Genomic DNA, 115343 nt, shown 5'->3' with positions numbered 1-115343 from the left:
TATGGTTTCGAATGAGAACAATCCTTTCTCGTCGCTTGTCGCACCATCATAAGTACCTTCGATATAAATATTGGCGCTAACTACGGGCTTACCTTTTGAATCGATAACTTTTCCTGAAAGGGTGTTTTGAGCAATACTTACATATTGCACTAAAAACAACAGCAAGGTAAAGCTTATTTTTTGAAGAATAGAGAGGTGTATTGGTCGCATTTGAATAGTTTTTATTGCACAAATATCCAATTGGGAAAGCACAATACTAAAAAGAAGTGACTGAATTGTTAATATTAGTGGGTGAATTGTAAATGAGGTGTTTTTTGAACTTTTACGGAAACGATTTCGAAAAAAAAGCGCTGAAAAAAAATATTAATTTATTGAATTTCAGTCATTTATAACCCAAAAAAAACACCACATAAATAGCACTTCCTATTCTTTATGCTTATTTTTATATATCTTAAAAATAGACTTAAAAATGAAATATAAAATCTTTTTAGCCGCGCTTGTATTACAATTGACTACAAGTTGTAATGATGCTTTACTCCCCAAACCAAGTTATTCACATTTGAACCGTTTGGCCATTGGTAATCAACGTTTTTTGAACAATCAAACCCAACATCCAAGACAAGATAAAAAAACGATTCTAGCAACTGAAAACGCACAACACCCCTACGCAGTGGTGATTACTTGTGCCGATAGTAGGGTGAGCCCCGAGATTATTTTTGATCAAGGCTTAGGTGATTTGTTTGTGATCAGAAACGCAGGAAATTTAATGTCAGATTTTGCTATGGGTAGTGTAGAATATGCTGTGGAGCATTTGAACACCCAACTTATTGTTGTTTTGGGGCATACAGAATGTGGAGCCATCAAAGCATACATAGAAAATTTAGAATCTAACCGATTAACTAGTAATCACGATCATATAGAAACAATAATTACCACGATTAAAAATGAAGAAGAGGAAAAACAAATTAGCCATCCTACTAAAGAAAACCTTACGGAATGTATTGTGGCCAATATAAAACATTCTACCCATCAAATAATGAATAATCCTTTTTTGAATCACAAAAAAATTGAAGTCGTACCGATGCTTTATGATGTACATACAGGAAAAGTGAGCAGCATCAATTAACTCAAAGAACCAAGAAAACAATGGTTTTCCATATCCTAGTTTAAGATTACCTTAGAACTGTAAGTAACGATACGAGTAATTGGCGCAGGGATTGTATTACTTTGTAAAATATTTAAAAATTAAAAAAAATGTTGCTTTTTATGTACAAATAGCAAGCATTTTATTTTATATGTTTTTCCCTTTTTAATACATTTGTAAGATAATCAAAACGCTACTTTATAATGAAAACAAAACATTTTTTACCCCTTTTGTTCTTTTTTATTTTAACTAATCTTACTTCAGCTCAAAGCACTTTTGAGAAATGGCCAGCAATAAAAGCCTTTCATGGGGTAATGTCACAAACTTTTCACCCTGCAGAAGAAGGTAATTTACAACCCATTAAAACCCGTTCGGTAGAAATGCTTACTAAAGCCAATGCCTTATCTAAAGAAGCGATACCTACAGAATTCAAAACTCCTGCAATTTTAGCATCTATCAAAAAACTACAGGCAGGATCTAAAAAACTGGACGCTCTTATTAAAGCAAAAGGAACTGACAAACAAATTACAGCTTCGTTGACAGCACTACACGATGTGTTTCATGAAATTGTAGGATTGTGTTCTGAGGAGAAACACTAATTCCACAAAATCTATCTAAAAAAAGCTGTCTACTATTGACAGCTTTTTTTTTTTACTGTAGCAAAAGCAATAAAATCTTTTCAACAAAATCAGATTGCAAAACAGTTTTCCAAAATTTAATTTTACCTTTGACGATTCAAAAAAAACAAAAATTATGGTTTATAAATTTAGGGTTATTCTAGATGCCGAAGAAGACATTTTTAGAGACATAGCAATACGTTCTGACGATACTTTAGAAGATTTACACAACGCTATTTTTAATGCATTTGGCTTTGATGGTATGGAAGTGGCTTCCTTTTATACCTGTGACGAAACTTGGAATCAAGAAGACGAAATTCCTTTGTTTGATACCGGAGATGTTCCTGGCGAGCAACGCACGATGAGCGATTATACTTTGTCTGACATCCTAGATGAAAGCCACACCAAAATTATCTATGTTTATGATTTCATCAATATGTGGACGTTCTTAGTAGAATTGGCAGCTATTGAAGAAGCAGTGGCTGGCGCTACGTATCCAGAAACCTTGTTTTCTCATGGAATTATGCCTGCCGAAGCTAGTGAAAAAAACTTTGAATCCGACAATCCAGAAGATTACTTCAATGAATTTGAAGATGATTTAGACGAAGAAGACTTTGACATGTTTAGTGGTGATGATAGTTTTGAGGATTACGGATTTGAAGAGAATTGGAACTAGTAGCCCCCTAGCCCCCAAAAGGGGAACTACAAAAAGATTTCAAAAAAGTATTTAATCAAATAAACTGTCCAGTGCTTGACTCCTCGCTTTTGGGGAGGACGGGAGGGGCTTACCATAATGATCAATCTATACAACACTCATATTGAAACGCTTTCCATTCATCGTGTGGGAAACAAAAGCCGCAATGAGGCCATCTTTTTATCGGAACAACCGTATAATCTTACGGATGAAATTGTTCCTTTGATTAAGGAATTTTTCTTGAAACCTTTCAGAGAAAAAGAAGAAAATTATTACCAGTTTGCCCATGAGGTGGATTTGGATTATAATGACATGTTCAAATTTGCGACTCAAATTTTTGAAAAACCAGAACAATTACACGAAGTATCCAAACAAATCACGCAACACCTTTACGAACAATCCAATCACCCACATATTAAGAATGGTGAGGTGTATGTTGCCTACTTATCCCATGTTGCCATAGACAATCAGGTGGTCGATGCTATTGGGGTTTTTAAAAGTGAAATTCAATCGGACTTCTTACAATTTGAAGAGAAAGAAACTCATTTAGAAATGATTTTACAACACGGTGTAAGTTTGAACAAACTCGACAAAGGATGTTTGATCTTTAACCATAAAAAAGAAGAAGGCTACAAAATATTGACCGTAGACAGCAACCGCTATGATGCGCGTTATTGGCTAGAGCATTTCCTTTCGGTTGATGCGTTTGAGGACGAAAACTTCATTACCAAAAAGTATTTGAAATTTTGTCAAAACTTTGCCAAAGATGTAGTTTTCCCTGCCGAAGATAAAAAAGAAGAGGTGATGTTTATGAATCGTTCGGTAAATTATTTTGCCAAAAACGATCAATTTGAAGAATCTAATTTCTTGAACGAAGTCATAGATAATCCGGATTTAATTCCTGAGTTCAAAAATTATAAAATGGACAAAGGAGAAAAATATTCTATAGAGGATGTTACCTCCTTCCCAATTGCCAATGCCGCTGTTTCGGACGCTAGAAAATCAATCAAGAACGTGATCAATCTAGATACACACATTCAAATCAAAATGGATTTTATCAATCCCGAAAGCGCCGAAAAATTTGTAGAAAAAGGCTGGGACGAAGAAAAACAAATGTATTACTACCTAGTGTATTTCAATAAAGAAGAGAAAAACTAAGCACTTCTTTCAAACTATTACTTACCAAAGCAAACCTTGAATTACATTTCGAGGTTTGCTTTTTTTTGATTGAAACGTAGCTGTATTTTTTGTTTGTCTCCAAACCTATTTTCAAATCTTTAGAAAAGAATTTACCAATACTCCCATTCACTTACAAGAAAGAAATAGAAACTTTATCCTGTTTCTCACATCAGAAAAGAGTACAAAGGGAAAATTTTTAAAAAAAATGGGGTTGATCAAGAAATTCATGTAGAAATTGAGCCGCAATACTTGTTAGCGTATTGTTAAATATTTTAATTAACAACAAATTCAGTGCTTCCATGCTACAACAGAAAGCAGTTGCTTTTCAAATTACCCTGCAATTTTTCAACTCTTATTCTTTTCTTTTGATTTTTTTTATTACTCAACCCCACTAAAAAACATTTTAGGAATTCAAAATAACCATTTCGACTGCATCTTTCTCATTTGCACTGATTAACGTCATTTTAACCTTCGTGAATTTGTTATATTTTAACAACAAAACTATCTTTGTGTTACAAAAACAACAATATTTGGATTAAAAATTATCAATATTACGATTTTAATAGATAAGCTTAAAATTTCATTTTTATTAAACAAAGGATTTTCAAAGGATAAAACTTTAATAAAATTCTGTCAACCCTTTTAGATTAATCAACTTAAATAAAAAAATTATGAAAACTTTAATTACCTTTTTATTTTTTTCACTTTCTATGAGTCTTTGGTCTCAAACCCACCTCATTGTAAAACATAATGGTGAAAAACTCCATGTGAATTACATCAAAACCGATAACAATTTAATCTATTTCAATTCAGGAAAAGATCAAATGGAGCAAACAATAAGCACTTTTGCGGTAGCGGAATTGATCAACACTACAACCAATGTAGCAACCAAAATTTCGGACAAAATTATTGTAAATGGCGTACAAGACTACAACAAGGTAAAAGTTATACCAGCAAACCAGCAACACGGTTTGATACCAAGTCCTCAAAAATTCACTTATCAAAACCGTGTAAAAGGACAAACACCATTGGCCGTTCAACAACAAAACCTAACCCTATTGAAAAGAAAAGCTGCCAAAGAAGGAATTCCTTTTATATCCTTAGTTTCTGAAAACAGAAATGAATCCAGCGCTACACTTTTGACGTATTAATTTTTCACTTACAATTTAAAGCTCCCTCCATGGGAGCTTTTTTTTTGATAGCAATCTTTAGTAAAACAAAATGAAGAAGTGTAGAGTGCTAAAAAACAAATTCAGCAACATATAGCAGTTGAAATGATGGTTTTTGCATTATATTTTCACAAATTCTATTCGATTTTAATTTTTTTTTTAGATATTTGATATACTATCCCACCACTCTTAGACTATGAATATCAAGCCTATAGCAATTGCCTTTGTGTATCTAATGGCACTGATACATTTTCCTAACCTTGCGATTGGTCAAGTGCAAGAAGAGGACAACTCCATTGGAAATTTCACTCCATTACAAAAACATTTAGCTTTCATTGGACTTACCGGAGGAGTCAGTACAAGAAGTAGTGAAAACGAAGATATTTTAATCACCAAAATCATAGACAAGCAAAAAGATGGATTTTATGTTCAAACCAATGGAGGGTATTTCTTAAGTAAATCTTTTGCTGTTGGGGCAAACATGAAATACGATTGGGGCAAGTTAAATCAGATTTTAGAAGACTCCGAGGGTGTACTCACCACAATACAAGAAGCGAAAAGCAGTTTAGGTGGTGGTTTTTTTATTAAAAACTATATCCCGATTACCCCTAATGGTCGTTTCAATTTATTCAACGTAGTCGGTTTAGGCTTAACCCTTGAAAACAAACTTTCGGAGCAAACCACCAATGCGGTATTAAGCCGCTATTTTACCAAAACCAACACTTACAATTTAACCATAAACCCAGGAATTCAAGTTTTGATCATTAAAGGATTTGCTACCGAAGTAGGCGTGAATTTGGCGGGGCTTACGCACACTGCAAAAAAAACAACTTTAAATCAAGTGGAGAGCTCAAAAATCATCAATAGTGAATTGGATTTAAAATTGAATATCTTATCGCTAAACATCAGCTTTTTCTACTTTTTTAAGACCTAAAACCATGAAAAAAATTGTAGCTTTTCTAATAATTGGTTTGAGCCTTTCGGGATGTGTCTCAGAAGATTATTTTGGTGCATCCAATGAAAAACGTATCCTAGCTTTTGAGTTGGAAAGTCAAGTTGGCAATGCCGTTATTGATGAACAACAAAACACCATCAGTATTACAGTTGGCGCATCAGCAAATATTTTGCAATTGAAACCTACCATGGTAACCCTTTCGACCTTTGCACAGTTATCTCCTTCTAGCACTACCGCTTTAGATTTCTCCATTCCACAAACTTACACCGTTACTGCCGAGGATAAAAGCACAAGAATTTATACCGTTACCGTAAAACAAGAAGGAAGCGAACCTCAACTAGAAAACAGCGCTTTTGATGATTGGTACATGACACCCAAAAATTACTACGAACCCGGGAAAGACGCCAATTCGATTTGGGCTAGTGGCAATGCAGGTGTTACCACTTTGGGGTCAGCCAATGTAACCCCTTTCACTTTAAATGGTAGCGATTTAGCGGCAAAATTGGTAACACAAGATATGGGCAATTTGGCGGGATTGGTTAACCAACGTATGGCCGCAGGATCTTTGTTTACTGGTAAATTTACATTAGATTTATCCAATCCAAGTAATTCTGTACAATTTGGAATCCCCTTTGCGGCTAGACCCAAGAAATTTTCTATAGATTATGCCTACAGTCCCGGCACACCCTACTTAGATAAAAAAGGACAACTTCTAGATACTAAAGACGCCTGTGATCTATATGTCCTTTTAGAAAACAGAAACGGTACCAGCATAAAAAGAGTTGCAACCGCTTGGTTTCGATCAGAAGAAAAGGCTATTGATCGTTTTAAAACCATAACCATTGATTTTACCTATGGTGCCTTAGGTGCCAATTTTCCGGATTTTCAAAAACCTTCTAATGGGCTTTATGCAGCAAGTAACGAACCCGTAACACATATTACTGTTGTATTTTCTTCGAGTTTCCGTGGAGATTTGCTAGAAGGTGGCACCAACAGCACCCTATTGGTGAATAACTTCAAATTGATCTATTAATATTGATTAAAATCTACCATTTTACGTTGCCCCTTGCTCTAGAACACAAGCCAACAACCAAACAGCTTATTATATACTTTTTTAAAACTTCTAAATTTCTATTCGAAAAATAGTCGAGTATTACGTATTTTACTGTCCAAAGTAATAGTCACCTTACTTTAACCGATAGTATTTTGGGAGTGTATCACCTTTTACGCGCTATTTTTAATCATTCTTAAAAATTATATTAAAGTTGGGATTAACACCTGTTTAAAACCAAGGGTTTCTTTTAAATTAACATGTGCAATAGTATTTAAAAACGTTAAACTTGAAGGAGTTAACCATCCGCTTGTAAATTGTATTCAAATTGCTTGTAACTTTGAATCACAGTATTACTAGTTAAAGTACCCGCTCCTTTATTTTTAAAATGGCCCAATTTTAAAAATCAGTACCTATTTCTTCTTTCTTTTTAATCAACAGGTAACCTCCAAATCTTAGACACAAACGTTCTTTGAATCCATTGGTTAACGTCCATAAAAAGCCAAAACCTTTTCAATGGCCTTTTATTAAAGTATCGTAAAAAGATCATGTGCAGTAGTCTTCCAGTTTGACATTTTTTCCTATTTAAGGCCTCTAGAATTGACTATCATCAATCTGAGACGATTCCATTGATTATTGAAAATTTTTCACCGAAAGACTAAAGCCTAGTTTAGTTATTGATACACAAACAGTTTTCAACAATCTATAAAAAAAACAAAATGAAAAAGATACAAAATATAGCATTGGCTTTTCTTGGAATTGTCAGTGCCAGTTATGGGCAAACCGCTACAAAAGGCCCTTTAGATTCGGATATACCAAGTGCCACAGAACTGCCCGGGCTTGTAATTAAAAGTGCAGGAAAAGATTTCTCTTTGTATTTACCAGACAAAAATCCCGATCAGGGAGTGGTAGCCTTAGAGTCCAAATTCATTGGATACAATTTAGGTAAAGATTATGAAGGATACGATAAATATCTCGTCGTTTTAGAATCCGATAGAGGCGTTTTAACCGCTTCGTACAATCAAAATGGCAAATTGATAAATGTAGTTGAAAAATACTCTGATGTAAGACTTCCCTCTGAAATTATTTTTGCCATCTACAAGGCCTATCCAGGTTGGCAGATCCAAAAAGACAAATACGAATACAGTCAATCAGAAGGAAATGTTACAAAAAAAGAATATTCTCTTAAGTTAAAAAAAGACAAAGAAACTAAACATGTTGTAATTTCTCCAAAAGGAACTATAATTAAAGCAAACTAAATTTTAAACGAAGCGGCTGTCAAAAAAAGGATTGACAGCCGCTTTGTTTTTATATTACAATGGAATATTACCATGTTTGCGCTCGGGGCGGCATACTTTTTTGCCCTCCAACATACTGAAGGCTTTCAAAAGTTTGCGCCGCGTGTCCTCAGGCAAAATAACTTCATCTATAAAACCACGTTGTGCTGCTGTGTATGGATTGGCAAACAATTCTGCATATTCGGCTTCTTTTTCTAGCAATTTGGCTTCGTGATCCTCGGCTTCGCTGATTTCTTTTTTGAAGATGATTTCAGAAGCTCCTTTGGCCCCCATTACAGCAATTTCAGCTGTAGGCCATGCAAAATTCATATCGGCACCAATATGTTTAGAATTCATCACATCATAGGCCCCACCGTAGGCTTTGCGGGTTATCACCGTAACTCTAGGCACTGTTGCTTCGCTAAAGGCATACAATAACTTGGCTCCATGCACAATAATTCCGTTCCATTCTTGATCGGTACCGGGTAAGAAGCCTGGTACATCTTCTAGTACCAATAAAGGAATGTTAAAACTGTCGCAAAAACGAACGAATCTTGCAGCTTTGATGGAACTTTTCACATCCAAGCATCCGGCTAAAAACATTGGATTGTTGGCTACTATTCCGATACTTCTCCCTCCTAAACGTGCAAATCCAACAATGATATTTTCGGCAAAGTCTTTATGGATTTCATAGAACGAATTGGCATCAATTACCCCTTTGATAACCTCGTGCATATCATAAGGTTTATTGGTACTATCGGGTATAATTGACGTTAATTGTGGCCTTTTTTCATCACCCAAAGTATAGGGTAATTTTGGTGTTAGTTCTTGATTATTTTGTGGTAAATAACTCAATAAAGCTTTGATACTTTCTAACAATGCCACACCATGGGGAGCGGTAACGTGAGCAACCCCCGATTTGGTGGCATGGGTCAGAGCACCACCTAAAGCTTCCGAAGTTACCTCTTCATTGGTTACGGTTTTCACCACGTTGGGTCCCGTTACAAACATATAGCTATTGCCTTCCACCATCATGGTAAAATCAGTCATAGCAGGCGAGTAAACTGCCCCTCCAGCACAAGGTCCCAAGATGGCAGAAATTTGAGGAATTACTCCTGAGGATTGTACGTTGCGATAAAAAATATCAGCATACCCTCCTAAAGAGCGCACCCCCTCTTGAATTCGAGCTCCACCAGAATCGTTGAGTCCAATCATAGGCGCCCCTACTTTAAGGGCCATATCCATGACTTTACAAATTTTTTCGGCATGAGTCTCAGAAAGTGACCCTCCGAAAACGGTAAAATCTTGAGCAAAAACATACACCAATCGCCCATTGATAGTACCATAGCCAGTAACTACCCCATCCCCATAAATAATTTCTTTGTCCATCCCAAAATCTGTGGTGCGATGGGTGACTAGCATTCCAATTTCTTCAAAAGAGCCATCATCAAGCAAATACAAGATTCGTTCTCTAGCTGTTAATTTTTTACTAGCATGGTGTTTTTTAATACGTGCTACGCCACCACCCAATTGGGCTTGAGCTATTTTCTCGTTTAATATTTCAATTTTAGATTCCATACTCCTAGTTTAGACATTATTTTTTATCCAAATTCAATTCTGTACTCTACCCTTACTCATTGGGCACCCTCAAAACTTTTTGATCCTCGAGATAACATTTCAAAGCTAATTTTGCCGCAATTTCTGCCTCTTTTAAAGCTTTTGCTTTAATTTGTTCTGGGTTGTAATATTTTTTAACAAAATTGGTGTCAAAATCTCCCGAGCGAAAGGCTTCATGTTCCATCACAAAAGCACCAAAAGGCAGCGTAGTTTCAAGCCCAACTACTTTATATTGCGCAATAGCGTCTTGCATACGTTGAATCGCTTCTTCTCGAGATTGCCCATAGGTAATCAACTTAGCCAACATTGGATCATAGTAAATTGGCACTTCCAAACCTTCTTCATAACCATTATCAACTCTAATCCCTTCTCCTTTAGGATACTGATAAACTTCCAATTTGCCCACACTGGGTAAAAACCCATTCAAACAATCTTCGGCATAGACACGCAATTCGATAGCATGGCCATGAATGCTCAAATCCTTTTGTTCTAAAGGCAAGACTTCTCCTCTAGCCACTCGAATTTGCAATTCGACCAAATCGACACCGGTAATAATTTCCGACACAGGGTGTTCCACTTGCAGACGGGTATTCATTTCTAAGAAATAAAAATTCAATTGTTCGTCAACTAAAAATTCTACCGTTCCCGCCCCCAAATAGTCGCAAGATTTAGCTACTAAAACAGCCGCTTCCCCCATTTTTATTCTCATTTCAGGAGAGACCACTGCCGAAGGAGCCTCCTCTACCACTTTTTGATGGCGTCTTTGGATACTACATTCTCTTTCAAAAAAATACAAAACATTTCCATGACTGTCGGCCATCACTTGAATTTCTATATGACGAGAAGAGGCTACATATTTTTCGATAAAAACCGAACCGTCTCCAAATGCCGCTAAAGCTTCGCTTATGGCTCTATTCATTTGAGACTCAAAATCAGCTTCTTTTTCAACTATTCGCATTCCTTTTCCTCCTCCACCAGCCGAAGCTTTAATTAAAATAGGAAATCCAATAGATTGCGCTGTCCTTTTGGCTTCATCAATATCTGTGATGGCGTGGTCTACACCCGGCACCATGGGAATATTGTACTTTAAAACGGCATCTTTTGCTGCCAATTTACTACCCATTATTCGGATAGCTTCGGATTTGGGGCCAATAAAAATGAGGTTGTTTTTTTCGACTTCCTCTGCAAATTCTGCATTTTCGCTCAAGAAACCATAGCCCGGATGAATGGCATCCACCTGCAAAGCCTTAGCTACTTCGATTATCTTATTCCCTAACAAATACGATTGATTGGAGGGCGCCTCACCGATACAAACCGCTTCATCGGCAAAAGCAACGTGAGGAGCGTTACGATCTACTTTTGAATACACCGCAACCGTTTTGATACCCATTTTTCGAGCGGTTTTCATTACTCTAATGGCAATTTCTCCTCGATTAGCTACTAATATTTTTTTCATATGATTACTTTTTTAGAAGAAAGAAAATAGAATAGAGAACAAAGACAAAAAGGAAGAAGCCTTGAGAATATTATTAAAGAAAAACATTCAAATCAAAAATATATTTTCTTTGCTCTTTAATCTTGATTCTATTTTCTATGCTCTATATTCTTTATTCTTTATTCAAGTTCGACCAATAATTGTCCTTTATCTACCGCATCGCCTACAGCTACAGCGATGGCTTTAACCACCCCATCTCTAGGCGATTGAAAACTATTTTCCATTTTCATAGCCCCTAGAATGAGTAAATTATCGTTTTCTTTTACGGTTTGTCCTACTTCCACATTGATTTCTAAAATCAATCCGGGCATAGGTGCTTTCACCTCGTTCACTTTGTGATTCGACAGCATATCGAAACCTAATTCTTTTATAAGTTGATCCAAATCATTTGCTATAGTAACAGCATACAATCTATTGTTCACTATCACTTCATAGGTTTTTTTTTGAAAATTCGACGCTTGAATTTTTGCGTCATAGCAAAGGTGCTCGCTAATAATTTGAAATTGATGGGGAGCAACCGAGACGACATCTAAAGAATTTGCAGCAACGGTATCATACTCAAAATGAAAAGTATCATTTACTTTTAGTTTATAACCTATACTCATGTCTTAAAGATTTAATTAGTAGTAAATATACCAATGAAATCGATTGCGAAACATGATAAAAGTTAGTTTTTTTAAAAAAAAGTTAATTTTTCATAAAACACAACCTTTTGATTACCAATAAGCCAAACTAATCATTACTATCTTAAAGTAGACAGTACCTTTACGAAAAAATTTCATGCCTATTAGATTGAAAAATCACTATTATTTCAAAAGATATTAATATTTAATCATTATAAAACCAATAAGCCAAACTCTCTCAAAGTATTCACAGGTTTTGAATACCAAAAAAGTTCAAAATCGGATAAATGGTCTTCAAAATCAGCTTTAATTTCTTGAAAAGAATACACTTTGGATTGTGAAACTGAAATTTTATCTAAAATAGCAAGCAACCATTCGCCCTCCGCTTTATTGGTTTGAACAGCAAAACTTTCTTTTTTATCGTGAAAGGTCAATTTAGCGAGTTCCCAAGAATTACCTTTTTTGGCTTTTGTGAAATATTCTACAGTCGGTTTTCCTCCCAACCAAACTACTTTCGCAGTTGGTTTGGTGGTAAAATTTTCTTCTTCTTGAAGCGCATTAAAAATAAAATCAGGGTGAATTTTGGTTTTTGGAATCTTAAAGTCAAACCATTCTTGCAGCTCAAAGTCGAAACAAATACCATGCATAAAATTGAACAAGGATTTCTTCAATCCGAAACTAAATTTTTCGTGGTCAATACCTGTCTTGTCTGTATAATTAATATCATTGATGGCAAAAATCCCCTTCTCTGAACCTTGTAGTGGAAGGAGTTCTGGTGTAACACCAAATTTTTCAGGATACAATCCCACTGGGCTGTGAGCGGTCATGGCAAACTGATGCCAAAATCCAGATTGCAATACTCCCGCTTCAAACAATTGACGCACCATTTCGAGACTGTCTATCGTTTCTTGAACCGTTTGAGTGGGGTAACCGTACATCAAATACGCATGTACCATAATTCCAGACTCGGTAAAATTGCGAGTCACTTTGGCCACTTGTTCCACAGTTACTCCTTTATCAATTAATTGTAATAACCGATCAGAAGCTACTTCCAATCCACCTGAAACCGCTATACAACCAGAAGCCTTGAGCAATCGACACAAATCGGCCGAAAAACTTTTCTCAAAACGTATGTTGGTCCACCAAGTAACCGATAGTTTTCGGCGTAAAATTTCGAGCGCTAAAGCTCGCATTAAAGCGGGCGGTGCCGCTTCGTCAACAAAATGAAAGCCATTCTGACCCGTTTGTCTCATCATCTCTTCCATTCGGTCGCACAACAAATTGGCAGCTATGGGTTCGTAGATTTTGATGTAATCCAAAGAAATGTCACAAAAAGTACATTTGCCCCAATAACAACCATGCGCCATCGTCAACTTGTTCCAACGCCCATCGCTCCACATCCGATGCATCGGATTCACCACTTCAATTACTGAAATGTATTGATCCAACAACAAATCCGAATAATCTGGAGTCCCCACTTGCGATTGTTTGTAATCTGGTCTAGTGGAATTGTTTTTATAAACGACTTTTCCCTCTTCTAAGATAAAGGTACGCTTAAAAACTCCCCCTTCGGGGGTTGGGGGGCTTATTAGTAGTTCTATTGGTAATTCTCCGTCGTCTAAAGTAATAAAATCGAAAAACTCAAACACTCGAGCGTCCGAAAGCGAACGCAATTCGGTATTGGGAAAGCCACCTCCCATAGCAATTTTGATATTCGGATAGTGCTTTTTCACCCATTGCGCCGAACGAAAAGCGCTGTACAAATTCCCAGGAAAAGGCACAGAAATTAGCAATAATTCAGGTTGAATTCTGGCTGTTTTTTCTTCCAGAATAGACAACAAAATTCCATCTATATAGGTAGGTTCTTTTTGCAAAGCTTCGTACAACTCGTCGAATGAATTAGCACTTCTACCCAAACGCTCGGCATAGCGACTAAACCCAAAATTTTCATCGACACATTCCACTATAAAATCCGAAATGTCTTCAAGGTACAAAGTTGCCAAATGTTTGGCTTTATCCTGAGTTCCCATCGTACCAAAAGCCCAATCCAATTCCTCCAATTTCGCAAAACGAGACGCTTCGGGCAAATAGTCTTCTTGACAAATTTGCAAAGCCAAGGTGGGATTTTTGCCTTGCAAAAAAGCAATTACAGGATCTATGGTTTTGAGGTATTCGTCTTGTAGAGCAATTATACGTTGACTGTTTATGGTTTGTGGTTTGCGGTTTGTGGTTGCTTGACCAAAAACTCCTTGTAATCCTTCTTTCGAAAACAATTTTAAAATCACCTCAATGCCCAAGTCCGCTTGTTCTGAAGGCACTTCAAGGGTATTCAAAAAACCTTTGATATACGCTGTCGCTGGATATGGGGTATTCAGTTGCGTAAACGGTGGAGTGATGAGAAAGAGTTTTGGTTTCAAGACGGTATTGTTTTGATGCAAAAGTAACGCATTTTTAAAAAGAATAAGAATCCTTCATTATACAACTTCTTGCTATAAAGAATAAATTAGTATTTTTAAATTTCAGAATTAACGATTTTATGTAATGCAAACCAATACAAAAATTACTAGTTCAAATTTTTTCTATCGAAAAACCTATTTAATCAAAAGAATATTTTAAAATCATTCACAAAAAAAAATGCAATATCTAATTGAAATAAAGCAAATTATAGCACAAGCTCGTCAAAAAGCGTATGCAGCTATTAATACGGCTATGATAGAAGCCTATTGGAATATTGGTAGACAAATCGTTACCGAAGAACAAAATGGAAAAGACCGAGCTACTTATGGTAAAGAGATCATAAAAAATATTTCAAAAGAATTAACAGCAGAATTTGGTAAAGGTTTTTCAGAAAGAAACATTAGAAATTTCAGACAGTTCTATATTACATTCCCAAATATTGAGATTTGGCAGACACTGTCTGCCAAATTGAGTTGGTCCCATTTTCAATTAGTTCTAAAAATATCTAACCCAAAAGCACAAGAGTATTATCTTACTGAAGCAGCCGAAAACATGTGGTCGGTAAGAACTTTGGATAGAAATATCGCTACCATGTATTATCAACGTTTAGTCTCTTCTCAAATTAAAGAAGATGTAATCAATGAAATGCATTTAAAAACAAAAGACCTTCAACACCATCCTTTCGAATTTATTAAGAATCCAACAGTGTTAGAGTTTTTAAATTTACCGACGCAACTCAGCTATACAGAACAAACTTTTGAAAAAAACTTAATTGATAACCTTCAAAAGTTTATCCTTGAGTTGGGAAAAGGATTCGCATTTGTAGAAAGACAACAACTCATTCGTACAGAAACTACCGATTTTTATATTGATTTAGTGTTTTATAACTATATTTTGAAGTGTTTTGTAATTATTGATCTTAAAACTGATAAAATCACACACCAAGATGTAGGACAACTCGATATGTATGTGCGAATGTATGACGACCTCAAAAAACAAGAAACAGATAATCCAACTATTTGGAATATTACTATGTACGGAAACAGATAAAACGATAGCCAAATATTCTGTCTTAAGCGAAAACGAACAACTTTTTGCTTCAAAATATTTACCTTATTTGCCAACAGAAGCGGAACTTATTGCCGAAATTGAGCGCGAAAAACACTTCATTATGGAGCAATTGTCCAAAGAATAAATCCTAAAACTGATGACTTTTTCTAGAAATCATAAAAAGTGAACCTAAACTCAACAAAGCAGCCCCCGTCAAATAATACCCCACATACGAAATGTCATAATCCCTAGCCAACCAAATGGCAATCATAGGAGCAAAAGCAGCACCAAATATTCCTGCTAAATTAAAGGTCAAGGAAGCTCCTGAATAGCGGACTTGTGTAGGAAACAACTCAGACAAAAAGGTACCTAAAGGACCATAGGTAAATCCCATCAAGGCCATTCCAATACAAACAAAAACAGTGACTAGTACAGCACTTCCTGAACTAAGAAAAAATGGGAAGAAAAAACCAAAAACAGCTATGGCAATAGTAGCCCAAACCAGCATTTTTCTGCGCCCAATGGCATCGGCAACCACTGCCGAAACAGGAATAAACAGCGCAAAAAAGAGCACGGAGAACAACTGAATCAACAGAGCCTCTCTTTTGGTAAAACCTAAATCAGAGGTCGCCCAACTTAAAGTAAATACCGTCATTAAATAAAAAACCAAAAAAGTAGTCACTGCTGCCAAGGTTCCAAAAATCAATTGATTCTTGTAAGAGGAAAGCAAGGTAAGAAACGGGATTTTTACTTCTTCTTCTACTTTTTTAGCCTGCTCAAATGAAGGTGTTTCAGAAATTTTAGTTCGAATATAGAAACCAACCACGACCAAAAGTGAACTGGCTATAAAGGGAATTCGCCAACCATAATTCATGAAATCTTCGTTGGACATACTATCCGTTAAAAGCAAAAAAGTCCCTCCCGAAAGCAACAAACCTATCGGAGCACCTAACTGTGGGAACATACCATACCAAGCTCTTTTATGGGGTGGCGCATTTTCGATGGCTAGTAAAACAGCTCCGCCCCATTCTCCTCCAAGACCAACGCCTTGTCCAAAACGACACAACATCAATAACAAAGGTGCGGCAATACCTATACTCGCATAACCTGGCAGAAATCCAATGGCAACAGTGGAAATCCCCATAGTAAGTAATGCGGCTACCAAGGTGAATTTACGACCTATCTTATCTCCAAAATGTCCAAAAAAAGCCGACCCCAAGGGACGGGATAAAAAAGCAATAGAAAACGTAGCTAGTGATTGCAACGTAGCCATAGTAGCATCGGTACTCGGGAAAAAAAGTTGTGGAAAAACCAATACTGCGGCATTGGCATAAATATAAAAATCAAAAAACTCGATGGTCGTTCCTATCAAACTACCAAAAAGTACGTGTTGTATAGAATTTTTTCCTTTCGAAGGAGTATTTAGGTTCATTTGTTGTGGTTTTAGTTATTGGTTTAGAATTACAATAATAAGTTAAAATGCTTTGCTATTCAAAAAGAGACCCCATTTAATTCCGCTTTTTTTGGTAATTTAGCCCTAAATCTATTTTAATTATGCCATCCGACTGTATCAGCTTTCAAAATTCTGGGTATTTTTCCTCACTAATCAATGATTATTTAGACCAAAAACCAAACGTACAACCTTTGTATCATCGATTCCCAACTTTTGAAAATTTTGGTCCTCAAATAAAGGAAAAGAAAGCCAACTTCGAAGACAAGAAAAGAACTGTTTTATTGGCTACTCTTGAAGCCCAATATACCAAAATCAAGGCTTCAACGGCAACGTTAAACAACATCAAACTTTTAAATCATTCCAATACCTATACCATTACAACAGGTCATCAACTTAATTTATTCAGCGGACCATTGTATTTTCTATATAAAATCATTTCGACCATCAATCTGACCAAGGAATTACAACAAAAATATCCTGAACAAAATTTTGTTCCCGTCTATTGGATGGCTACCGAAGACCATGATTTTGAAGAAATCAATTACTTTACTTTCAAAGGGAAAAAATTCTGTTGGAACAGAGAAAGTACTGGACCAGTAGGGCGTTTAACTACAGAAGGTCTCGAAGATTTTTTAGCGATTTTTGCTCAAGAATTAGGACATAGTACCAATGCTGAAAAGCTAAAAAAGTTATTTCATGAAGCCTATTTGAAACATACTAATCTAGCAGATGCGACTAGATATTTGGCCAATGCTTTATTTGGTCACTACGGATTAGTCATTTTGGATGCTGATGACGCGAATTTAAAAAGAGAATTTATTCCTTTTATTGAGGAAGAGTTGAAACATCAAACGGCTTTTTCAAAGGTGAATGAAACCATCCAACAATTTGGAAATTATACCGTTCAAGTCACCCCCCGTGAAATCAATTTGTTTTATATAGAAGACAACTTAAGAGAGCGTATTGTTTTTGAAAACGGATTGTACAAAATAAACAATACTAAACGCCATTTTTCAGAACAAGAACTACTCGCCGAATTGGAACTTCATCCCGAAAAATTCAGTCCCAATGTAGTGATGCGTCCTTTATATCAAGAAGTTATTCTGCCTAATCTAGCCTATATTGGCGGTGGCGGAGAAATAGCTTATTGGCTAGAATTGAAATCCTTTTTTGAAACGGTAAAGGTGACTTTTCCTATACTTATTGTGCGTAACTCCGTAGTTTTAACTACTGAAAAACAGCTAAAAAAAGCCGATGCCTTAGCCTTGACTTGGAGCGATTTATTCCAAAAACAAAACAGTTTAATCAACAACAAAACCAAACAGTTATCGGAATTTGCCATTGATTTAAGCGATTTGAAACAACAATTACAACAACAGTTCCAAACCCTACACGAACTGACTTCCAAAACCGACCGCTCTTTTGCAGGTGCCGTAAAAGCGCAGGAAGTAAAACAAACCAAAGGACTAGATAACTTAGAAAAACGACTGCTAAAAGCACAAAAACGAAAATTAGCCGATAGTTTAAGTAGAATCACTGCACTTCAAAATGAATTGTTCCCCAACCAAAGTTTGCAAGAGCGTCAAGCCAATTTTTCGGAATTTTATCTAGAAAATGGCGAGCAACTGATCAAAGTGTTGCTTGACAAAATTAAACCATTAGCTACCGATTTTACCCTAATCACACTTTAAGCGTACAGCAAGATATACTTCAACATTCAATCGTAATAGTTAATTTGATAATTAAATAAAATGTTTGGGTTCACGCAACTATAAATTGACAAAAAAGTATATTTTTGCACCAAATTTAAAAAAACCAAGTAATGACTACGAATAGAACTTTTACAATGATTAAACCTGATGCGGTTGAAAACGGACACATCGGTAACATTTTAGCAATGATAACCAATGCAGGTTTTAAAATTGTTTCTTTGAAATTAACTCAATTAACAGTAGCTGATGCTCAAGCATTTTACGCTGTACACGCTGAAAGACCATTCTTTGGAGAATTAGTAGAATTCATGACTCGCGGTCCTATTGTTGCTGCTATTTTAGAAAAAGAAAACGCTGTGGAAGACTTTAGAACTTTAATTGGAGCTACTAATCCAGCTGAAGCAGCTGAAGGAACTATCCGTAAAGCGTATGCAACTTCTATCGGAGAAAATGCCGTTCACGGATCTGACAGCAACGAAAATGCAGCTATCGAAAGTGCTTTCCACTTTGCAGGAAGAGAGCAATTCTAATTAATAATCAGTTAGCAGTTTTTAGTAGGCAGTACAATGTACTAAAAATAGTTATCTCATAAAAAAATCCCATTTTGTCAAAAAACAAAATGGGATTTTTTATAACCTGAAAATTATAATTCAATAAACGGTATTTAATAACTTCAGAAAACGGAACACTAAAATACTGAACCCTGACCACTTTTACACTATCTCAAGACCACATCTTTAACCACATCACGGCGTAATTCCTCATTAATCATGGCGATTATTTTGGATTTCCCATGACTCAATTCTTCTCGCAAAACTGAAGAACTTAACTCTACATACAAAGTACTTCCTTTCAAAACTACGTTTCTGGTGTAATGATTTACCCCATTACCCATCAAATTATTCCATGCTTCTCTCACATCAATTTGATTTAAACCCGATTGTAATTTATTTTCTTGTATGATGAATTGCAATACTTCACCCACAGAATTCTGGTCATTTAGTCGCTTTTTCATTGGCTAATACATTGATAGCTTGTGCTTTTTTATAATGATACTCTTTGTCCTGGTTATTTTTAAGAATAAGCTCTTGTTCATTTAAAGTAACAATTTCTTCGGTCCATTGATCATAAGCTGTGACAAAATGGATATAATAACGACCTTCTTTTTCATTAATGGTAAATTTCTCGCTAATGTTATTGGTTTGGAAAGTACCGTCCAATTGTGGCTTAACTTTTTTCCGAAAACCTTGTTGACCACTGATTTCAAAATAGTCATAATTCTCGTTAGCAGTGTATTCCTTGTCTGGGCCGGATGCAAAAACAACACGTTCAATTTCCCAATACCCTTTGAGCAAAGGTAACGCTTCTGGTGTCACTTTAGATTGACACCCAAAGAAAAAAACACCTAACAAGGCGGTTAAAAAAAGGTTTTTCATTTATAATAAATTTGAATAAAGATTTTTTTGTAGGTCTTGCCAATTCTTAGAAGTGCCCTCTTTCTTATGAAAACAATCCAATCAACAATAACGCTCTTCAACGAAAAGGCGGCAAGCTCACGTCTACAAAGTAAGAGCAAAACAGCGTAGAAAACAAAAAAACCAAGCGTTAAACTATTTTTTTTTATTTTAGTCGTATGGTAAAAAAACAAATCCTATGCAATACTTCCGTTTTCCTTTAAGTGTAATGATCATACCATTTTTCTTTTGGAGTTGTAGTACTGATACACCCGCCAAATCTACATCACCCATCATAAACACTATGTATTTTCCCCCTTTAAGTGGCAATAGTTGGGAAACCCAATCTTTTAATTCTTTGGGTTGGAATGAAAAAGCCGTGACACCACTTTTGGATTTTTTAAAAATTCAAAACACCAAAGGCTTTATGATATTAGTTAATGGCCGTATCGTTATGGAAAACTATTTTAACGGACATGATGCTGATGCGCTATGGTATTGGGCTAGTGCAGGAAAAACGTTAACCACAGCCATTACCGGAATTGCCCAACAAGAAAAACTTCTAAATATTGATACTAAAGTTTCACAATACCTCGGAAACGGATGGACGAGTGCCCCATTAGTTAAAGAACATTTAATCACTTGCAAACATCTATTAACTATGACTTCAGGACTAGACGACAGTTCTGATGACGTTTCGCCAGCCGCGTTACAATACAAAGCGGATGCAGGTACGCGATGGGCTTATCATAATGTTTTTGTAAAACTACAAGATGTAGTAGCTCAAGCTAGCGGCCAAACCTTTAACAACTACTTTAATAACCGTTTACGAGATAAAATCGGAATGGATGGCAACTGGTTTACCACAGGATTTAATAGAGTTTACAGCAGTACTACCCGCAGTATGGCACGATTTGGTTTATTAATGCTTAACAAAGGGAAGTGGGAGAACTCCACGATTGTCAATGAAAATTTCATCGCCGAAGCCACCACTACATCACAAAACATTAACCTAGCTTATGGCTATCTTTGGTGGTTGAACGGAAAAACGAGTTACCACCTACCACAAACACAATCAGAATTTCAAGGAAGTATGATACCCAATGCCCCGACAGATCTTATCATGGCCTTAGGAAAAAATGATCAAAAAATATACCTAATCCCTAGCAAAAAAATGGTCATTATTCGAATGGGAGACGCTCCCGATACAAATAACCCTGCCATTGCGTTTTCTGGATTTGATCAGGCGCTTTGGCAAAAAATACTTCCTTTATTCTCTTAGAAATGTTAGTTTTTAAACTTTTTATAGACCCCAAAAATCAAGAATACTACTCCTAAAATTAACAAGATTAAATAAACAGTAGTAGTAGTTTCACGTACCATATTGGCAGTTACTAAACTCACAAGACTTAAAAAGTAAAGAGTGATTGAAGATATATTTTTCATAGTGTATATTTATTTATTCAATCTATATTTTAAAACCAATCCAATATCACTTACTGAAGATTGAAATGACATAGCATTCACCAAATCTGTAGAGCTGGTATATCGCAATTCAATTCCAAATTTATTTTTGAACATGTATCCAAGTCCGGCATTAAATGAAGAAACACTTTTCCAATAATTATAACTATTATCATTACCCACTACTAATTCACTTCCTAAATCAAAATTGAAACCCACTCCAAGATTAATAAATAATTTTGAACTCGAATTAATGAATAAATAATGACGAAAATCTAGGGGTAATTGCAATGCTTGATAAGCCACCCTGTATTCTAAAGGCCCATAAATACCTTGATTAGTGTTCTCAGCACTAAACCATTGATAAGTAGGCTGAAAAAACAAAGACCATTTATTATTATTTATAGGTAATAATAATTCAATTTCGGCTCCAAATCGATAATAAATAGTCGAATCAAATTTGTTCTTTAACCATTGGTTACCAACTCCATTTTGCCCTTGTTTTGTTTCAAAAGTCACCGGACTAGCCGCCAATACACCATACAAATTCCATTTGACTGCTTTCTTCTTGGAATAAACATAATTAATCTGATTGTAAGCTCTACAATTATTATAAGAAGTAAAAAAATCAATCAAATCTTTCTTACTATACTTTAATCTATTCGCAACTAATAACTTACCATCAATACACGATAAATTCTGATGTAATTGTTGACGAAATTCGTAATTGTACGTTGGAGAATTCCTATCCCCATTCTTATAATATTCTTTAAAGACAAGTTGTTGCAATGGAAGATTGGCAGAATTTACTTTATAAAAATATCGTTGCATTTTTGTATTCGAATAATAATACAAAGAAGCATCACTCTCTAATAGTACTTTTAATAAAACCTTGGATTTTTGCCAATTAGGATTTCTTTTGTTATCTAAATTAGCTAAATCAGATAGGGACTGATCGATCAATCCTTCAAATTTAACATATTTACAAATTCCTTCTATCGCAAATTCTTGAATGTTATCTATAGTAATTTCCTTGGTTTCGGCTAAACTATCTTTTTTAAAAGTTATTGAACTTGGATTATACATCCAATCCAAATTATAAACAAACCCTTCTTGTTTTATGTTATTTTCATCTATATAATAGCCTTTTTGAAAACTATTTTGCGCTCTACATGAATAGGAAAATAATATAATAACAAAAACAAAAATGGAAAACGAAAACCTATTTGTTTGTGTAACAATAGGATAAAGAAAAAGATTCATATTTGAAAAATTAACAATAATTAATAAGACAAATATGAAAAAAATATGTGTTACTTAAACAATTATTTAAAGAAAGAATCTACAAATTCGTACTTATTGAACACTTGAAGATCTTCGATTCCCTCACCTACTCCAATGTATTTGACAGGAATTTGGAATTGATCAGAAATACCAATTACAACACCACCTTTGGCTGTTCCGTCTAATTTAGTAACAGCAAGAGAAGTTACTTCAGTAGCAGCCGTAAATTGTTTGGCTTGTTCAAAAGCATTTTGCCCCGTAGATCCATCTAACACCAACAATACATCGTTTGGCGCCTCGGCTACTACTTTTTGCATCACTCGTTTCACCTTTGACAATTCATTCATCAAATTGATTTTATTATGCAAACGTCCTGCAGTGTCAATGATAACAACATCGGCATTTTGAGCTACTGCGGATTGTAAGGTATCAAATGCTACCGAAGCTGGATCGCTACCCATCTCCTGACGCACAATAGGCACTCCAACGCGATCTGCCCAAATTTGCAATTGATCTATAGCCGCTGCACGAAAGGTATCGGCAGCTCCTAAAACAACTTTATAACCCGACTTTTTAAACTGATAGGCCAATTTTCCAATGGTAGTAGTTTTTCCAACTCCATTTACCCCAACCACCATCAAAACATAGGGCTTCTTTGCAAGTGGCACCACAAACTCAGTCCCTTCGCCATTATGGGTTTCAGAAAGCAATCCTGCAATTTCCTCTTGCAAAATACGGTTCAACTCGTCTACCCCTAAGTATTTATCTGTTGCCACCCTTTTTTCAATGCGTTCAATAATTTTCAAGGTAGTATTTACCCCTACATCAGAGGCCACCAAAATCTCCTCCAAATTATCCAAAACATCATCATCAACTTTGGATTTACCCGCAACAGCTTTAGTTAATTTTGTAAAGAAATTCACTTTAGATTTTTCAAGACCTTTATCTAAAGTTTCTTTTTTTTCAGAAGAAAATATACGTTTAAAAAAACTCATATTTTAAATTTTAGAATTATTAAATACAGAAAAAAAACCACCTTCTAAGAAGAGGTAAATTTAAAAAATAAAAAAGCTACTTCCGAATGAAAGTAGCTTTTCTATAAACTTGTATGTAAATTATTTCTTTTTCAAGAATTCATCCACTGCTTCAGGAGCCATAATCGATTCAACGAAAATATATGCACCCGTTTTAGGAGATTTTACCATTTTAATGGCTTTAGTTAATCTCTTTGAAGCGGTTTGTAACGATGCTACGGTTTTCTTTGCCATGATTCAAATGTTATTTAGAATTTTAATACCTTCTCTTAAAACTAAGGGATTGTTAAAAATTCGAATGATTATTTAATTTCTTTATGAACAGTTACACGCTTCAAGATTGGATTAAACTTTTTAATCTCTAATCTGTCTGGAGTATTCTTTTTGTTTTTTGTTGTGATGTATCTTGAAGTCCCTGCAACACCTGAAGTTTTGTGCTCAGTACATTCTAAAATTACCTGGATTCTATTACCTTTCTTTGCCATCTTGCTATATATTTATTTTGGAAAAAGATTATTTTATAAATCCTTCAGATTGCGCTTTTCTTAAAACAGCTGCAATTCCATTTTTATTAATTGTTTTTATTGTAGATGCGGCTACTCTTAAAGTAATCCATCTGTCTTCTTCTGGAAGATAAAAACGCTTTTTAACTAAGTTAACAGAAAACTTTCTCTTAGTTTTATTCATAGCGTGAGAAACGTTATTTCCTACCATCGCTCTTTTACCTGTAAGGTCACAAACTCTTGACATTATGCTTATCTTTTATCGTTATTCAAAATCAGGGTGCAAAGAAAAGAAAAATAAACGGATGAAACAAAAAATTATTCTACAAATTTCAAAATTTCTTTTTGTAACATTTCCAAACTCTTAGACACCGCTCTATCTATTACTTTTTCTCGGGGTTGTCCAAAATTATACTTCTCTACTTTCACCTCATTCGGAGTGGCTATTGCGATAAATACCGTTCCAACCTCTGCTAAAGCCTCTCCTTTTGACGGTCCAGCATTGCCTGTTGTAGCAATGGCAAAGTCTGAGTTCGTAATTTTTTGACAATTTACAGCCATCTCTTTAGCAACTTGAGCACTCACAACGCTATGTTTAGTAATCGTTTCTTGAGAAACCTCCAAAAGAGCCACCTTTAATTGTGTAGCATAAGCTACAATTCCACCCTTAAAATACGTCGAGGCTCCGGGCACCGATGTAAGCACCTGAGCAATTTTACCACCTGTACAACTTTCTGCTGTAGCTAAGGTTTTATTTCCTCTGGTCAACAGGCGACCAATTACCACTTCTATGGTTTCGTCTTCCTCTAAACCTACTATTATATCTCCAATTATAAATTGCAAAGCTTTCAACTGCTTGCTCAATTCCATTTCCAACACCTCCTTGTTTGTCCCTTTTGCCGATAAACGCAATCTCACTCTACCTGGAGAGGGCAAATAAGCCAACTTTACAAAATCAGGCAAAGCTGTTTCCCAACTTTCAATTCGCTCTGCCACCACACTTTCGCCTTGTCCATACGTCATTATCGTTTTATGAATAATATATGGACGCTCAAACTCTTTTACAATTTTAGGCAACAATTGATGTGTTACAATATGCTTCATTTCATAAGGCACACCTGGTAACGACACAAAAACCGTTTGTTCTTTTTGCATCCACATACCGGGCGCTGTTCCTACTTCATTTGGTAAAATGGTGCATCGAGAAGGCACAAGCGCTTGATCTTTGTTCATTTGAGACGCCTGACGTTGCAATGCTTTTTCAATTAAAGCCACCACATGAGCTTCCACTGAGGCATCTCGCACCAAAAAATCTTCAAAATACGTACAAAAGGAAGTTTTAGTAATATCATCTTTGGTTGGCCCCAACCCACCTGTTATCACCACTAAAGCAACTTTGTTTTGCAAAGCAGCAAATGTATGGAGAATAGCTTGCTCGTTATCTCTTATGGACAACATCTCAACCACTTCTATCCCTACCCTGTCTAATATCTTGGCTATGTAACCAGAATTAGTATCTACAATTTGACCGATAAGAATCTCATCTCCAATGGTCACAATAGCTGCTTTCATATTTTAGATTGGGAAAAATTAAATTCAGGATTATATCAAATTACAAATCAAAATCTTTTTTGATTTCCTTTACCGCCTCTTTTACGCGTTTTTTGATACTCTTAAATGTTTCTATGATATCCTTCTTTTTACCTTCGGCTTTGGTCCAAGCCTCAACTTGCAAGATTTCCTCAAAAGCAATATTTAACCCAATCAAATCTAGTGTTGGTTTAATTTTATGAGCATAGGAATAAGCTAATTGATGATTTTTTGTTTCAATCCCTTCTTTGATTTTTTTCAAATCTTCAGGTACTTCCTCAACAAACAAAAGCACAATTTGTTTCACAAATTCTGGATCATTATCGGAAAGCGCATAAACTTTCGAGAGGTTATATTTTAAAGCCATTATTTTACCTGTATTCTAAATAGTTGTTGTCCTTCTAAAAAGCCTTCTAAAACGTCATTGGGTTTCACACAAGCCACACCAGCCGGGGTTCCTGTAAACAGAATGTCACCTATTTTTAGAGTAAAAAACTGAGACACATAAGCAATGAGCTCGTCTATTTTCCACAACATATGACTGGAACAGCCTTTTTGTACCGTTTGCCCATTATTCATCAACTCAAATGTAAGATTTTCTAACGAATTAAACTGCGATTTATCCAAAAATTCTCCAATCACTGCCGACCCATCAAAAGCTTTGGCCTTTTCCCAAGGCAACCCTTTTTGCTTTAATTGATCTTGTAAATCTCTCGCTGTAAAATCGAGTCCCACACTGATTTCCTCATAATATTTATGAGCAAATTTAGGCTCAATGTATTTGCCTACTTTATTAATTTTCACAATTAACTCCAACTCATGATGTATTTCCTCGGAGAATTCTGGAATTACAAATGGATGTTGTTTCAACAAAATTGCCGAGTCTGGTTTTAAAAAAACCACTGGCTCTGCCGGACGCTCGTTTTGCAACTCTTCTATATGGTTGGCATAATTTCTGCCAATACAGATTATTTTCATTTTCTTAAGTTTCTAAGGCACTAAGAATCTCAATTTCTAAGACACTTAGCATCTTAGAAACTCAGAACCTAGAGACTTTACTTTGTATTTAATTTTCTCAATTTAATTGCTGTCAATACTTTTTTAGTGTACAGCGGAAAATCGGCATTTTGAATCCAACTAAAATACCCAGGTTCTTTTTCCAACACCTCATCTACCAAACTGCCCTTGTGTTTTCCGAAAGTAAAAATTTCTTGGTCGTCTTCATTCAAAGCTATAAAACCTGCAAAATCTACTGATTTTTTTCGGGTGGTAAACTCAGACAATGCCTTCATATCGTTTTTCAAATCAGGATATCGATCGAGTTGTGCTTTTAAAATTTCATAGGTAGCCAAAGTATCCGCCTCGGCAGAATGGGCATTTTCTAGAGAATTTCCGGTATAAAACTTCAACGCTGCTGACAAGGTCCGCTCTTCCATCTTGTGAAAAATAGTTTGAACATCCACCGAAACTCGGTTTTTCATTTCAAAATCTACACCTGCCCGCAACAACTCCTCTGCCAACAAAGGAATATCAAATCGATCGGAATTGAATCCTGCCAAGTCCGCATCTTTAATCATGGAATGTACTTGTGAAGCTAACTCTTTAAAAGTCGGTTCTTTCGCGACCTTTTCATTAGTTATCCCATGTATTGCAGTAGCTGATGTTGGTATAGGCACAGTAGGATTAACCAACCACGTTTTACTTTCTTTATTTCCATTTGGGAACACTTTAACAATAGCAATTTCAACAATACGATCTTTACTTATGTCAGTACCCGTTGTTTCCAAATCAAAGAAGCAAATAGGGCGATTGAGTTTTAATTCCATTTTATTTTTTTAAGTGCACAAATATAAACCGTTGTTTATAAATAGAAAAACCTTTTTGCGATAAGCTTAACAAATAAAATGATTTTCAACAAATTGCAAAACAAATAAGACTCCCCAAAGCATCCAATATTCAACTATATTTAAAATGAATATTAAAGAATTTTGTTAAAAACAAAAGAATTTTTCAAAAAAAAACCGACAAGAATCTTGCTTGTCGGTTTCATGTTTATTTGTAATAATGAGAATTAAAAATCCCTATTCACATTAAAAGCTTCTAAGTATTCAGCTACGCGTTTTACAAAACTTCCCCCTAAAGCACCATCTACCACTCGGTGGTCATAGGAATGAGAAAGGAACATTTTTTGACGGATTCCAATAAAATCACCTTCAGGAGTTTCAATAACTGCCGGTACTTTTCTAATAGCTCCCAATGCCAATATACCCACTTGAGGCTGGTTGATAATTGGCGTTCCAAAAACCGACCCGAAAGTTCCTACATTGGTTACAGTATAGGTTCCTCCTTGGGTGTCATCTGGTTTTAATTTACCGGCTTTGGCACGATTTCCTAAATCATTAACTGCTTTGGCCATACCTACTAAATTTAACTGATCGGCATTTTTAATTACAGGTACAATCAAATTACCATTAGGCAAAGCCGCTGCCATTCCTAAGTTGATGTTTTTCTTTTTGATAATATACTCACCATCTACCGAAATATTCATACCTGGAAAATCTTTCAACGCTTTGGCTACCGCTTCCATGAAGATTGGAGTAAATGTCAACTTCTCTCCTTCTCTTTTTTCGAAAGCAGTTTTTACACGATCTCTCCATTTTACAATATTGGTCACATCCACTTCAATAAACGACTGTACGTGAGCAGAAGTTTGCACCGATGCTACCATATAGCCTGATATAAGCTTGCGCATGCGATCCATTTCTACAATCTCATCTCCACCATTAACAGAAACAGGTGCAGCTTTAGTTGTTGTAGGAGTAGGCTCGGGAGCTACCGTATCTACCATCAACGATGGCGTTACTGTTGCTTGAGGTTGATTTCCTCTATTTTTTATATAATCTAAGATGTCGGATTTGGTAATTCTTCCTTCTTTTCCTGTTCCAACAATAGTTTGCAATTCTGCTGCAGAAACACCTTCTTCTTTGGCAATATTTTTTACCAAGGGCGATAAAAATTTATCCGATGGCATATCAACTGGAGCCAAAACAGTTTCTTTCACCATACTTATCGACTCCTCTATCGCTGCTACAGCTTCTGGAGTAGATTGGGCGGTTTCATTAATAATTCCACCTTCCCCTTCGGTTTCAATGATAGCAATGGTTTGCCCCACTTGAACCAAATCATTTACTTGAAATAATTGTTCCAAAAGTACTCCCGAAACTTCACTAGGCACTTCACTATCTACCTTATCAGTGGCAATTTCGAGTACAGCTTCATCTGCCTCTATTTTGTCTCCTACTTGTTTCAACCAATTGGTAATTGTTGCTTCTGCAACGCTTTCTCCCATTTTAGGAAGTTTTAATTCAAATCTTGCCATATTAATAACCTAAAAGGTGTTTTTTGATTTTTGATTGCGAATTTAATAATTAAATCCTACCAATATTAACATTTACTTCGATTTTTTTCAATTTATTTTCACTACCTCTCCCCGTTCATTATTGGAATTGCTTCCAATCAAAAACGTCGCTTTTTGGGACACAATCTTCAAGGTACAACCGCCATTTTTAACTTTTTCATAAACGGCGATGATTTCTTTGAAGGAAAGGCTTGAACTATCTAAAATAATTTCGGTCCCTGCTTTGATAGAAAAACGTGACGAATGTACCAATTTTTGATTGGAAATGAGCTCAAAAAAAACATTTTTTCCTAGTTGATTCCCCAATTTTTTTGCTAGCCATTCCTGCTTAGACCACAGTTGATAGTATAGAGGAGGCGTTCTTTTGACTGACACCCCTTGCCAAGTTTTGAATACCGAAAAAAACACTGTACCTAAAGACATCATTAATTCTAACAAATACATCCTTTTGAAATGCTTTCGATAGAAAAAAATCATAGCCTCTTGAAAACGTTTTCTATACGTTTCATCCTTGCTAGTACTTTCTCCTTTAAAATGAATGACGGTAGTTTCAGAAAAATACCAATTATTTTTACCGTTTTGCAACACACGATATGACAAATCTATATCATCGGCATACATAAAACACGCTTCATCAAAACCTCCCATTTGCTGATATAATTGACGAGTCATCAACATAAAAGCACCAACTAGTATTTCCACTTTTCCAGTTTGATTTGGCTGTAGATGTGTAGCATAATAACGATTCAACATCTTCACTCTTGGCAACAAGCGATAGCTCCCTATTATTTTAGTAAAAGCCACCCAAGGTGTAGGAATCCCTCTTTTACTTTCAGGCAAAAAATTTCCTGTACCATCGATCAATTTGACCCCAACAATTCCTAAATTTTCTTGCTGAGCTGCAAAATTCAAGACTTTCACAAAAGTATCTTCGGCCACTACGGTGTCTGGATTTATTATACAAACATATTCCCCACTTGCCGCTTCTACTCCAATATTATTCCCTTTGGGAAAACCAAGATTTTCATGATTTTGAATCCACCGAACATCAGGAAATCGTTCACGGATCATGGCAGCACTACCATCATTCGAAGCATTATCCACCACAATAATTTCAGACTCAATGGATGCCAAAGCAAGTTGAACACTTTCTAAACAAAGCTCCAAAAAATAGCGAACATTATAATTGAGGATAATAACTGATAATTGCATAATGCAAATATATACAGATATGTGAATTACAAAAAACAAAGTATATTACATCCCATCAACACTTCGTTTTTTTTATTATATTTAGTATTAAAAATTCTCATGAAAGTCTTTCTTTTAGCACTACTAAGCTTTTATACTTCGTTTGGGCAAATCATAAATCACTCTTCAAATGCTTCTCCATTAACGGAATCATTTACCTTATCTAAAAAAAAGACAAAACACCATCCTTACAACATTAAAAAAACAGCTTCATATCCCTTATCCGATTCTATTCCGGAAACATCAGGTTTGTTATTTCTGGACAACCTATTGTATACCCACAACGACGATCATGACACCACGCTTTACGGTATTGATACCCTAGGTAAAATCCAAAAAAAAATTCCCCTTCAAGGCATCACTAATATCGATTGGGAAGAAATAACACAAGACAGCACCTATTTTTATATTGGTGACTTTGGTAATAATGCCAGAGGCAATAGAACGGATTTGAAAATCTTGAAAATCACTAAAAAATCCTTATTGGACAATCGCCCTCAAATAGACACCATCCAATTTAGCTATGCCGACCAAACAAATTACAAAATTCAACCCCCAAACACTACCGATTATGATTGTGAGGCATTTATAGCTACAAAAGACCACCTCTACCTATTCACTAAACAATGGAAATCAACCCAATGTAGCCTTTATGCAATACCAAACCAATCCGGAAAACAAACAGCATCACTGCTTGCAACCTACAACAGCAAGGGCCTGATAACCGGCGCCTGTTTTTTACCCTCTAAAAACACCTTAGTCCTTTGTGGGTATTCTAGAACCTTGCGCCCTTTTATTTTACACTTTAGCGAATTTGTCTCCCCAAATTTTTTCGCGGGTGCTGTCCAAAAAATAGACTTGCACTTGCCCTTCCATCAAATAGAAAGTATTACTTCCATGGATGGCACTACTTTTTTTCTTTCCAACGAAGCGCTAGTTAAAAAACCTTTTTTGAATATTCCGCAACAATTACATCGGATAAAAATGGAACCGAAAAAATAAGCTTTGGCATTTTATTCTACCAAAGTCTCCATTTACTTAAATCTTCTCACAAGGCACAACAACTCCTTTTTTCATAAAAAACATCTACTCCCTTCTGGATAATTACCTAAAATTTGGGTTAAAAATATCCCAATTCTCAAGACAGAAATGGTCGTTAAAAATATATCTCATATTTTTACCGAAAAATTAATCATCTGTGAATTATTTATCAGTCGAGAATATCTCTAAATCTTTTGGAGAACGCACCTTATTTAAAAACATATCCTTTGGCATCAACAAAGACCAAAAAATTGCCTTTATTGCTAAAAATGGCTCAGGAAAAACCTGCATTATGAAAATTCTTAATGGGGAGGACGAACCCGATACAGGGCAAGTAGTGGTGAGAAAGGACATCAAAATGGCTTTTCTTTCGCAAGATCATAATTTACAAGAAGAGTTAACTATCGAGGAAAGTATTTTTGCTTCGGATAATGAAATCCTAAAAGTTATTGAACGCTACGAAAAAGCGTTGGAAAATCCTGAAGATGAAGAAGCCTATCAAAAAGCATTTGACCAAATGGATCAATACAATGCTTGGGATTTTGAAACGCAGTTTAAGCAAATTTTGTTCAAACTGAAGCTTGAAGACTTCAAACTGAAGGTTAAAAATTTGTCTGGTGGACAGAAAAAAAGACTTTCTCTGGCTATCATTTTGATCAATCGTCCCGACTTATTGATTCTAGACGAACCTACCAATCACTTGGATTTGGAGATGATTGAATGGCTGGAAAGTTATTTTGCCAAAGAAAATATAACGCTGTTTATGGTGACTCACGACCGTTTCTTTTTGGAACGCGTGTGCAACGAAATCATCGAATTGGACAACGGAAAACTATACCAATACAAAGGCAATTACTCTTATTATTTAGAAAAAAAAGAAGAACGAATTGCTTCGGAAAATGCCAGCATAGATAAAGCCCAAAACCTTTTTGTTAAAGAATTGGAATGGATGCGACGCCAACCCAAAGCACGTACAACCAAATCAAAATCTCGTATTGATGATTTTTACCTCATCAAAGAGAAAGCTCAAAGCCGACGCAAAGAAAACCAAGTCGAATTAGAGATCAACATGGAACGCATGGGCAGCAAAATCATAGAGTTGCACAAAATCTCTAAACGATTTAAAGATCGCATCATCCTAGACAATTTCAGTTACGATTTCCAACGAGGAGAGCGCATCGGTATAATTGGTAAAAATGGGACCGGAAAATCTACCTTTTTAAATGTATTAACAGGTGTCCTTCCTCCTGATCAAGGCAAAGTGGTTGTGGGCGAAACCATCAAAATAGGATATTATACCCAATCCGGAATCAACCCTAAACCCAACCAAAGAGTTATTGACATTATCAAAGAATTTGGAGAATACATCCCTTTAACCAAAGGCAGAATTATCTCGGCATCTCAATTATTGGAACGCTTCCTTTTTGACGCTAAAAAACAATATGACTATGTTGAAAAATTAAGTGGTGGCGAACTCAAACGCTTGTATTTGTGCACCGTTTTAATTCAAAACCCCAACTTTTTGATCCTGGATGAACCTACCAATGACCTTGACATTGTGACCCTCAATGTACTCGAAAACTTCTTGCTGGACTATCCCGGTTGTTTGATTGTAGTTTCGCATGATCGCTATTTTATGGACAAAATCGTAGACCTTCTTCTCGTTTTTAGAGGACAAGGGGTTATTGAAAACTTTCCAGGAAACTATTCTGATTTCAGAGCTTATGAAGACAGCGCTGAAGTAGTAGCAAAAGACACACCAAAAACAGAAAAAAAAGAGTGGAAACAACAAAACCCTAAAGGCAATTTGACTTTTAACGAACAAAAGGAATTTCAAAAAATAGAGAAAGAAATCAAAGAATTAGAAACTCAAAAAACTACCATAGAACAACTTTTCGCTGAAGGACAAGTAACCGACATTGAAAGCAAAGCAAAAGAATTAGAAGGTATAATTCAACAAATTGAAACAAAAGAAATGCGTTGGTTTGAACTGCTTGAAAAATTAGAAGGCTAGCTTGATGGCTTCATTAAATTCCATAAATAATTTCACATCCATAAAAACACTTTAAAAATACCACATTTATATAAACCTTAAAATCGATTCAAAAATGAAAAAAATTGTATCCGCCTTATTATTACTACCACTTTTATTTTCTTGTTCTCTAGACCAAGATCCACCAAAAGATTTTACTGCTAGTAACGAAAAAGAAATAATTGATTATTTAGAAAAAAACCAACTCACCGCAACCCGAACCGAATCAGGCTTGTACTATACAATAGAAAAACAAGGCGAAGGATTACGTCCAGATCCTACCTCAAAAGTTACTGCAGTCTACAAAGGTTATTTCACTAATAAAGTAGTTTTTGACCAAAGCAAAGAAGAAGGTGCTACATTTCCGTTAAGTGGCGTAATTAAGGGATGGACCGAAGGCCTACAATACTTCCAAGAAGGAGGCAGCGGAAAACTATTTATTCCTGCACACTTAGGATATGGAAGTTATAATTACGGTCCAATTCCTGCTGGATCTGTATTGATTTTCGATATCAAACTATTAAAAGTAGAATAATTCCACCTAAATGGCAATGGCTAAAAACGCAACGCCTTTATTCAAAACGAAGCGTAAGCCTGGCACATAAAGAAAGTGAAGTTTTTTTTGAGATATTGTCTAACAATTTCTGATTAAAGAGCTTCACTTTCTTAGTTATTCCCTCTGGGTAACGAAGTAAATTTTCCTAAATTTACAGCGCTAATTTACTTTTATTCTAATGAGAAGAACCTACTTTTTTTTACTTCTACTCCCTTTTTTTCTACACGCACAATCTAGTCCTTCAACAACCTTATCGATATCAACTACGAATACATGGAATATTGGGGTCGAATTGGATGCCTTACCCTATTTGACTGGCGGGTATTTTGGAGCCCTTTGGTTAGGCAAAAACCAATGGCGCGGCAGGGCTTTAATCGCCGATGTAAACTTACCCGATTTTGTGAGCCAAGAGGGATTTAAAAACCATCATATTCAAGCTTATGCCTTACTTGCGGACTACTTTTTTCAAAAACCTTGGAAAGGATGGTGGATAGGCGCAGGTCCAGTGTATTGGAGCAGTACCATCCAAAGCAACAACAGCAACGCAACACAATCTTTTGAAAATATCTTGTTCAATGGTAGTTTGGGCTACCATATTCCAATTCACAAAAACATTTACCTCTCCCCTTGGGCAGGCATGAGTGCTAAGTTGGCCGGAAATGACCGTTTTGTTTTAGACCAAAAAAACTATCACTTACCATTTTTAAATCCAGAAATCTCGCTAAAAATTGGAATCTTTTTATAACAAATCTATTACTAAACAGAAGCCATCGTTCTTAAAATAAAAATACAATACAATCAACTTTCCCCTCATGCTGTTTCAAATTCTAGCTTTTTTGCGCTTTCTTTGGCACTCCAAAAACGAACATGGGGTACACTCCCCGTTTGTGTTTTCATTGGTGACACGATGTTTCTATGATTCTAAATCCAAACCCGAATATACCGCTCTAAAAAACTATCGAAAAACATTACTCGAAAACAAAAACACCATTTTTGTTACGGATTTTGGCGCTGGATCAAAAGTATTTACATCCAACGAAAGACCAATTGCAAAATTGGCAAAAACAGCTGGCATCAGCACGAATCGGGCCAAATTATTATTCCGAATCACAGCGTATTTCCAACCAAAATCGATTTTGGAAATAGGCACCTCCTTAGGATTAGCTACTTCAGCTTTAGCATTAGGAAATCCAAAAGCCAAAATTACAACGCTTGAAGGCTGCCCCGAAACTTCAAAAATAGCGAGAGAACAACTCGAAAAAACCAATATTAAAAATGTAACCCCCATTACCTCCCGATTTGAATCGTTTTTCACATCTGAACAACTCGACACCCATTATGACTTCATCTACTTTGATGGCAACCACACCAAAAAAGCCACTCTAGAGTATTTCGAATTGTTGCTACCCACCGCACACAACGATTCCGTATGGATATTTGACGATATACATTGGTCTACAGATATGGAGGAAGCTTGGAAAACAATCAAAAACCATCCAAAAGTTCGTGTTACCATAGATACATTTCAATGGGGCCTTGTATTTTTTAGAGAAGAACAAGCCAAAGAACATTTTGTAATTAGGGTTTAAATTTCTTTACATTTGTTGTAACAATACGCGTAATTTTAAGTCCAATTCTAAAAAACAATTCAAAATATAACCCCTCAAATAGCTACTGCAATGAGTAATCCACTAATCAAAATCACCAACATCAAACGCAATTTTGCTTTGGGAAATGAAACCGTTTACGTTTTAAAAGGCATTGATTTAGAAATACAAAAAGGGGAATATGTAGCATTAATGGGGCCATCGGGTTCAGGTAAATCCACTTTAATGAATCTTTTGGGCTGTTTAGACACCCCAACATCTGGAACTTACATATTGAATGGTAAGGATGTCAGTCAAATGCAAGACGATGAATTGGCCGAAATTAGAAATAAAGAAATTGGCTTTGTCTTTCAAACCTTTAACTTACTGCCCAGAACAACGGCGCTTGATAATGTGGCGTTACCAATGATCTATGCCGGCTATCCCAAATCCGAACGTGTCAAACGTGCGACAGAAGTACTAGAACAAGTAAACTTAGCCGACAGAATGGACCACCAACCCAATCAACTATCAGGAGGACAACGCCAACGTGTTGCCATTGCCCGAGCTTTGGTCAACAAACCCTCTATCATTTTAGCTGATGAGCCCACTGGAAACTTAGACAGCAAGACCTCGGTTGAAATCATGAAATTGTTTGGCGACATTCACGCGCAAGGCAATACCGTTATTTTGGTCACTCACGAAGAAGACATCGCGGCTTATGCTCATCGTGTCATTCGTTTGAGAGACGGATTGATTGAAACAGATACGACAAAATAGAGTATTTGTAGCATCCAACAAACGACTAAACTATTCAAAATGAAAGTATATACAAAAACAGGGGACACTGGAACTACCGCACTTTTTGGCGGAACTCGAGTACCTAAAGATCACGCACGAATTGAAAGTTATGGAACAGTAGATGAACTCAACTCCTACATTGGCTTAATTCGAGATCAAGAAATGGACAACCATTACAAAAATACATTAATCGAGATACAGGATCGACTCTTTACTGTTGGTGCCCTATTAGCAACACCTCCCGAAAAAGAGGTTCTGAAAAACGGTGAACTACGCTTAAAGAAATTAGGCATCGTAGCCGACGATATTGAGTTTTTAGAAGTCGAAATCGACACCATGGAAGCCCAGCTTCCGCCAATGACTCATTTTGTATTACCCGGAGGCCACACCACTGTGTCATATTGTCATATTGCACGTTGTGTTTGCCGTCGAGCCGAACGCCTTGCGGTACATTTAAGCCACAACGAACCTGTTGCTCCTATCGTTATTCAATACTTGAACCGACTTTCTGACTACCTTTTTGTATTGGCACGAAAGTTGAGTTTAGACCTTCATGCTGAAGAAGTAAAATGGATTCCTAGAAAATAAAACTTTCTTAAAATTCCAATCTTAAAATTCCAAAATTTTCAAAAACAACAGTTGGAATTTCTTTTTTGGGAATTTGGAATCTCTTTTTTGGGAATTTTAAAAAAACGTTCTTGACTTTAGGAAAAATAAATCACTTTTTACTTGTTTTTTTTAGTAAAAAAATTATTTTTGCACAAATTAAATCGACAAAATATGTATTGGACATTAGAATTAGCATCCTATTTAAGTGATGCACCATGGCCTGCTAACAAAGACGAACTTATAGACTACGCTATTAGAGCTGGTGCTCCTTTAGAAGTAGTAGAAAACCTTCAATCTATTGAAGATGAAGGTGAAATATACGAATCAATGGAAGAAATTTGGCCTGATTATCCTACCGACGAAGATTATCTTTGGAACGAGGATGAGTATTAAAATAAAACCAAGAAAAAGTCTCACAAAAGAGGCTTTTTTTTTGTTAGCAATAACACAAAAAAATTAAGAAGAAATACCATTAAATCATGAGTTTCATAAACAGCATTTTAAAAGTATTTGTAGGCGATAAATCTCAAAAAGACGTCAAAGCCCTACAACCCTACTTAAATAAAATAAAATCATTTGAAAATAGTTTACAAGCAATCTCCCATGACGAATTGAGAGCTAAAACCACTTATTTCAAAAACAAAATCAAAGAAGCAAGAGCCGAGAAAGATGCCAAAATCGCTGCTTTAAAAGAAGAAGTAGAAACTATTTCAGATATCGACAAAAGAGAAGATATTTATATCGCTATTGATGCTTTAGAAAAAGAAGCTTATGATGTTTCTGAAAAAACTTTAATGGAAATACTTCCAGAAGCTTTTGCTGTGGTAAAAGAAACTGCCAGAAGATTCAAAGAAAACACTACCATCAGTGTTACAGCTACGCCAAAAGACCGCGAATTATCGGCTACCAAAAGCTATATCACCATCGTTGGTGACACAGCCAATTGGGCCAATTCATGGAATGCAGCAGGAAAAGAAATTACTTGGGACATGATTCACTACGACGTTCAGTTGATTGGTGGAATGGTGTTGCATCAAGGTAAAATTTCCGAAATGCAAACCGGTGAAGGTAAAACCTTAGTAGCTACCTTACCATTGTATTTGAATGCCTTGACTGGAAATGGAGTTCACTTAGTAACTGTAAATGACTATTTGGCCAAACGTGATAGTACTTGGAAAGCCCCTTTATTTGAATTCCATGGCCTTACTGTGGATTGTATTGACAATCACCAACCCAATTCAGCAGAAAGAAAAAAAGCCTACGATGCCGATATTACCTATGGTACCAACAACGAATTCGGTTTTGATTACTTAAGAGACAATATGGCGCATTCGCCAGAAGACTTAGTGCAACGCAAACACAATTATGCCATTGTCGATGAGGTAGATTCTGTGTTGATTGATGACGCCAGAACGCCTTTGATCATTTCTGGTCCTGTTCCTCAAGGTGACCGTCATGAATTTTTAGAATTAAAACCAAAAATCGAAAACTTAGTTAGTTTACAACGTCAATTGGCTAATGGATTTTTGGCCGAAGCTAAAAAATTAATCAAAGAAGGTAACACCAAAGATGGTGGTTTCAACCTTTTGAGAGCCTACAGAAGCTTACCTAAAAACAAAGCCTTAATTAAGTTTTTGAGCGAAGAAGGTATCAAACAATTGCTTCAAAAAACAGAAAATCAATACTTACAAGACAACAAACGCGAAATGCATTTAGTAGACGAAGCGTTGTATTTTGTTATTGAAGAAAAAAACAATCAAGTTGAATTGACAGACAATGGTATCAAATTCTTATCAGGTGATACCGAAGCTGACTTTTTCGTTCTTCCAGACATTGGTACCGAAATAGCCAACATAGAAAAACAACAATTGGACAAAGATGCTGAAGCCGAAGCCAAAGAACGTTTGTTCCAAGATTTTGGTGTAAAAAGCGAACGCATTCATACGTTAACCCAATTGCTCAAAGCCTATACCCTTTTTGAAAAAGATGTGGAATACGTGATCATGGACAATAAAATTCTTATTGTAGATGAACAAACCGGACGTATTATGGATGGCCGTCGTTACTCCGATGGATTACATCAAGCCATTGAAGCCAAAGAAAATGTAAAAATTGAAGCGGCAACTCAAACTTTTGCTACAGTTACTTTGCAAAATTACTTCAGAATGTACAACAAGTTGGCCGGAATGACTGGTACAGCAGTTACAGAAGCTGGTGAGCTATGGCAAATTTACAAATTAGACGTAGTAGAAATTCCAACTAATAAAGGAATAGCCCGTATTGACAAAGATGATTTAATTTACAAAACCACTCGTGAAAAATTCAATGCCGTAATTGAAGATGTAACCGAATTGTCTAAAGCAGGAAGACCAGTCTTGATTGGAACTACTTCTGTTGAGATCTCAGAATTATTGAGTAGAATGCTTAAAATGCGTGGCATTACCCATAACGTTTTGAATGCTAAAATGCACAAGCAAGAAGCTCAAATTGTGGAAGAAGCTGGAAAACCAGGTGTGGTAACCATCGCTACCAACATGGCGGGTCGTGGAACCGATATCAAATTGACTCCAGAGGTAAAAGCAGCAGGTGGATTGGCGATTATCGGTACGGAACGTCACGATTCTCGTCGTGTAGACCGTCAGTTACGCGGTCGTGCGGGTCGTCAAGGCGATCCAGGAAGTTCTCAATTCTATGTGTCGCTTGAAGATAATTTAATGCGTTTATTTGGTTCTGAAAGAGTAGCCAAAGTAATGGATAGAATGGGCTTACAAGAAGGTGAAGTGATTCAACATTCTATGATGACCAAATCTATTGAGCGCGCTCAGAAAAAAGTAGAAGAAAACAACTTTGGTGTTCGTAAACGTTTATTAGAATATGATGACGTAATGAATGCACAACGTGAAGTGGTATACAAACGTCGTCGTCATGCTTTGTTTGGGGAGCGTTTGAAATTAGATATCGCCAATATGTTGTATGACACATGCGAATTGATTGTTACCAACAATAAATTAAGCAACGATTACAAAAACTTCGAATTTGAATTGATCCGTTATTTCTCTATTACGTCACCAGTTAGCGAAACCGATTTTGCCAAACTGAACGAAATGGAATTAACCGGAAAGCTATACAAAACAGCTTTAGCATTTTACACCGAGAAAACAGAGAGAAGCGCACGAGAAGCTTTCCCTATCATCAAGAGTGTTTATGAAGACCCTAACAACCAATTTGAGCGTATCGTAGTACCCTTTTCAGATGGCATCAAATCTTTGAATGTGGTAACCGACTTGAAAAAAGCGTACGATACTGAAGGCGCTCAATTAGTAGCTGATTTTGAGAAGAACATTACTCTAGCTATTGTAGACGAAGCTTGGAAAAAACATTTACGCAAAATGGACGAATTGAAACAATCGGTTCAATTGGCCGTTCACGAACAAAAAGATCCTTTGCTTATTTACAAATTAGAAGCCTTCAACTTGTTCCGCTCTATGCTAGACAATGTAAATAAAGAAGTCATAACATTCTTGTTTAAAGGAGATTTGCCCGCTCAAGAAAACCAAAGAATTCAAGAAGCCAAAGAAGTTGATCGTCCCAAAGACGACTACCAATTGAACAAAGAAGAAATCGAAAGTAGCGAAGAAATCAATCGCGAGGCAGGACAAACACAAGCCCGTCAAGTGACAGAAACCATTGTTCGCGATCAGCCTAAAATCAATCGTAATGATACGGTAACTATTCAAGAAGTAGCTACTGGCAAAACTGAAACGATGAAATACAAAAAAGCCGAAATTCTTTTATCTTCTGGCAAATGGGTATTAGTGAGCTAATCCCTAACTTTATAACACCACAAAGGCTACCCAAAAGGTAGCCTTTGTTATTTTGGTAAAGGTAAAAAGTCAAATTCTAAATTCCAAATTCCAAGGCTTACAGCTAAAAGCCATAAGCCAAATGCTATTTTTTCTCCTCGAAATAACGGGCTTCTATCATCGCAATATTTTTAATGGATTTTCGAGTCCAATCGAGTCGTTTTTCTAAAATTTGCGCCTCGGTTAATTGCCAAGGAATATCGGAATTGCGTAATCGATTGGTTAGATTTTGTAAAATAATTGCTGCGGATACTGAAATATTCAAACTCTCGGTAAAACCAACCATGGGTATTTTGAGAAAGCCATCCGCTCTTTGCATTATTTCCTCGGAAAGCCCAGCTTTTTCAGTACCAAAACACAAGGCACTGGGTTTAGAAATATCAAAATCATCCAACACACAATCATCCGTGTGTGGCGTCGTAGCAATGATTTGATAGCCTTTATTTTTTAGCGTGTCAACACATTTGGTTACAGAATCAAAGGGAGTAATATCGACCCATTTTTGAGCGCCCATGGCGATTTGCTTATCGATACGTTTACCAAATCGCTGTTCAATTACACTCATGTTTTGAATTCCAAAGACTTCGCAACTGCGCATCACCGCGCTAGCATTATGCATTTGGTACACATCTTCGGCTACTACTGTAAAATGATTGGTTCGATTTTTTAAAATCTTTAAAAAACTCTCTTTGCGATTATCCGTTAAAAAACCTTCTAAATACTCCAATAAAGCTACATCTACCATGTGTCGTTTTTTTTTTTTTTGCAAAAATACTAAAAGAATGGTCTTAAGTGAGAAGTGAAAGAGTGAAAAGTGAGAAGTGGTTGGAGAATAGGATTTGGGTATTGGTCTAGAAACTTCGGGATAGGAATTGGGAATTGAATGAAAAAATGATTTTATTTGAGAGAAGAGTTTGACACGAAAGATTAATTAAGATAATTACAGCATGAAAAAGAAATTAGTAGTTTTATCAGGAGCCGGAATAAGTGCCGAAAGCGGTATCAAAACCTTTAGAGATAGCGACGGATTGTGGGAAGGACACGATGTAATGGAGGTGGCCACACCCGAAGGCTGGCGAAAAAATCCTGCTTTGGTATTGGATTTTTACAACCAAAGAAGGAAGCAATTATTGGAGGTCAAACCGAATTTGGCCCATACGACTTTAGTCGACTTAGAGAAAGATTTCGAGGTTCATATTGTTACACAAAACGTAGACGATTTACATGAACGCGCGGGAAGCCGGAACGTGCTACACTTACATGGGGAGTTGCTAAAAGTGCGAAGCACACGAAATGAGTCCTATGTTTTGGATTGGAGGAATGATTTGCAATTGGGCGATTGTGACGCGAACGGCAACCAATTGCGCCCGCACATTGTGTGGTTTGGCGAAGCGGTTCCTGCGCTTGAAGATGCAATTGTACTGGTTGAACAAGCCGATTATATCGCCATTATTGGTACTTCGTTGCAAGTGTATCCTGCGGCGGGATTGACGGATTTTGCGCCAAAAAACGTTCCATTTTTTTATATTGACCCTAAAGCGACTACAATTTCAAATGTGAGAAATCCGCTAACTTGTATGCCTATGAAGGCTACAGAAGGAATTGTTGTTTTGCAACAAAAGTTATTGGAATTTCAGAAAAAAAACTAAGTCTTGAAAACCGAATACTGAACTCTAATGCTTATTTTTGTGCCTTTCGAACAAAAAACACAACAATGACTACTTTAAATGAATTGAATGCCATTTCTCCAATTGATGGGAGATATAGAAATAAAACGATTGGATTGGCTCCTTTTTTCTCAGAAGAAGCTTTAATTAAATACCGTGTATTGGTTGAAATCGAGTATTTCATTGCCTTATGCGAACAACCGTTACCACAATTAACTGGAGTAAACCCAAGTGTATTTGAGAATTTACGCAACATCTACAAAAACTTTAGCACCGAAGATGCGCTTTGGATTAAGGAAACCGAAAAAGTGACCAATCACGACGTAAAAGCGGTAGAATACTTTATAAAAGACGCTTTTGAAAAATTAGGTCTTTCAGCTCACAAAGAGTTTATTCATTTTGGATTGACTTCTCAGGACATCAACAACACGGCAATTCCGCTTTCTACAAAAGAAGCATTTGAAAAAGTATACATGCCCTCGTTGATTGCTTTAATTGCCAAATTGAAAGAGTTAAGTCAAGAATGGGCTCACGTTCCTATGTTGGCGCGTACGCACGGACAACCTGCCTCTCCTACTCGTTTAGGAAAAGAAATCGGGGTATTTGTGGAGCGTTTAGAAGAACAAATGCGTTTGTTGTTCAACATTCCGTTTGCGGCTAAATTTGGTGGTGCTACAGGTAATTACAACGCACACCACGTTGCCTATCCACAAATTGACTGGAGACAATTTGGTAAAAAATTCGTAGAAGATATTTTGGGATTACACCACTCTTTTCCAACCACTCAGATTGAACATTATGACCATTTTGCTGCATTTTTTGATGCTTTAAAAAGAATCAACACTATCATTATCGATTTGGATCGTGACATTTGGACGTATGTTTCTATGGAGTATTTCAAACAAAAAATCAAAGCGGGCGAAATTGGTTCCTCGGCCATGCCACATAAAGTAAACCCTATTGATTTTGAAAACTCCGAAGGAAATTTAGGCATTGCCAATGCAATTTTTGAACATTTGTCTGCTAAATTACCGATTTCAAGATTACAACGTGATTTGACTGATAGTACGGTTTTGAGAAATATTGGTGTACCCATGGGGCATACACTTATTGCTTTTGAAGCAACTTTGAAAGGATTAAACAAATTGTTATTGAACGAAAGTAAATTCCACGAAGATTTAGAAAACAATTGGGCCGTTGTAGCCGAAGCTATTCAAACAATTTTGCGTCGCGAAGCCTATCCAAATCCTTATGAAGCCCTCAAAGGATTGACCAGAACCAATGAAGCCATTACCAAAGAGTCAATACATGCGTTTATTGCTACCTTGGAAGTTTCGGAGGCTATTAAAACGGAATTACTTCAAATTACACCAAGTAATTTTATTGGAATTTAAACCTCCAAAAAAATATTTTTACTTAAAAAAGCTATCCTTATCGATAGCTTTTTTTGGTTTTAACTTTTTGTTGCCAACCAAAACAACGATTTAAAAAAGATTTTTGTAAATTAGCTAAAATCGAAATTTTATAATTATCAAAATAAAAATCAATGATTGCAGTGGCAGAAGCATCAACCCATTTAGAACCATTAATCACTGATTTGGGCTTAATACTCATGACCGCAGGAATTGCTGTATTACTATTTAAAAAGCTCAAACAACCCTTAGTATTAGGTTATTTAATAGCTGGGTTCTTAGCTGGGAATAATTTTGATTTTTTTCCTTCGGTTCAAGACAATAAAAGTGTTGAAGTATGGGCCGAAATTGGAATTATCTTTTTGCTATTTAGTTTAGGATTAGAATTCAGTTTTAAAAAACTGGTCAAAGTCGGTGGCACCGCTTCTATTACGGCCATCTCTCAAATCAGTTTTATGCTTTTTTTAGGTTATACAGTTGGTCAATTTATGGGATGGTCAAAAATCGACAGTATATTCCTTGGAGTCATATTGTCAATTTCATCAACCACGATTATTTTAAAAAGTTTTGACGAATTGGGCATCAAAGTACAACGCTTTGTAGGCAATGTTATTGGATCACTGATTGTACAAGACATTTTAGCCATCTTATTAATGGTATTGCTCTCTACTATTGCCGTAAGTGAAAATTTTTCTGGCACAGAATTGTTACAATCCATTCTTAAATTAGCTTTCTTTCTAGTGCTTTGGTTTTTAAGTGGGATTTTTATCATTCCTACTGTTTTAAAAAAAGCCAAACCCCTATTGACTGACGAAATGCTGCTAATCATTGCCATAGCGCTTTGTCTTTTGATGGTCATGTTTGCAGCTCAAGTGGGATTTTCGCCCGCATTAGGAGCCTTTATCATGGGATCTATCATTGCCGAAACCACTCAAGCCGAACATATTGAACACTTACTTAAACCAGTAAAAGATTTATTTGGGGCAGTTTTTTTTGTATCGGTTGGTATGTTAATCGATCCCAATGCATTAACTGAACATGCCGTACCTGTATTACTTTTGTCCTTGGTGACTATATTTGGACAATCGTTAAGTTCTACAATTGGCGCTTTGCTTTCGGGTCAACCCTTAAAAGAATCGGTACAAACCGGAATGAGTTTGTCTCAAATAGGTGAATTCTCATTCATCATTGCCACCCTTGGAATTACTTTGCAAGTAACGAGTTCGTTCCTTTACCCCATTGTAGTCGCTGTATCGGCCATCACTACTTTTACAACACCCTACATGATCAAATTCTCGGGACCTTTTTCTGATTATTTAAGTCAAAATTTACCCCGAAAATGGTTGAAACGCATTGAACGGTATAGTGCCAGTACTCAAGCGATAAAAACCGTGAGTTTATGGCAAAAGGTAATTCATGCCTACTTGGTTCAAATTGTGATTCATTCCATCATAATTATTGCTACTTTGTTAATCTCCTCTAATTTTTTATTGCCTTTGGTGCGTCAATACTGGTATGGGGCCGGACTTGTTGCATTAATTACCTTGTTGTTTCTAGCCCCTTTTTTATGGGCACTTTCCTTGCGAAGAGTTGCTGTAGAAGAGGTTCATTTGTTATTAGACGATCGAAAATCGCGAGGCCCAATGGCCATGTTGTTCTTTAGTCGAATATTGTTGTCTGTTATATTCATCGGATTATTGCTCAATTTGTTTTTTTCTCCCAAAGTCGCCCTATTTGCTTTTATTATAGCCATTAGTCTTTATTTTTTCTTTCAAAAAAAATGGAATCAGCAATATCACAAAATTGAGAATCATTTTTTATCCAATTTAAATGATAGAGAAATTAGCAAAGCTAAAAGAAGCCGTAGCGATTTAACACCTTGGGAAGGTTATATGGTTACTTTTGACATTGCCCCAGAATCAAACATTGCTGGAGAATCATTAAAAAATCTAAAACTGAGAGAGCTTTTGGGAATCAACATTGCTTCTATCAAGCGTGGAGAAATCACAATCCATATGCCCGATGCCAATGAAAGGATATTTCCTGGGGACGAAATTTCAGTTATTGGCAATACTGCTCAAATTGAAAATTTCAAAAATTATCTGGAGCAACATGAAATTGAACCCACTCCTATAATCAAAGAACCCGAGATAGTTTTACAACAAATTGAATTGAAAAACCACACATTTATTGGCAAAAGTATCAAAGAATCAAAAATTAGAGAAAAAACTAAGGGATTGGTTGTTGGGATAGAAAAAAGAGGGCAACGATTTATGAACCCTGAATCCAACGTAGTGCTAGAAGAAAATGATATTTTGTGGATAGTTGGAGAAAAATCCCTACTTGCGGATTTAGTTCACGAATAAGAGGATAAGTCTGGTGGCTTGATACAATTTCTACTTCCTTTTCTCCTATCCAAGAAAACATAAACTAAAAAAAAGTGCAAAATTAAAAATTTTGCACTTTTTTATTTTATATCAAATGGCTTACCTCGAATAATTAGGTGCTTCTTTGGTTATCGTTACATTGTGTGGATGGCTTTCGTTTATACCACTTGCTGTGATACGAACAAAACGTCCTGTGGCTTGCAGGGTAGGTACATCTTTTGACCCACAGTATCCCATACCCGCACGTAATCCTCCAATGAATTGTTGCATGCTTTCATTTAACTCGCCTTTATAAGGTACACGACCTACAATACCTTCTGGTACCAATTTCTTCACATCGTCTTCTACATCTTGGAAATAACGATCTTTAGAACCTTCTTGCATCGCTTCCACAGACCCCATTCCTCTATATGATTTGAATTTTCTTCCTTCAAAAATAATGGTCTCTCCTGGAGATTCTTTAGTACCTGCTAACAGAGATCCTAGCATAACACAATCCGCTCCTGCAGCAATAGCTTTAGGGATATCTCCTGTGTAGCGAATACCTCCATCAGCAATAACAGGCACTCCAGATCCTTGAATAGCAGCTGCTACTTCCAGCACTGCCGAAAACTGTGGGAAACCAACCCCTGCTACTACACGAGTAGTACATATTGAACCAGGACCAATTCCTACTTTTACTCCATCTGCTCCGTTTTCCACTAAGTACTGAGCCGCTTCTGGCGTGGCGATATTCCCAACAATTACATCAATCTCTGGAAAATTAGTTTTTACTTCTTTCAACACATTCACAACACCTTGCGTATGACCATGGGCCGTATCAATGATAATAGCATCAACACCTGCAAGTACTAGAGCCTCGGCTCTTTGTACAGCATCACCAGTTACACCAATGGCTGCAGCTACACGTAAACGCCCGTAAACATCTTTATTAGCGATAGGCTTTTGGGTTAATTTAGTAATATCTCTAAAGGTTATTAAGCCAACCAATTCGTATTTATCGTTGACAACCGGTAATTTTTCAATTTTATTTCCTTGCAAAACCACTTCAGCTTGTTCTAAAGAAGTTCCTTCTGCCACTGTTATCAAGTTCTCTTTGGTCATTACCTCAACAATAGGTCTAGCACTGTTTTTTTCAAAACGCAAATCTCTATTGGTAACAATACCTTTTAAAATTTTCTGATCATCTACCACTGGAATTCCTCCAATACCAAATTCTTTCATAGCCATTTTGGCGTCGGCAACGGTTGAAGTTAGGGGTAAAGTCACAGGATCTAGAATCATACCCGATTCCGCGCGTTTCACTTTTCGCACTTCGGCTGCTTGCTGCTCAATGGTCATGTTTTTATGCAACACACCAATACCACCTTCTTGCGCCATTGCAATCGCCATAGCACTCTCGGTTACCGTATCCATTGCGGCAGAAACGATAGGTACATTCAACGTTATGTTTCTAGAAAATTTTGATTGAATACTCACTTCGCGTGGCAGTACGCTTGAGTAATTCGGAACCAACAAAACATCATCGTATGTTAGTCCTTCTCCAATGATTTTTGAGCTATGTGCTTTCATTTGCAATTTGTAGTTAAATTGCGTGCAAATATACATAATCTTAAGAAGAAAAAAAAATAATCGTTTTATCCTATAAATTGATTAAATTGCAGTAAATGATCCTTTCGAAAGTGTGTCCTTTCGAAATTTTCAGTATCGTAGCACTATGTCTGCATTTTCAACATCACCCATTCAAGGGCTCACAGACGAAGAAGTTCTAACTTCTCGTGCTCAATATGGATGGAACACTAAAGTAGTTCCTACCAAAAACACTTTTTTCTATACCGTTTTAGACACTTTGAAAGAACCTATGGTGGTATTGTTGCTCTCTGTAACCGGAATTTATTTTGCAACAGGAGATTATCACAATGGTTTATTTATGCTGTTTGCCATTGTTCTAGTAGTTTCGATTTCTTTGTATCAAGAATCCAAGAGTAAAAACGCTATTGCCGCTTTATCGCAAATGACGCAACCCAAATGTAAAGTACTTCGAAATGGCGAATGGATGGAAATTGCAAGTGACGAAGTAGTTATTGGCGATGTATTTCAAGCAGAAGAAGGCACTTTTGTGGTGGCCGATGGCACAATTCTGCAATCTAATGATTTTTCAGTAAATGAATCGCTATTAACGGGGGAATCTTTACCTGTATTTAAGCAGGAAACCTTAACAGAACCTTTTGTTTTTCAAGGCACAATTGTTTCTAGTGGACTTGCTATTTGCCAAGTTACCGCCATTGGATTGCAAACAAAATTGGGCCAAATTGGCAAAAGCCTCGATGCTATTTCAGAAGAAAAAACTCCTTTACAACTTCAAATCACTCATTTTGTTACCCGTATTTCTACCTTAGGTTTTTTGGCCTTCGGAATGGTATGGATATTTAGTTACTATCAATCAGAATTGCTTTGGGAAAGTTTATTACAAGCACTCACCTTAGCTATGAGCATCATCCCAGAAGAAATACCCGTAGCCTTTACCACCTTCATGGCCCTTGGAGCATGGCGCCTTTTGAAACATGGTATTATTGCCAAACAAACTAAAACTATCGAGACATTAGGCAGTGCTACCGTTATTTGTACAGATAAAACAGGTACCCTAACCGAAAACCGAATGAGTCTAGCCGCTTGGTGCACAATTGATCAATCGCAACCCGTTTCTTATCACGCAATGTTAAATGCCTCTGAAAAAGATTTGATTCGAGCAGCCATGTGGGCTAGCGAACCGATTCCCTTTGACGCCATGGAAATTGCATTGCACGAAGCATATTCCAAGATTTTCGCAAATGATGAACGCTCTCAATACAAAATGATTCATGAATATCCGTTGAGCGGGCATCCTCCCATGATGACTCATGTTTTTGAAAATCAAAACCAAGAAAAAATCATCGCTTGCAAAGGAGCTCCTGAAGCTATTTTAAAATATAGTAAGCTTAGCGAGGAACAAAAAACAACCCTACAGCAAGCATTTATTGCCATGATGGAACAAGGTTTTAGAGTATTGGGTGTGGCAACAACCAACTTTGATGGGCCCCCTTTCCCTGAAAAACAAGAAGAATTCCAGTGGGATTTCAAAGGACTTGTCGCTTTTTATGACCCTCCTAAAAAAAACATAAAAGAAGTTATAAAGGCCTTTTATCATGCAGGCATAGCAGTAAAAGTAATTTCAGGCGACAATGCTACCACTACAGCAACCATAGCGCAACAAATAGGAATACAAGATTCCGATCGTATCCTAAATGCTGCAGAGCTAATGACCCTGAGCGAAGCGGAACTCAAAGAAAAAGTAAAACACACTACGTTGTTTACCCGAATGTTTCCAGAGGCCAAACTCCGCATTATTGAAGCCCTGAAAGCTAACCAGCAAATTGTCGCCATGACAGGAGACGGCATCAATGATGGCCCAGCTTTGAAGTCGGCACATATAGGCATTGCTATGGGAAAGAAAGGCACCGAAATTGCCAAACAAGCGGCTAATTTAGTCCTGATTGAGGATGATTTATCCAAGATGATTGAAGCCATTGCTATGGGAAGAAAAATCTACATGAATTTAAAAAAAGCCATTCAATACATCATTTCCATTCATATCCCCATCGTTTTAATTGTTTTGCTCCCCTTGGCCCTAGGCTGGAAATACCCTAATGTATTTTCGCCGGTACACATCATCTTTTTGGAAATCATAATGGGGCCTACATGTTCCATTATTTACGAAAACGAGCCCATGGAACGCAATTTAATGCAACAACCCCCCAGACCAATGAGGACTACTTTCTTTAAATGGAATGAAATTGCATTAAGTATTTTACAAGGGGCAATGATTACTTTAGGCATGATTCTAGTCTACCATATTGCAATCTCCCAATCGTTTAGTGAAAACAAGACCAGAAGCTTAGTTTTTCTAACCTTAGTACTATCGAATATTTTCTTAACGCTTGCGAATCGTTCTTTTTACTTTTCTGTATTCACCACTATTCGATACCCAAATAACTTAGTGCCTTTTATTATCGGCATCACTTTAATCATTACTTCAATTTTACTTTTCGTACCATGGTTTTCTAGTTTTTTTCAATTTGAAACCATCTCCCTCGCTGAATTGTTTGGATGTTGTAGCATCAGTATAGTAGCCGTATTTTGGGTAGAACTGTATAAAGCAAGAAAAAGAAACATGGACTCTAATCGTATAAAAGGCTAAACAACAACGTTTTTACAACAACCGCTACTTTCTCAACACAACCACTAAACTTTCAATTCTAGAAAATTTCTTTCCTTTGACACAAATTACGAAAGGACAACACCTAGCTATTATCTTCTTTCTGGAACGATAATATTAATTCCCAATTGAAAGGCAGCACTTTGTGCTTTGGCAAGATCTTGTAAGGCTAAAAGGTTTTCTGCCAAAACATAAAAATTCACTGGACCAATTTGACTCGACATTCCTAATCCTATATTCGATGCCGAATAAGCATCTATGGTATAGGTAGCTTTGGCTTGTAATCCTTTAAAAATTTTCTTTCTGTAAAAAGCTGTTAAAGCCATAATTGGCGCTCTGGAGGAAGACATGGCAAAAAGTTGTAATCCAACAGCATTGTTAAAAGCTTCTTGATTTTCTTCGGAAACACAGTTACATTCCGTTGCTCTATCTTGCCCAAATGCATATTGGATGGTTGAATTCAATTTTACCGGACGCCAAGTGGTATACCCCCCTTTTAAGGTATCTCTAGGAAATGTATCTTTAAACTCTTCGGTAATGTTATTACCTCCAGTTCCGTTGAAAAAATCAGGAAGAATACCTTCATATTTATAGGTTCCATTGGCACGATAGCTTTCCACTTCTTTAGTATGGCGAATAAAACCTACATCAAGCACACTAGCGGTAATTTGAATGTTTTTTTGCGGATAATAAGTAATTCCGGCATCAAAACCAAAGCCTAAGTTACCTCCTAATAGCGCTCTTTTTTGTATATCTTTGGCTATATCAGAATCGTCACCTTTGTCATCATATTTAGCAATTCCAGAAGTATTCAACAACATATTCGCCGAGATAACTTGTTCATACATAGTATTCCCATTTGAAGGAATTGTGTGCAAATAACCTGAGTTCTTGGTTGATCGAGCATCAAAAATACTGGAATAAATCTTTCCTCTCACTCCCCAAGTTAATTTCGAATTTTCACGCTTATTGTAGCCTACGTGAAAAACACTCAACATTTCGGCACGAGCATTCAAATCACCAAGATTAAAATATTTTCCTAGATAATTTTGATTTCCATCTAATGCCAATATGGCAAAATCCTTTGGAACATAACTTAACACATCAAATTCTTCATACATTCCAAAAGAAATATAAGCGATGTTATTCCAATCGCCAATTTTAAATCCTCCTTGAAAGACCTCCAATTGTTGATTAACACTTGCTTTGTCATTTCTTGATGTTGAAAAAATAATAGTACGCAATTTGGTATTAAAATTCACCCCATTGTCCGCAAATAAATCATAAGCAGAAAATCCAGTTGAACCAACATTCGCAGAAATCCCAGACAATAAAGGAACACCCGCGTACCATCTATAGGTTACATCAGCCCCTGGATTTAAAGATAAAGATTGAGGAATTGCCGTAAAATTATACAAAACGGCTTTATTTTGAGCCAAAAGTACGCTTCCTAAAATTAGTAGCGCACAGGTAATAAATTTTCTCATTGAATATCAAAATAGGCGGTTACACTTGAACGTAATTTCAAATTCCCAACACTAGCCGAAGATAATGGCGGACCAGGCAATAAGGTCACTACAAAAGCAATCTTTTTGGTTTGCTTTAAAATATTAAGATTTGTGCCTTGAAATGTTTGTGTCAAAGTGGTTAGATTGGTTGTTCCAACATATGCAGGAATATTCATTTGAATCGTTGTAAGCGGTGTATTGGCTGCATCAAGAAATAACAATCGCAAAGTAAAAGCTCGATTAATGGTATTGTTGACTTCAAAAAACAAATCCGCTTTGTTTAAATTATCTCTAAAAAAAGAGTCATTAAAAACCCCTATATCTTGAGTATCTATAGAAACCGATTGTTCTGTACCATTATTTACAAACTGATTTGCCGCAACATCAAAACTTGATAAATTAGCCACAACCACTGGTTGTAACTGAATATCGTTTACCTGATCAAAATCAAGATCACTGCTACAAGACATTGTTAAAAGCAGTACAAAAAATCCAAGTAGGGTTTGCGTTATTTTCATTATTTCTCTTTATAATACTTTTTTTTCCAAACGAATAGACTTATACTTTTAGTATAGTACCTTAAAGATACTTTTTTATCTTCATTAAATTAATTTTCAAATAACAAAAATTAGTACTTTGAAACTTTGAAAACAATTTTTAATTCATAAAAAACATACATTTAAAATAGCCAGTCATTATTTTAGCTCCTTCATAGTTTAAATGATTAACATCGAATAAATTTTTAGAATTATGAATGCTTTGCAAAAATTGTTCTGTATATAACACCTTTTGGTGGCTCGGAAGTTCTTGATATATTGTGGAAACAATTTCTCTTTCTTTTTCCCTTCTAAAAGTTAGTGGTAAAAAAAAATATATTTTAGTATTATTCTTTGTAGCTACTTTATTGATATGTGAAATAATCGTAAGATATTCTGAAACATCACAATCCCACTTTTTTATCAAATCTTCCATTTTTAAAAATGAGTTAGACTTGTGATACTTATTTTCGTCCCCGAAAACAAACCTATATTCTTTAGGTAAATTCACAGAAGGTGTAATTATATTCTTCAAAGAAGTTCTTAAGTTTATCTTACTAAACAAATAGCACTCAAGATAATCCAAATTATTTATTGTATTAACTTTTGATCTTGATACTTTTAGTGCATTAAGGACGGGATGAAAAGAATAAATTATTGGAGACAACTCTATAAAAATTTTTTTGGCTTTACATTTTAGAATTAAATGCTCTGCTAAATCAATATTATGAATAAAAGTAGCACCTGATATCCCAACATTATAAACAGAATCACCCTTACTCCTTGTATTTAATAATTGAGGGATTATTCCTCTTTGAACTCTACTAGACCCAACAAAATATATTCCTTGTGTTGGAAATTTTTCTCTTTCAATTTGATTTGAAAAAAAATTAACCCCAAATATTAAACACAATATTGGAAGTAAAAATAGTATTATTTTGAATGACAACTTCATCTTGTTATTATTAAAATAAATTGTAATAATTAACAACTTTAGTACTTAATGAAAAAAACAATAAGAAAATGCAAAGCGTATAATAAAACAAATACCTATGCCATAGAGGTTGTTTTTCTATATAGGCATCTATTCTTACGGTAGTAGTTTTTCTTTCATAAAAATCCATAAAAGCAAATAACAGTAGAACCAAAAAAGTATTTGGAGTTACTAAATTCTCGAAAGAAAAATGTGGTGTAGAAAAATCAAAAAGAGTTTTAAAAAGTTCAATGACACTTTTTGAAATAAAAATTGATGATAACAACGATGCAATTAAAATATGATAGAGTATTCCTAAAAAAGAAAAAGTCCCTTCAACATTTATATATTTTCTTAATTTTCTTTCTGATATCAACCATAGGGCATTCAATACTCCCCAAACCAAAAAAGTTAAAGTAAAATCATGCCATAACGCAATACCTAAAAATGTAAAAAAAAGCAGCAGATTTGTATACCTATTCTTCCTATCATAACGAATAATAGCATAAAAAAAATAATCTCTAAACCAATGATTGAGCGAAATATGCCAACCTTTCCAAAATTTTTCCCTAGATGCTGCTAGATATACCCTACTATTAAAATTTTCCTTCAGTTTAATATTGAAAATCAAAGAAATACCTTGAAAAATTGTAATAAAGGAACTAAAAGTACAATATAGAAAAAGAAAAAAAATAAATCCATTCAACAAATAGATAGGTCCCTTCAAATTCATTTCTAAAACTACATTTAATAAAGCAAAAAGACGAGCCCCAACAACTAAATTTTTAAACAACCCCCATAGAATAAGTCTTAAACCATTTACAATTGAATCTCTTTTAAGTACTATATTTTCAATTTGAGAAAAAAAATACTTAGCCCTTGTTAAAGGACCTGAAAATAGCATTGGTAGATACGTTAAATACAACAATAGCTTAAAAAAATTCTTTTCTGGCGCTACATAATTACGCTTAATATCAATCAAATAACTAACAGCATTGAACGTTAAGTAGGACAATCCAATTAGATTAATAATTTTGGTAGCAGCATCAATTGGTGTAGTTAGATTATCTATAGTCGATTCTTCGAAAAAAATCTTCTTAACCACTAAAGGAAATACAATTGCTACTATCATCCAACCGCTTTTTTTTACCCCCTCTTTTATGTTGAACGAAAAAAAATAGGTTAAAAGAACCAAATATAAAATCAGTAATATCCCTTCTTTTGATAAATACAATAGCAACAGATTACTAGATAATGCTATTATTTTCCAATAATTTTTTTTCTGAAAAAATGGGAGAGCAATCAGAATAAGAACCACGTACAATAACAACACCAATAAACTTACATTTGGCATATTATCTATTTTTATTAAGAATGATTTTATCAGCTGTTCTCATAAAAATTTGTTTAGACCATTTCACATTAGTAACAGTATAATTTTTCAAAAAATGTATCATAGGTTGTAGGCAAATTTCCATTTCTTGACGCGCTATTGATGCTCCTAAACATTGGTGAGCACCAGCCCCAAATGACAAATGAGGATTAAAATCTCTATTTGGAAGTAAATCATTTGGCTGTAAAAACACCTTCTCATCTCGATTTGCACTTGCAATACAAAGGTACAGCTTAGAGTTTTCTGGAATAAAAATGTCACCTATTTGCAAAGGATAGGTGTTAATCCGAATCGTATATTGAAGTGGGGCACTAAATCTAAATATCTCTTCAATAATCATATTAAGTGACTTACTATCTGCTTTAGAAGTACTTTCTATGAGTTGAGGGCTTTTCAATATTTCATATAAGCCTAATGATAAATTATCTTTTGATGTTTCGAATGCAGCCATAAATGACACCAACATAATCGAATACAAGTGCTCATCGTCTAGATTCAATTCTTTGGTTTCCTCCAAAATCATATTCTTAAAAATAGAATTTTTAAAAACATTTTTATGCGAAAGAAGTTTAGCGTTTATTTCTTGATAAACTTGCTTTGGAATATATAAATCTTGAGATTTAGCTAAAAGATTGGAGAAATTTTTAACTTCATCGTATTCACAAATATCAATATTAAATGCTTTTTTTATAAAAAGATTGATGTACTCTCCACAAAAATCAACCAAATTGAAAACGTCCTTATCTTCAAAAGTTTGAATTGTGGTTTCCAAACTTTGATTTAACAAATTAACTAAATCGATAGAATGAAACGATTTTGTTATAGCTCTTCGTATTTTCCTATGAATATCTTCATTCAAATACATTGGCCATAACTGTGTACCTTTACTCAAAAAAGGACAACTATTTTCTACATTTTTAAAAATGTACGTTTCTTTCTCCCTAAAATAATCACTAAGAGAATGAACTTTAAATTTTTTCTCTTTTAAATATTTACTGACATACTCATAGTCAAAAATAAAATATGAATCGTCATATATTTTTTGTACTGGATTCTTTGACCTACAATTCTTTAAATGGTGGTAGGGATCTTCAAAATAATTTTTGGAAAAAGGATTCCATTTTACATTTGATGCTGAATCCATTGCGCAAGTTTATTAATTGTATTAAATTCTGCAAAAACTGTAGGATTTATTTCATCTAAGTTAAACTCGTTTTCAATATCAAATGCAATAGATATAGAAGCTAACGAATCTAAATTAAAATTCTCAAAAGATTCATCACAATTTATAATCTCTTTTTCAAGTCCCGATTCCTCTGCTATTTTGTTTAGCAACCAATTTTTTATGTTCATTTAATTAAAATATTTTTCCCTTTTCGTTACTACAATTTGCACAAAAATAACTATTAAAATATATTAAATTTTACAATTTAATCATTTTTTCAATTATATAGCAACGTATTATTATACTTAATAAAATAATGGAACTACAACCTAGATTTTAGTTGACAATTAAAAAAAGACTTTTATATTTATTTAAATTTGAAGATTTTCCATCCAACCCAAACTTCAAAGACAAATTTTGACGTAAGTTTTCTTTGAATTTAGCAATTAAGGCAGTTAAAACTTCGTGCTAAGATTAATGAAACGCTCCAAACAATTTTGAAGCCTCATTATAAGCACTTTCAAAACTCATGGCACTTAGATTGATGTGCTCTTTTTGCGCATTAAAAAAAGTAATCAACTTCTCCGTAGGCATATTGCCCGTCAAACGATCGGTCGCCATAGGACATCCACCAAAACCTTGAATCGCTCCATCAAATCGTCTACAGCCAGCATTATAGGCCGCTTCCACTTTTTCAAACCACTTAGCAGACGTGGTATGCAAATGTGCGCCAAACTCAATATCAGGATATTTGGGAATCAAATTAGAAAACAAATGGGTGATAACCTCGGGAGTTGAACTTCCCACGGTATCAGATAGCGATAGGATTTTAATTCCCATTTGGGCCAATTTTTCGGTCCATTCCCCTACAATTTCTTCATTCCAAGGATCGCCATACGGATTACCAAACCCCATGGAAAGATACGCCACCACTTCTTTGTTATTTTGATCGGCAATTTCGAGGATTTCTTGAAGTGTGATCAGCGATTCCGCTATCGTTTTATGGGTATTGCGCATTTGAAAATTCTCGGAAATGGAAAATGGAAAACCTAAATAATGAATCGGTTGATGGGAAGCTGCCTCTTTTGCCCCTTGCACATTAGCAATTATCGCCAACAATTTGCTTTTGGTGACAGACAAATCCAAACGGGCTAAAACTTCGGCTGTGTCCTGCATTTGAGGAATCGCCTTTGGCGACACAAAGCTTCCAAAATCAATACTATCAAAACCCACTCGCAGCAAAGATTGAATGTAGGTCACTTTTTTTTCAGTAGGAATAAATGTCTTGATCCCTTGCATGGCATCTCTAGGACATTCGATGATTTTGATTGGCTCCATTATCCAAAGATAGAAAAAGGAATTTAAGTAACAAATGGAAACAAATTCGATTTCATCCACTAAAAATTTGGCCGTATTGATTCAAAAAAAAAACTACCACAAAAAAATTCATGATAGTTTTCTTTAATGATTTATGTTAGAAAAAATATTCCCTTTTACAATCAAAGTTTATTGTTTCTTCAAAAGCGCTTTATTGATTTTCTTAATCAATGCAGGACCTTCGTAGATAAATCCAGTATACAATTGAATTAAACTAGCACCTGCATCTAATTTTTCAATTGCATCTTCGGCAGAATGAATCCCTCCCACCCCAATAATAGGAAAAGAATGATGGCTCTTTTCAGCTAAAAATCGAATTACTTCGGTAGCACGTTTTGTCAATGGTTTTCCAGAAAGCCCTCCAGTTTCATTTTTGGCTTCAGATAGTAATCCTTCACGTGAAAGTGTAGTATTGGTAGCAATCAAACCAGCAATTTTAGTTTCGGCCATGATATCAATAATATCCATTAATTGTTCATTGGTCAAATCTGGGGCAATTTTTAACAAAATGGGCTTTGGATTGGCTTTCGCTAGATTCTTGTTTTGTAAAGTTTGAAGTAATTGCGTTAAAGGTTCTTTATCCTGTAAAGCTCTCAAATTAGGTGTATTGGGCGAGCTTACATTCACCACAAAATAATCTACATAATCAAACAAAGCTTCAAAGCAATACTCATAATCAGCAGTAGCTTCTTCATTGGGGGTAACTTTGTTTTTTCCAATATTCCCACCAATCAAGACGCCTTTATTTTTCTTTAAACGCTCCACCGCTTCTAAAACCCCACCGTTGTTAAATCCCATTCTATTGATTATCGCTTCATCAGCAATCAAACGAAAAATTCTTTTTTTGGGATTCCCTTCTTGTCCTTTGGGAGTTAAGGTTCCAATTTCAATAAAACCAAAACCAAAATTAGAAAACTCTTGATACAAACGCGCTTCTTTGTCAAAACCAGCCGCTAATCCCACTGGGTTTTTAAACTTCAACCCAAAAACTTCTCTTTCCAAACGAGGGTCTTCAACACAATACAACATTCGGAAAACACTAGAAATACCAGGTATTTTGGAAATCAATTTGATAAATCCAAAGGTAAAGTGATGTACTTTTTCGGGATCAAAACAAAAAAACAAAGGGCGAATAAACAGTTTGTACATAAATAGTAAGATATTATTGTGTTGAAGTGCAAAATTAAAGAATAGATTTCAGAAAGCATAAAAAAACAACGGCTACTAGTAGTAAATGATAAAGCAAAATACAATTCGAAATATGTACCTTTGCTTAAAATCTAAACACCATGCAACATATAATTGATCGCTTTATTAGTTATGTAACGGTTGATACCGAATCGGATCCGCATTCCGAGACTACGCCAAGTAGTGCCAAACAATGGGATTTGGCCCATAAATTAGTGGAAGAATTAAAAGCAATCGGTTTACAAGACGTAACCATTGACGACAAAGCCTATATTATGGCTACGCTACCCAGTAATTTAGATAAAGAAGTACCAACTATTGGTTTTATTTCGCATTTTGATACGACGCCCGATTTTACTGGGGCCAATATCAAACCGCAAATTGTTTCGAACTACGACGGAAAAGACATTGTGCTAAACGAAGCACAAAACATCGTATTGTCGCCTAAATATTTCAAAGATTTATTGCAATACAAAGGACAAACGTTAATCACCACCGACGGTACAACCCTCCTAGGAGCCGATGACAAAGCGGGAATTACCGAAATTGTCTCTGCCATGGAATACTTACTACAACATCCTGAAATCCCCCACGGCACTATCAAAGTTGGCTTTACCCCTGATGAAGAAATTGGTCGTGGCGCTCACCATTTTGATGTAGAAAAATTTGGAGCCGATTGGGCCTATACTATGGACGGCAGTCAAATTGGCGAATTGGAATATGAGAATTTCAATGCTGCAGGAGCCAAAATTACTTTCAAAGGTAAAAGCGTACATCCTGGCTATGCCAAAGGAAAAATGATTAATTCTATGCTTATTGCCAGCAAATTTATTAACGATTTGCCCAAAGACGAAACCCCACAAGAGACCAAAGGCTACGAGGGATTTTTTCACGTGCACCACTTAAACGGAAGCATCGAAGAAACTGTTTTGGAACTGATTATTAGAGATCACTCTATGAAAAAGTTCGAAAAAAGAAAAAGACGTATCGAAAAAATGGTTCATAAAATCAACCAAAAATTCGAAAAACAATTTGGGGAACCCATTGCCATTGCCGAAATCAAGGACCAATACTACAATATGAAAGAAAAGGTGCTTCCGGTGAAACATATTGTAGAAATTGCCGCTCAAGCGATGCTGGAAGTAGATGTAAAACCAATCATCAAACCCATTCGAGGAGGAACCGATGGCTGTCAGTTATCCTACAAAGGCTTACCCTGCCCCAATATATTTGCTGGAGGCCATAACTTTCATGGCAAATACGAATATGTTCCCGTTGAAAGTATGCAAAAAGCCATTGAAGTTATCGTTAAAATTGCGGAACTTACCGCGACTACGGATTTTAGCGCCCCAAAACCCGCTACAAAAAAAAGCAAAAAGAAGTAACTACTTTTTCACTAAAAAAAATCCCAAATCCCTAACGAATAGGAATTTGGGATTTTTTTATTGGGGCTTATGCTATTATTTTTTAGCCAAAGCAGCGCTCATTTCCATAGAAATAGCGGTACGCTCCATTTTCAATTTTCCAGACATAGTTTCGATAATCACAGTAGTTTCTGCAAGTTCTGCAATTTTCCCATGTAATCCGCTTTTGGTTACGATTTTATCACCTACTTTTAAGTTGTTTTCGAATTCTTTTTCGTTTTTGGCGCGTTTTTGTTGTGGTCTAATCATGAAGAAATAGATCACCACAAACATTAATAAAAACGGTAAAAACTGTTGTAATTGTTCCATACTATTAATTTAATTTGTTGTTGTTTACATTATTAATACCCGTTAAATCAAACCTCTGCCGGTTTTATTAAGCGTTTTAGCTTCGGTTAATTCTTTAACTAGATTATCTAAAATTCCGTTGATAAAAATACTACTTTTTGGAGTAGAATACTCTTTAGCAATTTCTAAATATTCATTCAAAGTTACTTTAACTGGAATAGAAGGGAATTTGGTCAATTCGCAAATGGCCATTTTCAAAATGATAGTATCAATCTCAGCGATACGATCAGTATCCCAGTTTGGGGTTTTGTCTTCGAAATACTTAGCCAATTCCTTTTCATTCAAAAGTGTTTTTCTAAACAAATCGCGAACAAAATCTTGGTCTTCTTGATCTTTATACAATTTTGGCACTTTAAAATTACCTCCCTCAACTGCTTTCATCCCCCGCAATTGTTTCAGTAATTGTGTATTTACTGTTGGGATATCGTCTATCCAAGTAAGTTGATCGTCTTCAAGAAATTCGTACAATTTCTCGTTAGGTACAATTAACTCTTCAAAAATTGTTGCAATAAACTCCTTGTCTTCTTCAAAAGTTTGCGTTGCATTACTCATGTATTTCCCATAAGCACTACTCTCTTTAATGCTTTTGAGTAAGATATTAATATAATCCTCATGCAATGACCAGTTGGTTGCTTTTCGGTTTTCTAACGCTATACTTAAACTGTTATTTTCGGCTAACAGCTGAAAAATAGCATTCTTGATAAATTTTTCATTGGGTTTACGCTCTTGGGGTGTGGCTAAATGTTTTTGACTGGACAAAATCAAGAATCGTTGTTCGATTTTGCAAATTTCTAACAAAGAAGACGCCATAGTCAAGTATAGGTCTAAAATATTGTCGATGCTGTGAAAAAGAAATTTTTCTTGTTTTTCGAGATTATCACTCCCATTTTGATGCATAGCATAAATGGATTGCATGACTTTAATGCGGATGTGTCTTCTGTTTACCACCTTGTAAGAACTTTAAAAATTAGCCGACAAAATTACGGATTTCCATATTTATACCCAAATTACATCCAAAAAATAAAAACTAAATAAAAGCAATTTTTAAAGACAAAATAAAAGCGCCCTATTAACCCTGTCAGTTTCTTGACCAATGGTTATTAGGGCACTTTAAATTATTAGGGATAAAGCGTACTAACTTACGAAGCGTTGGCTTTTTTTCTTTCAGCTATACGTTGTTGCGCAATGGTTAGTGCGGCTTGCTGTGTGGTCATCTTGTTTTTTAGGGCAAAATCAAAAATCTCTAATGTGGTGTTGTAGATGTTTTCTGTTTTGGCCATAATTTCAGCTTTATCATAATGTGCTAACTCGGCATACACATTAATAATCCCTCCAGCATTGATTAAGAAATCTGGAGCATACAAAATACCTTTCTCTTGTAATAAGGCTCCATGAACCGTTTCGTTGGCCAATTGATTATTAGCCGCACCTGCAATGACTTTTGCTTTCAATTTGGCAATAGTTTCATCATTAAGTGTGGCCCCCATGGCACAAGGAGCATAAATATCTATAGCTTCAGAATATAAATCATTTCCAGTATAAACTTTTGCCCCATATTTATTTCCTACAGCATACATTTTCTCTTCGTTGATATCGGCTATAGTTACAATAGCACCTTCTTTAGTCAAATACTCCACCAAAGCTTCACCTACGTGCCCGATACCTTGTACCAAAACTTTTTTATCAGTCAACACCTCTGACCCAAATTGTTGTTTGGCCGCTGCTTTCATTCCCATATACACTCCAAAAGCTGTTACAGGCGATGGATTTCCCGCACCCCCTTTTTCTTCGGAAATACCGGTAACATAAGGAGTAATCTCTCTTACCGTGTCCATATCAGCGGTTTCCATACCCACATCTTCGGCGGTAATATATTTTCCGCTCAATGAATGCACAAATTCCCCAAACTTACGCATCAATTCAGGGGTTTTCTGCGTTTTGGCATCGCCAATAATAACCGCTTTTCCTCCTCCTATATTAAGTCCAGTAATGGCTGATTTGAAGGTCATCCCTCGTGACAAACGCAACACATCATTTAAAGCCTCCCATTCATTACGGTATTGAAACATTCGAGTTCCACCCAAAGCCGGCCCCATTACTGTGTTATGAATACCAATTATTGCTTTTAATCCTGTATCTTTGTCGTTGCAAAATACAATTTGTTCGTGGTTGTCAAAGGACATTTGTCCAAATACGGGGTCTAGTTTTTGTATATCCTTTGCTGTTGCTACTGTTGCATCCATAGTTAAAGGGTAGTTAGTTGTTTTGATGATTTAATAAAAATTCGATTCAAAAGTATAAAATATTTGAATATATAATAATTTATATATTCTTTTTTAATTTTTTTCACACAAACCCCACCCAGACACCCCTCTTCACTTTTTGTGTTTTTAACAAAAAAGCCAATAGAAAATTAACTTTAAGACCGTAAACCATCAAAAATGAAAGAATTACGTTATTTAGATAAATACTTTATAAAATACAAATACCGTTTTTCGTTGGGTATTATCATCACCATAATCGCACAAATTTTTTCATTATTCACCCCAAAACTAATTAGTAGTTCACTAGAAGCTATCGAAAAATTTGACCGACTGAGTAGTGTCGAAAAATCGTCTACTTTAGTCATTAGTCAATTTAAGGAATCCCTAATTCTGAATGTTTTATTAATTATTGGTACTACTTTGGTTGCTGGTTTCCTAACTTTTTGGATGCGTCAAACCCTAATTGTGATGTCGCGTCACATAGAATTTGATTTAAAGAACGAAGTGTTTCGTCAATACGAAAATCTTTCGCAAAGCTTTTACAAACAAAACCGAACGGGCGATTTGATGAACCGCATTAGCGAAGATGTCTCCAAAGTACGTATGTATGTTGGACCAGCGGTTATGTATAGCATCAACACCTTCATTCGTTTTGCAATTGTCATTGCCTACATGTACAATGTTTCGCCACGCCTTACACTTTATACATTATTGCCATTACCCATATTATCGTATGCCATATTCAAACTAAGCACCGAAATCAACAAACGAAGCACTATTTTTCAGCAGTATCTATCCAAAATTTCAAGTTTTACTCAAGAAATTTTTTCTGGAATACGCGTCATAAAAGCCTATTCATTAGAACAACAGCAACAAAACAATCTGATAGATTTGGCAGATGAAAGCAAAAGAAAAAGCCTCAATTTAGCCCTAGTACAATCACTTTTTGGTCCGTTAATGCTGGCTCTGATTGGTATAAGCAACTTAGTTGTGATCTATTTTGGAGGGGTATTATACATCAACGGTACCATTAAAAGCATCGGAACTATAGCCGAATTCATTTTATATGTCAACATGCTTACTTGGCCTGTAGCCTCTTTAGGCTGGGTTTCATCCATGGTACAAGAAGCTGAGGCGTCACAAAAGCGATTGAACGAATTTTTGAAAATTGAACCCGAAATAAAAAACACCAACACAAAGGCTACACCAATCCATGGCGACATACAATTCGAAAATGTGAGTTTTACTTACGAGGATACTCAAATCCAAGCGCTTCAAAACATTTCCTTTACTGTCAAAAAAGGAGAAACATTGGCTATTTTAGGCAAGACCGGATCCGGAAAATCTACCCTTTTGTCTTTACTGTCCAGAATGTACGATGTAAGCGAGGGTATCGTAAAAATAGACAGCACACCCATTGCACAACTTAACCTTTTCGACTTAAGAAATAGCATTGGGATTGTTCCTCAAGACGCCTTTTTGTTTTCCGACACCATCAAAAACAATATAAAATTCGGAAAAGAAGATGCCTCAGATGAAGAAGTGATTCAAGCCGCCAAAAACGCTGTGGTTCATGACAATATAGAAGGATTCAACAAGGGATATGAAACGCTTTTGGGCGAAAGAGGCATTACTTTATCAGGTGGTCAAAAACAAAGAGTTGCTATTGCAAGAGCCATAATAAAAGATCCAAAAATTCTACTTTTTGACGATTGCTTATCTGCAGTAGACACCGAAACCGAAGAAGCTATTTTGAACCACTTATTCGAAATATGTAAAGATAAAACTACAATTATTGTTAGCCACAGGGTTTCCTCTGCCAAAAACGCAGATCGCATCCTAATTCTTGATAATGGAGCCATTATTGAGCAAGGCACTCATAATCAATTACTAAACAAAAATGGCTATTATGCAGAATTGTATTTGAAACAACTTTCAGAAAAAGAATTGCTTTAAATGTTGTTTTATCAATAATTTTTTATGATTTTTGATTGCAAATTAAAACGGATCGAAAGAATTATGAGAGAAAATGATATGCTAGAAAAAGAGGAAATTTACTCAAAAGTACTTCGTGCAGGTAGAAGAACTTATTTTTTTGATGTAAGAGCAACAAAAGCAGACGATTATTACATCACCATCACTGAAAGTAAAAAATTCACAGAAGAAGACGGTTCTTTTCACTTTAAAAAACACAAAATTTACTTATACAAAGAAGATTTTGCTGCCTTTGAAGAAATTCTAAAAGACATGACTTCTTTCATTCTTAATCAAAAAGGAGAAGAAGTAATTTCTGAAAGACATCAAAAAGATTTCAAACGTGAGTTTGGCATGGAAAGCAGCGAAACAGTTACTGCAAATATTGCTAACTTTACCAATATTGAATTTGACGATATTTAATCTTTCATAAAAGACAAAGAACAAGCCCAAAAATCATTACTTTTTGGGCTTTTTTTTACACTCTACTCCATAAAACCAGTACCATTTTCCAATTCTTGTGACAGTACACAAGTTCTTTCAAGGCTTAATTTTCATTCTTTCATGCCATCTTAACAGCTTGTTAAATTTGACTACTTTCGTTTAAACTATAGGGATAAGGCAAAAAAATCAATATTTTTATGTTTCAAAACCATTCCAATGAAAAAAACATATTTCTTATTCCTTTTGGTGTTTTGTGCACAAATTCTTAAAGCGCAAACCACAACCTATACTACCCTGAAAAACATTTCATATTACGACAAAGCACTTGCTTCTGATGATGCGTATCTCAAGGAAAGATGTGTACTCGATTTGTATTATCCCAAAAACAAAAAAGGTTTTGCAACCATAGTTTGGTTTCATGGTGGAGGATTAACTGGTGGTCAAAAAGAAATTTTAGAAGGTTTTAAAGAAAAAGGTCTTGCCATAATCGGTGTAAATTATCGTCTTTCTCCAAAAGTAAAAGTTGTCAATTGTATTGAAGACGCAGCCGCTGCAGTAGCCTGGGCTTTTCGTTCGATAGCAACTTATGGTGGCGATCCTTCCTTGGTTTTTGTATCCGGACATTCTGCAGGCGGTTATTTGACTTTGATGTTGGGTTTGGAAAAAAAATGGCTTCAACAACACGAAATCGATGCTAATACAATTGCCGGCTTGATTCCTTTGAGCGGGCATACCATTACTCATTTTGAAAGAAGAAAAGAACTTGGCATTCCCGACACGCAACCTCTGATAGATTCATTGGCTCCTTTATTCCATGTTCGAGCCGATGCACCTCCTTTGTTACTCATTACTGGTGATCGCGAATTGGAACTATTAGGACGTTACGAAGAAAATGCGTATTTGATGCGCATGATGAAAGTTAAAGGTCATACCTCCACGCGATTGTTAGAATTAGATGGCTATGACCACGGTATGGTAACACCAGCCCTTCCATTGGTGATAAAAGAAGTAGAGCGTATTTCCACTATAAAACAACAAGCTACCAAATGAAACCAAAACTTCTGATTGTACCTGGCTTAGGAGATTCCAAAGAAAATCATTGGCAAGACATTTGGCTACATCAATTGCCCAATACTGAAAAAATAGTACACGACGATTGGGAAAACCCAAAGCTTTCGGATTGGTTAGCACAACTTCAAACAACTTTAAGTACCATACAAGAGCCAACCCTTTTAATTGCCCATAGTCTAGGAGCCATTTTAGTAGCACATTGGTCCAATACTTTCCAAAACCATTGGGTAAAAGGAGCCTTATTAGTTGCACCCGCCGATGTAGACTCCAAGAAACACACCCCTGCTTGTATTTGGAATTTTGCTCCAATCCCCACAACACTCTTCCCTTTCCCAACTCTAGTTGTAGGAAGCGAAAACGACCCCTATATGCCGCTAAACCGTACCGAAGCTCTAGCAAAACATTGGGGCAGTCGTTTTGTAAATTGCGGCGCAATAGGACATATCAATTCCGATTCTGATTTAGGAAATTGGGTAGCTGGGCAAGAACTTCTACAATCACTAATTGAAAGTGTCAATTTAACCGATACGCCACCCGTTCTCGATTTTGAAATCCGGCGCTAAGAGCACCACATCACTTAACTCCCCCACGGCTCCTAGCACGAGACATTCGCTGCTAAAGGGACCTATTTGTTTTTTGGGAAAATTAATAACGGCTACAATTTGGCGCCCCACCAAGTCTTCTTTAGTGTATCGCTTTGTAATTTGGGCAGACGACTTGCGAATACCTATTGCTACACCAAAATCAATGGTGAGTTGATACGCTGGTTTTCTAGCTTCGGGAAAATCATCAACTTTTAGGATGGTACCCACACGCATGTCGACTTTTTCAAATTCGGACCAAGTCAGGCTTCTGTTTTGTGCTTCGTTCATTAGATATTGATTGTTAAACGAATACAAATTACATTTTTTTTTAAAATTAGTTTCGTATTTTTATCAAAACTTTAAATCATTGATTATGAACACCATAAACCATTACCCAAGAGTCTTCTCCCATATTGGAATATCAGTACCTAACATAGAAGCAGCCGTAGCCTTTTACAAAGAAGTAATGGGTTGGTATGTAATTATGGATGCCACCACGGTTCAAGAAGAAAAAGACACTGCGATTGGACAAATGTGTATCGATGTTTTTGGTTCGGGCTGGGGCACTTTTAAAATTGCTCATATGTCAACCGGAGACCGCATTGGTATTGAATTATTTGAATTTCCACAAAACAACAAACCCAAAGCAGACTTCGAACCCTACAAGACTGGAATTTTTCATTTTTGTGTACAAGACCCCGATGTAGAAGGACTAGCTAAACGCATCGTTGAAGCTGGTGGAAAACAAAGAATGCCCATACGAGAATACTATCCTGGAGAAAAGCCTTATAGAATGGTATACATGGAAGATCCATTTGGAAATATCATAGAAATCTACTCTCATTCCTATGAACTACACTATGGAGCAGGAGCTTACCAACACGAGTTGTAAATAAAAAAAAATCCCAAAGCAACACTATTGTCAGCTTTGGGATTTAATAAAATATAATAAAGTTTATTTTACGTCCATCAATTCTACGTCAAAAATCAAAGTAGCGTGTGGAGGAATTACACCACCTGCACCACTTGGTCCATAAGCTAAATCAGATGGGATTACAAAACGGGCTTTGTCCCCTACTTGCAATAAGGCAATACCTTCGTCCCAACCTTCAATTACTTGCCCTTGACCTAAACGGAATTCGATTGGTTTTTTTCTTGCATAAGATGAATCGAACACTTTGCCATTATCTAAAGAACCTTCGTAATGTACAGATACGGTTTTTCCATTTTCGGCTTTTTTACCTGAACCTCTTTGAATGAATTGGTAGCGTAAACCACTTTCTGTTTTTTGAAAACCAGCCGCTAATTGTTCCATTTTAGCTTCAGATTCTGCTTTAAGAGCCGCTTCTCTTTTCATTCTTGCGCCTTTCAAACTGATGAAAGCCTCAATAGCATTCCAATTCTTAGCTTCTTCCCCTACACGAATAATTTCAAGGGTTTCTAGCAAATCGCCTTGAGCTACAGCATCCACAACCTCTTGACCTTCGATAACATGACCAAAAACAGTGTGTTTGTTGTCCAACCAACTAGTTGGTACGTGAGTAATAAAAAACTGAGAGCCATTAGTACCAGGACCGGCGTTGGCCATAGATAAAACTCCAGGACGATCGTGTTTCAAAGAAGGATGAAATTCGTCATCAAATTTATACCCAGGATCTCCCGTTCCAGTACCTTTAGGACAACCACCTTGAATCATAAAATCAGGAATCACGCGGTGAAAATTCAGACCATCATAGTATTTTTGACCCTGAGGTTTCACTTTGTTTTCCATATTTCCTTCAGCCAATGCCACGAAATTACCTACTGTTCCAGGTGTCAAATCGTGCGTCAATTTTACTAAAATCGAACCCTTTGAGGTATTGAATTTAGCGTATATTCCGTTTTCCATCGTTAATATTTTTTAATGAGCGGCAAATTTACAAAATTTAAAGCGAATTAAAATCCAATTATTTTTTTTGCGTTCGGGATTGTCCGGCTTCTGAAATTGCTAAACTGGTCTTTCTTGTAAGCGATTTAATATGTTCGGCTTTACGAAATCGAAGAGCACTCCAATCCGCATCAATAGCCACCATACGCACAGGCTCAAAACCTAGTTTTCCTAGCGCTTCCCAACCATTATCGCGATTGAACTCACATCGATATTTTTTAGACGTCCCTTTGGGATAACAAAACCAAAGCACCGCATCTGTGGTTAACTTGGGATGAATCACGGCAATCGCTGTTTCAATTTCCTGCAATCTTGTCACAAAAACCAGTACAAAATCAATACTTGCACTGTTGACCATATCAAATTCAAATGCTGCAGTTGCCTCCATTGCTTGAATTTCTGTTGCAAACGTATCGGGGGCATCAACTACTAAAACAGTCGTTTGATTTTTATAGTTTAATTTTTTAAACAAAGGAGTCATAACAAATACGAGTGATTAAAATGTTTCTAACAACCAATAACAATTCCGAATTTACTCTATGCAATTCCAAAAAAATATCGGTTGACTTTATTCTTTTAGTCCAGCATTTTTCAAATAAGGCTCAATAGTCATATCGTGCCCAATAAAAGTTTTGAAAGCTTGATTCAAATCGACACTATTTCCAACAGATAAAATGTATTTTACAAATCGATTACAATTCTCACGAGTCATTCCTCCATTAGCTTCAAACCAATCGTAGGCATTATAATCTAAAACCTTGGACCAAGTATAAGCATAGTAACCTGCAGAATACCCACCACCCCAAATATGTGCAAAATAGGGTGTATGATAACGAGTAGGCACTTCATTTACTAGTAGCTGATACTTTTTCAACGCTTCTTGCTCAAAAACTAAAGCTGGCTTCACTTCTGATTCCTTTTCAATGGTGTGCCAAGCCATGTCAAGCGTAGCTGCCGCCAATAATTCGGTAACCACATAGCCTTTATTAAACGTATCGGCTTTTTTTATTTTTTCGATTAATTCTTGCGGTATCGGTTGTTGCGTTTGATAATGCACAGCATAGTTTTTCAGTACTTTGGAATCAAGAGCGGCATGTTCATTAATTTGTGAAGGAAACTCTACAAAATCTCTAGGCACTGCAGTACCAGAAAGAGTTACGTATTTTTGATTAGCAAATAATCCATGTAAAGTATGCCCAAACTCATGAAAAAGAGTCGTAACATCATCAAAACTTATCAAAGAAGGGTTACCCAAAACCGGTTTGACAAAGTTATACACATTTGAAATCACAGGCTTTTGATTCAAATAATGCGATTGATTGACATAATTGTTCATCCATGCCCCTCCATTTTTGTTATCGCGAGCATAAAAATCCAAATAGTAAATCGCAATAGATTCATTTTTATCATTGAACACTTCATACACTTTTACATCAGGATGATACACCGGCAAATCGTTGCGCTCTTTGAAAGTCAATCCATACATTTGCTGAGCGGCATAAAACACCCCTTTTTCAAGCACGTTTAAGATTTCAAAATAAGGCTTAATCTGGCTTTCATCTAAATCATACTTCGCTTTGCGCACTTGTTCTGCGTAGAAATCCCAATCCCAAGGTTCTAATTTAAAACCACCATTTTGAGCATCAATTAAGGCTTGAATAGCTTGGGCTTCTTTTTTTGCTTTGGCTACTGCAGGTTGTGCCAACTGAGCCAACAACTCCATTGCTGGTTGAGGTTTTTGAGCCATTTGATCCTGAATTTTCCATTCGGCATAACTCTTTTTTCCCATCAATTGTGCTTTTTGCAAACGTAATTTAGCAAGTTTTTCAACAATTTCACGCGTATCACCTTCATCTCCTTTTTCGGCTCTCGTCCAAGAAGCTTTGAAAATTTTTTCACGAGAAGCACGGTTTTTCAAACTCATCAAAACGGGTTGCTGTGTAGTATTGATAATATCTATCTTGTATTTACCATCTTGACCGGCTGCTGTGGCGTTAGCTTTCGCTATCTCAATTTCTTGAGGAGTAAGTCCTTCTAACTCATTAGCGCTATCAAAAAAAACCGCTGCATTTTTACGAGCAAGCAATAATTTATTAGAATACAATGTACTCAGGGTTGCCAATTCCTCGTTTATTTTTTTCATTTTCAATTTGTCGGCTGGCAACAAATTAGCCCCGGCCAACTCAAATTGCTGAAGGTAATACTCGGTAAGTTTTTTATCCTCGCCTTTCAATTTGGAAAGCGGTACTTTTTTAATTCTTTGATAGAGTTTACTGTTGAGATAAATTTTATCATTATGCGCTGCAAACTTTGACGCATATTCTGCTTCCAAAGCCTGCAAAGAAGGATTGGTGTTGGCCCCCACCAAATTGTAGAAAATTGTAGTAGCTCTTCCTAAATCGACACCACTTAATTCCAAAGCCAAAACCGTGTTTTCAAAAGTTGGAACTGAAGTAGCATTGGCGATTTTCTCCACTTCTTCTTCATGAACTCTCAATCCATAATCAAAAGCAGGTTTAAAATGCTCGTCTTTAATTTTATCAAAAGGAGGCGCTTGATATTGCAATGTACTGCGTTGCAAAAGAGGATTATCCATAGTGATCTTGTTTTTTTGGGCATTTGCATTGGTTACCAGTAGAGTACAAAAAAGTAAAATACCACCTGCACTAGCCATTTTGGAAAAAGTATTCATGCTTAAAATGTTACAAATTATTTAGGCTTTAAAAGTACTAAAAAAAACAGAATTGAAGTCATCCCGCCATAGTGTGCGGCAACTTGCTTTCGTTTGAATTGATTGATTTTAAAAGACAATAGACTGGAGACAAAACAATTAAATTCAAATGAAAGATTTATATTTGTTTACAACTTTTTCGAAAAAAGATATGCCTTCTATATACAACACTGCCGACAACACTCAGTTAGTCAATCGAATTCAGAATTTAAGCGCCACTTCTACTCCGCTTTGGGGCAAAATGAGTGTAGATCAAATGTGTGAACACTGTATTGCTGCCATAAATGTAGCGTTTGGAAAACAAGATTTAACAATCAGTTTCCCAATGCGATTGTTGGGTCGCCTCTTAAAAAACAAAGCTTTTAACAGTGACTTTGGAAAAAATAGTCCCACGGCAAAAGAATTCCGTATCACTTCCCATTCAGATTTTGAAAAAAGCCGAGACCAACTTATAGCATGTGTTCAAGAATTTGCCAAAGGAACTTCGGTCATTACGGTAATGCAGCATCCGTTTTGGGGAAAGATGAGTTTTGAGGATTGGGACAAATTAATGTACAGACACCTAGACCATCATTTGAGACAGTTTGGGGTGTAACCGAAAAGTGTCTTAATTTGCAGGGATGGCGTGAGGGATAGGAGCGGCATCCTCTTGGGGCGGGGTTCGCCCCAAGAGATAGAGCGGATAGCCCGACCCCGAGGAGCAGGGATTTTTGGTGGAGCAAAGTCGTGTGCCTCGGGGTCACGCCCAAATAACTATAAGGATGTATCACTTGATTCGTGTCCTATTATTTAATTTGTACCTTTGCGCGATATAAAATACTACAATGAGAATTGATATTATTACCGTTTTACCTGAATTATTGAGAAGTCCTTTTGAGGCTTCGATTATGAAACGTGCTATCGACAAGGGGTTGGTGGAAGTGCATTTTCACAACTTGAGAGACTATACGACGAACAAACAAAAAAGTGTAGACGATTATCCTTTTGGCGGAGGCGCGGGTATGGTGATGACTGTCCAACCGATTGATGCTTGTATCACGCATTTGAAGAGCGAGAGAACCTACGACGAAATCATTTATATGTCGCCCGACGGAGACACGCTGAACCAAAAAATGGCCAATACGATGTCGATGTATGAAAACATTATTATTTTGTGTGGGCATTATAAAGGTGTCGATCAAAGAGTAAGGGATCATTTTATTACCAAAGAAATTTCTATTGGCGATTATGTGTTATCTGGAGGCGAATTGGGCGCTTTGGTTTTGTGCGATGCCTTGATTCGATTGATTCCAGGGGTTTTGAGTGATGAAACCTCGGCTTTGACCGATAGTTTTCAGGACGGATTGTTGTCGGGCCCCATTTATACAAGACCTGCCGATTACAAAGGCTGGAAAGTTCCCGAGGTATTGTTGAGTGGGCATTTTGCAAAAATTGACAAATGGCGAGAAGAGCAAGCCCTGCAACATACTAAAAACAGAAGACCCGATTTATTGGAGGAGTAGCCCCCTAACCCCCAAAGGGGAATAAAAACAAAGCTTTTTTAAAATGCAACCTAGTAAAATTCAGTGTTTTGCAACTATAAAATGGAATTTGGATTTTTTTTATTGGAATTTAATTAATTACATTTTTTTGTTTACATTTGCACCCGAATTAGACCAACCTCTGGCGAAAACCGTGTATGTTGCTTTAAATAAAACTTTTATATATTATTATCATGGCAGATTTATTGAAATTCGTACAAGACGAATTCGTAGCTAAAAAAGATTTCCCTGAATTCGGAGCTGGTGATACTATCACAGTATACTACGAAATTAAAGAGGGTGAAAAAACAAGAACTCAGTTCTTCAAAGGTGTTGTTATCCAAAGAAGAGGTTCTGGAAACACTGAAACTTTTACCATCCGTAAAATGTCAGGTTCTGTTGGAGTAGAGCGTATTTTCCCAGTGAACTTACCAGCTTTACAAAAAATCGAAATCAACAAAAAAGGTCACGTTCGTAGAGCTAGAATTTTCTACTTTAGAGAACTTACTGGTAAAAAAGCAAAAATCAAAGACAAAAGAAGATAGTCTTTTTACCCTAATAAGTCAAAATCCCGAGTCATCGGGATTTTTTTTTGCACCATATCCCCGTTTTTATTATGAAATTACAAAATTAGAAGGGCAAAAAATATCGATTTCGTAAAATCACAAAATAGATTCCAAAAACGATTTATTTCCGTTGAAATCCGAAAGTAATTCTCACTGATTTCATATATTTGTCGACCTTATTTATTGCACTTTTTGCAAACTAAGTCAGACAAAGTAGTGATTTCGATTAATAAAAAGCAAAATGACACAAAAATCTAAAATTTTTTACACCCTTACGGATGAAGCGCCACTTTTGGCTACTTATTCATTTTTACCCATAGTACAAGCATTTACTGCAACCTCAAACATTGAAATTGAAACGCGAGACATTTCTTTAGCCGGAAGAATTTTAGCCAACTTTCCAGAAGCGCTAAAAGAAGACCAAAAAACTTCAGATGCTTTGGCTGAATTGGGACAATTGGCAACTACTCCAGAAGCTAATATCATCAAACTTCCGAATATCTCTGCCTCAGTTCCTCAGTTGAAAGCCGCTATTGCTGAATTGCAAGCACATGGTTATGCTGTACCCAACTTCCCTGAAGACCCACAAACCGAAGCAGAAAAAAACAACAAAGCCAAATACGCCAAAGTGTTAGGATCTGCGGTGAATCCTGTGTTACGTGAAGGTAACTCTGATCGTAGAGCGCCGAAAGCGGTGAAAAATTACGCCAAAGACAACCCTCATTCCATGGGCACTTGGACAGCTGATTCTAAGACGTATGTAGCCTCTATGGAACAAGGTGATTTTTACGGAAGTGAACAATCGGTTACTGTTAGTGAAGGAACTGATGTAAAAATTGAATTCGTAGCAGCTGACGGATCCACTACAGTGCTAAAAGCCAGCACTCCATTGAAAGCAGGAGAAATCATCGACAGTTCGGTTATGAACATTACTGCTTTAAAAAGTTTTGTAGCCCAAACCATTGCAGAAGCAAAAGCACAAAACATCTTACTGTCTGTGCACTTAAAAGCCACCATGATGAAGGTATCCGATCCTATCATTTTTGGAGCTATTGTTGAAGTGTATTTTGCTGATGTTTTTGAAAAATATGCAACACTTTTCAATGAATTAAATATTGATACTCGTAACGGTTTAGGAGACGTTTACGCAAAAATAGCCGGACATCCTCAACAAGCAGAAGTAGAAGCTGCCATTGATGCTGCTATTGCTAATGGTCCTGCTTTGGCCATGGTGAATTCAGATAAAGGCATCACCAACCTTCATGTTCCCTCCGATGTAATTGTAGATGCCTCTATGCCTGCCATGATTCGTACTTCGGGACAAATGTGGAACAAAGAAGGAAAACTTCAAGATACTGTAGCCATTATACCCGATCGTTGTTATGCGGGAGTATATACTGCTACTATTGATTTTTGCAAAAAACACGGCGCTTTTAACCCTGCTACTATGGGAAGCGTTCCCAATGTAGGCTTAATGGCGCAAAAAGCAGAAGAATATGGTTCACACGATAAAACTTTCCAAATGCAAGGTGAAGGTGTTGTTCGTGTGGTAACTACAGACGGTACCGTCTTGATGGAACAAAAAGTGGCTAAAAATGACATTTTCAGAATGTGCCAAGCCAAAGACGCTCCAATTCAAGACTGGGTAAAACTAGCCGTAAACAGAGCGCGTTTATCAGCCACTCCAGCAGTTTTCTGGTTAGATCACAACAGAGCACACGACAGCCAATTGATTCAAAAAGTAGAAAAATATTTAAAAGATCACGATACAACAGGATTAGATATTCGCATTCTAAGCCCTATCGAAGCAACTAATTTTACTTTAGAGCGCATCATCAAAGGATTAGATACCATTTCAGTAACCGGAAATGTACTACGTGATTACTTAACCGATTTATTCCCAATCTTAGAAGTTGGAACTTCAGCCAAAATGCTTTCTATCGTTCCATTGATGAATGGCGGTGGTTTATTTGAAACTGGCGCAGGAGGTTCTGCTCCAAAACACGTAGAGCAATTTATCGAAGAAGGCTATTTACGTTGGGATTCTCTTGGTGAATTCTTGGCTTTGGGCGCTTCATTAGAACATTTAGGACAAACATTAAACAATTCAAAAGCGATTGTTTTAGCAGAAGCCTTGGATGTAGCTACCGAAAAATTCTTAGCCAACGACAAATCGCCTTCGAGAAAAGTAGGCGGAATTGATAATAGAGGCTCTCATTTCTACTTAGCGATGTATTGGGCTGAAGCTTTAGCCGCTCAAGATAAAGATGCTGATTTAAAAGCGATTTTCTCACCTATTGCAACTGAATTTATTGCTAATGAATCACAAATCAACGGCGAACTAATTAGTGCTCAAGGAAAACCGCAAACTATCGGCGGCTACTACCAACCGAATCCAGAATTAACAAGTCATGCTATGCGTCCTAGTACAACGTTTAACGCTATATTAGCAAGAATTAAGTAGCTAAAAGCATAAAAATCACACTATTTAAAGGCAACTCCGAGGGGTTGCCTTTTTTTTATTAACCTTAGATTAACAATTGTAAACTAGTATTTAACTAATTTTTTCACCTACTTTGCACTACAAAATAACGATCATGATTCATTTGCAAAGACTAGTTTACATTTCCATGTTACTGTTATGGGTTGGACAAAGTAACGCGCAAGTTAGCTCGACTGCTTCAACTGCTGACAAATTCACGCTGAGCGGCGTCATTTCTGATGCCAATAGCAACGAAACCTTAATCGGGGTAAATATCACCTTTCCCGAACTAAAAACGGGTGTGACTACCAACGAATACGGATTTTATTCTATTACCTTACCAAAAGGGCAACACCAAATTATAATTTCGTCTTTAGGGTATCAAACGCTATCTACCCAAGTAAACCTGACTGCCAACACCAAAAGCAATTGGCAACTTTCTCCAACTGATACGGTCTTAGAAGAAGTGATCATCACTGACAATCGAACCAAATCGGAAATTAAAAAACCCGAAATGAGTGTCAACAAACTCTCCGTAGCAACCATCAAAAAAATGCCTGTAGTCCTTGGTGAAACGGATATTTTAAAATCGATTTTATTACTACCAGGAGTTACCAATGCAGGCGAAGGCGCCTCAGGCTTTAACGTTCGTGGTGGTGGGGCCGATCAAAATCTGATTCTTCTAGACGAGGCTACCATTTTCAACTCTTCTCACGTTTTTGGATTTTTCTCTGTTTTTAATCCCGATGCTATTAAAGATTTAAAACTCTACAAAGGAGGTATTCCTTCGCGTTTTGGAGGGAGAGCGTCCTCAGTTTTAGACATCTATCAAAAGGATGGGAATAGCAAAAAATTCCACATGAATGGCGGGATTGGACTAATTGCTAGCCGCCTTTTGGCAGAAGGGCCACTAGTGAAAGACAAAGGTTCTTTCTTGATTGGAGGTCGTACCTCTTATGCGCATTTATTTCTAAAGTTATCTCCTGAACAGAGAGACAATTCAGCTTATTTTTATGATTTGAATGCTAAGTTAAATTATAAACTGACTGAAAATGACAACCTGTATTTTTCAGGTTATTTTGGACGCGACGTTTTTAGTTTAAGCTCTAGCTTTACTAATATTTATGGAAACTCCACCCTTAACTTACGTTGGAATCATTTGTTCTCCGATAAATTATTCTCCAATTTATCGCTAATCTACAGTGATTACTATTACGGTTTAAAACTTGATTTTGTAGGTTTCAAATGGGATTCCGGGATTAAAAACTACAACATCAAATACGACTTCAAAAATTATATCTCCGAAGGCTTCAAACTCAATTATGGCGTGAATGCGTTGTATTACGATTTCAACCCCGGAACTATTATCCCATCCAACGAAACTTCCGGAATCAATCCCGCGCAATTGGATAAAAAATACGCTTTGGAACCCGCTATTTACATTAGTACCGATCATGATCTAAGCAATAAATTAAGCCTGTCTTATGGCTTGCGTTATAGTTTGTTCTACAGATTAGGACGATCCACGGTGAATGTATACGCAGATAACAATCCGGTGCTATTCAACGAGCAATTACAATTGTACGAAAAAGCAACACCAATTGGCACTGAATTTTTCGGCAAAAATGATGTTATCCAAAGTTTTAATTATTTAGAACCGCGTTTCGCTGCGGCCTATCAATTGAACGATGACGAATCCATCAAGGCGAGCTACAACCGCATGGTACAATATTTACAATTGGTTTCGAATACCTCTTCACCGACACCTTTAGACGTATGGACGCCTAGCGATAATTTCATCAAACCACAATTAGCCGATCAAGTAGCCTTAGGTTATTTTAAAAATTTTAGCGAAGGTAAATATGCACTCGAAGTGGAAACCTATTACAAAAAAATCAAAAATCGTATCGACTACATTGACGGTGCCGAGCTAATTGCCAACGATGCTTTAGAACAAGTCATTTTGAACGGGCAAATGCGTGCTTATGGTGTTGAATTTTTACTTAGAAAAAATGAAGGCAAACTCAATGGATGGATTTCCTATACACTCTCCAAATCCGAACAACAAACCCCAGGTAGAAACGCAAATGAAACCGGAATCAACAACGGTCAATGGTATAATTCGGTCTACGACAAACTTCACAATCTAGCCGTAACAAGTTCGTATACTTTGAATGAAAAATGGACTTTTGGTGCCAATTTCACTTTCCAAACCGGGCAACCTGTAACTTACCCTGAAGGACAATATGAATTTGAAGACATCATAGTACCAAGTTATGGTCTGCGTAATGCCAATCGCTTGCCCTCCTATCACCATTTAGACATTGCCGCTACTTTGACTCCAAGAAAAAACAACAACCGAAACTATAAAACAGAATGGGTTTTTAGTATTTATAACCTGTACAACCGCCGCAATGCCGCCTCGATCAACTTTAGACAAAACATTGATACAGGCCTTAATGAAGCCGTGCGAACCTCCATTTTTGGGATAGTACCAGCGGTAAGTTATAACTTCAAATTTTAAATGCCATGAAAAAGTTATCTTTATTATTCCTCTTTATAGTTGCACTTGTTTTCGTGAGCTGCGAAGACGTAATCGATGTTGATCTCAACAATGCTCCTCCGAAATTAGTGATTCAGGCCACTATAAACTGGCAAAAAGGAACTAGCGGGAATCAACAAAAAATAAAACTGACCACAACGGCTGATTATTTTAGCAATGTCATCCCTACGGTTTCTGGCGCAGTGGTAACCGTGACCAATAGCAACAATACCGTGTTTACGTTTTCAGAAATCCCAAATACAGGGGAGTATATTTGTTCTAATTTCCTTCCTGTACTTAATGAAACCTATACGCTCAAAGTAATCAGTAAGGGACAAACTTACACGGCTACCGAAACACTACAACCGGTAGCGCCTATTACGAGAATTGAACAAAAAAATGAAGGCGGTTTTTCTGGAGATCAAATAGAAATTAAAACCTTTTATAACGACCCCGCTGCTGTGCCGAATTATTATTTATATAAGTTCACCTACTCTAATCAAGCCAAAGCGAATGTGTATGTGGATCGAGATGAATTCTTTGATGGCAATGAATTTTTTAGCCTTTCGCGAAATGACGAACTTAAAAAAGGTGATAATATCAAAGTGGCGCATTATGGCATTTCTAAAGCCTATTACAATTATATGAGTATCTTGGTCAGTATTTCTGGCAATACCGGAGGAGGGCCCTTCCAAACCCCACCAGCAACCGTTAGAGGAAATATTGTCAACACCACAGATAAAGCTAATTTTCCTTTAGGCTTTTTTGCCCTAAGTGAAATTGATGTAAGAGACTATACGGTTCAATAAATATTGCTTTGCGTCCTGCCAATAGGTATTTTTTTCATCTACTTAAAAACCAAAAACAATCGTTTACACAACGACTAATAGGCAAACTACAACTTTTGTAACTTTGTTCCGTATTTTTTAATTCAAAAACTGAGACATGTCTTCACACCATATTGTTCGCGACGACCAAGAACCTGCTTTAATCATTGCTAATGGCGCTTCTTGTCAACCCGAATTACTCGGGCAACTTCTTGAATGGTCACCCTTAGTTATTGTATTGGATTCGGCCATAGAGAGAGTCATGGCACTGAACATCAAAGTGGATGTGATATTAGGAGATTTCGACAGAAATTTTGACCCATACTTATACCAATCCCAACAATACCCCTTAGAAATTATCCACACACCGGATCAAAACAAAACTGACTTACAAAAAGCTCTAGATTATTTAATTGAGAAAAATCACAAAGCAGTTAATGTTATTTGGGCCACTGGAAAACGCATAGATCATACCTTACACAATTTAACCATAGCCGCTTCATACCAGGAACAACTAAAAATTGTTTTTTTGGACGACCACTCTAAGGCTTTTTTGTTGCCTAAAAAGTTTCAAAAATGGTATGCAAAAGACACCATTATTTCTTTAATTCCCATCGGAACAACCAAGAACATAAGCACTCAAAACTTATTTTATCCGCTACAAAATGAAGACCTACAGCTCGGTTATCGCACTAGCAGCAGCAATCATGTTGCCGAAGATGGAATTGTCTCTATAGAATTTGATGCAGGTGATTTGATTCTTATAGAAAGTATGGATTGAGAATACGCTTTATATTTAACTATGATTGCGTATATGTATGTACACTGTTTTGAGCTGATGGTAAATAATTCACTCCAAACCAACAAATAAGTAACACTAAAAATGCTGAAGCCAAAATGAGCATTGCTTTTTTGTCTTCTCTTGGATGGTAAAAACGGTAATGTATATAAAGAATATAGCCAATCCAAGTAAGCAAGGCCCAAGTTTCTTTGGGATCCCAAGTCCAGTAATGACCCCAAGCTTCTTTTGCCCAGAGTGCCCCAAATAACAAACCTAAAGTTAAAAATGCAGTGCCTATATACACTAAATTATCTGCCATTTGAATACCAGCTACTGAGGGTTTGAACCATTCTTTGAAAGCTACTAAACAAGAAACCCCAAGTACTGCATAAGAAAACAAATAAACAATTACATGTGGCACAAACCATGGACTCTGTAATGCTGGCATTAAGGTTTTGGAGTACAAATCTGGATGCAAATAATTCAGCGTCAAAAACAAAAATGCCATTACGATGGTGTAAAACAAAATCCAAATGTAATTCCATCTCCAATAAAAAATCAGACCAATACATGGCAAAAACAGCGCATACCAAAGACGTGTTTCACCTAAAGTGCGTAAAGGTGGCCGTTCTAACTCACTCCATAAATACATAATGAATACTATATTGACAAGGATAGCCAACACATTGAATAGCAACCCTAACTTTAAGCATATCGACTTGCTTCGCAGTGAAAGCAACAAAAAGAGAAGAGCAAATAACCATAAAAAGCTACTTCCAAAGTAAAATGAGTTATAATCAATCATTTGTTTTAGTTTTAACATTTCCAATAAAGAATAGATACACTGATCCTCCTATCATCATAAAAACCCCAAGATAAACTAATGGTAACCAAGGATCTTTTACTAATTCAATCGTAGAAGTTGAAGAGTATTTACCAAAACGTTCATTATAACTCAATTGATATAATCTCCAACCCATGACTTCAAAAGGCTTATTCACTTCTAAAACTGTAGAGTACTCTTTTTTATCTACGGTGAAAATTTTAATTTTAGAACTGAATTTCTTAGGCTCAGGTCGAGTGAGCACGAGATAATGATGATTGTCTAAGGGAAGGGATTGTTGATCATACAAAAAAGTTCCAGAGGCCAACCATCCCGTTTTTTTTAATCCCGTTTTTTTATTAGTTACCTTTACAAAAACGGCCGAAGTAGCCCCTTCCTGGTTTACTGGCTTATAAACATCATTAAACAAAACTGCATCCGGAAGATATTGTACAACTTCTACCTCATAATCTTTTTCAAGTGCTACTTGTAGCCCCTCTTTTACTAAATATAAATTTCTACCTTTTTGAGTGAGAAGCTCTCCTTTTGAGTTAATTAATGCTAATTTTGGTGCGAATTCTTCCATTACAAAATCCTCCAAAACTATTGCAATGGGCATGACCACAGCCTTATTATCCCCATCGGTAGCTACCCATGCTATTTTGTTCTCTTTAAGCTCCATGGTGTATCGTATTAAATCTCCAGAACCTAACACACCTGCAATCAAAGCTAAATACAATCCCAAATGGTTGGCAAGGAATCCCAAATTGGCTTTAAAATTATAAGCAACACGCTTAATGCTTACCATAAGCAAACAAGTAGAAAAAAAGAATATTATTCCTAAAAAATACCATGTTTGCGTAATGGTATGCAATCCCAATTCGCGAATAATAGCTGAATTGGCAATTGGTTGCTGAGGTATCGTTCCCAAAAGCATGGTTACCAATAATAATAAGAGTATCGAGACCATAGATGCCGGTACTCGTGTTAGCCATCGGACCCATCTTGTGTTTTTAAAGCATACAAAACAAGCCACACAACCTATTATATGGATTCCTAGTACTACAAGATTATAAGGCCATTGCAAACTCAAGGATACAGCATCACCTAATACAACTTGTAGCAATATACCCAACAACAAAATGGTAGTTCCTATAATAAATGAAGTTTTATACCCCCATGACCCGTCGGTTTTGGCTTTATTTCCCATATTTGCTTTCACGTACTGCCGCTTTTTTATCCCAGGTAGGCACTATTTCTTTTTTCCATTTGGCTTTATCGGCACGAAGTTTATCCATATTCAAACCTAAATACTGTTGAGCTTTGGCTTTAGTTGAAATATCTGGCATTGTTACTGCCTCTTTTTTGCCTAAACTAGCTAATAAACGAGCTAATTTTACACGAGCATCGATTGCAATTGCCAGTGCAGATGACACAGTTCTTCCAATTTCAACTGGCGCGTGGAAAGAAGCTCCATGACCTGCTGTAGCATAATCCCATCTCCATTGCGCATGGCGAATATCCAACAATATGCTTTTCATTTGTGCTTCAGTAGCACCAAGTTTCCAGGCTTCACCAGCTTCAATATGTGCTTTCACCAAGTTATCTTCTAACGAATTCACATTTTCTTTGATACTTTTTTGACGCATGTAAACGTCCTCAACAAGAGAACTTGCTTCATCGCGATGACATACTTGACAAGAATTTTGAATATTATTCAATGGTGATTGCAAATGGTGGTCAGTAAACTTGGTCCCTCCTTCTGTTTTGTAAGGCATATGACAATCTGCACAAGACACACCTTTTTTAGCGTGAATCCCCACAGTAAACGTTTCATAATCCGGATGCTGTGCCTTTAACATTTTGGCCTTACTTATCGGATGCACCCAGTCTTTAAAGTCTTTTTCATCATAATATTTTTCAATATCTTCTGCACGCATCCCTTTTTGCCATGGGAAAGTCAAATACGGTACTTTTGGATTTTCTACTGTTTTTTTATCAAAGTAATATTCTACGTGACATTGAGCACAAACTAAAGAACGCATTTCGTTGTGTGTTGCTTTAGAAATGTCTTTGCCCGCATTTTTAAAAGCCTCAACTAATGCTGGCCGGGTGATGGTCAAGTTCATAGTTTTAGGATCATGACAATCAGCACATCCAATTGGATTTACAATTTCATGTCCTAAATTCTCAAAAGAAGTCTTATAAAAATTAGCCACTCCCTTTTCTTTCATTACTCTCGGCACGTCAGGACTTTTACAAGTCCAACAAGTTCCCGGCAATCCTTTGGTAGTATCACCTGGATATAAACTTCCAGAACGCAGTGTATTACGAACATCTTGAACAGCATAAGCGTGCCCGCGCCCTTGATTGTAATCTTTAGCAAAAGCATAACCTGCCCATAGAATCACTAATTTAGGATCATCTTCTAATTCATCTATCATTGCGTTACCATTGTACATACTTCTAAACGAAGTATCAGTAGTAGCCATATAACTTTCATATTGTTGCGGAAATTGATCCCCCCAAACGGCATTTCTTGGGTCGTTAGGATTAATATCTTTTTTCTGTAAACCTGCATAAGTAGATTCATATTTTCTCTCAATAATTGATGAAGCAATGATGCCCAACACAAAAACAATGAGAATTGTACCAATTAGAAATGACCAATTTCTAATATTTCTTTTTTTAATAGGATCCATTTGAATTATTTTTTTGTATGATTTGATTCAGTTGATTGTAATTGTTCCTCAAGCCATTTTGGCATTTTAGCATCATTAACGTCTAACTTTTTACTAAACATTGCTGAAGAAGATAAACTTTTGGTTCTACCATGTGGTACTTCACGATGACAGTCCCAACATTTTCTATCGGTACGATGAACATCGTAATCTGCCATTAAACTGGACTGTTTGGGGTTCTTTAATTGTCTATCATGACAACGAATGCAATTTTGTTTTACCACTTTCTGCCCAGGTTCGTGCATAATGATTGCCTCGGGTTCAGTTCTTGTTGTAAAAACAAAGGAATGATACATCCCATCTTTAGCTTTGAAAAAATATTTATTCAATACATTATTATGAGGGACATGACAATCGTTACACGTTGCTTTTTTGGCATGAGAAGACACCAACCAAGTCGCATATTCTGTATTCATAACATGACAGTTAATACAGGCCTTAGGGTCATCAGAAGCATACGAAGCAACATTTCCAATTTTCAACATATACAACCCTAAACCTATCACTATCCCTATAAGCAGCAATACAGCAGGGCGCCATTCTGGAGGAGGATACATTCTTCTGATCCATCTTGCTTTCATAACATTTCTTTTTTTGTAAAATAATAGACGTATTTAACATTAACAAAAATATAAAAGACAAAAAACTCTTTTTATGATAAATATCAGGAAACCAAATCTTTTAAGAAAGAAAAATCTATAAGCTAAAAACCTATCCCGCTATTTATCAGTTTATTATAAAAAAAACAAAAAAATATCCCCTTAACTATGTCATTATAATTATCAAATATTGAATTGTATTCTAACGGAACAAACCCATAAAAACTTTGTAAATTTGCATTTCAATCATTGAGCATGAAATTTCAAATTGTATCGGACTATCAACCCATGGGCGATCAACCCCAAGCTATTGAAAAATTAGCCCAGGGAATTATCGCAGGGGAACTGCATCAAACCCTTTTAGGTGTTACAGGGTCCGGTAAAACATTTACTGTTGCCAATGTAATTCAAGAAGTACAACGCCCAACGCTTGTTTTGGCTCATAACAAAACATTGGCTGCTCAGTTGTACTCAGAATTCAAACAATTTTTTCCGAATAATGCAGTAGAGTATTTTGTTTCGTATTATGATTACTATCAACCCGAGGCTTTTATGCCGGTTACAGGGGTTTTTATAGAAAAAGACCTGTCCATCAATGAAGAATTGGAAAAAATGCGATTAAGCACCACTTCTTCTTTACTATCTGGGCGTCGAGACATTATTGTAGTGGCATCCGTTTCATGCATTTATGGTATAGGAAATCCAATTGAATTTCAAAAAAATGTAATTGCGCTTCAAACCAATCAAGAAATTTCAAGAACCAAGCTATTGCATCGTTTAGTTCAAAGTTTGTATGCTAGAACCGAAGCAGAATTTACGCCAGGAAGTTTTCGGATTAAAGGCGATACGGTAGAAATCTATCCTAGCTATGCTGATGATGGATTTCGTATTCATTTTTTTGGAGATGAAATTGAAGAAATTGAAAGTTTTGACACTAAAACATCTCAAGTCGTTGAACGTTTTGAACAAATAACAATTTACCCTGCCAACATGTTTGTAACTTCACCAGATGTGTTGCAAACCGCCATTTGGGAAATCCAACAAGATTTAGTTAAACAAGTAGACTATTTTAAAGAAATAGGCAAACATCTAGAAGCAAAAAGGTTGGAAGAACGCACCAATTTTGATCTTGAAATGATTCGAGAATTAGGGTATTGTTCAGGTATTGAAAATTATTCTCGCTATTTAGACAGACGAGAGGCCGGAACCAGACCCTTTTGCTTATTGGATTATTTTCCCAAAGATTATTTGATGATTGTGGACGAAAGTCATGTAACCATTTCGCAAGTGCAAGCCATGTACGGCGGTGATCGCTCTCGCAAAGAAAATTTAGTAGAATATGGTTTCCGATTACCTGCTGCTATGGACAATCGGCCCTTGAAATTTGAAGAATTTGAAGCTTTACAAAACCAAATCATTTACGTTTCAGCGACTCCAGCGGATTATGAATTGCAACAAAGTGGCGGCGTTTATGTAGAGCAAATTATTCGCCCAACCGGTCTTTTGGATCCCATAATTGACATTCGCCCAAGTTTAAATCAAATTGATGACTTGATCGAAGAAATCCAAGTGCGATGCGAACTTGATGAAAGGGTTTTAGTAACAACTTTAACCAAAAGAATGGCGGAAGAGTTAACGAAGTACCTCACCAAAGTGTCTATTCGTTGCCGTTATGTGCATTCAGATGTAGATACGTTGGAACGAATAGAAATCATGCAAGATTTGCGAAAAGGATTGTTTGATGTATTAATTGGAGTAAATTTATTAAGAGAAGGTTTAGATCTACCAGAAGTTTCCTTAGTTGCCATATTGGATGCTGATAAAGAAGGTTTTTTGAGAAGCCATCGCTCCTTAACACAAACTATCGGGCGTGCAGCAAGAAACATCAATGGAAAAGCCATCATGTATGCCGACAAAATAACGGCGAGCATGCAAAAAACCATTGACGAAACCAATTATCGTCGTACTAAACAAATTAATTTCAATACAAAAAACAACATAGTGCCTAAAGCATTAGACAAAAAAATAGACAGTACTTTTACTAAAAACCCATTAGTAGAATTTGAATTAGGCCATACTTTAGCCAAGGCAGCAGATCCAGAAACCGCTTATTTATCGAAATCTGAAATAGAAAAAATTATTCGAGAAAAAAGAAAGAACATGGAGAAAGCAGCAAAAGAGCTAGACTTTATCCAAGCAGCAAAATTGCGAGATGAAATCAAAGTTTTACAAGACCAACTTTCTTAATTGTGTTGTTCTCGAAAAATCTTAATAATTATTTCCGGATCTATAACCACATTTGGCGATTCCTTCATAAGCTGTAAAACTCTTTTGGTAGCTTCTGGATCTAACCCCATTTCTATCGCTAGTTGTCGAATGCCAATGGCTTCATTGGTATGCAATACCCCATCACTATGCATCAATAAAGCTAAACGATAAAATTGTTGAATACGACCAAACTCAGATGCTATAGGTTTTTTAGGCAATTCTTCATGAAACATTGCTAAAAATTCTGCTCTTGAAAATCCCAATTCTTTAGCTACATGTTCTAAAAAATTCAATTCTCTTGGATGTAAAACCCCATCAACCAACGAGAAGCTAATCATTTCTAAAATCAAGCTTCTTTTTTCTTCCAAATTATCCATGCTTTTGCTATTTTTAACGAAATTATCATTTTTCGCTTGAACAACAAAATCTTATCATGCTTAAACAAACCGCCTTACAATTGTTTTTTATAGGTTTATTTTCATTGCAGGGCTTGGCTCAACACTCCACTGCTTCGCCACAAGTTAGCACTTTTACTATACAAGCTCCACAACTGAACAGCAGTAGAAAAATCTGGCTGTATTTACCTAAAAACTACACGGCCTCTACAAAAAAACACCCGGTAATCTACATGCCTGACGCCCAAAATATCTTCGATCAACAAACCTCCTTCAGTGGAGAATGGAATGTAGATGAAACGCTAGACAGCTTGAATGCCGAAGTAATCGTTGTTGGAATTGAACATGGAAATGAAAAACGCTTACAAGAACTCACTCCCTATCCTCATGAAAAATATGGTGGCGGCAAAGCCAATGACTATTTAGAATTCATAGTAAAAACCCTCAAACCCACTATAGACAAAAAATACCGTACGCATACCGATAAAAAGCACACCATGATTATCGGAAGTTCATTAGGTGGTCTTACAGCTTATTATGCTACATTACAATATCCGGAAATTTTTGGCAAGGCTGGCGTATTTTCGCCTGCTTTTTGGATCAACAAAAAAGACATTGAGCAACTCACACAACAGACCCAAAAAACACACGCTAGCTACTATTTTCTCTGCGGAGACCAAGAAGGAGAAGATGCTAGTATGGTAAACGATATGAATTACATCATTCAACTGCTTCAAAACAAAGGCCAAATATCAAAAAACAGACTAGAAAAAGTCATCATAAAAGGAGGACAACACAACGAAAAACTTTGGAAAGATGCCTTTGCTAATGCATTCTTATGGCTAGAGAAAAACTAAAACTACTATCCATTCTACAAGACAAAATCGCTAAACACATTCCTATGCATAAAGTTAAAAAAAGATAAAAAGCACATTTATTTGTTGTTTTTGCAACATTATTGATTGTTTTTGTTATTTTTTTATATTTTTACTCCTTATTTAATACCCCCAATCAAAACCTAACGCTGTATGAATTCTAAATTGGTTTATTTTAGAACGTTTCTTTTAACTTTAAGCTTGTTTCTCATTATAACTAATGCACAATCGCAGCGTTTATCAAAAAGAAAGATTGATAAAATTTTTCAAAAATCAGAGCTTTTAAAAAAGCATTTTGTAGGGTTCTCCCTCTACGATGAAAGTAAAGACAAATTGGTCTATGAATGGAATGCAGATCAAAATTTCATTCCTGCTTCAAACACCAAAATCCTTACGCTGTACACCTCGCTCGAAATGCTTGGAGACTCCATCCCTGCCTTAAAATACAAAATAAATAAAGATTCCTTGATTTTCTGGGGAACTGGAGATCCAACCTTAGGCTATGCCAACTTTAAATCGCAAAAAGTCATCAATTTTTTAAAAAATGCCAAACAAAAACTGTATTTCATTCCTAACAATTACCAAGAACCTTTTTATGGTTACGGATGGAATTATGACGACTACCAAGAATACTTTCAAGTAGAAAAAACTGCTTTTCCTGTGTCAGGCAACACTGTAGTAATCACTACCAACGACAAAGGAGAATTAGCATTTTCTCCTCCTTCATTAAGCACCTTTTTTTCCAACAAAGAAAACCATACCCTCAAAGAATTTGTAATACAGAGAAATTTATGGTCCAATGATTTTTCTATTCCAAGTAATCTAAAACCCCCAAGCAAATACTATCAGGAAATTCCATTAAAAACGAGTACAGCACTCACGCTTTCCTTACTCAAAGACAAAATAAACAGAGAAATTACACCAATAAACACGAATTACCCTGAAGATTTTCAAATTGTTTATAGCGAAAAAACCGATGATGTACTGCGACAAATGATGCTTACGAGCGACAACTTTTTAGCAGAACAGCTGTTGTTACTTTGTAGTGCCACCCTTGGAAACAAATTGAGTACCGATGTGGTTATTGCTCATTCCAAGACAAAATTCTTATCCGATATAGCACCAAAAATCCAATGGGTCGATGGTTCGGGTTTGTCTCGATTCAATTTGGTGAGCCCCAATAGTTACATTAACGTATTACAAAAAATTAAATCAAAAATTAATAATGAGGAGCGTTTACAAAGTTTGTTCCCCGCGGGAGGGCTCACAGGTACTTTAAAAAGAGCTTATCCATTACAAGATGGAAAAGCTTTTGTCTGGGCCAAAACAGGCACCTTGACCAACAATTACAACCAGAGTGGTTACCTCATCACCAAAAAAGGCAAAAAAATAATTTTCTCTTTTATGAACAACAATTTCTTACCCGATGCTTCAGAAATCAGGAAAGAAATGGTTAAAATCATCACTGAAATTCACGATACATTTTAAACTACTTAAAGATCTAATCAATATAAAATGAAACTTACCATCAGAGCCTACGAATTACAATTAAAACATACGTTTACCATTTCTAGAGAGTCTATCGATGTGCAACCTTCCTTAATTGTTGAATTGAGCGACCAAGGGTTTTCTGGATACGGAGAAGCTACCTCAAATCCGTACTACAACATCACTGTTCCAATGATGCAAGCCGATTTGGAAAAAATACGCCCTTTAATCGAAAGTGCCAAAGAGGAAACTCCTGAGCAATTTTGGGCCATGGTGCATCCGCATCTCTCACACGACATGTTTGCTTTGTGCGCCTTAGATTTGGCATACAACGATTTATACGCACGTAAAAAAGGCAAAAAATTATATGAATTATGGAATTACACCACTGATAAAAACCCTTTAACCGATTACACTATTGGTATTGCCTCTATTGATAAAATGGTGGAAAAAATGAAAGAATTGCCTTGGCCCATTTACAAAATAAAATTAGGCACAAAGGAAGATATCGAAATTGTAACCGAATTGCGCAAACACACCGATGCTGTCTTTAGAATTGATGCCAATTGTGGTTGGGGCGTTGAGGAAACCATTAACAATGCTGTAGCCCTTAAAAAATTAGGGGTTGAATTTTTAGAACAACCCATAAAAGCAGACCAATGGGAGGCGCATGCAGAAGTATTCAAGCATTCTGTTTTGCCTGTGATAGCGGACGAAAGTTGCATTATCGAATCGGATGTAGCCAGATGTTACAACCATTTTCACGGGGTCAATGTAAAATTGGTAAAATGTGGCGGTTTGACCCCTGGCAAACGAATGATTGAAGAAGCCAAAACGTTAGGCTTGAAAACCATGGTGGGTTGTATGACCGAATCCACAGTGGGTATTTCTGCCATTGCGCATTTACTCCCTCAATTGGACTATGTTGATATGGATGGTGCCCTTTTATTGGCTAAAGACATTGCAACAGGAGTAACTATCGATTATGGAAAAGTTCAGTATGCGGCATTAAATGGTACGGGAGTCACTCTTTTATAATTCTAGTATGATTGTAAATCAGTTTCCAGATCGCATCCTACAAATAGACGATAAAAAGTACCTCTATTTTGGAGGTACTGCTTATTTAGGACTTCCTACGCATGCTAAATTTCAAAAGACTGTGAATCAAAACATAAAAACATGGGGCAGTGCTTATGGAAGTTCAAGAAGTGCCAACATTCAGCTATCGGCCTATGATAAAGGAGAACAACTCTTGGCTCATTTTATTCAAAGCGAAGCTGCCGTCACAGTATCTTCGGGTATGCTAGCTGGAAAAATAATCCTAGAAATTTTACTGCAAAATAACGCCACTTGTTATCACTTTCCAAACGTGCATACTGCTTTGCAAACCAAAGACAGCCTGCCATTTTATATTAAAAACAGGATTCATCCGTCGTTAACCAACAACCAAAAAGAAACGGTAGTTTTGGTTACCGACAGCTATCCCACTTCTAGCGTCAACCCCATCGACTTAACAGCCATTGCAAACATTTCACCTTCCAAAAAAATCATTTTGGTGGTAGACGAATCGCATTCTCTAGGTATAACAGGTAACAATGGATCGGGAGAATTCTCGAATATTCAATTACCCAATATACACTCCAAAATATTGGTTGCTTCTTTAGGAAAAGCCTTAGGAGTAACTGGCGGAATCATTGCTGGGGATTGGGATTTGATTCAGGAAATCAAAAAACATCCAACATTTGTTTCTGCTGCAGGCATGAATCCAGCTTTTTTAAGTGCTTTGACTTCGTCTTTTGATTTGATTAAAAAAAGGCAAAAAAAGTTATTAAAAAATTTAAGTTTTCTAAAGTCTTTGTTACCACACGATGCCCCTGTAGCCTTTGACTCAAATTACCCCTTGATTTATCCTCATGACCCCCAATTTCATGAAAAATGTTTATCCCATAATATTGTAATTGTTAATTTCCCTTACAACACTCCCACAGGAAGTTTAAACCGAATTGTCATTACAGCCAACCACAAAAAAAAGGATTTACAACAATTAGCGAAGGTAATACTGAGTTAAAAAAAACTCCTGACATTATAACGATCAGGAGTAAATTTAACGATAAGGAGACAGCTACTAAAAATTATTTTCTACTTCAGCTGCCTCAAGCATCAAATAATGCAAATCTGTATTTTTGATAAAAGAAGGCAACAATTGACTTCCTGGTCCATACATGGCTAACTCAGTATAGTCCGCTGAGTGATCTGTACTGATCCATCCTACGGCATTTCTTTTTTTCTGAATCGAAGCCAAAGTACTTAAAGGTAAATGTCGTGGATTATAGAGTCCATCTTCAATTTTTATTGCATTGTAATAACTTAAAATCTCTTTAGCCTCGTCTTCATTTAAAATAAAATTATTAGCATATTCAACGCGTTCTATCAATTGCGCTACCGATGTTTCTCTTCCAATTCCATTTAAAATCCAATCATTGGTTTGTTTATAATGTTGAATGGTATCAAAATTAGCATTGGCATCTTTGCCATAAATGATCCCCGGATTAGCATTACCATGATCTGTGGTAATAATCACCAGAGTATTTTGATCTTTTTCAGCAAAATCCAAAGCTACTTTTACAGCTTCATCGTGTGCCACTTGATCATAAATAAGCCCGGCTACATCATTACCGTGTGCCGCCCAATCCACTTTACCCGCTTCTACTTGCAACACAAACCCTTTGGGGTTGTTTTTCATTTTATCAATAGCTCTTTGTGTCATTTCTGCCAGCGTGGGGACTTTTTCCGTCAATTCCTTACTGCTTTCTCTATCTTTCGAATAGGGTAAGCCTTCGCTATCAAAAACACCCAAAATAGGCTTGCTGTTGTTGCTTTGCCACATCTCTTTTTTGTTCTTTACCACAGTAAAGCCTTTATCTGCAAACTCTTTATAAAGATCTCTCTTATCTTTTCGAACTTCGGCTGAGAAATAATTATCCCCACCACCAAGCATCACATCAAACTTTAAGTCCATGTACAATTCTGCAATACCTTCTTGACTGTTCCTACTTTTAGAAGCGATACAAAAACCGGCTGGCGTTGCATGTGTAATGGGTACGGTAGTAACACAACCTGCCATTTTTCCGGCTTTTTTAAATTTTTGCCAAATGGGTAAATATTCTTCACCCTTTGTCCCAATATTCAAAGAACCATTTTTCACTCTAAAACCACTCCCCCAAGAGGAACTTGCCGCGGCAGAATCGGTGACAATAGATGAAGCCGAAGCCATATCCATTAAGGCACGGCTCACTTTTTTGTCTTTATACAGTTGCAACCAATGGCTTCCTTTTCCTGTTTTTCGGTTCAAATACAAATCGGTCATATTAAGTGTTCCGATACTCATCCCGTCACTAACAACAATGATGATATTTTTGGCTTTTTTATTTTTATGTAAGGTAATGAGATCTTCCTCATGAGCAACACTTTCAAAAGGTTGAAGTAATGTGGTACCCAATGCGAAAAGTGATCCTTTTTTGAAAAAATTCCTTCTATTCATAACTTTAAATTGTGATTTTGCCAAATATAAAACTTCTAAAAAGTTTTTTAGTTAAGGTTTTCTAAAGAACTCGATAACCTCAAAAAAAAAGACCATTCTCTAATCAGAATGGTCTTTTCTTTAAATATTAATTAGGAAGTAATCCCGTAAATTATAATTAAGCAGTTACTTCAATTGGTAATGGAATTTGATTTTGAAGCAAATCTTCAAATTTTTCGTGAGCTCTAATCAGGTAGCCCTTACCATTTTTCCACAATACTTCAGCAGGCTTGTATCGTGAGTTATAGTTGGAAGACATAGAAAAGCAATAAGCTCCCGCATTATGGAAGGATAAAATATCCCCTTCTTTGATCTCAGCAATTCTGCGATTGTTGGCAAAAGTATCTGTTTCACAAATATAACCTACCACGGAATAAAAACGTTCTTTCCCTTTAGGATTAGAAATGTTTTCGATATAGTGTTGTGATCCGTAGAACATGGGGCGGATTAAATGATTGAATCCACTGTCTATTCCTGCAAATACTGTTGAAGTAGTTTGTTTCACTACATTTACTTTCGTTAAAAAATAACCAGCTTGACTTACTAAAAATTTTCCAGGTTCAAAAATAAGAGTCAGGTCTTTGCCGTATTCTACACAAAAGGCATTGAAACGTTTGGATAATTTTTTACCCAACTCTTCAATATCCGTTTCAATATCGTCTTTTTTGTACGGTACTTTGAAACCACTTCCAAAATCTAAGAATTCTAAATTTTTAAAGTTTTTGGCGGCGTCAAAAAGAATCTCTGCAGCATACAAGAATACTTCGATATCCAAGATATCTGATCCGGTATGCATATGAATTCCCACAATATTCATTTTAGTATTTTCAACAATACGCACTAAATGTGGTAATTGATGAATAGAGATTCCAAATTTACTATCAATATGTCCTACAGAAATATTGGTATTTCCTCCAGCCATTACGTGAGGATTAATACGAATACAAACCGGCACATTAGGATGTTTTGTTCCAAATTGTTCCAAGATAGATAAATTGTCTATGTTGATTTGCACTCCTAAAGCGTTCACTGCTTCAATTTCTTCTAGCGATACACCATTGGGCGTGTAAAAAATCCTGTCGGGTTCGAAACCTGCATGCAACCCCAATTGCACTTCTTGAATAGAAACAGTATCTAGACCTGCTCCCATTTCTTTCATGAGTTGAAGAATCGCTACGTTTGAAAGCGCTTTCATGGCATAATTAATGCGTAGTTTTTCAACTTTTGAAAAAGCTTTTGTTAAGCGTGCAAATTGTGATTGAATTTTTTCTGCATCATATACATATAGCGGGGTTCCAAATTCCTCGGCTAGTTGAAGTAGGTCTTTTCCTTGCATTATCTTTTGTTTTTTTGCAAATTTATTACAGTTTCTTTTGGTAGCCAAATATAAAACAAAATATAACATAATATAACAAATTGTTTTAATAATTGCCTCGAATAATAAAAAAACAATTTTTTATAACAAAAAAAATCCCTTGACTTCATTACAAAGCCAAGAGATTTAAAAAAAAATGGTTCGGTTATACACCAGGCAAATCTCCTTTGCCTTTGGTTGGCAAATTGGTCGACCCCATTAGAAACAAATCTACTTCTCTAGCCGCTTCTCTACCTTCAGAGATAGCCCAAACAATTAGAGATTGTCCTCGTCTCATATCACCAGCCGTAAAAATATGCGGCACATTGGTTTGATATTGGGTAGCCTTATAATTACTTCTTACATCGGTTTCAATACCTAATTGTTCAGCTAAGGTTTTTTCTGGACCGGTAAAACCAAGAGCCAATAGGGCCAAATCACATGGCCATATTTTTTCGGATCCTTCTTTTTCAATTAATTCAGGTCGTTGTCCAGGTACCATTTTCCAAGCTACTTCTACCGTTTTTAGTGCGGTCAACTCCCCTTTTTCATTGGCAATAAACTCTTTAGTATTGATTAACCAATTTCTATTACAACCTTCTTCATGCGAGGATGAAGTTTTCAATTGTAAGGGCCAAAACGGCCAAGGAGTTGAGGGGCTACGTCCAACAGGAGGTTTAGGCATAATCTCAAAATTAGTAACCGTCAAAGCGCCTTGTCTGTTAGAGGTTCCGATACAGTCTGAACCGGTATCACCACCTCCAATTACGATAACATTTTTACCCGTAGCCGTTATTTGATCCGGAATAACTTCTCCATACAGCACTTTGGTTTGTTGGGTCAAGAAATCCATAGCTTGAACCACGCCTTTACTGTCAGCACCTTTGGTTGGCAAACCTCTTCTTTCGGTTGCCCCACCACAAAGTACCACTGAATCAAATTTCTTTAACTCTTCTACAGAAAAATTAACCCCCACATTAATATTGGTTTTGAAAACAATTCCCTCTGCTTCTAAAATTGCAACCCTTCTATCAATTATTCCTTTTTCAAGTTTAAAGTTAGGAATTCCATAACGCAACAACCCACCTATAGCGTTGTCTCTTTCAAAAACGGTTACCGTATGACCCGCTCTATTTAATTGCTGTGCTGCAGCCAATCCTGCAGGTCCTGACCCAACTACAGCAACCGTTTTACCAGTTCTTACAGCTGGTGGTTGTGGTTTGATCCAACCTTCGGCAAAACCGCGTTCTACAATATTTTTCTCAATATTTTCAATGGCTATCGGTTCCTTGATGATACCTAACACGCATGATTTTTCACAAGGTGCCGGACACAATCTACCTGTAAATTCAGGGAAATTATTGGTAGACTGCAAAATCGCCAAAGCATTTTCCCATTCTTCCTGATGCACCATATCATTAAAATCGGGAATTAAATTCCCTAAAGGACAAGAACTGTGGCAAAAAGGAATACCACAATCCATACATCGAGACCCCTGTTCTTTAATTTTTTCTTTAGGCAGTGCAATAGTAAACTCATTATAGTGCGTAAGGCGTTCTTCAACTGCTACATTACTTTCATCTGCTCTATTATATTCTTTAAATCCTCCTATTTTTCCCATGATTATTGTGCTATTAATTCTTCAACTTCTTTTTCTAAAGCAATTCGTTGCAACGCCTTTTTGTAATCGGTTGGCATCACTTTAACGAAATGTTCGACTTGATTTTCCCAATCTGCCAATATTCTTTTGGCTAAAGGACTACTAGTATACAAAGAGTGATTTTTAATTAAACGTCTTAATTTTACAATATCATCGTCTTCTAAGGTTTCAAAAGCTACCATTTCCATATTACAAATAGTGGCATCGAATTTTTTATTTGGATCAAACACATATGCAATACCTCCACTCATACCTGCGGCGAAGTTGCGACCCGTTTTGCCCAACACTACCACTGTTCCACCAGTCATATATTCACAGCCGTGATCTCCAATTCCTTCTACTACCGCTGTAGCACCAGAATTTCTCACACAGAAACGTTCTCCAGCCATTCCGTTGATGTAAGCTTCACCGGTAATCGCTCCATATAAAGCTACGTTTCCAACTATAATATTTTCTTCAGGAGCAAAAGTTGCCGTTGGTGGTACTTTAATAATTAGCTTACCACCAGAAAGTCCTTTTCCTAAATAATCATTACAGTTGCCATGAATCTTAAACGACAATCCGTTGGTAGCAAAGGCACCAAAACTTTGTCCGGCCGACCCCGTAAAATCAACTAAAATAGTGTCTTCTGGCAACCCTTGAGCCCCGTAAATCTTAGAGATTTCATTACTCAAAATAGCCCCAACAGAACGGTCTGTATTTTTAATATCAAAAGTTACTCGCGTACGTTCTTTACGGTAAATTGAAGGAATTGCTGCCTTTATGATATCAAAATCCAACACTTTTTCCAATTCATGATCTTGGCCCATCGTATTGTGATTCGGAACGATTTTGGCTTTTTCTGGTTTGTATAATATGGTTGACAAGTCCAATCCCATCGCTTTATAATGCGCAATGGCTTTGTTCACATTCAGTTTTTGTGACTGCCCAACCATTTCTTTTAAGGTTCTGAATCCTAACTGAGCCATGATTTGTCTTAACTCTTCAGCAATGAAATACATAAAATTGATTACATGCTCTGGCGTACCTTTAAAATTCTTACGCAATTCAGGGTCTTGTGTAGCAATACCTACCGGACAAGTATTGAGATGACAAGCACGCATCATAATACAACCTGACGCCACTAATGGAGCCGTAGCAAAACCAAACTCTTCTGCTCCTAACAAGGCAGCTATAGCCACATCTCGTCCTGTTTTTAATTGTCCATCACATTCTAACACCACACGGCTTCTTAAATCATTTAAGATTAAGGTTTGTTGTGCTTCTGCTAATCCTAATTCCCATGGAATACCCGTATGAGTTAGAGAAGTCAAAGGTGCCGCTCCAGTACCACCATCATACCCTGAAATTAGAATAACATCGGCTTTGGCTTTGGCTACCCCAGCAGCGATAGTCCCTACTCCCACTTCGGATACCAATTTCACATTGATTCTCGCCTCTCTATTGGCATTTTTCAAATCAAAAATCAATTGAGATAAATCTTCAATGGAGTAAATATCATGGTGAGGAGGTGGTGAAATCAAACCTACATAAGGGGTAGAATTTCGAGTAGCAGCAATCCAAGGCACTACTTTTTCACCCGGCAATTGTCCGCCTTCGCCAGGCTTAGCACCTTGTGCCATTTTGATTTGAATCTCCTTGGCATTGGTCAAATAATTAATAGACACTCCAAATCGTCCTGAAGCCACTTGCTTGATAGCACTGTTTTTGGAGTCACCATTTAATTCTTTTTGGAAACGTTTTGGGTCTTCTCCCCCTTCTCCTGAATTACTTTTCCCTCCAATACGATTCATGGCAATAGCCAAATTTTCATGAGCCTCTTGGCTAATAGAACCATAAGACATCGCTCCTGTTTTAAATCGCTTAACGATCTCTGTCCATGGCTCTACTTCGTCTATATCAATTGGATCTAGGTTATTGAACTCAAACAAACCACGAATGGTCATCAAATTGGCGCTTTGTTCGTTCACCATTTTTGAATACTCCGCATAACTTTCTGGACTGTTCAAACGAACCGCTTGTTGTAATTTGGAAATCGTGGTAGGATTGAACATATGCTTTTCGCCATTGCGACGCCATCTGTATATCCCTCCAATTTCCAAAGGCAAAAGATTAGCTACTTTTGAATTCGGGAAAGCTTTTTGGAAACGTTTTTTCACTTCTTTTTCCACTTCCATCAATCCAATTCCTTCAATTCGAGAAGGGGTATAAGGAAAATATTTTGAAGTAAACGATTTGTTCAAGCCTAAAATCTCGAAAATCTGTGCCGCTCTATACGAATGTAGGGTAGAAATACCGATTTTGTTCATGATTTTCAAAATCCCTTTTCCTATCGCTTTGTTGTAATTTTTGATAGCATACTCGGCTTTGATGCCTTCAATTTGCCCTGAATTAACTTGGTCGCGAATAATCTCATTCACCATATACGGATTTATCGCACTAGCTCCATAACCAAAAAGCAAGGCAAAATGATGCGGTTCACGAGGCTCTGCTGATTCTATTACGATACCAAATTTAGAACGTACTTTTAACTGATTTAAGGTATGGTGAATATAGGAACAGGCTAACAACATTGGGATGGGCGCCATTGTCTCGCTTACCCCTCTATCGGATAAAATCACAATATTGGCTCCTTCATTTACTGCTTTAAAGGTAGCTTGTACACATTTTTCCAAGGCGTGTTCTAGTCCATTGGCCCCTTTTTGAATTTTGTAAAGAGTAGAAATGGTTACCGATTTAAAATCAGCATGTTCAATAGAACGTATTTTCTCTAAATCTTCTTTAGAAATAATTGGGTTTTGAATTTTTAATTTTCGGCATTGTTTGGCATCAATTTCAAAAATGTTATAATCGCCACCTATCGCTAATCCGATATCCGTGATAATCTCTTCACGTATACCATCCAAAGGTGGATTGGTTACTTGCGCAAACAATTGTTTAAAGTAATTGTACAACAATTGAGGCTGATCCGACAATACAGCCAAGGGCGTATCATTCCCCATGGAGCTGATCGCTTCATTACCTGTTGCCGCCATTGGGTTGATAATGGTTTTTAAGTCCTCGATAGTGTACCCAAACATACGCTGACGAGTTTCAAAATCCAAAGCTTCAACAGGAAGCGGATTATTTGTATAAGGAATACTAGCAAGCTGTAGTAAGTTTTCGTCCAGCCATTTTTGATAGGGGCGCTTGGTAACGATGGCATGCTTTACCTCATCGTCTTCGATGATACGACCTGCATTCATATCTACTAAAAACATTTTCCCTGGCTCCAATCGACCATGTTGTACTACATCTTCAGGTTTGATATCTAAAACTCCGATTTCGGAAGACATGATTACAAAACCGCTTTTTGTTAACGTATATCTAGAAGGACGAAGACCATTGCGATCCAGTAAGGCACCAATCACATTCCCATCGGTAAATGGAATGGAAGCAGGTCCGTCCCAAGGCTCCATGATACAGGAATTGTATTCATAGAAGGCTCTTTTTTCTGGGGTCATATTTTGGTGTTTTTCCCAAGCTTCTGGCACTACCATCATCATCACTTCAGGCAAACTACGTCCAGTCATCAACAACAATTCAATCACCATATCCATGGAAGCCGAATCAGATTTACCCTCTAAAATAATTGGAAATAATTTTTTTAGATCCTCTCCAAAAACATCGCTCTTCATGAGTTCTTCACGAGCACGCATACGACTCACATTGCCACGCAAAGTGTTGATTTCACCATTGTGACACATATATCGAAAAGGCTGAGCTAAATCCCAAGAAGGAAAAGTATTGGTAGAGAATCGTTGGTGCACTAAAGCCAATCGAGTTACCAAATCATCATCTAGTAAATCTGTATAATATCGACTGATGTCTTCGGGCATCAACAAACCTTTATATATAATAGTTGTTGTTGAAAAACTTGAAAAGTAAAACATGTGGCTTTCCGAAGTTTTGGAGTTACGAATAGCATGCTCTGCAATTTTACGAGCAGCAAACATTTTGGCATTAAATTGTTGCTCCGAAAGCTCCAAACCATTTTTACCAACAAATACTTGTTTAATCGTAGGTTCTTTATCAGCTGCAATTTGACCAAGATTAGAATCGTCTACCGGTACATCACGCCATCCTAAAATGGATAAGTTTTGATCCTGAATGGCTTTTTCAAAAGTAGTTTGACAAAAAAAGACTTGGTTTTTACTTTTGGGCATAAACACCATTCCCACTGCATACTCTTTAGGAGCAGGAAGATCAAAATCACATACTTTTTTGAAAAAAGTGTGCGGAATATCAAAAAGGATTCCTGCACCATCTCCGGTTCTACCATCTGAGCTAACTGCTCCTCTATGTTCTAATTTGATTAAAATGTCTAATGCCTTATGAATAATATCATTCGATTTGATTCCATTCAAATTACAAATAAAACCAGCACCGCAATTGTCATGTTCAAATTCGGGCAAATAAAGACCTTGCTGTTCAACTTTCATGCTTCTATTTTTTTTTACAAAAATAAGGATTTGATAAAAAAACATCAGCAATTTCAAGCAAGTAACTGCTATTTTTACTATATTTTCAAAATTTTATTAACGAATTAACAATAGCGAAATTTTACCCACCAACTTTTATCATATTCATAATTTAAAATCTCAAAAAACAATTTAATATAAGAATTTTATTACTTTTTAAAATATACTTAAAGTAAACTTTCAAAATATCACAAAATTGTCTTAGTATTTTACATTTTCAAAACATGAGGTTTGAATTAGGAATTATATTCAAAATTTTAGGCTTTTTTTAAGTTAAAAAAAATAATTTTAAATTAAGTTTAATTTTCTATTTTTGTCGCACTTTGAATCTGAAAACGTTTTCAGAGAAAGGTCAAATTTTATAAACGTTATGAATATACACGAATATCAAGGAAAAGAAATTTTAGCGAGCTATGGCGTTCGAATTCAACGCGGAATCGTGGCTAACAATGCTGTGGAAGCGGTAGCTGCAGCAAAACAATTAACTGCTGAAACTGGAACAGGTTGGCATGTCATCAAAGCTCAAATTCACGCTGGTGGACGCGGAAAAGGCGGTGGAGTAAAATTGGCCAAAAACTTGCAACAAGTAGAAGAACTTGCTCAACAAATTATTGGCATGCAGTTGATCACACCTCAAACGCCTGCCGAAGGAAAAAAAGTACACAAAGTATTAGTTGCAGAAGACGTTTACTATCCTGGCGAAAGTGAAACTTCAGAATTCTACGTTTCTGTTTTATTGAACCGAGCTACAGGACGCAACATGATTATGTATTCTACCGAAGGGGGAATGGATATCGAAGAAGTTGCGGAACACACGCCTCACTTGATTTTCACTGAAGAAATTGACCCTGCTGTTGGCTTACAAGGTTTCCAAGCCAGAAGAATCGCTTTCAACTTAGGCCTTTCGGGTAATGCCTTCAAAGAAATGGTAAAATTCATCGATGCTTTGTACAATGCTTATGTGGGATCAGACGCCTCAATGTTTGAAATCAATCCAGTATTGAAAACTTCCGATAATAAAATCATGGCAGTTGATGCTAAAGTAAATATTGACGATAACGCCTTATTCAGACAAGCTAAAATTGCGGATATGCGTGACATCCGCGAAGAAAACCCAATCGAAGTAGAAGCCAAGGAAGTAGGATTAAACTATGTAGATCTTGACGGTACTGTTGGTTGTATGGTGAATGGTGCTGGATTAGCCATGGCAACGATGGATTTGATTAAGTATGCTGGTTTTGAACCGGCAAACTTCCTAGACGTTGGAGGAACCGCTGATGCTAAACGTGTGGAAACAGCTTTCCGTATCATCTTAAAAGATCCAAACGTAAAAGCAATCTTAATCAACATTTTTGGAGGAATTGTTCGTTGTGACCGTGTGGCGCAAGGTGTAGTAGACGCTTACAAAAACATGGGCGATGCAATTCAAGTACCAATTATTGTACGTTTACAAGGAACTAATGCAGCTATTGCCAAAGAATTGATTGATAATTCTGGTATGCCTATTTTATCTGCAGTAGAATTCCAAGAAGCAGCTGATCAAGTAAAAGCAGCGTTGTCATAATGCAACATAAATTACAAAACAAAAAATCCTGTTTACAAAACTACGTAAACAGGATTTTTTTTGATAGTTGAAATAAAAAAGTATATTCTAAGCTCCAATTTCTTGAAGTTGTTCGGATTCATATCTATGCAACCCCACATGTTGTTTTTGTGCTAACACATAAAGCGCTTTAGCCACCTTCGCACTGTCAATAGCTCGGTAGCGCTTTAATTCCCCCAACAGAACAAAAGAAAAAAGCTTCATAAAAAAAGCCCCTACAATTTCTCCCAAACGGAATTCGGAACGGTTTCCTAACAACAATGAAGGCCTTACAATAATAGTGGCATCAAAATTCAATCCTTCCAAAGCGGTTTCAACCTCCCCTTTCGTCTTTAAATAAAAATTAGAAGTTTGGGGTTGCGCACCCAATGAGGAAACTATAAGACATTGCTTGAAGTGATTAGCTTTTGCAAGTTGTGCAATAGTAAAAGGGTATTCATAATCAACTTTACGGAAAGCCTCTTGGCTTCCTGCCTTTTTAATAGTTGTTCCAATAGTACAAAATAAATCATCTCCCTTTACTAAGTGTTTATAGGAATCAGGGGTATCGAAATCAATATTGAACTCTTGCAACTTAGGATGCGTTTTCTCAGTGCTGCGTTTTACCAATGCAATCACCTTTTCATAACGATCGCTCTCCAACAACAAATCCAACAATTGCCCACCAATCAACCCAGTACTTCCAATAATTAAGGCTGTCTTCATGGCTAATCCTATTTTTTACTCTTTCCGTTATTAAACTTAACATTTTCCACAACCTGAATCTTTGGAGCTGTTTTGGAAGTATTTTTTTTAAACGGTTTTCCACCTTTGGCTGCATTGCGTGGCGCTTTTGGAAGAGCTTTAAGAGATGGATTCGCACTACCCGTGCTCTTGTCTTTGCCAATTCTTATGCGATTTTCAGACAATACCTCTATAGGATTTTTTGGGTGTTCTTTGGTACCTCGTAAGTGAATTACTAATCCATTTAAAAAATTGCGCAATACTTGATCCCCACATTCAACAAAATTAGGATGGTTTTCATTTCTAAAAAAAGCACCTAATTCGGATTTTGAAATTCGAAAATCCACTAACTGCAATATTTCTACAATTTGCTCATCTCGTAATTGCAAAGCAACTCTAAGTTTTTTTAAGATATCGTTGTTATTCATCATTATCAATTTTAAGAAAACAAAGGTAGAGTAAATTTCACAAGGCCATTTATCTAATTATAAATATTACCAATAAAAAAAAGCAGTAGTGATCGAAATCACTACTGCCTCAACTAAATCCTGAGTATAATATAGTTTATAACGGTAAGTTTACGACATCAGACTTGCTATTTTTATTTTAGATTGTTAAAACAACCTTTTCATTCACACAAGACTTTCTTTAATTGAAACTATATAGTACGACAAAATTTCTCTCTACGATTAGACAAAAATTAAACACACCCCCTCCTTACAACAAGTCTGCTTTTGCGTTTTTATGCGCTTTATGAGTTGATGAATAATTTTTTAACACTACTTTATAACCAAAACTTCAAAAAACGCACAATAAATCACAATAAATAAGTTTTTATTTAATAAATTTAAGACTAAATTATTAACTTCATAAAAAAACAACCAAATGCATTTATCATGTTATACGATTATAATTATAAATGTATATTGCATCATTATTAACAATTAATTAACTGTATTAACTATTTTTTTTATGAAACACCAAAAACTATATTATTTAGTAGTATTGTTTTTAGCAAGTTACTTTTCGCTATTGGCACAAGAAAAAACCATTAGCGGACTTGTTAAAGATGTATCAGGAGCCCCTATACCTGAAGTCACCGTAGTTGTAAAGGGGAGTCAAAAATCTGTAGTGACAGATTTTGATGGTAAATTTGAAATCAATACTGCCAATGGCAGCACCCTTGTGTTCTCAAGTTTAGGTTACACAACCGAAGAGCGAAAAGTTACCGGCACCAAAATAAATGTAGTGCTTACTGAAGAAACTAAACAATTAGAAAATGTAGTGGTAACGGCTTTAGGAATTAAAAGAGATCAAAAATCCTTAGGATACGCTAATCAAAAAGTAAAGACCGCCGATGTCATAACGGTTAGAGAAACAGATATCAATAATGCTCTAGCTGGTAAAGTGGCAGGAGTTCAATTCATAGGCTCTCCTAGTGGTGATTTTAGACAATCTCTTTTAAGGCTAAGAGGAAACACAGGAGTTCTATTTGTAGTAGACAATATTAAAGTAGCTAGCATAAGTGACATCAACCCAGAAAGTATAGAAAACATAAATGTTTTAAAAGGCTTATCTGCAACAGCATTATTTGGGCCTGACGGAAGAAATGGAGCCGTTGTAATTACAACTAAAAAAGGAAAGAAAGGAAAAACCACTATTGAGTTTAATCAAAGTACCTCTTTAGAAACTGCTTATTTATTCCCCGAATTTCAAAATGAATATGGTGGAGGATATTCTCAAACTTTCCAGAAATTCGTTTACAATCCCGCTACCGATCCTGCTTCTTTTGCTGCTTTTAACGGTCAAGACATGGTGGATTATGGAGCAGATGAAAGTTGGGGGCCCAGAATGCAAGGTCAACTTGTTAGGGCTTGGAATTCTTGGGAACCTGGAACACCTGAATTTGGAAAACTAACCCCTTTTGTGGCAAACCCAAACAACATTAGAGATTTCTACGATACAGGTTACACAAATAGAACTAGTCTTGGATTTGGAAAAGCAAACGACGATTATTCAATTAACTTGGGTATTGTAAGAACAGACCGCAAAGGCATAGTTCCAAATACTGAGCGCGAACAATACGATTTTAATTTAAATGCCGAAGTAAAGCTAACGGAAAAATTCAAAATATTCTCTACAATTTTATTTCAAAATAGATTCACTAAAGGATACAATGACAACAATACGGTGTTAGCAACTACTTCTAGTTTAAGACAGTGGTTTCAACGTCAGTTGAATATGGCAGAATTACGCAACTATAAAGTAAACGGAAAAATACTTACTTGGAACAGAAATAGTGCCCGAGACGGAAGATCGGCACAATGGAACTCCCCCTACTTTGATCAATACGAACAAGTAAACAAAGAATCACTTACTTCTTTCAATGGGAGAATTGGAGCAACTTATGATTTTTCAAAAAATTTCAGCACTACTTTTGAGGCTAGAAAAACAGCAATAAATTCCGCTTACAATGACATTACTTATGCATGGGGAGGATATGATGTTCCTAGATATGAAGAAAGTTTGAATTCAACCAATAAAGAAGAATTATTTGGAATAGCTAATTACAAAAACACCTTAGGAAAGTTTGATTTTAATTTTCAAGGAGGGTTTGAATTTCAATATTTCGATAGAAAGTATATGTTAAACAACACAGTAAATGGATTAACAATTGAAAACTTTTACAGTATTGCGACTTCTAAAGATGCGCCATATATTGAAAACAGAAGATTTGAAAGTAAAAACAGAGCCCTTTTCGCAACAGCTTCTATTGGATACGACAATTTCGCTTACATCGATGGTTCGATTCGTAAAGACTGGAACTCTACAGCTTATGAAAACGACAATAGTGTAGTAACAAAATCAATCTCAGGCAGCATAATTTTTAGTCACTTTATTCCTGATAATAATATTTTATCCTTTGGTAAATTAAGAGCGGGATTTGCACAAGGACCTTCTTTTCCTGGGATTTACGATACCAATCCAATTTACACTATACAAGCACCGTACGGAAGTTTCCCTGTTTCTTCAACACAAGCAGTTCCAGCTAACCCATTCTTAACTGGAGCCAAGAGAGACGAATTTGAAGCCGGTATAGAACTAAAATTTATCAAAAACCGCCTAGGCCTTGATGTGTCATACTTTGAAAGAACCGACAACAATTTACCGAGTTTAATTTCTTTAGATCCAGCAACAGGCTCTACAGGAATTAGAGCAAATCAAGGAAAACAAAGAGCAAAAGGATTTGAGTTTGCCTTGAGTGGCACACCTATCAAAACAGATACTTTCGAATGGAACTTAACAGCAAACTTAGCAACTCTTGATCGCAAAGTACTATATATTGGAGACAACATTCTGCAAAACATTATTCAAAGCAGAGGTTCAAATCAAGGAAACATCCAATTAGTTGAAAGAAAAGGAGAAAAATGGGGTGCAATTTATGGCACTAGAATCAAAAGGGATGCTAATGGAAAAGCAATTCTTACTTCAACGGGTAACTTTGTAAGAGAACAAGGAGCCTATCTAGGTAATGTTCTCCCAGAATTCACAGGAGGTTTTTCTACTTCATTCACTTATAAAAATTTTGACCTTAACTTAGGTTTCGATTTCCAAAAAGGAGGAAAATATTACTCAGTATCAAACTCATTAATTAATAGAACAGGTCTTGGAATCGAAACTGTAGGAAATAATGATTTAGGAAACCCAAAACGCGACCCCGTGGTGGATGTAAACGGTGTAATTAAAACATCTGGCGCAATTCTAAACAGCCAAGCTGCTTCAAACACAGGAGGATTATTAGTTAGCGGTGTATCTGAAACAACTGGTCAAGATATCGAATACCGTATTAATACTTCATCCTATTATGCAAACATTAGAAGTATAGCAGAACCATTCTTGGAAGATGCAACTTATGTTAAACTTAGAACTCTAAGATTGGGGTATACTTTTGACAAAACTAAGTTATCAAGCTTGCCTTTTGAAAAACTCAATTTGGCAGTTTACGCTAATAACCTTTGGTTGATTTATGCAGCAAACAGAGATATCGATCCTTCTGAGCTGCAATCTTACCAAACAGGACAATCTACACCTTTTATTGAAGCAGGTCAATTGCCTAACTCTAGATCAATTGGTTTGAATATTGTATTAACTTTTTAATAATTCCAAATGAAAAAAATATTTTGTAGACTACTAGTTGCTACAATTTTCGCAACAATTAGTTTTTCATGTGAAAATGTTGATTTTGGCGACACTAATGTAAACCCTAATTCGCCATCAACAGCAAATACAGCTTCGTTGTTAACAGGTGCACAACGTTCAATGGTGGGGATTTTTACAGCTCCAGAGCCATTAATTTATGTACAATACCTAACGAATGGATTGTATCCAAAAGAAACTATTTATGATCAATTGAATTTTGAATACACCACCAATTACGTTAATATATTAAGCAATTTAGAACAAGTAATTTATCTGAATAAAAATACCGATACTGCACCAAGTGCAGCCGCCAATGGTTCTAACAAAAATCAAATTGCAGTAGCGACAATTCTCAAAGTTTTTACTTTTCAAAACATAACCGATCGTTGGGGCATGATACCTTATACTGAATCATTACAAGGAGTTAAAGCTACTACACCAAAATTCGATACACAAGAAGCTATCTATGATGGTTTGTTTAAAGAATTAGAAACTGCTATTACAATGATAGATGCTGGGGCAGGCCCTAAAGGAGATGTTATCTTAAAAGGTAACATGAACGAGTGGAAACGTTTTGCAAATACCTTAAAAATGACAATGTCTTTACGCCTTTCTAAAAAATTCCCTGCCGCTGGTGGATATGCTGCAACAAAATTTAACGAAGCTCTAAATGCCGGGACTATCAATGCTAATGCTCAAAATTTTGTATTCCCATATATTGCCGATGAGAATCATGACAATCCTTGGCAAGATCGTTTTGAGACTAGATCAGATTATTTGATGAGCGCCCCCTTTGTAAACATGTTGATAGGAACAGGAACAAACATTGCACCACAAGATCCAAGATTGGAAAAATTTGCAGACAAAGCAACAAACGGAGGTATTTATAAAGGCGGTAATACTTCAGACGTACCAAACACCGTGGCTAACTGTTCTTTCATTACGAAAGATATAATCAAAAACGCAACAGCCCCCTCATTCATATATACATACGCCCAAATTTGTTTTGCAAAAGCCGAAGCCGTTACTTTAGGATGGATAACAGGTAATGCAACTACATTTTATAATGATGGTGTTAGAGCATCAATGGCACAATGGAATGTAGCATCCACTGCTGCTGAATTGTATTTAACCCAAATGCCTTATATTGATGTAAATTCGATTGCAAAACAAAAATATATTGCTCTGTTTATGCAAGGTTACGAAGGCTGGAACGAATGGAGACGTTTCGGTATGACCGCAGTACCTTTAACCAAACCAACCGGCACTATCAACGGAAAAGATATCCCTCAAAGACAAGCTTATGGTGCTAGTGTAAAAACACTTAATTTACTAAACTATGAAGAAGCTGTTAAAGCGCAAGGAGCTGATGATTTAGATACCAAAGTATGGTGGGCCAAATAAAATAGTTTCACCCATAACAATAAAAAACCTCTATTGAAATTCAATAGAGGTTTTTTTGTATATCAAAATGAAAAATTGTCGTGCAAACCAATTTCTAGTCTTAACAATTATCTTTTTATTAATAACTCTTCTAACACTTCGCCTTCGGTACCGTTAGGAAACGTAATCTTTAGCATTTTGGACAAGGTTGGAGCAATAGTGGTGATGTACTCTTTTTTATACGATTCGCCTTTGGGAATTTTCCAACCGTAAAACAGCAAAGGCACGTTGGTGTCATAACTATTAGGACTACCGTGTGTAGTACCTGTTTCATTATACTCCATATAGCCTGTGCGATGCAATAGCACCAAATCGCCATTTTGTTTGGGATCAAATCCTCTAAAAATAAAATCCAAAGTATAATCTCCTCCTGAAGAGGCTAAAATTTCTTCCTCCGTATAGACACGTCTAATATAAGGTTGCGTCATCATAAACGTTTTGAACTGCTGTTTCACCAAACTAAAATCCAAGCCTTTAGACTGCACTGCTTCTCTATCAAAATACACATTGTAATTGGAATAATTGCGCACCAAATTTACCCCATAAGTCGCCACCGAAAATTGCTCTAAAGACTTTTGTATGGTCTTGGTGGGGACATTGCTAACATTGTATTTTTGATCTCTCAGAAAAACAGCATTTTCAGCCGCAGCATGGTCCGCTGTTAAAAAAAGCAAATAATTCCCTTTACCAACTTTAGCATCCAAATAATCCATCATCTTGCCCAAAGTAAGATCCAAGCGCAAATACGTATCCTGCGTTTCCATGGCACGTGTGCCAAAAGTATGCCCAATATAATCTGTAGAAGAAAAACTAACGGTCAAAAAATCAGTACTATCATCTTTTCCTAGATCTTCCTTTTCAATGGCTTTTAGAGCTAAATCCGCTAAGATATCATTTCCATAAGGAGTGGTTCTTAAAATTCCCGCACCCGACTCTTGATACAATTTATTCAAATCATACGAAAAAACAGGTGGTTTCGACTTATCGATTCGTCCCTCATAAGGATTATCATCCGAGAGGCTTTCATTATAATCCTTGGCGGGTCTCAACAAACTCCAACCTTTTTGAATATATTTTAAATAGTGCTGCTCTTCGTTGAATTTCACCACCCATCCCGGTATTTCATTTCCATAAAAAGTACTCGAAATAAAATCGCCCGTATTGCTATACCAAAACGCCCAATTGGCAAAATGACCTGCTGGCAAAATAGCCCCACGATCTTTGATACTCATACCTATAACCTTTCCCTTGAAATTGGTAGCCAATCGTAATTCATCGGTTACCGTAGTTGCTAAAAGATTTTTGGGCGACATTTTCCCCTCTTTTTCTGACCCTTTTACCAATGATTGTACGGCATCATCATCGGTACAATATAAATTTTTACCAGTAGCTTTATTAAACCACTCATTGCCAACAATACCATGAATGGCTGGGGTAGTCCCAGTATAAATAGACGCATGGCCTGGAGCCGTATAAGTAGGCATATAATTATAGTTCATGTTGTAGAACGTGTACCCATTTTGCATTAAGCGCTTAAACCCATTTTCTGAATAATCTTCATAAAACCGATCCAAATACTCAGTTTTCATCTGATCTACAACAATACCCACTACCAATTTGGGACGCTGCTGTGCATTGGCAACAAGAACCAATTGCAGGACCACACAAGCTATTAGTTTTTTCATAGTACAAAAATTTAGTAGACAAATGTAGGAAACATAATCCATAAAAAATTAAAATGAATACAACGCCCTTACAAAAAACAATTTGATAACATTCGAAAAACATTTCGGCAAGCAACTTTTTTTAATATCATAAAGTCCTCTCAAATTCAATAATGAAAACAACACAGTTGATAATTATTATCCGTTTCCATCTTGTATTTTCCTAATTTTGCAAATGGAAACAACTATCGGCTTGCACTAGTCCAATTTAAAACGAAAGAGGAATGAAATTGCGAAAACTTCAAACGAACACTACTTTAGAATTTTACATCCCTGACTTTACCTCAGAGATGGAAATTCCTTTTGCAGACATAGGTATTAGTGCTGGTTTTCCCTCACCTGCCGACGATTTTATAGAATTAAGCATTGATCTTAACAAACACCTGATCAAACATAGAGACAGTACCTTTTTTGCCAAAGTAAAAGGAGACTCGATGAAAAATGCCGGGATCTCTGATGGCGATCTTTTGGTAATAGATAAAAGTATGGAACCTCTGGATGGTAAAATTGCAATATGTCAAATTGATGGAGAATTTACTGTAAAGCGTATTAAGATTGAAAAAGACGTAGTTTGGTTAATTGCCGAAAACGAAGCCTACGCTCCCATTAAAGTCACTCCTGACAATCAATTCATGATTTGGGGTATCGTCATGCATTGCATCAAATCATTTTAATCAAATCATAGATAACAGATTATTTACCGCTTTTGGCTCCCTTTAGGGTCAGGGGTTAAACCAAAAACTTACCCTAAACCCGATAACTGAACACTTTGAAACTGAATACTTTGAAACTGAACACTTTGAAACTGAACACTGAATACTAAAATAATGTACGCTTTAGTCGATTGCAATAACTTTTACGCTTCATGCCAACGCGTATTCGAACCTCGTTTGATAGGAAAACCAGTAGTCATACTATCCAACAACGATGGGTGTGTTATCGCGCGTTCCAATGAGGCCAAAGCCTTGGGTATCCCCATGGGCGCCCCCGCATTCGAGTACAAAAAGCTTTTTGAAAAACACAACGTATTTGTATACTCATCAAATTATGCTTTGTATGGCGACATGAGCAGCCGGGTGATGAACATCCTATCAACCTACACCCCAGAGATCGAAATCTACAGCATCGATGAAGCTTTTATGAAATTCAAGGGTTTTGACTACGTTAAGCTAGAAGATTATGGCAAAGAAATTCAACGTACCGTAACCAAAAACACTGGTATCCCCATCAGCCTAGGTCTAGCTCCTACTAAAGCGTTAGCTAAGATTGCTAATAAAATTGCAAAAAAATTCCCCGATCGCACCCAAAGCGTATATATCATAGATACCGAAGAAAAAAGAATAAAGGCCCTCAAATGGACCAAAATAGAAGACGTTTGGGGCATTGGCCGCAAACACACCAAACGCTTACAAGCCAAGCAAATCTTCAACGCTCACCAATTCACCCAACTCCCAGATGAGTGGGTCCGTAAAGAAATGGCTGTAGTCGGGCTGAGGCTAAAACACGAATTGGAAGGCAAACCCACTTTGGACCTAGAAACGCCTAAAAGCAAAAAAACGATTGCTACTACCCGGTCGTTTGAAAAACCCATGTCCCAACTCGAGGATCTTTCCGAACGTGTAGCCACGTTTACCGCTTCTTGCGCACAAAAACTCCGCAAACAAAACAGTCATTGCAACATGATTATGGTCTTTGTCCACACCAATAACTTCAGAAAAGACCAACCTCAGTATTCTCGCAACATTGTGGTCAAAACCGACTTTCCCACCAACTCCACCATCGAGCTGAACCGTTATGCCCAAATCGGACTTAAAGCGATTTTCAAAGAAGGCTACCTCTACAAAAAAGCAGGTGTCATCGTCATGGGCCTTACTCCCAACAACGAAACCCAACTTTCGTTGTTCAACACTAGTAACCCCAAACACCAGCCGTTAATGAGCGTCATCGATAAACTTAACCTATCCTACGGTAGCAACAAAATTAAATTTGGCACTCAATCTTTGGGCCGCCAATGGAAAATGAAACAAGAAAAACTCTCTCCAAGTTTCACTACTAAAATTAGTGATATCATTACAATCAATGTAGAGTAATCTAATAAAAGTTGCATATATTTAGCAAAACAAAGAGCGCGATGCAACTTCCATATACTCCTCTTTGGGGTGTTCTGAAGCAAATGTATTTCTTGTTAAAAAAGCATTGTGCTTTATTTAAGCCGATAAAAAGGAAAAACAAATAAATATGAAACTGTACTTTTTACTTTGTATTGCAATTACTTTAAATTCATTTTCACAAGTAAAAATCATACACGGAGAAATAAAAGATGCCGAGAACAAAACCCTTCTGCAATATGCTAATATTGGAATACCAAATAAAAATACTGGAACAGTATCCAATTCTGATGGAAAATTTTCTTTAAAAATAAATGACAATATTAATGAAAATGATATTGTGTCGTTTTCATATGTTGGATACGAAACGAAAAAAATTGCAATAGGAAAACTTAATCTTTTGAATAATGTGATTGAATTAGTTCCTGAAAAGCACCAATTAAATGAAGGTGTGGTAAAACTTGTCAAACCCAAACCCTATATCCTTGGAAGAAATTCAAAAGGTTTGGGACTTATGCATACTAATTTTTATACATTTTACGAAAAAGATGTGGATGATCGCTTAAGCAAAGAAATCGGTATGAAATTCCAACTGAAAAAAAAATTGTAAAATAAATGATTTAAATTCCAACATCACTTCAAATGAATTTAGTTCTCTAAAATTCAGATTGAATTTTTATAAAGTAGAAAAAGGGTTACCCAAACAACTTATTGTGGATAAAGATATTATATTTGAAATTAAAGATGAGTACAAAGGTTGGTTCCATTTAGACTTAAAACCATATGAAATCTATTTAAACAAAGAAACGGAAGATATTGCCATCACCATTCAATGGGTTGAAAGCCAAAAAACGAACAAGAAAAGCAAATATTTTGCAATATCAACAGCAGCATCGGCAACGGAAACAAGCTTTTTTAGAGAAAAATCAATGGACAGTTGGAAAAAAAATGGGCAAAGTTTGAGTTTTTACTTAAACACAATGTGTAACTAAAAAAAGGAACTCAACCAAAGACGCTGTAAAACTTAACAAAACAGTTAAAAATCAAATAATGAAAAAAAATTTGTTTTTCCTTTTCTCACTACAATGCACTTTTACATTTGCCCAAAAGGAACTCACATTGAAAGTGCATTACCATCCTGAAATGAGTTATTACCAAACCCTCCATCAATCTTCCGAAATGAGTATGAAATACTCAGGTTCGGAAGAAATACTCCAAAAATTAAAAGAAAAAGGGATTCAAAACCCAACAATTACCAATAATCATTTAAAATTTGAAATGGTTTTGAAAACAGGAAAAGTAACCGATAAAAACAATTTCCCTCTAACAATGGAAGTTATCAATACAACAAGCAGTGATGGTAAAAAACCTTTTCCAGACAATACTATAATTTATGGCACCGGAACCACGGATAACTTACCAAAATTAGACTCTATTGTTTCAAAAAACATTGATGAAGAATACAAAAAAGCATTACTTCACACCCTTCAAAGCACATTTTCTCAATTATCCTTTCCAGAAAAAAAATTAAAAATTGGGGATAGCTTTTCGCAAGAATCTCCTTTATCAATTCCAATAGCAGGAGTTAACATTAAAATGAACATAACCACTACCTATAAATTATTAAGTATAAACAATAATAAAGGTAATCTGGATGTCGACATTAACTTTTCAATGGATTCTGCTATTTCTAATTACGATGTCATTGCCAAAGGTCATGGAAAAGGGATAATGGTCTATGACATGAATACCCAATTTCTTTCTAAATACGAAACAGAAAACGTTATGGAAATGACAGTAAAAACAGAAAAAATAAATTTAGAGTTAACCTCAAAAATCGGCTATATACAAACCGTGACGGCATCTAAAAACCATAAAAAAAAATCAACATAAGTTAATTAGCTAGCCAAACAACTAAAAAAACAACAATGATCAATCACCAGTCAAAATCAATTGATTCCTTAATAACAAATCGCCCTAATTAACTAGCTCTTGAACAACTTCTAACTCACTTATAAAACAGAAGTATTTTTCGCAAACTTATGTCTTGATGACCAACAGCCACCTCATAATGGAACACCAGAATTTCTATAATCCAAATAACTTTTGAATTCAAAAGAGTATTTTTACAAAAAAATGTAAAAATGGACATAGAAAAACTAAAGTACCCAATAGGGACATTCACACCTCCAAACCACATAACCAAACAAAACCTCGAGCAATGGATTGCTACTCTCGATAGCTTTCCGGCTGTGCTCTTTACTGAAGTAGCAAATTTAACATCAGATCAACTGGACACACCATATCGACCACAAGGTTGGACTATTAGGCAGGTGATCCATCACTGTGCAGACAGCCACATAAACAGTCTAATACGTTTAAAATTGGCATTAACAGAGGAAAACCCTACAATTAAACCTTATGAAGAAGCACGTTGGGCAGAACTCGAAGACAGTAAAAAAATGGGTATTGAACCTAGTTTAAAAATAATAGAAGGCATCCATAAACGATGGGTTGCACTTTTAAAAAATAGTTCAGAAGACACATTATCCAGAACTTTTTATCACCCAGAAAATAAACGCACCACAAGAATCGACGAACACATTGGATTATATGCATGGCATTGCAACCATCATCTAGCTCACATTCAATTAGCCAAAAAAAACATACGCTAATTAATTATCTCCATTTTCCTCATAGTTGACGTTTAATTAGACGTAAAAAGAGTACAAGATACAAACCCCCACAATCAAAAGAAAAAGGGATTTTAAAGCATCTCAAAATATTGCAGTACTCCCGAAGTCTCGGGACTCAGGCGGGGTAACTTCTCTTTATGGACTATATTTTTGCCTTGATCCCTTTTTAGACTAACTACTATTTATGCTTAATTTTTGCTACTCCACAGGTTTTTGCC

At 36.3% G+C, this 115343-nt stretch carries 99 protein-coding genes and 1 pseudogene (1 of these 100 running past the window's edge); 52 read left to right on the top strand and 48 right to left on the bottom strand.

Going from position 1 to position 115343, the window contains the following annotated elements; genetic code table 11:
- A protein-coding gene (locus tag ACZIX2_RS06540; RefSeq protein ID WP_463339287.1) for a TonB-dependent receptor crosses the window boundary here: on the bottom strand, nt 1-210 show its beginning. 1977 nt of this gene lie to the left of the window's left edge; only the first 210 of its 2187 coding nucleotides appear in the window; its start codon is at nt 208-210; the stop codon falls past the left edge of the window.
- Between the two features lie 259 nt (nt 211-469).
- On the opposite strand from ACZIX2_RS06540, the gene ACZIX2_RS06535 reads away from it, so the two are divergent.
- The 8 genes from ACZIX2_RS06535 to ACZIX2_RS06500 all read left to right on the top strand — a co-directional run bounded on the left by ACZIX2_RS06535 (nt 470) and on the right by ACZIX2_RS06500 (nt 8068).
- Nucleotides 470-1126: a carbonic anhydrase gene (locus ACZIX2_RS06535; protein WP_463339286.1), complete on the top strand. Its 657-nt coding sequence runs from the start codon at nt 470-472 to the stop codon at nt 1124-1126.
- A gap of 221 nt (nt 1127-1347) precedes the next feature.
- Nucleotides 1348-1743, top strand: a complete 396-nt coding sequence (locus tag ACZIX2_RS06530; protein WP_463339285.1) for a hypothetical protein — start codon at nt 1348-1350, stop codon at nt 1741-1743.
- A 154-nt stretch (nt 1744-1897) separates the two neighbouring features.
- Entirely contained in the window at nt 1898-2437 is a 540-nt protein-coding gene (locus ACZIX2_RS06525) for an IS1096 element passenger TnpR family protein (protein WP_463339284.1), read from the top strand.
- A 117-nt stretch (nt 2438-2554) separates the two neighbouring features.
- On the top strand, nt 2555-3613 hold the full coding sequence (locus ACZIX2_RS06520) for a nucleoid-associated protein (protein WP_463339356.1): 1059 nt from the start codon (nt 2555-2557) through the stop codon (nt 3611-3613).
- 692 nt (nt 3614-4305) lie between these two features.
- Nucleotides 4306-4785 (top strand): hypothetical protein, encoded by a 480-nt coding sequence (locus ACZIX2_RS06515; RefSeq protein ID WP_463339283.1) that lies wholly within the window; start codon nt 4306-4308, stop codon nt 4783-4785.
- Between the two features lie 214 nt (nt 4786-4999).
- On the top strand, nt 5000-5737 hold the full coding sequence (locus tag ACZIX2_RS06510) for a hypothetical protein (protein WP_463339282.1): 738 nt from the start codon (nt 5000-5002) through the stop codon (nt 5735-5737).
- 4 nt (nt 5738-5741) lie between these two features.
- Nucleotides 5742-6791, top strand: a complete 1050-nt coding sequence (locus ACZIX2_RS06505) for a PCMD domain-containing protein (protein ID WP_463339281.1) — start codon at nt 5742-5744, stop codon at nt 6789-6791.
- 737 nt (nt 6792-7528) lie between these two features.
- Nucleotides 7529-8068 (top strand): hypothetical protein, encoded by a 540-nt coding sequence (locus tag ACZIX2_RS06500; RefSeq protein ID WP_463339280.1) that lies wholly within the window; start codon nt 7529-7531, stop codon nt 8066-8068.
- A gap of 54 nt (nt 8069-8122) precedes the next feature.
- On the opposite strand, the gene ACZIX2_RS06495 is transcribed toward ACZIX2_RS06500, so the two are convergent.
- The 4 genes from ACZIX2_RS06495 to ACZIX2_RS06480 all read right to left on the bottom strand — a co-directional run bounded on the left by ACZIX2_RS06495 (nt 8123) and on the right by ACZIX2_RS06480 (nt 14238).
- Entirely contained in the window at nt 8123-9664 is a 1542-nt protein-coding gene (locus ACZIX2_RS06495) for an acyl-CoA carboxylase subunit beta (protein ID WP_463339279.1), read from the bottom strand.
- 52 nt (nt 9665-9716) lie between these two features.
- Nucleotides 9717-11159, bottom strand: coding sequence for an acetyl-CoA carboxylase biotin carboxylase subunit (locus ACZIX2_RS06490; protein WP_463339278.1), 1443 nt, complete (start codon nt 11157-11159; stop codon nt 9717-9719).
- Nucleotides 11160-11317: 158 nt separating this feature from the next.
- Nucleotides 11318-11803, bottom strand: coding sequence for an acyl-CoA carboxylase biotin carboxyl carrier protein subunit (locus tag ACZIX2_RS06485; protein ID WP_463339277.1), 486 nt, complete (start codon nt 11801-11803; stop codon nt 11318-11320).
- A 230-nt stretch (nt 11804-12033) separates the two neighbouring features.
- Nucleotides 12034-14238, bottom strand: coding sequence for a B12-binding domain-containing radical SAM protein (locus ACZIX2_RS06480; RefSeq protein WP_463339276.1), 2205 nt, complete (start codon nt 14236-14238; stop codon nt 12034-12036).
- Between the two features lie 217 nt (nt 14239-14455).
- Between ACZIX2_RS06480 and ACZIX2_RS06475 the strand changes: the two genes are divergently transcribed.
- Entirely contained in the window at nt 14456-15328 is an 873-nt protein-coding gene (locus tag ACZIX2_RS06475) for a PDDEXK nuclease domain-containing protein (protein WP_463339275.1), read from the top strand.
- 148 nt (nt 15329-15476) lie between these two features.
- Here ACZIX2_RS06475 and ACZIX2_RS06470 read toward each other — a convergent pair whose 3' ends face one another.
- Complete coding sequence (locus tag ACZIX2_RS06470) at nt 15477-16760, bottom strand: MFS transporter (protein WP_463339274.1); 1284 nt, start codon at nt 16758-16760, stop codon at nt 15477-15479.
- A gap of 122 nt (nt 16761-16882) precedes the next feature.
- On the opposite strand from ACZIX2_RS06470, the gene bshC reads away from it, so the two are divergent.
- Nucleotides 16883-18472 (top strand): bacillithiol biosynthesis cysteine-adding enzyme BshC, encoded by a 1590-nt coding sequence (gene bshC / locus ACZIX2_RS06465; RefSeq protein WP_463339273.1) that lies wholly within the window; start codon nt 16883-16885, stop codon nt 18470-18472.
- 131 nt (nt 18473-18603) lie between these two features.
- Nucleotides 18604-19023: a nucleoside-diphosphate kinase gene (locus ACZIX2_RS06460; protein WP_463339272.1), complete on the top strand. Its 420-nt coding sequence runs from the start codon at nt 18604-18606 to the stop codon at nt 19021-19023.
- A gap of 188 nt (nt 19024-19211) precedes the next feature.
- Here ACZIX2_RS06460 and ACZIX2_RS06455 read toward each other — a convergent pair whose 3' ends face one another.
- Together ACZIX2_RS06455 and ACZIX2_RS06450 are read right to left on the bottom strand one after the other, a co-directional pair.
- Nucleotides 19212-19508, bottom strand: coding sequence for a DciA family protein (locus ACZIX2_RS06455; RefSeq protein WP_463339271.1), 297 nt, complete (start codon nt 19506-19508; stop codon nt 19212-19214).
- Entirely contained in the window at nt 19489-19929 is a 441-nt protein-coding gene (locus ACZIX2_RS06450) for a lipocalin family protein (protein WP_463339270.1), read from the bottom strand. The genes ACZIX2_RS06455 and ACZIX2_RS06450 overlap by 20 nt, the downstream gene beginning before the upstream one ends.
- A gap of 217 nt (nt 19930-20146) precedes the next feature.
- On the opposite strand from ACZIX2_RS06450, the gene ACZIX2_RS06445 reads away from it, so the two are divergent.
- Nucleotides 20147-21229, top strand: coding sequence for a serine hydrolase domain-containing protein (locus tag ACZIX2_RS06445; RefSeq protein WP_463339269.1), 1083 nt, complete (start codon nt 20147-20149; stop codon nt 21227-21229).
- Between the two features lie 173 nt (nt 21230-21402).
- On the opposite strand, the gene ACZIX2_RS06440 is transcribed toward ACZIX2_RS06445, so the two are convergent.
- From ACZIX2_RS06440 to ACZIX2_RS06390, 11 genes are all read right to left on the bottom strand, one after another.
- Nucleotides 21403-22674 carry a porin family protein gene (locus tag ACZIX2_RS06440; protein WP_463339268.1) on the bottom strand — a complete coding sequence of 424 codons (1272 nt, stop codon included), beginning with the start codon at nt 22672-22674 and terminating at the stop codon, nt 21403-21405.
- A gap of 62 nt (nt 22675-22736) precedes the next feature.
- Nucleotides 22737-23690 carry a signal recognition particle-docking protein FtsY gene (ftsY, locus tag ACZIX2_RS06435; protein ID WP_463339267.1) on the bottom strand — a complete coding sequence of 318 codons (954 nt, stop codon included), beginning with the start codon at nt 23688-23690 and terminating at the stop codon, nt 22737-22739.
- Nucleotides 23691-23810: 120 nt separating this feature from the next.
- Nucleotides 23811-23963: a DUF4295 domain-containing protein gene (locus ACZIX2_RS06430; protein ID WP_463339266.1), complete on the bottom strand. Its 153-nt coding sequence runs from the start codon at nt 23961-23963 to the stop codon at nt 23811-23813.
- A 68-nt stretch (nt 23964-24031) separates the two neighbouring features.
- A complete protein-coding gene (gene rpmG, locus ACZIX2_RS06425) occupies nt 24032-24214 on the bottom strand; it encodes a 50S ribosomal protein L33 (RefSeq protein WP_017495179.1) in 183 nt (60 codons plus the stop codon).
- A 28-nt stretch (nt 24215-24242) separates the two neighbouring features.
- Nucleotides 24243-24479: a 50S ribosomal protein L28 gene (gene rpmB / locus ACZIX2_RS06420; protein WP_463339265.1), complete on the bottom strand. Its 237-nt coding sequence runs from the start codon at nt 24477-24479 to the stop codon at nt 24243-24245.
- Between the two features lie 71 nt (nt 24480-24550).
- Entirely contained in the window at nt 24551-25804 is a 1254-nt protein-coding gene (locus tag ACZIX2_RS06415) for a CinA family nicotinamide mononucleotide deamidase-related protein (RefSeq protein WP_463339264.1), read from the bottom strand.
- A 40-nt stretch (nt 25805-25844) separates the two neighbouring features.
- Nucleotides 25845-26189: an Hpt domain-containing protein gene (locus tag ACZIX2_RS06410; protein ID WP_463339263.1), complete on the bottom strand. Its 345-nt coding sequence runs from the start codon at nt 26187-26189 to the stop codon at nt 25845-25847.
- Nucleotides 26189-26800, bottom strand: coding sequence for a fumarylacetoacetate hydrolase family protein (locus ACZIX2_RS06405; RefSeq protein WP_463339262.1), 612 nt, complete (start codon nt 26798-26800; stop codon nt 26189-26191). The genes ACZIX2_RS06410 and ACZIX2_RS06405 overlap by 1 nt, the downstream gene beginning before the upstream one ends.
- A 77-nt stretch (nt 26801-26877) precedes the next feature.
- Entirely contained in the window at nt 26878-27648 is a 771-nt protein-coding gene (locus ACZIX2_RS06400; protein WP_463339261.1) for an exonuclease domain-containing protein, read from the bottom strand.
- Between the two features lie 245 nt (nt 27649-27893).
- A complete protein-coding gene (locus tag ACZIX2_RS06395; RefSeq protein WP_463339260.1) occupies nt 27894-29201 on the bottom strand; it encodes a dihydrolipoamide acetyltransferase family protein in 1308 nt (435 codons plus the stop codon).
- A gap of 87 nt (nt 29202-29288) precedes the next feature.
- Nucleotides 29289-30452 carry a glycosyltransferase family 2 protein gene (locus tag ACZIX2_RS06390; protein WP_463339259.1) on the bottom strand — a complete coding sequence of 388 codons (1164 nt, stop codon included), beginning with the start codon at nt 30450-30452 and terminating at the stop codon, nt 29289-29291.
- Nucleotides 30453-30551: 99 nt separating this feature from the next.
- Between ACZIX2_RS06390 and ACZIX2_RS06385 the strand changes: the two genes are divergently transcribed.
- The 9 genes from ACZIX2_RS06385 (at nt 30552) to secA (ending at nt 40940) form a co-directional block, all read left to right on the top strand.
- Nucleotides 30552-31493, top strand: a complete 942-nt coding sequence (locus tag ACZIX2_RS06385; protein WP_463339258.1) for a T9SS C-terminal target domain-containing protein — start codon at nt 30552-30554, stop codon at nt 31491-31493.
- A gap of 196 nt (nt 31494-31689) precedes the next feature.
- Nucleotides 31690-33546, top strand: a complete 1857-nt coding sequence (locus tag ACZIX2_RS06380; protein WP_463339257.1) for an ABC-F family ATP-binding cassette domain-containing protein — start codon at nt 31690-31692, stop codon at nt 33544-33546.
- A gap of 94 nt (nt 33547-33640) precedes the next feature.
- Entirely contained in the window at nt 33641-34099 is a 459-nt protein-coding gene (locus tag ACZIX2_RS06375) for an FKBP-type peptidyl-prolyl cis-trans isomerase (protein ID WP_463339256.1), read from the top strand.
- Between the two features lie 199 nt (nt 34100-34298).
- Nucleotides 34299-34865: a hypothetical protein gene (locus tag ACZIX2_RS06370; protein WP_463339255.1), complete on the top strand. Its 567-nt coding sequence runs from the start codon at nt 34299-34301 to the stop codon at nt 34863-34865.
- 67 nt (nt 34866-34932) lie between these two features.
- Entirely contained in the window at nt 34933-35709 is a 777-nt protein-coding gene (locus ACZIX2_RS06365) for an O-methyltransferase (RefSeq protein WP_463339254.1), read from the top strand.
- 90 nt (nt 35710-35799) lie between these two features.
- Nucleotides 35800-36486: an ABC transporter ATP-binding protein gene (locus tag ACZIX2_RS06360; protein ID WP_463339253.1), complete on the top strand. Its 687-nt coding sequence runs from the start codon at nt 35800-35802 to the stop codon at nt 36484-36486.
- A 39-nt stretch (nt 36487-36525) separates the two neighbouring features.
- On the top strand, nt 36526-37095 hold the full coding sequence (locus ACZIX2_RS06355) for a cob(I)yrinic acid a,c-diamide adenosyltransferase (protein ID WP_463339252.1): 570 nt from the start codon (nt 36526-36528) through the stop codon (nt 37093-37095).
- 192 nt (nt 37096-37287) lie between these two features.
- Complete coding sequence (locus ACZIX2_RS06350; RefSeq protein WP_007138072.1) at nt 37288-37509, top strand: DUF2795 domain-containing protein; 222 nt, start codon at nt 37288-37290, stop codon at nt 37507-37509.
- Nucleotides 37510-37595: 86 nt separating this feature from the next.
- Nucleotides 37596-40940 (top strand): preprotein translocase subunit SecA, encoded by a 3345-nt coding sequence (gene secA, locus ACZIX2_RS06345; RefSeq protein ID WP_463339251.1) that lies wholly within the window; start codon nt 37596-37598, stop codon nt 40938-40940.
- A gap of 124 nt (nt 40941-41064) precedes the next feature.
- Here the strand turns inward: secA and ACZIX2_RS06340 are convergent, their stop codons facing one another.
- Nucleotides 41065-41724 (bottom strand): TrmH family RNA methyltransferase, encoded by a 660-nt coding sequence (locus tag ACZIX2_RS06340; RefSeq protein ID WP_463339250.1) that lies wholly within the window; start codon nt 41722-41724, stop codon nt 41065-41067.
- Between the two features lie 202 nt (nt 41725-41926).
- Between ACZIX2_RS06340 and ACZIX2_RS06335 the strand changes: the two genes are divergently transcribed.
- The 3 genes from ACZIX2_RS06335 (at nt 41927) to ACZIX2_RS06325 (ending at nt 46424) form a co-directional block, all read left to right on the top strand.
- Complete coding sequence (locus ACZIX2_RS06335; RefSeq protein WP_463339249.1) at nt 41927-42628, top strand: SIR2 family NAD-dependent protein deacylase; 702 nt, start codon at nt 41927-41929, stop codon at nt 42626-42628.
- A gap of 65 nt (nt 42629-42693) precedes the next feature.
- A complete protein-coding gene (purB, locus tag ACZIX2_RS06330; RefSeq protein WP_463339248.1) occupies nt 42694-44040 on the top strand; it encodes an adenylosuccinate lyase in 1347 nt (448 codons plus the stop codon).
- 152 nt (nt 44041-44192) lie between these two features.
- A complete protein-coding gene (locus ACZIX2_RS06325) occupies nt 44193-46424 on the top strand; it encodes a cation:proton antiporter domain-containing protein (protein ID WP_463339247.1) in 2232 nt (743 codons plus the stop codon).
- A 120-nt stretch (nt 46425-46544) separates the two neighbouring features.
- Here ACZIX2_RS06325 and guaB read toward each other — a convergent pair whose 3' ends face one another.
- Nucleotides 46545-48017: an IMP dehydrogenase gene (guaB, locus tag ACZIX2_RS06320; RefSeq protein WP_463339246.1), complete on the bottom strand. Its 1473-nt coding sequence runs from the start codon at nt 48015-48017 to the stop codon at nt 46545-46547.
- Nucleotides 48018-48162: 145 nt separating this feature from the next.
- Between guaB and ACZIX2_RS06315 the strand changes: the two genes are divergently transcribed.
- The gene (locus tag ACZIX2_RS06315) at nt 48163-50682 is read left to right on the top strand and encodes a cation-translocating P-type ATPase (protein ID WP_463339245.1); all 2520 of its coding nucleotides are present in this window, start codon (nt 48163-48165) and stop codon (nt 50680-50682) included.
- Between the two features lie 110 nt (nt 50683-50792).
- Here ACZIX2_RS06315 and ACZIX2_RS06310 read toward each other — a convergent pair whose 3' ends face one another.
- From ACZIX2_RS06310 to ACZIX2_RS06275, 8 genes are all read right to left on the bottom strand, one after another.
- Nucleotides 50793-52187, bottom strand: coding sequence for a DUF5723 family protein (locus tag ACZIX2_RS06310; RefSeq protein WP_463339244.1), 1395 nt, complete (start codon nt 52185-52187; stop codon nt 50793-50795).
- Nucleotides 52184-52726, bottom strand: coding sequence for a hypothetical protein (locus ACZIX2_RS06305; RefSeq protein WP_463339243.1), 543 nt, complete (start codon nt 52724-52726; stop codon nt 52184-52186). The genes ACZIX2_RS06310 and ACZIX2_RS06305 overlap by 4 nt, the downstream gene beginning before the upstream one ends.
- 139 nt (nt 52727-52865) lie before the next feature.
- Entirely contained in the window at nt 52866-53699 is an 834-nt protein-coding gene (locus tag ACZIX2_RS06300) for a hypothetical protein (RefSeq protein WP_463339242.1), read from the bottom strand.
- Between the two features lie 10 nt (nt 53700-53709).
- The gene (locus ACZIX2_RS06295; protein ID WP_463339241.1) at nt 53710-54849 is read right to left on the bottom strand and encodes an MBOAT family O-acyltransferase; all 1140 of its coding nucleotides are present in this window, start codon (nt 54847-54849) and stop codon (nt 53710-53712) included.
- A gap of 223 nt (nt 54850-55072) precedes the next feature.
- The gene (locus ACZIX2_RS06290) at nt 55073-56254 is read right to left on the bottom strand and encodes a cytochrome P450 (RefSeq protein WP_463339240.1); all 1182 of its coding nucleotides are present in this window, start codon (nt 56252-56254) and stop codon (nt 55073-55075) included.
- Nucleotides 56233-56463, bottom strand: a complete 231-nt coding sequence (locus tag ACZIX2_RS06285) for an acyl carrier protein (RefSeq protein ID WP_463339239.1) — start codon at nt 56461-56463, stop codon at nt 56233-56235. Before ACZIX2_RS06285 ends, ACZIX2_RS06290 begins: the two co-directional genes overlap by 22 nt.
- A gap of 286 nt (nt 56464-56749) precedes the next feature.
- Nucleotides 56750-57613: a hydroxymethylglutaryl-CoA lyase gene (locus ACZIX2_RS06280; RefSeq protein ID WP_463339238.1), complete on the bottom strand. Its 864-nt coding sequence runs from the start codon at nt 57611-57613 to the stop codon at nt 56750-56752.
- 168 nt (nt 57614-57781) lie between these two features.
- Nucleotides 57782-58801 (bottom strand): quinone-dependent dihydroorotate dehydrogenase, encoded by a 1020-nt coding sequence (locus ACZIX2_RS06275; RefSeq protein WP_463339237.1) that lies wholly within the window; start codon nt 58799-58801, stop codon nt 57782-57784.
- A gap of 140 nt (nt 58802-58941) precedes the next feature.
- On the opposite strand from ACZIX2_RS06275, the gene pepT reads away from it, so the two are divergent.
- Nucleotides 58942-60225 carry a peptidase T gene (gene pepT / locus ACZIX2_RS06270; protein ID WP_463339236.1) on the top strand — a complete coding sequence of 428 codons (1284 nt, stop codon included), beginning with the start codon at nt 58942-58944 and terminating at the stop codon, nt 60223-60225.
- Nucleotides 60226-60300: 75 nt separating this feature from the next.
- Here pepT and yajC read toward each other — a convergent pair whose 3' ends face one another.
- The 3 genes from yajC to ACZIX2_RS06255 all read right to left on the bottom strand — a co-directional run bounded on the left by yajC (nt 60301) and on the right by ACZIX2_RS06255 (nt 62855).
- Nucleotides 60301-60573, bottom strand: coding sequence for a preprotein translocase subunit YajC (yajC, locus tag ACZIX2_RS06265; protein WP_463339235.1), 273 nt, complete (start codon nt 60571-60573; stop codon nt 60301-60303).
- 42 nt (nt 60574-60615) lie between these two features.
- Nucleotides 60616-61527, bottom strand: coding sequence for a transcription antitermination factor NusB (nusB, locus tag ACZIX2_RS06260; RefSeq protein ID WP_463339234.1), 912 nt, complete (start codon nt 61525-61527; stop codon nt 60616-60618).
- Between the two features lie 224 nt (nt 61528-61751).
- Nucleotides 61752-62855: a Glu/Leu/Phe/Val family dehydrogenase gene (locus ACZIX2_RS06255; protein ID WP_463339233.1), complete on the bottom strand. Its 1104-nt coding sequence runs from the start codon at nt 62853-62855 to the stop codon at nt 61752-61754.
- Between the two features lie 198 nt (nt 62856-63053).
- Between ACZIX2_RS06255 and ACZIX2_RS06250 the strand changes: the two genes are divergently transcribed.
- From ACZIX2_RS06250 to ACZIX2_RS06235, 4 genes are all read left to right on the top strand, one after another.
- Nucleotides 63054-64832 (top strand): ABC transporter ATP-binding protein, encoded by a 1779-nt coding sequence (locus tag ACZIX2_RS06250; protein WP_463339232.1) that lies wholly within the window; start codon nt 63054-63056, stop codon nt 64830-64832.
- Between the two features lie 63 nt (nt 64833-64895).
- Entirely contained in the window at nt 64896-65273 is a 378-nt protein-coding gene (locus tag ACZIX2_RS06245; RefSeq protein ID WP_463339231.1) for a PUR family DNA/RNA-binding protein, read from the top strand.
- 237 nt (nt 65274-65510) lie between these two features.
- Complete coding sequence (locus ACZIX2_RS06240) at nt 65511-66344, top strand: alpha/beta hydrolase (RefSeq protein ID WP_463339230.1); 834 nt, start codon at nt 65511-65513, stop codon at nt 66342-66344.
- A complete protein-coding gene (locus ACZIX2_RS06235; protein ID WP_463339229.1) occupies nt 66341-66928 on the top strand; it encodes an RBBP9/YdeN family alpha/beta hydrolase in 588 nt (195 codons plus the stop codon). Before ACZIX2_RS06240 ends, ACZIX2_RS06235 begins: the two co-directional genes overlap by 4 nt.
- On the opposite strand, the gene ACZIX2_RS06230 is transcribed toward ACZIX2_RS06235, so the two are convergent.
- The gene (locus tag ACZIX2_RS06230) at nt 66884-67237 is read right to left on the bottom strand and encodes a tRNA-binding protein (RefSeq protein ID WP_463339228.1); all 354 of its coding nucleotides are present in this window, start codon (nt 67235-67237) and stop codon (nt 66884-66886) included. The genes ACZIX2_RS06235 and ACZIX2_RS06230 overlap by 45 nt on opposite strands.
- Before the next feature lie 85 nt (nt 67238-67322).
- Between ACZIX2_RS06230 and ACZIX2_RS06225 the strand changes: the two genes are divergently transcribed.
- On the top strand, nt 67323-67841 hold the full coding sequence (locus ACZIX2_RS06225) for a lactoylglutathione lyase family protein (protein ID WP_463339227.1): 519 nt from the start codon (nt 67323-67325) through the stop codon (nt 67839-67841).
- A 63-nt stretch (nt 67842-67904) separates the two neighbouring features.
- On the opposite strand, the gene ACZIX2_RS06220 is transcribed toward ACZIX2_RS06225, so the two are convergent.
- The 3 genes from ACZIX2_RS06220 to ACZIX2_RS06210 all read right to left on the bottom strand — a co-directional run bounded on the left by ACZIX2_RS06220 (nt 67905) and on the right by ACZIX2_RS06210 (nt 71568).
- The gene (locus ACZIX2_RS06220) at nt 67905-68837 is read right to left on the bottom strand and encodes a peptidylprolyl isomerase (RefSeq protein ID WP_463339226.1); all 933 of its coding nucleotides are present in this window, start codon (nt 68835-68837) and stop codon (nt 67905-67907) included.
- 58 nt (nt 68838-68895) lie between these two features.
- On the bottom strand, nt 68896-69357 hold the full coding sequence (locus tag ACZIX2_RS06215; protein WP_463339225.1) for a hypothetical protein: 462 nt from the start codon (nt 69355-69357) through the stop codon (nt 68896-68898).
- An 87-nt stretch (nt 69358-69444) separates the two neighbouring features.
- Entirely contained in the window at nt 69445-71568 is a 2124-nt protein-coding gene (locus tag ACZIX2_RS06210) for a M3 family metallopeptidase (RefSeq protein WP_463339224.1), read from the bottom strand.
- Nucleotides 71569-71716: 148 nt separating this feature from the next.
- Here ACZIX2_RS06210 and ACZIX2_RS06205 point away from each other — a divergent pair, with 148 nt between their 5' ends.
- From ACZIX2_RS06205 to ACZIX2_RS06175, 7 genes are all read left to right on the top strand, one after another.
- Nucleotides 71717-72202 carry a DUF1569 domain-containing protein gene (locus ACZIX2_RS06205; protein WP_463339223.1) on the top strand — a complete coding sequence of 162 codons (486 nt, stop codon included), beginning with the start codon at nt 71717-71719 and terminating at the stop codon, nt 72200-72202.
- A gap of 229 nt (nt 72203-72431) precedes the next feature.
- Entirely contained in the window at nt 72432-73109 is a 678-nt protein-coding gene (gene trmD / locus ACZIX2_RS06200) for a tRNA (guanosine(37)-N1)-methyltransferase TrmD (protein ID WP_463339222.1), read from the top strand.
- Between the two features lie 212 nt (nt 73110-73321).
- Complete coding sequence (rplS, locus tag ACZIX2_RS06195; RefSeq protein ID WP_463339221.1) at nt 73322-73672, top strand: 50S ribosomal protein L19; 351 nt, start codon at nt 73322-73324, stop codon at nt 73670-73672.
- Nucleotides 73673-73934: 262 nt separating this feature from the next.
- Nucleotides 73935-76157, top strand: a complete 2223-nt coding sequence (locus ACZIX2_RS06190) for an NADP-dependent isocitrate dehydrogenase (RefSeq protein WP_463339220.1) — start codon at nt 73935-73937, stop codon at nt 76155-76157.
- A 166-nt stretch (nt 76158-76323) separates the two neighbouring features.
- The gene (locus ACZIX2_RS06185) at nt 76324-78699 is read left to right on the top strand and encodes a TonB-dependent receptor (RefSeq protein WP_463339355.1); all 2376 of its coding nucleotides are present in this window, start codon (nt 76324-76326) and stop codon (nt 78697-78699) included.
- A 5-nt stretch (nt 78700-78704) separates the two neighbouring features.
- Nucleotides 78705-79526: a DUF4249 domain-containing protein gene (locus ACZIX2_RS06180; RefSeq protein WP_463339219.1), complete on the top strand. Its 822-nt coding sequence runs from the start codon at nt 78705-78707 to the stop codon at nt 79524-79526.
- Between the two features lie 136 nt (nt 79527-79662).
- Entirely contained in the window at nt 79663-80325 is a 663-nt protein-coding gene (locus ACZIX2_RS06175; RefSeq protein WP_463339218.1) for a thiamine diphosphokinase, read from the top strand.
- A gap of 19 nt (nt 80326-80344) precedes the next feature.
- On the opposite strand, the gene ccsA is transcribed toward ACZIX2_RS06175, so the two are convergent.
- Genes ccsA through nrfH form a run of 4 tightly spaced genes read right to left on the bottom strand, consistent with a single transcriptional unit; the run spans nt 80345 to nt 84470 of the window.
- Nucleotides 80345-81130 (bottom strand): cytochrome c biogenesis protein CcsA, encoded by a 786-nt coding sequence (gene ccsA / locus ACZIX2_RS06170; RefSeq protein WP_463339217.1) that lies wholly within the window; start codon nt 81128-81130, stop codon nt 80345-80347.
- Nucleotides 81123-82370 (bottom strand): cytochrome c biogenesis ResB family protein, encoded by a 1248-nt coding sequence (locus ACZIX2_RS06165; RefSeq protein WP_463339216.1) that lies wholly within the window; start codon nt 82368-82370, stop codon nt 81123-81125. Before ACZIX2_RS06165 ends, ccsA begins: the two co-directional genes overlap by 8 nt.
- Complete coding sequence (gene nrfA / locus ACZIX2_RS06160; RefSeq protein WP_463339215.1) at nt 82348-83850, bottom strand: ammonia-forming cytochrome c nitrite reductase; 1503 nt, start codon at nt 83848-83850, stop codon at nt 82348-82350. Before nrfA ends, ACZIX2_RS06165 begins: the two co-directional genes overlap by 23 nt.
- 5 nt (nt 83851-83855) lie before the next feature.
- On the bottom strand, nt 83856-84470 hold the full coding sequence (gene nrfH / locus ACZIX2_RS06155) for a cytochrome c nitrite reductase small subunit (RefSeq protein ID WP_463339214.1): 615 nt from the start codon (nt 84468-84470) through the stop codon (nt 83856-83858).
- A gap of 273 nt (nt 84471-84743) precedes the next feature.
- Here nrfH and uvrB point away from each other — a divergent pair, with 273 nt between their 5' ends.
- Nucleotides 84744-86735 carry an excinuclease ABC subunit UvrB gene (gene uvrB / locus ACZIX2_RS06150; RefSeq protein WP_463339213.1) on the top strand — a complete coding sequence of 664 codons (1992 nt, stop codon included), beginning with the start codon at nt 84744-84746 and terminating at the stop codon, nt 86733-86735.
- On the opposite strand, the pseudogene ACZIX2_RS06145 reads toward uvrB, so the two are convergent.
- Nucleotides 86732-87142, bottom strand: a pseudogene (locus tag ACZIX2_RS06145) (TerB family tellurite resistance protein); the annotation flags it as partial. The gene uvrB and the pseudogene ACZIX2_RS06145 overlap by 4 nt on opposite strands.
- Before the next feature lie 47 nt (nt 87143-87189).
- Here ACZIX2_RS06145 and ACZIX2_RS06140 point away from each other — a divergent pair.
- From ACZIX2_RS06140 to ACZIX2_RS06125, 4 genes are all read left to right on the top strand, one after another.
- Nucleotides 87190-88008, top strand: coding sequence for an alpha/beta hydrolase (locus tag ACZIX2_RS06140; protein ID WP_463339212.1), 819 nt, complete (start codon nt 87190-87192; stop codon nt 88006-88008).
- Nucleotides 88009-88179: 171 nt separating this feature from the next.
- The gene (locus ACZIX2_RS06135) at nt 88180-89514 is read left to right on the top strand and encodes a D-alanyl-D-alanine carboxypeptidase (RefSeq protein ID WP_463339211.1); all 1335 of its coding nucleotides are present in this window, start codon (nt 88180-88182) and stop codon (nt 89512-89514) included.
- Nucleotides 89515-89541: 27 nt separating this feature from the next.
- Nucleotides 89542-90552, top strand: a complete 1011-nt coding sequence (locus ACZIX2_RS06130) for a dipeptide epimerase (protein WP_463339210.1) — start codon at nt 89542-89544, stop codon at nt 90550-90552.
- Between the two features lie 7 nt (nt 90553-90559).
- Nucleotides 90560-91582, top strand: coding sequence for an aminotransferase class I/II-fold pyridoxal phosphate-dependent enzyme (locus ACZIX2_RS06125; RefSeq protein WP_463339209.1), 1023 nt, complete (start codon nt 90560-90562; stop codon nt 91580-91582).
- A 57-nt stretch (nt 91583-91639) separates the two neighbouring features.
- On the opposite strand, the gene ACZIX2_RS06120 is transcribed toward ACZIX2_RS06125, so the two are convergent.
- The 4 genes from ACZIX2_RS06120 to gltB all read right to left on the bottom strand — a co-directional run bounded on the left by ACZIX2_RS06120 (nt 91640) and on the right by gltB (nt 100589).
- Nucleotides 91640-93055: an alkaline phosphatase gene (locus ACZIX2_RS06120; protein WP_463339208.1), complete on the bottom strand. Its 1416-nt coding sequence runs from the start codon at nt 93053-93055 to the stop codon at nt 91640-91642.
- Between the two features lie 157 nt (nt 93056-93212).
- Nucleotides 93213-94430, bottom strand: a complete 1218-nt coding sequence (gene lysA, locus ACZIX2_RS06115) for a diaminopimelate decarboxylase (RefSeq protein WP_463339207.1) — start codon at nt 94428-94430, stop codon at nt 93213-93215.
- A 184-nt stretch (nt 94431-94614) separates the two neighbouring features.
- Entirely contained in the window at nt 94615-96069 is a 1455-nt protein-coding gene (locus ACZIX2_RS06110; protein WP_463339206.1) for a glutamate synthase subunit beta, read from the bottom strand.
- Between the two features lie 2 nt (nt 96070-96071).
- Nucleotides 96072-100589, bottom strand: a complete 4518-nt coding sequence (gene gltB / locus ACZIX2_RS06105; protein ID WP_463339205.1) for a glutamate synthase large subunit — start codon at nt 100587-100589, stop codon at nt 96072-96074.
- Between the two features lie 409 nt (nt 100590-100998).
- Between gltB and sucC the strand changes: the two genes are divergently transcribed.
- The gene (sucC, locus tag ACZIX2_RS06100; RefSeq protein WP_463339204.1) at nt 100999-102192 is read left to right on the top strand and encodes an ADP-forming succinate--CoA ligase subunit beta; all 1194 of its coding nucleotides are present in this window, start codon (nt 100999-101001) and stop codon (nt 102190-102192) included.
- Nucleotides 102193-102279: 87 nt separating this feature from the next.
- Here the strand turns inward: sucC and ACZIX2_RS06095 are convergent, their stop codons facing one another.
- Both ACZIX2_RS06095 and ACZIX2_RS06090 read right to left on the bottom strand, forming a co-directional pair.
- Nucleotides 102280-102936: an NAD(P)H-binding protein gene (locus tag ACZIX2_RS06095; RefSeq protein WP_463339203.1), complete on the bottom strand. Its 657-nt coding sequence runs from the start codon at nt 102934-102936 to the stop codon at nt 102280-102282.
- 8 nt (nt 102937-102944) lie between these two features.
- A complete protein-coding gene (locus ACZIX2_RS06090; RefSeq protein ID WP_463339354.1) occupies nt 102945-103382 on the bottom strand; it encodes a DUF1456 family protein in 438 nt (145 codons plus the stop codon).
- Between the two features lie 544 nt (nt 103383-103926).
- Between ACZIX2_RS06090 and ACZIX2_RS06085 the strand changes: the two genes are divergently transcribed.
- Both ACZIX2_RS06085 and ACZIX2_RS06080 read left to right on the top strand, forming a co-directional pair.
- Nucleotides 103927-107112, top strand: coding sequence for a SusC/RagA family TonB-linked outer membrane protein (locus ACZIX2_RS06085; RefSeq protein WP_463339202.1), 3186 nt, complete (start codon nt 103927-103929; stop codon nt 107110-107112).
- 9 nt (nt 107113-107121) lie between these two features.
- A complete protein-coding gene (locus tag ACZIX2_RS06080; protein ID WP_463339201.1) occupies nt 107122-108558 on the top strand; it encodes a SusD/RagB family nutrient-binding outer membrane lipoprotein in 1437 nt (478 codons plus the stop codon).
- A gap of 107 nt (nt 108559-108665) precedes the next feature.
- On the opposite strand, the gene pafA is transcribed toward ACZIX2_RS06080, so the two are convergent.
- Nucleotides 108666-110282 (bottom strand): alkaline phosphatase PafA, encoded by a 1617-nt coding sequence (gene pafA / locus ACZIX2_RS06075; RefSeq protein WP_463339200.1) that lies wholly within the window; start codon nt 110280-110282, stop codon nt 108666-108668.
- 263 nt (nt 110283-110545) lie between these two features.
- Between pafA and ACZIX2_RS06070 the strand changes: the two genes are divergently transcribed.
- From ACZIX2_RS06070 to ACZIX2_RS06045, 6 genes are all read left to right on the top strand, one after another.
- Nucleotides 110546-110995, top strand: coding sequence for a LexA family protein (locus ACZIX2_RS06070; protein ID WP_463339199.1), 450 nt, complete (start codon nt 110546-110548; stop codon nt 110993-110995).
- 153 nt (nt 110996-111148) lie between these two features.
- On the top strand, nt 111149-112411 hold the full coding sequence (locus ACZIX2_RS06065; protein ID WP_463339198.1) for a Y-family DNA polymerase: 1263 nt from the start codon (nt 111149-111151) through the stop codon (nt 112409-112411).
- Nucleotides 112412-112559: 148 nt separating this feature from the next.
- The gene (locus ACZIX2_RS06060) at nt 112560-113039 is read left to right on the top strand and encodes a carboxypeptidase-like regulatory domain-containing protein (RefSeq protein ID WP_463339197.1); all 480 of its coding nucleotides are present in this window, start codon (nt 112560-112562) and stop codon (nt 113037-113039) included.
- 103 nt (nt 113040-113142) lie between these two features.
- Complete coding sequence (locus ACZIX2_RS06055; protein WP_463339196.1) at nt 113143-113421, top strand: hypothetical protein; 279 nt, start codon at nt 113143-113145, stop codon at nt 113419-113421.
- A 58-nt stretch (nt 113422-113479) separates the two neighbouring features.
- Nucleotides 113480-114322 carry a hypothetical protein gene (locus ACZIX2_RS06050; protein WP_463339195.1) on the top strand — a complete coding sequence of 281 codons (843 nt, stop codon included), beginning with the start codon at nt 113480-113482 and terminating at the stop codon, nt 114320-114322.
- A gap of 251 nt (nt 114323-114573) precedes the next feature.
- On the top strand, nt 114574-115104 hold the full coding sequence (locus ACZIX2_RS06045; protein WP_463339194.1) for a YfiT family bacillithiol transferase: 531 nt from the start codon (nt 114574-114576) through the stop codon (nt 115102-115104).
- Nucleotides 115105-115343 lie beyond the last annotated feature (239 nt).

This window comes from Flavobacterium riviphilum (genome assembly GCF_055231795.1).
The sequence above is the reverse complement of the archived record's forward strand: the minus strand, read 5'-3'. Positions and strand labels throughout refer to the sequence as shown.

Bases quoted from the DNA above. Each gene is read 5' to 3' on its own strand.
- nusB (WP_463339234.1), bottom strand. From the start codon at position 61,527: ATGCAATCCATTTATGCTATGCATCAAAATGGGAGTGATAATCTCGAA.
- ACZIX2_RS06085 (WP_463339202.1), top strand. From the start codon at position 103,927: ATGAAACACCAAAAACTATATTATTTAGTAGTATTGTTTTTAGCAAGT.
- pafA (WP_463339200.1), bottom strand. From the start codon at position 110,282: ATGAAAAAACTAATAGCTTGTGTGGTCCTGCAATTGGTTCTTGTTGCC.
- secA (WP_463339251.1), top strand. From the start codon at position 37,596: ATGAGTTTCATAAACAGCATTTTAAAAGTATTTGTAGGCGATAAATCT.
- ACZIX2_RS06495 (WP_463339279.1), bottom strand. From the start codon at position 9,664: ATGGAATCTAAAATTGAAATATTAAACGAGAAAATAGCTCAAGCCCAA.
- ACZIX2_RS06490 (WP_463339278.1), bottom strand. From the start codon at position 11,159: ATGAAAAAAATATTAGTAGCTAATCGAGGAGAAATTGCCATTAGAGTA.
- ACZIX2_RS06285 (WP_463339239.1), bottom strand. From the start codon at position 56,463: ATGAACATAAAAAATTGGTTGCTAAACAAAATAGCAGAGGAATCGGGA.
- ACZIX2_RS06535 (WP_463339286.1), top strand. From the start codon at position 470: ATGAAATATAAAATCTTTTTAGCCGCGCTTGTATTACAATTGACTACA.
- ACZIX2_RS06355 (WP_463339252.1), top strand. From the start codon at position 36,526: ATGAAAGTATATACAAAAACAGGGGACACTGGAACTACCGCACTTTTT.
- ACZIX2_RS06050 (WP_463339195.1), top strand. From the start codon at position 113,480: ATGAAAAAAAATTTGTTTTTCCTTTTCTCACTACAATGCACTTTTACA.
- ACZIX2_RS06130 (WP_463339210.1), top strand. From the start codon at position 89,542: ATGAAACTTACCATCAGAGCCTACGAATTACAATTAAAACATACGTTT.
- ACZIX2_RS06305 (WP_463339243.1), bottom strand. From the start codon at position 52,726: ATGAAAATAACGCAAACCCTACTTGGATTTTTTGTACTGCTTTTAACA.
- ACZIX2_RS06445 (WP_463339269.1), top strand. From the start codon at position 20,147: ATGCAATACTTCCGTTTTCCTTTAAGTGTAATGATCATACCATTTTTC.
- ACZIX2_RS06065 (WP_463339198.1), top strand. From the start codon at position 111,149: ATGTACGCTTTAGTCGATTGCAATAACTTTTACGCTTCATGCCAACGC.
- ACZIX2_RS06470 (WP_463339274.1), bottom strand. From the start codon at position 16,760: ATGAACCTAAATACTCCTTCGAAAGGAAAAAATTCTATACAACACGTA.
- guaB (WP_463339246.1), bottom strand. From the start codon at position 48,017: ATGAAAGCACATAGCTCAAAAATCATTGGAGAAGGACTAACATACGAT.
- ACZIX2_RS06180 (WP_463339219.1), top strand. From the start codon at position 78,705: ATGAAAAAGTTATCTTTATTATTCCTCTTTATAGTTGCACTTGTTTTC.
- ACZIX2_RS06500 (WP_463339280.1), top strand. From the start codon at position 7,529: ATGAAAAAGATACAAAATATAGCATTGGCTTTTCTTGGAATTGTCAGT.
- ACZIX2_RS06280 (WP_463339238.1), bottom strand. From the start codon at position 57,613: ATGGAGCCAATCAAAATCATCGAATGTCCTAGAGATGCCATGCAAGGG.
- ACZIX2_RS06080 (WP_463339201.1), top strand. From the start codon at position 107,122: ATGAAAAAAATATTTTGTAGACTACTAGTTGCTACAATTTTCGCAACA.
- ACZIX2_RS06135 (WP_463339211.1), top strand. From the start codon at position 88,180: ATGAATTCTAAATTGGTTTATTTTAGAACGTTTCTTTTAACTTTAAGC.
- rpmB (WP_463339265.1), bottom strand. From the start codon at position 24,479: ATGTCAAGAGTTTGTGACCTTACAGGTAAAAGAGCGATGGTAGGAAAT.
- ACZIX2_RS06060 (WP_463339197.1), top strand. From the start codon at position 112,560: ATGAAACTGTACTTTTTACTTTGTATTGCAATTACTTTAAATTCATTT.
- ACZIX2_RS06520 (WP_463339356.1), top strand. From the start codon at position 2,555: ATGATCAATCTATACAACACTCATATTGAAACGCTTTCCATTCATCGT.
- ACZIX2_RS06315 (WP_463339245.1), top strand. From the start codon at position 48,163: ATGTCTGCATTTTCAACATCACCCATTCAAGGGCTCACAGACGAAGAA.
- ACZIX2_RS06525 (WP_463339284.1), top strand. From the start codon at position 1,898: ATGGTTTATAAATTTAGGGTTATTCTAGATGCCGAAGAAGACATTTTT.
- ACZIX2_RS06475 (WP_463339275.1), top strand. From the start codon at position 14,456: ATGCAATATCTAATTGAAATAAAGCAAATTATAGCACAAGCTCGTCAA.
- ACZIX2_RS06405 (WP_463339262.1), bottom strand. From the start codon at position 26,800: ATGAAAATAATCTGTATTGGCAGAAATTATGCCAACCATATAGAAGAG.
- ACZIX2_RS06205 (WP_463339223.1), top strand. From the start codon at position 71,717: ATGAAAGATTTATATTTGTTTACAACTTTTTCGAAAAAAGATATGCCT.
- ACZIX2_RS06430 (WP_463339266.1), bottom strand. From the start codon at position 23,963: ATGGCAAAGAAAACCGTAGCATCGTTACAAACCGCTTCAAAGAGATTA.
- ACZIX2_RS06530 (WP_463339285.1), top strand. From the start codon at position 1,348: ATGAAAACAAAACATTTTTTACCCCTTTTGTTCTTTTTTATTTTAACT.
- ACZIX2_RS06210 (WP_463339224.1), bottom strand. From the start codon at position 71,568: ATGAATACTTTTTCCAAAATGGCTAGTGCAGGTGGTATTTTACTTTTT.
- ACZIX2_RS06140 (WP_463339212.1), top strand. From the start codon at position 87,190: ATGCTTAAACAAACCGCCTTACAATTGTTTTTTATAGGTTTATTTTCA.
- ACZIX2_RS06110 (WP_463339206.1), bottom strand. From the start codon at position 96,069: ATGGGAAAAATAGGAGGATTTAAAGAATATAATAGAGCAGATGAAAGT.
- ACZIX2_RS06415 (WP_463339264.1), bottom strand. From the start codon at position 25,804: ATGAAAGCAGCTATTGTGACCATTGGAGATGAGATTCTTATCGGTCAA.
- ACZIX2_RS06395 (WP_463339260.1), bottom strand. From the start codon at position 29,201: ATGGCAAGATTTGAATTAAAACTTCCTAAAATGGGAGAAAGCGTTGCA.
- ACZIX2_RS06245 (WP_463339231.1), top strand. From the start codon at position 64,896: ATGAGAGAAAATGATATGCTAGAAAAAGAGGAAATTTACTCAAAAGTA.
- ACZIX2_RS06220 (WP_463339226.1), bottom strand. From the start codon at position 68,837: ATGGAAAACGGAATATACGCTAAATTCAATACCTCAAAGGGTTCGATT.
- rplS (WP_463339221.1), top strand. From the start codon at position 73,322: ATGGCAGATTTATTGAAATTCGTACAAGACGAATTCGTAGCTAAAAAA.
- ACZIX2_RS06350 (WP_007138072.1), top strand. From the start codon at position 37,288: ATGTATTGGACATTAGAATTAGCATCCTATTTAAGTGATGCACCATGG.
- ACZIX2_RS06385 (WP_463339258.1), top strand. From the start codon at position 30,552: ATGAAAGTCTTTCTTTTAGCACTACTAAGCTTTTATACTTCGTTTGGG.
- ACZIX2_RS06325 (WP_463339247.1), top strand. From the start codon at position 44,193: ATGATTGCAGTGGCAGAAGCATCAACCCATTTAGAACCATTAATCACT.
- purB (WP_463339248.1), top strand. From the start codon at position 42,694: ATGACTACTTTAAATGAATTGAATGCCATTTCTCCAATTGATGGGAGA.
- ACZIX2_RS06340 (WP_463339250.1), bottom strand. From the start codon at position 41,724: ATGGTAGATGTAGCTTTATTGGAGTATTTAGAAGGTTTTTTAACGGAT.
- ACZIX2_RS06275 (WP_463339237.1), bottom strand. From the start codon at position 58,801: ATGTACAAACTGTTTATTCGCCCTTTGTTTTTTTGTTTTGATCCCGAA.
- gltB (WP_463339205.1), bottom strand. From the start codon at position 100,589: ATGAAAGTTGAACAGCAAGGTCTTTATTTGCCCGAATTTGAACATGAC.
- uvrB (WP_463339213.1), top strand. From the start codon at position 84,744: ATGAAATTTCAAATTGTATCGGACTATCAACCCATGGGCGATCAACCC.
- ACZIX2_RS06450 (WP_463339270.1), bottom strand. From the start codon at position 19,929: ATGAAAAACCTTTTTTTAACCGCCTTGTTAGGTGTTTTTTTCTTTGGG.
- ACZIX2_RS06310 (WP_463339244.1), bottom strand. From the start codon at position 52,187: ATGAGAAAATTTATTACCTGTGCGCTACTAATTTTAGGAAGCGTACTT.
- rpmG (WP_017495179.1), bottom strand. From the start codon at position 24,214: ATGGCAAAGAAAGGTAATAGAATCCAGGTAATTTTAGAATGTACTGAG.
- ACZIX2_RS06190 (WP_463339220.1), top strand. From the start codon at position 73,935: ATGACACAAAAATCTAAAATTTTTTACACCCTTACGGATGAAGCGCCA.
- ACZIX2_RS06515 (WP_463339283.1), top strand. From the start codon at position 4,306: ATGAAAACTTTAATTACCTTTTTATTTTTTTCACTTTCTATGAGTCTT.
- ACZIX2_RS06365 (WP_463339254.1), top strand. From the start codon at position 34,933: ATGCTGTTTCAAATTCTAGCTTTTTTGCGCTTTCTTTGGCACTCCAAA.
- ACZIX2_RS06120 (WP_463339208.1), bottom strand. From the start codon at position 93,055: ATGAATAGAAGGAATTTTTTCAAAAAAGGATCACTTTTCGCATTGGGT.
- ACZIX2_RS06095 (WP_463339203.1), bottom strand. From the start codon at position 102,936: ATGAAGACAGCCTTAATTATTGGAAGTACTGGGTTGATTGGTGGGCAA.
- pepT (WP_463339236.1), top strand. From the start codon at position 58,942: ATGCAACATATAATTGATCGCTTTATTAGTTATGTAACGGTTGATACC.
- ACZIX2_RS06225 (WP_463339227.1), top strand. From the start codon at position 67,323: ATGAACACCATAAACCATTACCCAAGAGTCTTCTCCCATATTGGAATA.
- ACZIX2_RS06295 (WP_463339241.1), bottom strand. From the start codon at position 54,849: ATGATAGTAGCAATTGTATTTCCTTTAGTGGTTAAGAAGATTTTTTTC.
- ACZIX2_RS06400 (WP_463339261.1), bottom strand. From the start codon at position 27,648: ATGGAATTAAAACTCAATCGCCCTATTTGCTTCTTTGATTTGGAAACA.
- ACZIX2_RS06215 (WP_463339225.1), bottom strand. From the start codon at position 69,357: ATGACTCCTTTGTTTAAAAAATTAAACTATAAAAATCAAACGACTGTT.
- lysA (WP_463339207.1), bottom strand. From the start codon at position 94,430: ATGCAAGGAAAAGACCTACTTCAACTAGCCGAGGAATTTGGAACCCCG.
- ACZIX2_RS06290 (WP_463339240.1), bottom strand. From the start codon at position 56,254: ATGGATTCAGCATCAAATGTAAAATGGAATCCTTTTTCCAAAAATTAT.
- ACZIX2_RS06485 (WP_463339277.1), bottom strand. From the start codon at position 11,803: ATGAGTATAGGTTATAAACTAAAAGTAAATGATACTTTTCATTTTGAG.
- ccsA (WP_463339217.1), bottom strand. From the start codon at position 81,130: ATGATTGATTATAACTCATTTTACTTTGGAAGTAGCTTTTTATGGTTA.
- ACZIX2_RS06300 (WP_463339242.1), bottom strand. From the start codon at position 53,699: ATGAAGTTGTCATTCAAAATAATACTATTTTTACTTCCAATATTGTGT.
- yajC (WP_463339235.1), bottom strand. From the start codon at position 60,573: ATGGAACAATTACAACAGTTTTTACCGTTTTTATTAATGTTTGTGGTG.
- ACZIX2_RS06440 (WP_463339268.1), bottom strand. From the start codon at position 22,674: ATGAATCTTTTTCTTTATCCTATTGTTACACAAACAAATAGGTTTTCG.
- ACZIX2_RS06125 (WP_463339209.1), top strand. From the start codon at position 90,560: ATGATTGTAAATCAGTTTCCAGATCGCATCCTACAAATAGACGATAAA.
- ACZIX2_RS06255 (WP_463339233.1), bottom strand. From the start codon at position 62,855: ATGGATGCAACAGTAGCAACAGCAAAGGATATACAAAAACTAGACCCC.
- ACZIX2_RS06250 (WP_463339232.1), top strand. From the start codon at position 63,054: ATGAAAGAATTACGTTATTTAGATAAATACTTTATAAAATACAAATAC.
- ACZIX2_RS06090 (WP_463339354.1), bottom strand. From the start codon at position 103,382: ATGAATAACAACGATATCTTAAAAAAACTTAGAGTTGCTTTGCAATTA.
- ftsY (WP_463339267.1), bottom strand. From the start codon at position 23,690: ATGAGTTTTTTTAAACGTATATTTTCTTCTGAAAAAAAAGAAACTTTA.
- ACZIX2_RS06410 (WP_463339263.1), bottom strand. From the start codon at position 26,189: ATGGCTTTAAAATATAACCTCTCGAAAGTTTATGCGCTTTCCGATAAT.
- ACZIX2_RS06460 (WP_463339272.1), top strand. From the start codon at position 18,604: ATGACTACGAATAGAACTTTTACAATGATTAAACCTGATGCGGTTGAA.
- ACZIX2_RS06375 (WP_463339256.1), top strand. From the start codon at position 33,641: ATGAAAAAAATTGTATCCGCCTTATTATTACTACCACTTTTATTTTCT.
- ACZIX2_RS06505 (WP_463339281.1), top strand. From the start codon at position 5,742: ATGAAAAAAATTGTAGCTTTTCTAATAATTGGTTTGAGCCTTTCGGGA.
- ACZIX2_RS06230 (WP_463339228.1), bottom strand. From the start codon at position 67,237: ATGAACGAAGCACAAAACAGAAGCCTGACTTGGTCCGAATTTGAAAAA.
- ACZIX2_RS06045 (WP_463339194.1), top strand. From the start codon at position 114,574: ATGGACATAGAAAAACTAAAGTACCCAATAGGGACATTCACACCTCCA.
- ACZIX2_RS06360 (WP_463339253.1), top strand. From the start codon at position 35,800: ATGAGTAATCCACTAATCAAAATCACCAACATCAAACGCAATTTTGCT.
- ACZIX2_RS06185 (WP_463339355.1), top strand. From the start codon at position 76,324: ATGTTACTGTTATGGGTTGGACAAAGTAACGCGCAAGTTAGCTCGACT.
- ACZIX2_RS06240 (WP_463339230.1), top strand. From the start codon at position 65,511: ATGAAAAAAACATATTTCTTATTCCTTTTGGTGTTTTGTGCACAAATT.
- nrfA (WP_463339215.1), bottom strand. From the start codon at position 83,850: ATGGATCCTATTAAAAAAAGAAATATTAGAAATTGGTCATTTCTAATT.
- ACZIX2_RS06370 (WP_463339255.1), top strand. From the start codon at position 34,299: ATGAGAAGAACCTACTTTTTTTTACTTCTACTCCCTTTTTTTCTACAC.
- sucC (WP_463339204.1), top strand. From the start codon at position 100,999: ATGAATATACACGAATATCAAGGAAAAGAAATTTTAGCGAGCTATGGC.
- ACZIX2_RS06510 (WP_463339282.1), top strand. From the start codon at position 5,000: ATGAATATCAAGCCTATAGCAATTGCCTTTGTGTATCTAATGGCACTG.
- bshC (WP_463339273.1), top strand. From the start codon at position 16,883: ATGCCATCCGACTGTATCAGCTTTCAAAATTCTGGGTATTTTTCCTCA.
- ACZIX2_RS06335 (WP_463339249.1), top strand. From the start codon at position 41,927: ATGAAAAAGAAATTAGTAGTTTTATCAGGAGCCGGAATAAGTGCCGAA.
- ACZIX2_RS06070 (WP_463339199.1), top strand. From the start codon at position 110,546: ATGAAATTGCGAAAACTTCAAACGAACACTACTTTAGAATTTTACATC.
- trmD (WP_463339222.1), top strand. From the start codon at position 72,432: ATGAGAATTGATATTATTACCGTTTTACCTGAATTATTGAGAAGTCCT.
- ACZIX2_RS06455 (WP_463339271.1), bottom strand. From the start codon at position 19,508: ATGAAAAAGCGACTAAATGACCAGAATTCTGTGGGTGAAGTATTGCAA.
- ACZIX2_RS06235 (WP_463339229.1), top strand. From the start codon at position 66,341: ATGAAACCAAAACTTCTGATTGTACCTGGCTTAGGAGATTCCAAAGAA.
- nrfH (WP_463339214.1), bottom strand. From the start codon at position 84,470: ATGAAAGCAAGATGGATCAGAAGAATGTATCCTCCTCCAGAATGGCGC.
- ACZIX2_RS06175 (WP_463339218.1), top strand. From the start codon at position 79,663: ATGTCTTCACACCATATTGTTCGCGACGACCAAGAACCTGCTTTAATC.
- ACZIX2_RS06390 (WP_463339259.1), bottom strand. From the start codon at position 30,452: ATGCAATTATCAGTTATTATCCTCAATTATAATGTTCGCTATTTTTTG.